The 114,941-nt window shown below is 30.6% G+C and carries 92 protein-coding genes; 79 read left to right on the forward strand and 13 right to left on the reverse strand.

Translation table 11 applies throughout. The annotated features are described in order from the left end of the window. The first annotated feature begins 180 nt into the window (after positions 1-180). The 4 genes from ACX6CF_RS03235 to ACX6CF_RS03250 all read left to right on the forward strand — a co-directional run bounded on the left by ACX6CF_RS03235 (position 181) and on the right by ACX6CF_RS03250 (position 16,183). Complete coding sequence (locus tag ACX6CF_RS03235; RefSeq protein ID WP_458783860.1) at positions 181-7,929, forward strand: Ig-like domain repeat protein; 7,749 nt, start codon at positions 181-183, stop codon at positions 7,927-7,929. 25 nt (positions 7,930-7,954) lie between these two features. After that, positions 7,955-14,833 carry an S-layer homology domain-containing protein gene (locus tag ACX6CF_RS03240; RefSeq protein ID WP_458783861.1) on the forward strand — a complete coding sequence of 2,293 codons (6,879 nt, stop codon included), beginning with the start codon at positions 7,955-7,957 and terminating at the stop codon, positions 14,831-14,833. A gap of 149 nt (positions 14,834-14,982) precedes the next feature. Continuing rightward, complete coding sequence (locus tag ACX6CF_RS03245; RefSeq protein ID WP_458783862.1) at positions 14,983-15,867, forward strand: AraC family transcriptional regulator; 885 nt, start codon at positions 14,983-14,985, stop codon at positions 15,865-15,867. A 31-nt stretch (positions 15,868-15,898) separates the two neighbouring features. Next, positions 15,899-16,183 (forward strand): helix-turn-helix domain-containing protein, encoded by a 285-nt coding sequence (locus tag ACX6CF_RS03250; RefSeq protein ID WP_458783863.1) that lies wholly within the window; start codon positions 15,899-15,901, stop codon positions 16,181-16,183. 141 nt (positions 16,184-16,324) lie between these two features. Here the strand turns inward: ACX6CF_RS03250 and ACX6CF_RS03255 are convergent, their stop codons facing one another. Both ACX6CF_RS03255 and ACX6CF_RS03260 read right to left on the reverse strand, forming a co-directional pair. Then, the gene (locus ACX6CF_RS03255; protein WP_458783864.1) at positions 16,325-16,450 is read right to left on the reverse strand and encodes a hypothetical protein; all 126 of its coding nucleotides are present in this window, start codon (positions 16,448-16,450) and stop codon (positions 16,325-16,327) included. A gap of 85 nt (positions 16,451-16,535) precedes the next feature. Next, positions 16,536-16,931 (reverse strand): hypothetical protein, encoded by a 396-nt coding sequence (locus tag ACX6CF_RS03260; protein WP_458783865.1) that lies wholly within the window; start codon positions 16,929-16,931, stop codon positions 16,536-16,538. Positions 16,932-17,152: 221 nt separating this feature from the next. Between ACX6CF_RS03260 and ACX6CF_RS03265 the strand changes: the two genes are divergently transcribed. The 7 genes from ACX6CF_RS03265 to ACX6CF_RS03295 all read left to right on the forward strand — a co-directional run bounded on the left by ACX6CF_RS03265 (position 17,153) and on the right by ACX6CF_RS03295 (position 26,693). Continuing rightward, the gene (locus ACX6CF_RS03265; RefSeq protein ID WP_458783866.1) at positions 17,153-18,025 is read left to right on the forward strand and encodes a mechanosensitive ion channel domain-containing protein; all 873 of its coding nucleotides are present in this window, start codon (positions 17,153-17,155) and stop codon (positions 18,023-18,025) included. Between the two features lie 90 nt (positions 18,026-18,115). Beyond that, complete coding sequence (locus tag ACX6CF_RS03270) at positions 18,116-18,337, forward strand: YdbC family protein (protein ID WP_458783867.1); 222 nt, start codon at positions 18,116-18,118, stop codon at positions 18,335-18,337. Between the two features lie 137 nt (positions 18,338-18,474). Next, complete coding sequence (locus ACX6CF_RS03275; protein WP_458783868.1) at positions 18,475-19,284, forward strand: Ntn hydrolase family protein; 810 nt, start codon at positions 18,475-18,477, stop codon at positions 19,282-19,284. 383 nt (positions 19,285-19,667) lie between these two features. Continuing rightward, on the forward strand, positions 19,668-21,062 hold the full coding sequence (locus tag ACX6CF_RS03280) for an ATP-binding protein (RefSeq protein WP_458783869.1): 1,395 nt from the start codon (positions 19,668-19,670) through the stop codon (positions 21,060-21,062). A 4-nt stretch (positions 21,063-21,066) separates the two neighbouring features. Further along, positions 21,067-23,712, forward strand: a complete 2,646-nt coding sequence (locus tag ACX6CF_RS03285; protein WP_458783870.1) for a Z1 domain-containing protein — start codon at positions 21,067-21,069, stop codon at positions 23,710-23,712. After that, entirely contained in the window at positions 23,705-24,652 is a 948-nt protein-coding gene (locus ACX6CF_RS03290; RefSeq protein ID WP_458783871.1) for a PD-(D/E)XK motif protein, read from the forward strand. Before ACX6CF_RS03285 ends, ACX6CF_RS03290 begins: the two co-directional genes overlap by 8 nt. 1 nt (position 24,653) lies before the next feature. Further along, positions 24,654-26,693 carry an AIPR family protein gene (locus ACX6CF_RS03295; RefSeq protein WP_458783872.1) on the forward strand — a complete coding sequence of 680 codons (2,040 nt, stop codon included), beginning with the start codon at positions 24,654-24,656 and terminating at the stop codon, positions 26,691-26,693. 8 nt (positions 26,694-26,701) lie between these two features. On the opposite strand, the gene ACX6CF_RS03300 is transcribed toward ACX6CF_RS03295, so the two are convergent. Next, positions 26,702-28,312 carry a DNA cytosine methyltransferase gene (locus ACX6CF_RS03300; protein ID WP_458783873.1) on the reverse strand — a complete coding sequence of 537 codons (1,611 nt, stop codon included), beginning with the start codon at positions 28,310-28,312 and terminating at the stop codon, positions 26,702-26,704. A 206-nt stretch (positions 28,313-28,518) separates the two neighbouring features. Between ACX6CF_RS03300 and ACX6CF_RS03305 the strand changes: the two genes are divergently transcribed. The 8 genes from ACX6CF_RS03305 (at position 28,519) to ACX6CF_RS03340 (ending at position 36,467) form a co-directional block, all read left to right on the forward strand. Further along, complete coding sequence (locus ACX6CF_RS03305) at positions 28,519-28,698, forward strand: ribbon-helix-helix protein, CopG family (protein ID WP_458783874.1); 180 nt, start codon at positions 28,519-28,521, stop codon at positions 28,696-28,698. Positions 28,699-28,914: 216 nt separating this feature from the next. Continuing rightward, positions 28,915-29,091 (forward strand): hypothetical protein, encoded by a 177-nt coding sequence (locus ACX6CF_RS03310; RefSeq protein WP_458783875.1) that lies wholly within the window; start codon positions 28,915-28,917, stop codon positions 29,089-29,091. A gap of 119 nt (positions 29,092-29,210) precedes the next feature. Then, the gene (locus tag ACX6CF_RS03315) at positions 29,211-29,498 is read left to right on the forward strand and encodes a hypothetical protein (RefSeq protein WP_458783876.1); all 288 of its coding nucleotides are present in this window, start codon (positions 29,211-29,213) and stop codon (positions 29,496-29,498) included. Between the two features lie 244 nt (positions 29,499-29,742). Further along, entirely contained in the window at positions 29,743-29,937 is a 195-nt protein-coding gene (locus tag ACX6CF_RS03320) for a DUF4250 domain-containing protein (RefSeq protein WP_458783877.1), read from the forward strand. Positions 29,938-30,178: 241 nt separating this feature from the next. Continuing rightward, the gene (locus ACX6CF_RS03325; RefSeq protein WP_458783878.1) at positions 30,179-31,987 is read left to right on the forward strand and encodes an ABC transporter ATP-binding protein; all 1,809 of its coding nucleotides are present in this window, start codon (positions 30,179-30,181) and stop codon (positions 31,985-31,987) included. Beyond that, positions 31,980-33,713 (forward strand): ABC transporter ATP-binding protein, encoded by a 1,734-nt coding sequence (locus ACX6CF_RS03330; protein WP_458783879.1) that lies wholly within the window; start codon positions 31,980-31,982, stop codon positions 33,711-33,713. The genes ACX6CF_RS03325 and ACX6CF_RS03330 overlap by 8 nt, the downstream gene beginning before the upstream one ends. A 143-nt stretch (positions 33,714-33,856) precedes the next feature. After that, positions 33,857-34,975: an aldo/keto reductase gene (locus ACX6CF_RS03335; RefSeq protein WP_458783880.1), complete on the forward strand. Its 1,119-nt coding sequence runs from the start codon at positions 33,857-33,859 to the stop codon at positions 34,973-34,975. Positions 34,976-35,426: 451 nt separating this feature from the next. After that, positions 35,427-36,467 carry a bis-aminopropyl spermidine synthase family protein gene (locus ACX6CF_RS03340; protein WP_458783881.1) on the forward strand — a complete coding sequence of 347 codons (1,041 nt, stop codon included), beginning with the start codon at positions 35,427-35,429 and terminating at the stop codon, positions 36,465-36,467. A gap of 80 nt (positions 36,468-36,547) precedes the next feature. Here the strand turns inward: ACX6CF_RS03340 and ACX6CF_RS03345 are convergent, their stop codons facing one another. The 4 genes from ACX6CF_RS03345 to ACX6CF_RS03360 form a co-directional block, all read right to left on the reverse strand. Continuing rightward, complete coding sequence (locus ACX6CF_RS03345) at positions 36,548-37,027, reverse strand: protease complex subunit PrcB family protein (protein ID WP_458783882.1); 480 nt, start codon at positions 37,025-37,027, stop codon at positions 36,548-36,550. A gap of 242 nt (positions 37,028-37,269) precedes the next feature. Beyond that, positions 37,270-38,382, reverse strand: a complete 1,113-nt coding sequence (locus ACX6CF_RS03350; protein ID WP_458783883.1) for a hypothetical protein — start codon at positions 38,380-38,382, stop codon at positions 37,270-37,272. A 215-nt stretch (positions 38,383-38,597) separates the two neighbouring features. Beyond that, on the reverse strand, positions 38,598-38,789 hold the full coding sequence (locus tag ACX6CF_RS03355) for a hypothetical protein (protein WP_458783884.1): 192 nt from the start codon (positions 38,787-38,789) through the stop codon (positions 38,598-38,600). 136 nt (positions 38,790-38,925) lie between these two features. After that, positions 38,926-40,752: a YcaO-like family protein gene (locus tag ACX6CF_RS03360; RefSeq protein WP_458783885.1), complete on the reverse strand. Its 1,827-nt coding sequence runs from the start codon at positions 40,750-40,752 to the stop codon at positions 38,926-38,928. 240 nt (positions 40,753-40,992) lie between these two features. Here ACX6CF_RS03360 and ACX6CF_RS03365 point away from each other — a divergent pair, with 240 nt between their 5' ends. The 10 genes from ACX6CF_RS03365 to ACX6CF_RS03410 all read left to right on the forward strand — a co-directional run bounded on the left by ACX6CF_RS03365 (position 40,993) and on the right by ACX6CF_RS03410 (position 50,803). Further along, positions 40,993-41,919 carry a serine hydrolase domain-containing protein gene (locus ACX6CF_RS03365; protein WP_458783886.1) on the forward strand — a complete coding sequence of 309 codons (927 nt, stop codon included), beginning with the start codon at positions 40,993-40,995 and terminating at the stop codon, positions 41,917-41,919. A 360-nt stretch (positions 41,920-42,279) separates the two neighbouring features. Beyond that, positions 42,280-42,972, forward strand: a complete 693-nt coding sequence (locus ACX6CF_RS03370; RefSeq protein WP_458783887.1) for a response regulator transcription factor — start codon at positions 42,280-42,282, stop codon at positions 42,970-42,972. Beyond that, a complete protein-coding gene (locus ACX6CF_RS03375; RefSeq protein WP_458783888.1) occupies positions 42,959-44,551 on the forward strand; it encodes a HAMP domain-containing sensor histidine kinase in 1,593 nt (530 codons plus the stop codon). The genes ACX6CF_RS03370 and ACX6CF_RS03375 overlap by 14 nt, the downstream gene beginning before the upstream one ends. Before the next feature lie 4 nt (positions 44,552-44,555). Beyond that, entirely contained in the window at positions 44,556-45,212 is a 657-nt protein-coding gene (locus tag ACX6CF_RS03380; RefSeq protein ID WP_458783889.1) for an alpha/beta fold hydrolase, read from the forward strand. A gap of 161 nt (positions 45,213-45,373) precedes the next feature. Further along, positions 45,374-46,051: a 4'-phosphopantetheinyl transferase family protein gene (locus ACX6CF_RS03385; RefSeq protein ID WP_458783890.1), complete on the forward strand. Its 678-nt coding sequence runs from the start codon at positions 45,374-45,376 to the stop codon at positions 46,049-46,051. Further along, positions 46,048-47,559, forward strand: a complete 1,512-nt coding sequence (locus ACX6CF_RS03390) for an amino acid adenylation domain-containing protein (RefSeq protein ID WP_458783891.1) — start codon at positions 46,048-46,050, stop codon at positions 47,557-47,559. Before ACX6CF_RS03385 ends, ACX6CF_RS03390 begins: the two co-directional genes overlap by 4 nt. 15 nt (positions 47,560-47,574) lie before the next feature. Further along, entirely contained in the window at positions 47,575-47,802 is a 228-nt protein-coding gene (locus ACX6CF_RS03395; protein WP_458783892.1) for an acyl carrier protein, read from the forward strand. 5 nt (positions 47,803-47,807) lie between these two features. Further along, the gene (locus ACX6CF_RS03400) at positions 47,808-49,361 is read left to right on the forward strand and encodes an MBOAT family O-acyltransferase (protein WP_458783893.1); all 1,554 of its coding nucleotides are present in this window, start codon (positions 47,808-47,810) and stop codon (positions 49,359-49,361) included. Next, on the forward strand, positions 49,361-50,308 hold the full coding sequence (locus ACX6CF_RS03405) for a hypothetical protein (protein ID WP_458783894.1): 948 nt from the start codon (positions 49,361-49,363) through the stop codon (positions 50,306-50,308). The genes ACX6CF_RS03400 and ACX6CF_RS03405 overlap by 1 nt, the downstream gene beginning before the upstream one ends. Positions 50,309-50,380: 72 nt before the next feature. Continuing rightward, entirely contained in the window at positions 50,381-50,803 is a 423-nt protein-coding gene (locus ACX6CF_RS03410; RefSeq protein ID WP_458783895.1) for a hypothetical protein, read from the forward strand. A 92-nt stretch (positions 50,804-50,895) separates the two neighbouring features. Here the strand turns inward: ACX6CF_RS03410 and ACX6CF_RS03415 are convergent, their stop codons facing one another. After that, positions 50,896-52,254: an FAD-dependent oxidoreductase gene (locus ACX6CF_RS03415; RefSeq protein ID WP_458783896.1), complete on the reverse strand. Its 1,359-nt coding sequence runs from the start codon at positions 52,252-52,254 to the stop codon at positions 50,896-50,898. Between the two features lie 18 nt (positions 52,255-52,272). After that, complete coding sequence (locus ACX6CF_RS03420; protein WP_458783897.1) at positions 52,273-53,550, reverse strand: benzoate/H(+) symporter BenE family transporter; 1,278 nt, start codon at positions 53,548-53,550, stop codon at positions 52,273-52,275. 320 nt (positions 53,551-53,870) lie between these two features. Here ACX6CF_RS03420 and ACX6CF_RS03425 point away from each other — a divergent pair, with 320 nt between their 5' ends. The 9 genes from ACX6CF_RS03425 (at position 53,871) to ACX6CF_RS03465 (ending at position 65,590) form a co-directional block, all read left to right on the forward strand. Next, complete coding sequence (locus ACX6CF_RS03425; RefSeq protein WP_458783898.1) at positions 53,871-54,563, forward strand: GntR family transcriptional regulator; 693 nt, start codon at positions 53,871-53,873, stop codon at positions 54,561-54,563. A gap of 418 nt (positions 54,564-54,981) precedes the next feature. Further along, positions 54,982-55,857: a hypothetical protein gene (locus ACX6CF_RS03430; protein ID WP_458783899.1), complete on the forward strand. Its 876-nt coding sequence runs from the start codon at positions 54,982-54,984 to the stop codon at positions 55,855-55,857. Positions 55,858-56,007: 150 nt separating this feature from the next. Beyond that, the gene (locus ACX6CF_RS03435; RefSeq protein WP_458783900.1) at positions 56,008-56,559 is read left to right on the forward strand and encodes a hypothetical protein; all 552 of its coding nucleotides are present in this window, start codon (positions 56,008-56,010) and stop codon (positions 56,557-56,559) included. A 299-nt stretch (positions 56,560-56,858) separates the two neighbouring features. Continuing rightward, positions 56,859-58,658: a sensor histidine kinase gene (locus ACX6CF_RS03440; protein ID WP_458783901.1), complete on the forward strand. Its 1,800-nt coding sequence runs from the start codon at positions 56,859-56,861 to the stop codon at positions 58,656-58,658. Continuing rightward, complete coding sequence (locus tag ACX6CF_RS03445; RefSeq protein ID WP_458783902.1) at positions 58,648-60,273, forward strand: response regulator transcription factor; 1,626 nt, start codon at positions 58,648-58,650, stop codon at positions 60,271-60,273. Before ACX6CF_RS03440 ends, ACX6CF_RS03445 begins: the two co-directional genes overlap by 11 nt. 82 nt (positions 60,274-60,355) lie before the next feature. Beyond that, on the forward strand, positions 60,356-61,651 hold the full coding sequence (locus ACX6CF_RS03450) for an ABC transporter substrate-binding protein (protein WP_458783903.1): 1,296 nt from the start codon (positions 60,356-60,358) through the stop codon (positions 61,649-61,651). A gap of 112 nt (positions 61,652-61,763) precedes the next feature. Further along, positions 61,764-62,621, forward strand: coding sequence for a carbohydrate ABC transporter permease (locus ACX6CF_RS03455; protein ID WP_458783904.1), 858 nt, complete (start codon positions 61,764-61,766; stop codon positions 62,619-62,621). Further along, positions 62,621-63,448 (forward strand): carbohydrate ABC transporter permease, encoded by an 828-nt coding sequence (locus ACX6CF_RS03460; RefSeq protein WP_458783905.1) that lies wholly within the window; start codon positions 62,621-62,623, stop codon positions 63,446-63,448. Before ACX6CF_RS03455 ends, ACX6CF_RS03460 begins: the two co-directional genes overlap by 1 nt. Before the next feature lie 99 nt (positions 63,449-63,547). After that, positions 63,548-65,590, forward strand: coding sequence for an alpha-amylase family protein (locus ACX6CF_RS03465; protein WP_458783906.1), 2,043 nt, complete (start codon positions 63,548-63,550; stop codon positions 65,588-65,590). Positions 65,591-65,713: 123 nt separating this feature from the next. Here the strand turns inward: ACX6CF_RS03465 and ACX6CF_RS03470 are convergent, their stop codons facing one another. Beyond that, positions 65,714-66,322: a hypothetical protein gene (locus tag ACX6CF_RS03470; RefSeq protein WP_458783907.1), complete on the reverse strand. Its 609-nt coding sequence runs from the start codon at positions 66,320-66,322 to the stop codon at positions 65,714-65,716. A gap of 257 nt (positions 66,323-66,579) precedes the next feature. Here ACX6CF_RS03470 and ACX6CF_RS03475 point away from each other — a divergent pair, with 257 nt between their 5' ends. From ACX6CF_RS03475 to ACX6CF_RS03505, 7 genes are read left to right on the forward strand one after another with little or no spacing between them, the layout of a single operon-like run. After that, positions 66,580-67,197, forward strand: a complete 618-nt coding sequence (locus ACX6CF_RS03475) for a TetR/AcrR family transcriptional regulator (RefSeq protein WP_458783908.1) — start codon at positions 66,580-66,582, stop codon at positions 67,195-67,197. Positions 67,198-67,244: 47 nt separating this feature from the next. Continuing rightward, complete coding sequence (locus tag ACX6CF_RS03480) at positions 67,245-69,014, forward strand: ABC transporter ATP-binding protein (RefSeq protein ID WP_458783909.1); 1,770 nt, start codon at positions 67,245-67,247, stop codon at positions 69,012-69,014. Further along, complete coding sequence (locus ACX6CF_RS03485; RefSeq protein ID WP_458783910.1) at positions 68,998-70,743, forward strand: ABC transporter ATP-binding protein; 1,746 nt, start codon at positions 68,998-69,000, stop codon at positions 70,741-70,743. The genes ACX6CF_RS03480 and ACX6CF_RS03485 overlap by 17 nt, the downstream gene beginning before the upstream one ends. 32 nt (positions 70,744-70,775) lie before the next feature. Next, positions 70,776-71,369, forward strand: a complete 594-nt coding sequence (locus ACX6CF_RS03490) for an MptD family putative ECF transporter S component (RefSeq protein ID WP_458783911.1) — start codon at positions 70,776-70,778, stop codon at positions 71,367-71,369. An 8-nt stretch (positions 71,370-71,377) separates the two neighbouring features. Continuing rightward, positions 71,378-72,070, forward strand: a complete 693-nt coding sequence (locus tag ACX6CF_RS03495; protein ID WP_458783950.1) for an energy-coupling factor transporter transmembrane component T family protein — start codon at positions 71,378-71,380, stop codon at positions 72,068-72,070. Further along, positions 72,067-73,479 (forward strand): ABC transporter ATP-binding protein, encoded by a 1,413-nt coding sequence (locus tag ACX6CF_RS03500; RefSeq protein ID WP_458783912.1) that lies wholly within the window; start codon positions 72,067-72,069, stop codon positions 73,477-73,479. Before ACX6CF_RS03495 ends, ACX6CF_RS03500 begins: the two co-directional genes overlap by 4 nt. Next, positions 73,469-74,071, forward strand: a complete 603-nt coding sequence (locus ACX6CF_RS03505; protein ID WP_458783913.1) for an L-2-amino-thiazoline-4-carboxylic acid hydrolase — start codon at positions 73,469-73,471, stop codon at positions 74,069-74,071. Before ACX6CF_RS03500 ends, ACX6CF_RS03505 begins: the two co-directional genes overlap by 11 nt. Before the next feature lie 44 nt (positions 74,072-74,115). Here ACX6CF_RS03505 and ACX6CF_RS03510 read toward each other — a convergent pair whose 3' ends face one another. Further along, positions 74,116-74,532 carry a DUF805 domain-containing protein gene (locus tag ACX6CF_RS03510; RefSeq protein WP_458783914.1) on the reverse strand — a complete coding sequence of 139 codons (417 nt, stop codon included), beginning with the start codon at positions 74,530-74,532 and terminating at the stop codon, positions 74,116-74,118. 354 nt (positions 74,533-74,886) lie between these two features. On the opposite strand from ACX6CF_RS03510, the gene ACX6CF_RS03515 reads away from it, so the two are divergent. The 14 genes from ACX6CF_RS03515 to ACX6CF_RS03580 all read left to right on the forward strand — a co-directional run bounded on the left by ACX6CF_RS03515 (position 74,887) and on the right by ACX6CF_RS03580 (position 92,080). Then, positions 74,887-75,822, forward strand: coding sequence for a DUF5692 family protein (locus ACX6CF_RS03515; RefSeq protein WP_458783915.1), 936 nt, complete (start codon positions 74,887-74,889; stop codon positions 75,820-75,822). A 227-nt stretch (positions 75,823-76,049) separates the two neighbouring features. After that, a complete protein-coding gene (locus tag ACX6CF_RS03520; RefSeq protein ID WP_458783916.1) occupies positions 76,050-77,204 on the forward strand; it encodes an SLC5/6 family protein in 1,155 nt (384 codons plus the stop codon). A gap of 37 nt (positions 77,205-77,241) precedes the next feature. Beyond that, on the forward strand, positions 77,242-78,255 hold the full coding sequence (locus ACX6CF_RS03525; protein ID WP_458783917.1) for a metallophosphoesterase: 1,014 nt from the start codon (positions 77,242-77,244) through the stop codon (positions 78,253-78,255). A gap of 219 nt (positions 78,256-78,474) precedes the next feature. Continuing rightward, a complete protein-coding gene (locus ACX6CF_RS03530) occupies positions 78,475-79,620 on the forward strand; it encodes an FMN-binding protein (RefSeq protein ID WP_458783918.1) in 1,146 nt (381 codons plus the stop codon). Between the two features lie 256 nt (positions 79,621-79,876). After that, entirely contained in the window at positions 79,877-80,860 is a 984-nt protein-coding gene (locus tag ACX6CF_RS03535; protein ID WP_458783919.1) for a DUF5692 family protein, read from the forward strand. A 198-nt stretch (positions 80,861-81,058) separates the two neighbouring features. Next, complete coding sequence (locus ACX6CF_RS03540; protein WP_458783920.1) at positions 81,059-82,126, forward strand: class I fructose-bisphosphate aldolase; 1,068 nt, start codon at positions 81,059-81,061, stop codon at positions 82,124-82,126. Positions 82,127-82,594: 468 nt separating this feature from the next. After that, on the forward strand, positions 82,595-84,511 hold the full coding sequence (gene speA, locus ACX6CF_RS03545) for a biosynthetic arginine decarboxylase (RefSeq protein WP_458783921.1): 1,917 nt from the start codon (positions 82,595-82,597) through the stop codon (positions 84,509-84,511). Positions 84,512-84,526: 15 nt separating this feature from the next. Beyond that, the gene (gene speB, locus ACX6CF_RS03550; protein ID WP_458783922.1) at positions 84,527-85,405 is read left to right on the forward strand and encodes an agmatinase; all 879 of its coding nucleotides are present in this window, start codon (positions 84,527-84,529) and stop codon (positions 85,403-85,405) included. Continuing rightward, complete coding sequence (locus ACX6CF_RS03555) at positions 85,402-86,601, forward strand: saccharopine dehydrogenase family protein (RefSeq protein ID WP_458783923.1); 1,200 nt, start codon at positions 85,402-85,404, stop codon at positions 86,599-86,601. Before speB ends, ACX6CF_RS03555 begins: the two co-directional genes overlap by 4 nt. A gap of 29 nt (positions 86,602-86,630) precedes the next feature. Next, complete coding sequence (gene nspC / locus ACX6CF_RS03560) at positions 86,631-87,773, forward strand: carboxynorspermidine decarboxylase (protein WP_458783924.1); 1,143 nt, start codon at positions 86,631-86,633, stop codon at positions 87,771-87,773. Positions 87,774-87,991: 218 nt separating this feature from the next. Continuing rightward, the gene (locus tag ACX6CF_RS03565; protein ID WP_458783925.1) at positions 87,992-88,927 is read left to right on the forward strand and encodes a 2-keto-3-deoxygluconate permease; all 936 of its coding nucleotides are present in this window, start codon (positions 87,992-87,994) and stop codon (positions 88,925-88,927) included. A 70-nt stretch (positions 88,928-88,997) separates the two neighbouring features. Next, positions 88,998-90,248 carry a four-carbon acid sugar kinase family protein gene (locus tag ACX6CF_RS03570; protein WP_458783926.1) on the forward strand — a complete coding sequence of 417 codons (1,251 nt, stop codon included), beginning with the start codon at positions 88,998-89,000 and terminating at the stop codon, positions 90,246-90,248. A 5-nt stretch (positions 90,249-90,253) separates the two neighbouring features. Beyond that, positions 90,254-91,234 (forward strand): 4-hydroxythreonine-4-phosphate dehydrogenase PdxA, encoded by a 981-nt coding sequence (pdxA, locus tag ACX6CF_RS03575; RefSeq protein WP_458783927.1) that lies wholly within the window; start codon positions 90,254-90,256, stop codon positions 91,232-91,234. 90 nt (positions 91,235-91,324) lie between these two features. Further along, positions 91,325-92,080 (forward strand): DeoR/GlpR family DNA-binding transcription regulator, encoded by a 756-nt coding sequence (locus tag ACX6CF_RS03580; protein WP_458783928.1) that lies wholly within the window; start codon positions 91,325-91,327, stop codon positions 92,078-92,080. A 69-nt stretch (positions 92,081-92,149) separates the two neighbouring features. Here the strand turns inward: ACX6CF_RS03580 and ACX6CF_RS03585 are convergent, their stop codons facing one another. Continuing rightward, positions 92,150-93,130, reverse strand: a complete 981-nt coding sequence (locus ACX6CF_RS03585; protein WP_458783929.1) for a helix-turn-helix domain-containing protein — start codon at positions 93,128-93,130, stop codon at positions 92,150-92,152. A 196-nt stretch (positions 93,131-93,326) separates the two neighbouring features. Here ACX6CF_RS03585 and ACX6CF_RS03590 point away from each other — a divergent pair, with 196 nt between their 5' ends. Genes ACX6CF_RS03590 through ACX6CF_RS03620 form a run of 7 tightly spaced genes read left to right on the forward strand, consistent with a single transcriptional unit; the run spans position 93,327 to position 101,710 of the window. Further along, positions 93,327-94,277 (forward strand): ABC transporter permease, encoded by a 951-nt coding sequence (locus ACX6CF_RS03590; RefSeq protein WP_458783930.1) that lies wholly within the window; start codon positions 93,327-93,329, stop codon positions 94,275-94,277. Continuing rightward, positions 94,278-95,051 carry an ABC transporter permease gene (locus ACX6CF_RS03595; RefSeq protein WP_458783931.1) on the forward strand — a complete coding sequence of 258 codons (774 nt, stop codon included), beginning with the start codon at positions 94,278-94,280 and terminating at the stop codon, positions 95,049-95,051. It abuts the gene before it with no gap. 1 nt (position 95,052) lies between these two features. Beyond that, positions 95,053-95,850: an ATP-binding cassette domain-containing protein gene (locus ACX6CF_RS03600; protein ID WP_458783932.1), complete on the forward strand. Its 798-nt coding sequence runs from the start codon at positions 95,053-95,055 to the stop codon at positions 95,848-95,850. Beyond that, a complete protein-coding gene (locus tag ACX6CF_RS03605; RefSeq protein WP_458783933.1) occupies positions 95,835-96,557 on the forward strand; it encodes an ATP-binding cassette domain-containing protein in 723 nt (240 codons plus the stop codon). The genes ACX6CF_RS03600 and ACX6CF_RS03605 overlap by 16 nt, the downstream gene beginning before the upstream one ends. Next, a complete protein-coding gene (locus tag ACX6CF_RS03610; RefSeq protein ID WP_458783934.1) occupies positions 96,554-98,167 on the forward strand; it encodes an ABC transporter substrate-binding protein in 1,614 nt (537 codons plus the stop codon). The genes ACX6CF_RS03605 and ACX6CF_RS03610 overlap by 4 nt, the downstream gene beginning before the upstream one ends. Positions 98,168-98,178: 11 nt before the next feature. Further along, entirely contained in the window at positions 98,179-99,969 is a 1,791-nt protein-coding gene (locus tag ACX6CF_RS03615) for an ABC transporter ATP-binding protein (RefSeq protein ID WP_458783935.1), read from the forward strand. Next, positions 99,962-101,710: an ABC transporter ATP-binding protein gene (locus ACX6CF_RS03620; protein WP_458783936.1), complete on the forward strand. Its 1,749-nt coding sequence runs from the start codon at positions 99,962-99,964 to the stop codon at positions 101,708-101,710. The genes ACX6CF_RS03615 and ACX6CF_RS03620 overlap by 8 nt, the downstream gene beginning before the upstream one ends. Positions 101,711-101,773: 63 nt before the next feature. On the opposite strand, the gene ACX6CF_RS03625 is transcribed toward ACX6CF_RS03620, so the two are convergent. Beyond that, the gene (locus ACX6CF_RS03625; RefSeq protein ID WP_458783937.1) at positions 101,774-102,496 is read right to left on the reverse strand and encodes a helix-turn-helix domain-containing protein; all 723 of its coding nucleotides are present in this window, start codon (positions 102,494-102,496) and stop codon (positions 101,774-101,776) included. 187 nt (positions 102,497-102,683) lie between these two features. On the opposite strand from ACX6CF_RS03625, the gene ACX6CF_RS03630 reads away from it, so the two are divergent. The 13 genes from ACX6CF_RS03630 (at position 102,684) to ACX6CF_RS03690 (ending at position 114,851) form a co-directional block, all read left to right on the forward strand. Then, a complete protein-coding gene (locus ACX6CF_RS03630; RefSeq protein ID WP_458783938.1) occupies positions 102,684-103,064 on the forward strand; it encodes a YbaN family protein in 381 nt (126 codons plus the stop codon). After that, the gene (locus ACX6CF_RS03635) at positions 103,057-104,832 is read left to right on the forward strand and encodes an ABC transporter ATP-binding protein/permease (RefSeq protein WP_458783939.1); all 1,776 of its coding nucleotides are present in this window, start codon (positions 103,057-103,059) and stop codon (positions 104,830-104,832) included. The genes ACX6CF_RS03630 and ACX6CF_RS03635 overlap by 8 nt, the downstream gene beginning before the upstream one ends. Next, positions 104,825-106,498, forward strand: a complete 1,674-nt coding sequence (gene cydC / locus ACX6CF_RS03640) for a thiol reductant ABC exporter subunit CydC (RefSeq protein ID WP_458783940.1) — start codon at positions 104,825-104,827, stop codon at positions 106,496-106,498. The genes ACX6CF_RS03635 and cydC overlap by 8 nt, the downstream gene beginning before the upstream one ends. Positions 106,499-106,567: 69 nt before the next feature. Beyond that, positions 106,568-106,870, forward strand: a complete 303-nt coding sequence (locus ACX6CF_RS03645; protein ID WP_458783941.1) for a nitrous oxide-stimulated promoter family protein — start codon at positions 106,568-106,570, stop codon at positions 106,868-106,870. Positions 106,871-107,039: 169 nt separating this feature from the next. Beyond that, positions 107,040-108,161 (forward strand): TlpA disulfide reductase family protein, encoded by a 1,122-nt coding sequence (locus ACX6CF_RS03650; protein WP_458783942.1) that lies wholly within the window; start codon positions 107,040-107,042, stop codon positions 108,159-108,161. 17 nt (positions 108,162-108,178) lie between these two features. Beyond that, the gene (locus ACX6CF_RS03655) at positions 108,179-108,313 is read left to right on the forward strand and encodes a CD1871A family CXXC motif-containing protein (RefSeq protein ID WP_458783943.1); all 135 of its coding nucleotides are present in this window, start codon (positions 108,179-108,181) and stop codon (positions 108,311-108,313) included. Positions 108,314-108,335: 22 nt separating this feature from the next. Next, a complete protein-coding gene (locus ACX6CF_RS03660; protein WP_458783951.1) occupies positions 108,336-109,181 on the forward strand; it encodes a 4Fe-4S binding protein in 846 nt (281 codons plus the stop codon). A gap of 276 nt (positions 109,182-109,457) precedes the next feature. Further along, positions 109,458-110,141, forward strand: coding sequence for a response regulator transcription factor (locus ACX6CF_RS03665; protein WP_458783944.1), 684 nt, complete (start codon positions 109,458-109,460; stop codon positions 110,139-110,141). Next, on the forward strand, positions 110,117-111,259 hold the full coding sequence (locus ACX6CF_RS03670; RefSeq protein ID WP_458783945.1) for a sensor histidine kinase: 1,143 nt from the start codon (positions 110,117-110,119) through the stop codon (positions 111,257-111,259). Before ACX6CF_RS03665 ends, ACX6CF_RS03670 begins: the two co-directional genes overlap by 25 nt. Before the next feature lie 53 nt (positions 111,260-111,312). After that, positions 111,313-112,755 (forward strand): ABC transporter permease, encoded by a 1,443-nt coding sequence (locus ACX6CF_RS03675; protein ID WP_458783946.1) that lies wholly within the window; start codon positions 111,313-111,315, stop codon positions 112,753-112,755. 11 nt (positions 112,756-112,766) lie between these two features. Continuing rightward, positions 112,767-113,447 (forward strand): ABC transporter ATP-binding protein, encoded by a 681-nt coding sequence (locus tag ACX6CF_RS03680; protein WP_458783947.1) that lies wholly within the window; start codon positions 112,767-112,769, stop codon positions 113,445-113,447. A gap of 233 nt (positions 113,448-113,680) precedes the next feature. Continuing rightward, positions 113,681-114,013 carry a PadR family transcriptional regulator gene (locus ACX6CF_RS03685; RefSeq protein ID WP_458783948.1) on the forward strand — a complete coding sequence of 111 codons (333 nt, stop codon included), beginning with the start codon at positions 113,681-113,683 and terminating at the stop codon, positions 114,011-114,013. Beyond that, positions 114,006-114,851 (forward strand): DUF1048 domain-containing protein, encoded by an 846-nt coding sequence (locus tag ACX6CF_RS03690; protein WP_458783949.1) that lies wholly within the window; start codon positions 114,006-114,008, stop codon positions 114,849-114,851. Before ACX6CF_RS03685 ends, ACX6CF_RS03690 begins: the two co-directional genes overlap by 8 nt. Positions 114,852-114,941 lie beyond the last annotated feature (90 nt).

The raw sequence follows: 114,941 nt of genomic DNA on the forward strand, positions 1-114,941 counted from the left end.
GGTTTATATATATATAAACCATCTAATAATGATTCATTTATTGGTGAAGAATTGATAAAGGATATAGTAGGAAATACTATGACTGCATATTCCAATACAGCATGTATCAATTCAAATATAATCATTCAAAACAAGATCCCTTCCATTAGTAGTATTACGGCAAATAAAGGGAATGTATCTTTGAATAATGGGGATACATTGGATATCACTTTGGATTTTACTGAACCAGTAATGATTACTGGAACTCCAGTATTAAATCTAAGCAATGGACAAACAGCTAATATGACTAGTGGTACAGGTGTATATACATTATCTGCCGATTTTAGGTATGACATTGGATCTACAGAGAATGGGACTGGGTTGCATATAACTTCAATATCAGGAGGAAACATAGTTGATTATTCTGGCAATCCACTTACTAGAACAATTGATGTAGATAATATTAAAAGTAACAATATACGAATAGACAATATTGCACCAACAATATCCTTGAGCGAAAATGGGAACTCTACATATGTACAATCCCAATCAACAACAATGTATGTAACTGATACTAACGGTTCAGGGATAGGAAACGTTAAGTATATTTGGAATACAGTGCCATCAACACCTAGCGTATCTTCATTCACACAAATAGGTGGAAACAATATTCAGGCTAGTATTAGTGGAGCAACTGGTACTAGGTATTTACATATAATGGCTACAGATATTGCAGGCAATGTTAGTAATTTTAATTCGTCAGGGTTTAATATTGACAATGAAGCACCTACAATAAGCATTAATAATAATGGGGGTTCTTTTTCTAAAGAACATACTGCAAGAGTAAATCTAATTGATGCGCATTCAGGTATTAATTCTAATTTTAAATATCTTTGGAGTACCAGTACAACAATGCCCTCTGACTCTGAGTTTGATACAGGTTCAAGTGGATTGATAAATGCTGATATAACGAAGAATACAGGTGACGGAAATTTTTATTTGTATATTAGAGCTACGGATAATGCAGGTAATAATGCTTATTTCAAGTCTAATTTATTTGTCTTTGATAATACTGCTCCTGATCATATAGATATTGTCAATAATGCTGATAGTTATTCTTATCAAAAGAATTATGATATTTCAATCTCGGCAGAAGATACTAATGGGATATATACGGATAGTAGTATCAAAAATATTAAATATAAATGGAGTGATAGCACAACACATGATACAAACTTGACTACAGGGTGGACAATCTATTCTAGTGGGATTAATTATGATAATAGTGGAGTAACAGGCATAAAATATCTTCATGTAGCAGCTGAAGACATAGCTGGAAATATAGGATATGATACTAACTTATATACTTTTGACTATAAAAAACCAAACATTAATGTTGTGAGCAGTGATTTGACAGGTAGTCACAAAAGCATTACATCAAGAGTTGAAGTATCTGATATACATAATGACATTAGCGTATTTAAATATATTTGGAGAGAAGATATTATTGAAAATAGTGTTGATGGATCATGGGTGACAGCTCCTACAACTGGGAAAACAGGAATAGGAAATCCAACAAAAAACGATGTATCAGGCAATTGGTATCTTCATGGGTACTGCCAGGATAATGTTGGAAATTCTTCTTACAGTATTACAGGACCTTACACAATTGATATAGATGGACCAACAGGAAATATAACAATTTCTGAGAGTGAAATAAACAGTGGTCTAATAACGTTGAATATTTCAGCTACAGATAATTTACCTAGTAATAACTTATATTACTCCCTATCACAAGACAATGATATAACTTGGAGTGATTGGATTAGTTTTCCAAGTACTGTTACCCTCAATAATTATTTATTAGAGAATATTGAAGAAGGAATAACTAAAGTATCAGTAAAATTTAAAGATGGTACTGATAATGTTAGCGGTATTTATTCAGATACGGTTAGAATTGATGTCACACCACCAACAGGTAGCATTGTTTATTCACCAGAAGAGAGTCAAGGATGGACTAAGGAAAATGTTGTAGCCAGCTTGACCAACTTGGAAGATAATCTAGGGGGAAGTGTTATAACACCAAGTGGTAATACTTATAGTTTCACAGACAATGGAAGCTATATATTCCAATTGCAGGATGAATTGGGTAATGATGCGACTATATCTGCATTAGTAACATGGATAGATAAAATAGATCCAATAATTGCACAGATTACTGGTAATCAAACACCAAGCAAAGAACATCAGGCATTGATTAGTGTAACAGATAATGAGACTTCAAAAGATGAAATAAATTTATACTGTCAGTGGTCCAATAGTCAGGCCATACCTACAATTAATGATGTCAATTGGACAGAAATCACTAATGATTCAACTATAGATAAGAATAATGTTGACGGTGAGTGGTACGTTCATGTGAAAGCAGTTGACCAAGCAGGGAATTCATCTATTTATACCAGTGGCAAGTATATTTTTGATAATACACCACCAGTAGGGTTGATAAATATCACAGAAGAATTTATTAATCATAATAGCATCACGATTAACTTAGAATGTAGTGACGTGTATAGCAATGAATCAAACATTTCCTATTCTATTTCAGAGGATAATATAAATTGGGAACCCTGGACAAGTTTTGTTTCAATTATTAATGGATATGAAACTACTGTTACTGAAGGTGAACATACCGTTTATGTAAAATTCAAAGATGGATTGGGAAATGAGAGCAATGTAGTCTCTGATAAATTCATCATAGATAAGACACCTCCTAGTGGTAATATTTCATATAGTTCAGATGATTCTAATGGATATATTAGTGCTGATGTAAGAGCTACGCTTATTAACATTACAGATAATTATTCAGACTCAAAGGATATTATAGTAAATGACACTGAATATAATTTTACTGAAAATGGAGGATATACATTTACATTGACAGATGCAACAGGAAATTCAACTACTATCAGTGCTAATGTTGATTGGATTGATAAAACAACACCTACAATAACCTTGACCCCAAATACGAATCAAACACCAAAATCAAGCCAGAGTGTGGGGATTCATGTGGAAGACAATACTACTGTAGATGAGGAAATTACTATTTGCTATCAATGGACTCAAAATAATACATTACCAGTCAGTAATGATGTGAACTGGTTGGATATCACAAATGATTCAACAGTTAGTATCGATGTTCTAGATGGAGAATACTATCTTCATATAAAAGCCATTGATAAACCAGGAAATATTAAATATCACACAAGTGGTAAATTTGTTTTAGACAATGAAGGACCTACAGGAAGTATTAATATTGTTCAGGCTATTACGAATACAAACACCATAGATATTGGATTATCAGCGACTGATAATGTAAGTCAGTCAGGGACATTAAAATATGCTTTATCATCTGATGGATTTACATGGTCTGAATATAAACTCATGACAAGCCAAGTATCAAACTATGAGATAGCCAATGTAGAAGGAACTACAGAAGTTTATGTTAAATATATGGATGAGTTGAGTAATGAAAGTGACATATATTCTGATACAGTTGAGTTGGATTTGACACCACCTTCAGCTGACATATACTATTCAGCAATTGAAGAGGATGGTTATATTAATAGAGATGTAGTGGCAACGTTAACTAATATTAGTGATAATTATTCTATATTAGAAAATATAAACATGAACGCCGAGGAATATGTATTTGAAACCAATGGCAGCTACGAGTTCAGTTTAACCGATGAAGTAGGAAATGTTAAACTAATTACTGCCAAGGTGAATTTTATTGATAAAGAATCTCCTATCATACAATCAGTCAGTGGGAATCTTAATTCAGAAAAGTCACATAGCGGATTAATAAATGTAACTGACAATATTACTGAATCTAATAACTTGAGCATTCAATATCAATGGAATCAAAGTCTAGATATACTAGCAGATGATAATTCAGAGTGGATAGATGTTGCAAATGATACAAGTGTTTCAAAAGAGGGTATTGATGGAGATTGGTATTTGCATATTAAAGCCATAGATGGAGCTGGTAATACAGCTAAATATGTAAGCGGAAAATATGTATTCGATAATACTTCTCCAGTTGGGTACATAACATATAGCACTGAAAGCAGGACGGCACAACCAGTCACAGCGACATTGACTTCAAATGAAACCATAACTGTTGTTAATCCAAATGATGGAAACACGAAATATGTTTTTAATGAAAATGGTCAAATTCAGTTTGAATTCATGGATCATGCAGGAAACCAGGGTACTACAATAGCCAAAGTAGATTGGATAGATAAAAACCTGCCATCGGCTAATGTATCAGCATCAACGACCAGTTGGAGCAAGGATGATATTATTCTTACTATTTCTGTTCCAAGTGATTCAAGAATCAGTATAGGAGAATTTGATTTTGGAACAATCAGTCAATACGAATTAATCAATGAAACATCTAGAGAGCTAATTAGTGAAACAGCTACTAGCCAATGTGTTGACTACAAGGAAATAAGGATAGGTGAAAACGGTACAATACTATTTAATATTTTGGATGTAGATACATTATTGAGCCAAGAAATTGAAGTAAGTATTGATAATATTGATAAAGTGAATCCGGAGTATGAAGTATCGTTAAGTGAATTAGTACCAACGATGAATGATGTAGTAATTAATATTAATACATCTGATAATAGTAATACACCTGTTGAAATAGTAGCACCAGATAATGCTATTGGAAGCAATGGTCAATATACAGTTAGTAGTAATGGAAATTATAATTTCAGTATAAAAGATATGGCTGGAAATGAAGTGATTATACCTATTAATATTACTAACATTGATAGAACAGCACCAGATTTGCAAATAACGTATAGCGAAAGTGAGTGGACAAATCAAGATGTTACAGCTACTGTTATTTCAAATGAAGAGATAATTGTTACAAATAACAATAGTGATACTAATTATGTATTCACTGATAATGGAGAATTTGTATTTCAAGTAAAAGATTTAGCAGGCAATGAAAAATCCATAACAGCAACTGTGTCAAACATAGATAAGATTATTCCAGAAGCAGTAATTACGTATAGTCCTGTTGATATAACCAATAGGGATGTTATAGTTTCAATTGTTCCTGATGAGGAAGTAATCATTAATTCCTCTGAAAACTTGATGGTAGTGGAGAATGAAACGAATAAATACATGGTTAAGCAAAATGGAACCTACAATTTCATTCTTATTGATAGAGCAGGTAATGAAAAGATTAAATCCATTAGAATAGAAAACATAGATAAAGACCCAGCACAAATTACATATACTCTATCTACAGAATCAATGACTAATCAAGATGTGCAGATATTTTTACAGGGAAATGAAAGCTTTGATGTAATAACAGTCCCAGAGACAATTAAAATCATCGAAACTGAAACTGAAACAAAATACTACGCTGAGGAAAGTGGTAATTATACTTTTGAGATATCTGATCGGGCAGGAAATATAACTAACAAAATAATTAGTATTACGAATATAGATAAGGTTGCGCCAGTTTTGTCTATTGCATATAGCAATACGGAATGGACAAATGGGAATGTTTTAGCCACTGTATCAGCAGATGAAGAAATTACTATCTTGAATAATGATGGTAGCGATAATAAAACATTTAATCAAAATGGGGAATTTGAATTTCAAGTAAAAGATCTAGCAGGTAATGTTAGTAAAGTAACTGCACAAGTCAACAATATTGACAAGCAAAATCCAAATGCATCCATTACATTTACTCCAAATACTATAGTAAATACTGATGTGATAATTAAGATTATACCTGATGAAATTGTATCCATTGAATCCACGGAAAACTTATCTTTAGTGAATGGAAGCATTAATGAATTTGTAGTTGTTAATAATGGAGATTATCATTTTACATTAATGGATCAAGCGGGAAATGAAACAATAAAAGAAATAATGATAAATAACATAGATAAGGAAAGCCCAATAATAACATATTCCTTATCGACAGATGATAAAACTAATCAAGAAGTTGAAATATATTTAAATGGGAATGAAGCCTTTTCCGTTACGAAAGTTCCAGAAGGTATCAGAGCGGTAACTATCAATGATATAGTCAAGTATTATGCAAAAATAAGTGGTGAATACATATTTGAAGTAGTAGACAGCTATGGAAATGTAGGGGAGAGTAATATTGTTGTTACTAATATTGATGTTGTTCCACCTACATTATCCATTACTTATAGTGCAGACACTTGGACAAATCAAAATGTTATAGCAACAATAGCAGTAGATGAAGAGATAGTAGTATTAAATAATAATAATAGCCCAGAATATGAATTTTTACAAAATGGAGAATTTACATTTTATGTAGAAGACACAGCAGGTAATCAAGCAAGTATTATAGCGGAAGTTGATATAATTGATAAAAAACAGCCATCAGCAACTTTTGAATATAGTACCATTGAAATAACAAAAGAAGATATACAAGTGATTATAAAAGGGAATGAATTACTTAGTAATATCACTTCAATTGAAAACCTTGAATTGATAGATAGTAGTGGAACAGAAGGGATAGTTTCCAGTGAGTACAACATTACATCCAACGGTGAATATCATTTTACAATTACTGATTTAGCAGGTAACAGTACAGAATATGAAATATACATAGTGAATATTGATAAAGTACCGCCAGTAATGGAATATACACTTATATATGATACACCAGTAGGATTAAAAGAAGTTAATCAAGATGGTGTAATCATTAAAGGACCTATAATAAATACTGGAGATGACAGCTTGATTTATCAAGATTCTTTAATAACAAAAAATGATATATTGTTGAAATTTAATGCAAATGAAACTTTTACGATTATTGAAAAGCCACAGGAAGTAACAATAGATAAGGAAGATTATTATGTCATTAGCAACAATGGAACATTTAACTTCAAAAGCCAAGATATAGCTGGAAATATAACGGATATTAATATTATTATTAGTACCATTGCAAAATCAACACCACAGGTAAATATTGTGTATAGTGAAACTGGTGTTACCAAAAATGATGTCATCGCCACAGTAGAATCAACAAATGGAGAATATATCAGAGTTGTTAATAATTACAATAATTACAGTAGGGTATTTACAGACAATGGAGAGTATACATTTATTGTGCAAGATTATGCTGGGAATGAAATACATGCTACTGCAACAGTAAGCAATATTGATAGAAGTCTACCCATTCTAACTCTTACTTATGATAAGACATCCTATACCAACCAAAGTGTAAATGTTGAAGTCAGTGCAAATGAAGAGTTTATCATGTTGAATAATGAAGGAAATACAACCTACACATTCAAAAATAATGGAGAAGTAAAATTCATTGCACGTGATTTGATTGGAAATATAAATGAAATAATAGCAAAAGTAGATTATATTGATAAAACACCACCTAAAATAATCTTCACAGGTCAAGAGATAGTAAACATAGTTGTTGGTGAGAACAGGGATTTATTAGCCGATGTAACTACTATGAATTATGAAGATAGTAGATTAGAGATTAACTATACAAGCAATCTGGACATTAATAAACCAGGTAGTTATACAATTACATATGAGGTTACTGATCATGCAGGTAATAAAGGTATTAGAGAAAGACAGATTATAGTAATTGATAATCAACTTACTGCGACATTCAATGGAAAATTAATGAATGAATTAGATTATTTAACGGGAAACTCCTTAGAAATAAATATTTATAATCCTTTAGGAGAGTACAAGATTCTTTATAGTAAAGGTAAAATAACAAAAGGGCAAATGAAGATTCGAGGTACTGAATTTAACGATGAAGTTTTTGAAATCAGCGAAAGTGGATGGTATTCATTCATGATATATGACCAAGAAAGAAACACTAGATTTTATAACTTGTTAATTCAGAGAATTTCATAATTATATATTTGAAAAGGAGAATTATATGAAAAACAAGATGCGTACAAGAATTACTGCGTTAAGTATAATAATTACAATGTTGTTTTCCATGATGCCAGTATTGGGAATGGAATATGAAATAAACGATTCTAAATTCAGTAATGGTTTAATTGAATATCGTGTAGACAAAAAAGATGGAAGATTCATTATTAGAACTGTAGATGGATCGCCTTACATAGATACTGACAATGATAAGAAATTACTATTTGATAAAAACAATGATCCAGAAACTTCCTTTACCTCATTCGTTATTGATGGTGAAGAATATATATTTGGAAATGAATATGGTTTTCTTAATGAAAAGGATGGATTTATTAAAGTTCCTAACAATGTAGGAAATGTTAATACTTCGATTTGGAAAGTGGATGGAATAGTAGTTACTCAAAAAATTGAATTGGTTGAAGATAGAGATCACCCCAATATTGGAAACGTTAAAATAAGGTATGAAATTGTAAATGGGAGTACAATAGCGAAAAACATTGGAAGTAGAATATTATTAGATACAATGTTAGGTGCCAATGATGGTTCAGCAGTTGTATTAGGAAACACAGGCGACATAATAACCAATGAAACCGTTTTGACGAGAGAAGACATACCATCTTATTGGAGATGTTCTGATGATCTATTTACTCCAAAAGTTGTATCTTATGGATTTACGAAAGGATGGGGGAATCCAGCTCCAGATAAGATGATAGTTGCACATTGGAATAATTTAGCTGAAACAAAATGGGATTATCAGGTAGATCCAAACCTTGATTTTACTAGTGAACATAATCAAGTGGGAACTAAGGATAGTGCTGTAGCTTTGTATTGGAACGAAGAATCATTAAATCCAGGAGAAACTAGAACCATAGAAACCTATTATGGACTTGGGGATTTGAGTAACTATGATTCTAATTCAACCTTTATAGCTGATCTCATATCACCCAATAAAGTAACTGTTAATAGTCAAAAAGATGGTTATGAAGAAAATAAATTTCAAGTATCAGTTGATATAAATAATAATTTACTGGATTCTGAAATATTGACAAATATAACAGCTAAACTTATAACTAGACCTGAAGGTTTTGTACTTTCACAAGGGGAAACACAGGAAAAGACTATAGCAGTTGTTAATAAAGGAAGCATAGCTACATTGTCTTGGGATATTGAGCCTGTTAATCAAGATATTTATATATCAGAGCCCATAAAAGTTGAGATAACATCTGATAACAACAGTCAGCCTGTAGTCGATGTCAATTATATTTTATTACCCTCTGTACAAGGTGAGCCACCATCAATTCAAATCTTATCCACTGCACCAGAGAAAATATATTTCCAAGGAGATAAATACATAACTATAAAAGGAAATGGATTTCTATACTTTAATGATAAAAGTATTTGGAAGATGTTTCTTATTGATGAAGCAGGTAAAAAATATGAAATACCAAAAGAGAGTATTGATGTTGTCGGTGATCAAAAGATAAATATTTCATTACTTGATGGACAGATTGAAGATGAAATGAAATTAGGGAAATATTCAATAAGCATGGTCCATGATGATTTAGAAAAGCCTGTAAACATACCTTATGAAAAACAAATAATTTTTACTGATGACATTAATTATAGAGCTAGAAGTTATGGGGTCTTATATATAGAAAAGAGAGAGTTAAATAGTGAATTCAAATATTATATCAACACTATTGATTCTAAAGAACGGTTAGATAATGTTAAAGCTTATTTGAAAACAAATGATGAACAACCAGCTGATTACGAAACTACCCAAGAGACTGCTAGTAAAGGAGAACTAAAGGAAATAGTATTTGATATAGTCGGTGATATCAAAATGACGACAGATCAAACCACTAATCAAAATCTTTACAAGATAAATACAAACAATCAGTCGGCAATAATTAATTCTGTCATTATATTTGAAGATGCGAAGAAACCAATAGAAATCAAAAAAGTAGATGATTTAATATTAATTAACGGAAAAGGAACATTACAGTTATTAAATTATGGAGAAATATGGTGGTCGGGATTTGACACTTTTATTGCCGATGGAACCGATTATAATATCAATAAAATCAAAGAAGATGAAGATGAGTTTGAAAATATTACAATCGCATTGTTTGATTATCTATCATTGGCAACCAATGTAGCTTCATTATTCATTGATGGATTTGAAATGGAATTAAGGGATATAATCATGCTCGATGAAGGAGCATCATTAGGCGGAAAATTGGAAGTGAAGATACCCATAGGAACAAAAGATGAAAGTACTGCTACACCTCCAACAACTGATACTCCTACAACAGATGAGACCGTTGTAGACGAAGAAGCTGAAATTGGAGAAGCTCTTCATCAGATGTTTATGACAGATGAAGAAAAAGAGGAAGAAAAAAAAGAAGAACAATTGGAAGAAAAAAGAAAAACACAAAAAGTGAAAAATGCTAAACTACGAGCCATATTACTTAACGATAGTGAGATGTATGATGCCATAATGGAATTAATTAAAAGCAAAGAACCAACAAGTACAAAAGTTGAAAAAGCATTATCACTGGTGATGAAAAGTAAGGAATTGATAACTAAACTGACAAAAATAATAAAAGGTGAAGATAAAGAAGAGGAAAAAGACAAAAAATCAGTAGGAGTAGCAATTGATGTAAAGAAAGTTATTTTTGGTAAGAAATACGGAGCGGATTTTGTATATGATGATGTGAAATATATAGGAATTGAAGGTAAAGGGGATGTAAATATTTCCATACCTGGATTAGATTCAGGAAATAAAAATAAAGGATTAGGTATAGCAGCCAAGCTGAATATTAATTCTTTAGAGGGCATATATTCTTTAGATGCTGATGTTGATATCAAAGTAGCAGAAGCACATGCTTTCATTACCATAATGAGAATACAAGATAGTACATCGGAAGAAAGCAGATATGTTCTAGATGATTTAGTGCTATCAGGTGGTTTTATGCCTGGAATTCCCATAGCCCCACCATTATTTATCAATAAGGTAGGAGGGGGAGTGGAGAATCTCTATGGTGTAATTACAGATGATGATTCGTCACCACCATTAAATGTAGTTGTCATACTTGGACTTAATATCGTACCTTCATTTCAAGGTGATTTCACATTAAAAGCTAGTAAAGAAGGTTTTTCTTTAGATGGATCATTTGAAATAGCAAAATTAAAGGTAATTGATCAAGCAAGTATTGAACTACGATGGGCTAGACCTGTTTACTTAGCACTAAAAGCTCATATTAGTGCATTTGAGATAATCGAAGGCGGATTAAGTATATGTATTGGAGAAATAGAAACTGGTAATAGTGATAAACCCTATGAATTCTTCTTGGAAGGTAAAGCGAATGTAGAGATAGGAGTACCTAATAAAATACCAATTGCTGGGGGAATGAAATTTACTGAAATAGAATTAGGTGTAAGCACCCAGAAAATGTGGGGTAATCTAAAAGTTGGTTTTATACCTATTGGTATGACATGGGTATATAAGGATGGATTTTCTTTCGGTGAATTAGATAATATGAATCCAGAATATGCATATGCGTCCCTTACAGATGTAATAATACCAGATAGATATTGGAATACATACGATGTGCATAGTAAAGAAGGAGATATGAATCTAATATTTGGAAGTAATATTTCTGTTGTAGGTTCTTCAAATTACCAATATGCAAGTATTGGAGATTTTGATTACAATACACAGGTATTAGCATCAATTGATAGAAAAACCCATAATTATAATTTTCAGAACCTGGATATGGGCTTAATTGAACTAACTTTTGTTGATACCATACCAGAAGTAATATTAACTGATCCAAACGGTAATAGGTATCCCCTTGTTTCTGTAGAAGATGATAGCATTAATGGAAATTATATAGTCCAAACCATAGCTGCTAAAGACAGTGAAAGTGGAAACACAGAGAATTATGTATATATTGGAGTAAAAAAACCTATGAATGGAACTTGGGTTTTGGAATCCAATCAAATTATTGATTCAAAGTTAATGGATGTAAAAATCCCTCCAGAATTTAATGGGATTAACATGGGAAAAAATGTGGATAATACTTTGAAAATCACATGGGATGCTAGTCATGCAGAAGATTCTCTAGTGAGTTTGTTTTTGCTGAACAAAAATGAAATTGATGGGGCAGGCTATGCACTTATAGGTAATATAGATGGTACAAAAGGGGCAGAAGGTGTTAGTGTAGATATTCCTAAAGGGATTGAAGAAGGAGATTATGTAGTAAGAGCAACGATTCAACATCCATTATACGGTTATGAATCTACACTGACAGATAATTTTATTACAATTGTAGACTTGGAAAAGCCGGCAAAAGTCAATGAACTTAACACTGAACTATATGGAAATGGATTTATTAGATCAACGTGGAATCCAATTAATGAAGAGGGAATAATATCATATTTTGTTACCGTATATGATTCTCTTGGAAAACCTGTAGAAGGCTATACAGACCTAGAAGTCATGGAAAACTCTGTAGTCCTTGGAGGAAGCTATAAAGACAGCAATACAGGTAATATTGTCAGCTTAATTAGTGGAAATGAATATACGATAGGTATAACTGTGAAAAAAATATTAAATGAAAGTGATGGTACAAAGTCCATTCATTTAGGAGCAGAAAATATTTCTAATAAAGTATTGTTAAGAAATCCAACTCCACCAGAAATAGAAATAATATATAGCAATAATCCAATTCAAGTGATGTCTAAGAACTATTTTAACAGCAATGAGATTAATATTGATTTTAAAACTGATCAAACAGATGTGAACACAACAGTTTATTTAGATGGAGAATATTTTATTAACTTCAACAATCCATCATACAAATTATTCTTTGATTTAGATGATGGAGAACACAAGGTGGAATTTGTATCTGAAAATAAATATAGAGACCGTTCAAGTAAAACATTATTATTTAATATAGATACGACACCACCAGAGTTAAAAGTAGATTCACCTTTACCAGGATTTATTTCTGATACAGGATTGGTATCAATTAAGGGAACCGCTGAGAATGGTAGCCAGATAAAAATAAATGGGATAAATGTAGATTTGGGTGCAAATGATCTATTTGAAAGTGAGTACGTCATACCTGTTAATAAATTGAAAGACAATATTCTGATTGAAGCTATTGATCGTGTTGGAAATACAACAACTTATTCAACAGAGGTTACTAATGGAAAGATAGGCTCTATCGAAGAAATAAAAATCAAACCTGTAATCAATGAGATATTGTCAGGTGAAAAAATGGAGTTCTCTATTGTCGGTGTAGATGACAAGTTACAGGAAGTGGAAATCAACTCATCCAATGTAGAATGGTCAATTATTGAAGGAAACTCTTTGGCAGAGATTTCTGAAGATGGTGTTTTTACAGCTAATGAAGCAGGAGATATAGTACTAAAAGCATCCTATTATATATCAGAAGATTATTCTTATGATGACGCCATTGAATTTCAAATCCTTGACAATATTGAATATGTCTATATGTGGCCATATATTTCATCCATTCAGATAGGAGATAGTGTGAATCTAAGTTTATATGAGGCTTCTAAGTATTCTGAGAACTTTGTGGATAATGGAGTTGTGGATTGGCGAATTGTTAGTGGAGAATCTTTTGCATCCATAGATGAATTCGGACATCTAAAAGCTCTGAAGGTAGGTAAGACCATAGTATCTGGAAGCTATACAGATGGATTCGGTAATGAACATGTATTAGAAAGTGAAATAAATGTTACAAAAGAACCTACTCATAGTAATAATAAGGATAGCAACAATGATATTGATGTTGTAATAGGTAAGATTTGGATTAGCTTAGTTCAAACTGAAAAAAATATAACAATTGAAAATATTGTTGATATCAGTGAAGGTTCCCAAAGAAAATTATCTGTAAGGGGTATAGCCGAGATAGAAATACCAGTAAATACTGTATCAGGTAAAGACCAGCTATTTATCGGAACTATAAATGATCCTGAAAAATTAATACCTACAGATAAGTTTGTTTCACATAGTGAAATAATAGAATTACAATTAAAAGAAGCAGTAGGAAAGTTAAATACTCCGATTAAAGTAACTTTTAAGTTTAGAGGAAGTAATGAAACAAATAAAAATATAGGTGTATATTATTTTAACCCCAAATTTGATAAATGGCAGTATCTAGGTGGAAAAGTAGATATTGAAAGAGGAACAGTGGAAATAGAACTTAATCATCTAAGTAAATATGCTGTACTTGAGAAGAAAGAAGAAAATGATTTCAAAGATATTTCTAATAGATGGTCAACAAAATATATTGAGTCAATAAGTTCATTAGATATTGTAAATGGAGAACAAGTTGGTGAAGACAAATACTTCAGACCAACAAGACTACTTACACGATTAGAGTTTTCAGCCATGATTATTAGGGTTCTTGAAAAAATGTATGATGAAATTCCGAAGAAAGTATCATTTGATGATAAGTCCACTTTTGTTGATTATGAATCATCTAAGGATTGGGGAAAAGAATATATACAGAAAGCATATGAATATGGGCTTGTAAAAGGGATAGAGAAAGATGGTATTGTTAAATTTATGCCTAATAAAAATATCACTAGAGCAGAAGTAATAACTGTCTTAGGTAGAATATTAGAAATGACTGCAACAGTATTACCACCAAGTAATGATTTCACTGATAAAGCTAAGATTCCAACATGGGCTGATGAATACGTGGATTTGCTACAATATTCTGGATTGTTGACAGGATATAGTGATGGAACAGTCAGGATATATAAAAACATTGCAAGAGAAGAAATTGCAAAAATGTGTTTTGATTGGATAGAGTATAGGGATATAGAGATTAAGAAAAATTAAGTAGCCATAATAAAATACTAAGCTAATATGATGTTAAAATAGATACCCAAAAGAAGAGTTATTTGCTGATATGATAGTTGTAGTAATCGTAACAAGGATGATGAAAAACAAATGGCAATTTGGATAGTATTATTTATGGAGGTGTTCATTTGAAAACAAATTATGAAAATATCTTATACCTTATTGATTTAATTGAAGAAGATCTAAGTCAAAATAATAATCTTGAATCATTAGCAAAAAAAATGGGATATTCTAAGTATCATCTCAATAAAATGTTCACAAATGTTGTTGGAATGTCAGTGCATCAATATATTAAAAACAGAAGATTAAGCGAAACAGCAAAAAAACTTATGTGTACTCATGACAGTATATTGGATATAGCTTTGAACACAGGATATGAATCACAACAAGCTTTCACAGAGGCTTTTAAAGCAAAGTTTCGTATGAGTCCTAAGACACTTAGACATAAGATGCGAAAGCTTTCATTAACCCCAAGATTTATATCCAGTGAACATACTTTTAAAATGAATATTAATTTTGAAAATTGTAATGAAATGATATTAGCGGGATTCAGTGCAAATACTCTAAAGGGATTTTTTGTGATTCCAAGGTTATGGAAAAAATTGAATAAATCAAAAGTAAAGATTAGAAATCGTATATCTAAGAATTGGGTTTATGGGCTAAACGATTATGAAAATGCAAAACAAAAGACTGATGGTAATTTAAGTTTTAACTATACTGCATGTGTTGAAGTAGATAATAAAAGAAATGATGATGAAAATATGGTGATTAAAGAATTACAGAAAAGTCGTTATGTAATATTTGCTTTTAGAGCTAAACCACATGACTCTATTGAATCAGTATTAGACTATATTTATCAAGAATGGTTTCCATCTACAACATACCAACTTAATGAACAAGCAAAATATGATATTGTCAAATATGGAGAAATAGTAGATGAACAGGGTATTGCAGATATAAAAGTAATGGTACCAATTGTATCGGAGAACAAAATTAAGACTAGCTTCTTGTGATTTATATATGATTATGTAAAGAGGTGTGATGATGAGTAGAACAGGCGTATCGCTTTCAAAAGTAACAGAGGAGTTAATGAAAGCGGAGGAATTCAGAAATGAATATGAAAAACTTAAAATACGATATGAAATCATATCAGAAATTATTAAAGAAAGAAAAGAACAAAATATAACTCAAGAAGAACTTGCTTTTCGTACTGGAACACAGAAATCTAATATAAGCAGATTAGAAAGTGGTAATTATAACCCATCACTCAATTTTTTGTTTAAGGTAGCAAAAGGATTAGGAAAAGAGATTCATATTATACTTAAATAAGGTGATTTATTTTAAAAAATTGTGTTATGTTAACACAATTTTTTATTGTGGAAATTATATGCTATAATTCTTGATATTGAAACAATGTCAAGTAAGAATGATGATTTGATATGAAAAATCTATTGACAAGGAAAGTAGTGTTTAATCATCATATCCTAATAGTAAGTCTCTAATTTTGTACATGAATTCTTTCGTAATTTCACGATCTACCTTTTCTTTATTGGTTTGATGTACTGTTATTACTAAATTCTTATATGATATTATCATAAAATCACTTAAGACTTTGAGTTCTGATTCAAAATCCTCACCACTACTTGGTAAATAATAGATGCAATTGTTTCCAATATAGCTTTCAGTATATGATATACTTACACATTATTAATGTTTGCATATCTTTGCTTTCAAAATATAATACATCTTGGGTTGGGTCATTAATATTATCACCAGATAGTGTAAGAAAAACACCATTACCAAAGGTCAATTCTGGTCCTATAGCTACGGTATGTTTGCCGTTAGAACCATAAATTAGACTATAATCTTCTATAGCTAAATTATTCTCCATTTCTTCATATAATTGTCTAAAATCTTCATAGTCAAATGCTTTTTCATTTTTATCCAATTCTTCTAGTTTTTCATCATTTTCCGTGGTTGAAATCTCATTACTATCTGGTTTATTATTAAAGCATGTAGTCAGTAAAATCATAAAACCAATGACAAATATTAAACCAATAAAATTTTTTTTATTCACTTAAGACACTTCCTTTGTTAGTACCTAATTATTCTTTTATGCAAACATGTTATACAATATTAGCATATTTTGTCATAATATTCAATAATTTTATTGTTTCTAAAGAAAACGGATTATATGTTATAATACTTGTAGATATAGCTACTTTTGGTTTTTGGCAGTTTAATTCCCAATAATTCAATATGACTATAAATCGGTAGTGAAAGGAGTTTTGCTAAAGAATGAAAGCGATTTTGAGTTATATAAATGATAATGAAGCTTTGATAAAAATTTTATGGACTATAATAGCTTTTGTGCTTATTATGGTAATTATTAGATTAATTAATCGTATTATTTATTCGACTAATAATGAAAACAATAAATATTATATAGCTAGAAAAAGGGTTTACTATTTTTTTAGTACGGTTTTTGTTATAGTCTGTATATTTCTTTGGTCAGATGATACAGCAAGTTTAACCACCTATTTGGGTCTTGTCTCAGCTGGTGTTGCCATAACATTAAAAGATTTGTTTGTAAATATGGCAGCGTGGATTTTCATAATTATTAAAAAACCTATTAAGGCAGGTGATAGGATTAGTATTAATGAACAAAAAGGAGATGTTATTGATATCAGAATGTTCCAATTCAGCTTAATGGAGATATCTTCTTATGAAAATGGTGAGCAAAGTACAGGGCGCATTGTGATTATTCCAAATCACTTTATATTTATTCATGGAATAATCAACTACGATAAAGGATTTAAATATATTTGGAATGAAATTAAGGTGCTTATTACTTTTGAGAGTAATTGGGAAAAGGCTAAAAAAATATTAACGGATATAAGCAATAAACACTCTTTGCATTTATCAGAAAAAGCAGCTAGAATGGTAGAACAAGCAAAAAAACAATATATGATTCATTATAAAAATCTCACACCAATTGTGTATACAGATGTTAAAGAAAGTGGAGTACAATTAACAATAAGATATTTGTGCGTGCCACGTCTAAGAAGGAATACTATAAATGATATATGGGAAGATATTCTTCATGCTTTTGGTAATGAAACAGATATCCAATTAGCATATCCAACAATGAGGATTAATCATAATAAATGATTTATTTAGAAGAATTTTTAGGTTCCAGCAAAAGTACTTTTTACATTGAAGGACAATCTAGTATAAAATAAAATGCAGGAGGAAAATAATATGTCAAACATTAAATATGAAATACAAGAAACAATAGGTAGTTTATCTGAAAATAACAAAGGATGGGCAAAAGAGTTAAATTTAATTAGTTGGAATGATAGAGAACCCAAGTATGATTTAAGAGATTGGGATCCTGAACATGAAAAGATGGGTAAGGGAGTAACTCTTTCTAAAGATGAACTGAAAAAACTTAAAGAGTTGCTTAATGAATTAGACCTATAAATATCTATATAAGATATAAGTATATTAAAGCTATAGAGTTTTAACAATTCTGTAGCTTTGTTTAGATAAAACTAAACAACTGATAAATTATCAAATGGAATAATCGGGAATTAAGAAAATTATAAGGGTGATTAATCATGTGTACAAGTTTTGCTTGTTATAATAAAACACCAATATATGGAATGAATTTTGATTACAATGATGTAAAGTTAAAGTTCAATATTGTTGATGTAAATAGTGTCAATATTTTTCAATTAATGTTCCAGATAGATGATGAATATGTACCTACTGCGGGTTTTAATAGCAATGGTGTTTTTGGAGCTGCTCAAGTTATGATTTCTGATATTGCAACATTTTCAGATAATAGTGATGATTTGATAGAGCCATTTGATGTATATAAAAAAGCTATGGAAAAGGCAAGTAATATTGAATATATTATTGAAGATGTAATTGGACAAAAGAAATTAAATTATTCTAGACAGTTAAAAGGACATCAGTTATATGCAGACAAATATGGTCATACAGTAATTATCGAACCAAGTTTAGATGGGAATTCATTTTTGATATCAGATGAAAAAGATGCTGTAATGACTAATTTTTCAAATAGTGAATTGCTTAATAAGGATATCAATAGTATTAATGGATTTGGAATTGATAGATATATTACTGCTACAAATATGATTAATAGTGCAGAAGAGGAGTTTGATTACAATCTGGCATTTGAAGTATTGAAAAAAACTCAGTTATCTAAAGGGCAATTTACTACACAATATTCAATGGTAATTAATCAAGATTCAATGGATATATTTATTTGCATAAGAAGGGATTTTAATAAAATCTGGAGAGTAGCACTTATGGATAAAACTATTGAAACTTATAGGGGATTCAAAAGGTATAAGAAAGTGATAATTGGACAAAATGGTGTGACGGAAATAGATTTGATATGATAAACAGATATTGAATTAGCATATAAAACAATGAGGATTAATCAAAATTAATGATGCTGAAAATTATGATTGGATAAATATGGAGTTTACTTATAATTATATATAGCGCTAGATAAGAGAGCAGGGTTTAATATTAGCTACTCTCTTTTTTGATTGGGATTAAAATTTAGGATGTTGGTATTTTATAATGGTGATTTAAGATAATTATGTATGTTAAAATGAGATATTTGGTATATACACAAAATGGAAAGGGCATCTAGTGGGTTATTTTTCAAAATTATTGCTTAGTCGATAAATGTAATATATAATAGATATAAGATGTGGTTAAATGTTGAATATACAAAATTATGAGATACATATATAGATAAGAGGGATGAATGAGTATGAAAACTGAAACTGTACAACCCAATATCAGTAATTTTATAAAGTCATTAAGGGATATTGGTTATTCATTTGAAATAGCAGTAGCGGACATTATAGATAATAGTATTTCAGCAGCTGCAAAAAAAATAGATATTATAATTAAACCTGAACCTGAATTAAGTTTTGAATTATTTGATGATGGTATAGGAATGGATGAATTAGAATTAGTAGAGGCAATGAGACTTGCAACAAAGAATCCAGATGATAAGAGAGAGAAAACAGACTTGGGAAGATTTGGACTAGGGTTAAAGACTGCTTCGTTTTCACAGTGCAAGTTACTTACTGTCATTTCAAAGAAGAATGGAATAATTAGTGCAAGACAATGGGATTTAGATTTTATTTCATATAAAAATGAATGGGAATTGATCACTCCAGAAGAATATAATATAGAAAAATTCAATCAATATCATAAAATTGTAGATTGTAAAAATGGTACTTTGGTTGTCTGGGAGAATATTGATCGTTATGATAAGAGCTTATTTTCAAAGAAAATTACTGAGTTAAGAGAGCATATTGCATTGGTTTTTCATAGATTTTTAGAAGCAAGACCAGGTATGCAAAAATTAGAAATATCAATTAACAATATTGTTGTAGAGCCGTTTGATCCTTTTAACAGGAGTCATCCAGCTACACAACAAATTCCTGATGAGATAATATTTTTGCATGATGAACAAATAATAATACAGCCATACATTTTACCTCATCATTCCAAAATTGCGCAAAATGATTATGAGTATTATGCTACAAAAGAGGGATATATTAGGTCACAAGGATTTTATCTTTATAGAGAGAATCGATTGCTAATTTATGGCACGTGGTGGGGGTTACATCAAGCAACTGATGCTCATAAGTTGGTGAGGATAAAGATTGATATTACTAGTGATCAAGATAAATACTGGGGAATAGATATAAAAAAATCGAAAGCTTATCCAACTAGTGAAATTAAAAGTGAATTAAAGAGGATAATTAAAAAAATTACAGTCAAAGGTTCTCGCCCATATTCTGGCAGAGGTAGAAAGATAACTGATAAAACTACTACTAGATTTTGGGATTTAGTACCTCATGAGGGCAAGATACGTTTTATGCTAAATCAAGAACATCCAGTGCTAAAGCAATTATATGACGAATTAGATGCAGAACAATTCTTACTACTTGATAAGTATTTAAAGTGTATACAGTCATATATTCCGATTGAAGCAATTCAGGCACAACTACAAGAGCGACCTCATGATATAGATCAAAAAGGAATTCTTAATGAGGATGAAGCATTAGATTTGATAAAATATTTAGAGAGTGTAGGAAGCAACTATGCAGAATTGATTAAAACAGAAATATTCAAGAATAAGGTGGGGTAGATTAATGGAAATGAGCAATTATCAAAAAGTTAAGAAGAATATAAAAAGTAAGCTACAAGATTTAGAGCCTCCATTACAGGCAAATACAATAAAAGAAAATATTTATGAAATGAGAAACTTGTTAGAAGATAATCAAATGAGGAATCGTATGCTTTCATTCTTCGGATTATCAGCAGATTTTTATATTGCTGAAGAAGATTGGGAACGGATGATTAGAGAATTAGAGATGCATTTTGATGTCCAAATGGACAAAGGATTTTTAATTCAAGGCTATGAACAACAAAAAAGAAATAATAGCTGGTGGACAGATGGAGCTAAAAATTTCAAAGAACTTAATTTTTGGAATCGATATAAAGAATATATGGGACAAGATTTTCCACCTGAAGTCGTTAGGACAATTGATACCGACACAGATGTGGCTATGAATAATATTGCTGACCCTGCTCTAAATGAGTTCTCGAGATATGGTATGGTAGTTGGTCATGTTCAATCAGGTAAAACAGCTAATTATTCTGCATTAATCTGTAAGGCATGTGATGCAGGATATAAATTTATAATTGTTATAGCAGGTGGTATAAATAATCTTAGAAATCAAACACAGGTAAGAATTAATGAAGCTGTTATAGGTGTACAAAATGGAAAACTCGTTGGTGTAGGGAGATTAGGTGGAAATCGAAATGACAGTATTCCAAGTACTTTAACTACAACTGAAACAGATTTTAATAAGAGAGATGCTGATAAAAGTAAAGGTATGATTAATTTCGATAATATCAGTGTTCCAGTTATCATGGTTATAAAAAAACACACAAATACATTGACTAATGTAATTGATTGGTTAAGTGCAAATTATAAGAACAAGATTTCAAAACACGCAATGTTGATGATTGATGATGAATCAGATTATGCATCGATTAATACAAGAGGTGAAGATGACCCAACTACAATAAATAGAAAATTAAGACAACTCATGAGCCTATTTGATAAATGCGCTTATGTTGCATATACGGCGACACCTTATGCAAATATTTTTATTGACTATAAAGTAGACAATAATCAATATGGCAGAGATTTGTTTCCAAAAGACTTTATAGTTGCATTAAATGCACCAAATAACTATTTTGGGGCTAGAAAGATTTTTTTAGAGAATAACAAGAAATATATTATACATATTGAAGATAATGAAGATAAGATACCATTACGACATAAAAAAGACTTTAATATTATGGGATTGCCAGACAGTTTAAAAGAAGCCATAAGAATCTTTATAATAAATATTGCTATTCGTAATTTAAGAGGTCAAAACGGTAAGCATAATAGCATGTTGGTTCATGTAAGTAGATTTACAGCAATCCACATTAAAGTTTCGTTTTTTATAGAAAATTATGTGCAGAATTTAAAGGATGAAATAATATCTTATGGAGCATTACAAGAAGCTTCTAGTTTAAGTGATGATATAAGTCAAATAGAGGAAAGCTTTTATAAAGTACATATAGATATTGGACATTCATGGGAAACTGTTCTTGAAGAAATATGTATAATAATAAGATCAATAAAAGTAAGAGAGGTGCATCAGAAAGCCAAAATTCCTCTAGAATATACCAATGAATCTGGAGTAAATGTAATTGCTGTTGGAGGAGCGAGTTTATCTAGAGGATTTACTTTAGAAGGATTAAGTGTAAGTTACTTTATGCGCACTACAGCTATGTATGATACGTTAATGCAAATGGGTCGTTGGTTTGGATACAGAATTGGATATGAAGATATATGTAAAATCTATATGAGTAAGCAAATGGAAACAAATTTTGCAAGTATTATTGAGGCAACAGAAGATTTATTTGAGGATTTTGGAAGAATGGCGGATGCTAAAAAGACTCCAAATGATTTCGGTTTGTCAGTTAGCCAGCATCCAGACAGTGCGTTACAAGTAACAGCACATAATAAACTGAAACATACAAAAGATTATTATTTTAATATGAAACTTGATGGAGCTGAAAAAGAAACAACATGCTTGAAAAAAGATGAAAAAATTCGTAATAAAAACTTAAAAGTTGTAGAAGATTTTGTACTTAAATTAATTAATAATAAAATTGGACAGCACGAGATTTCGAGAAAAAAGAACCTCTGGAAAGATGTGGATAGAGAGCATATTATTGAATTTCTAGATAACTATGAGGTATTTGCAAGTAACCCTATATACATTACGTCAAAGATGCCTATTGATTTTATAAGAAAATATGCAAATGATATTGATACTAAATGGGATGTTCTATTAGCTAGTGGTAGTTACGGTAAGCATACTATTGGAAATATCACTTTTAGAAAAGAGTATAGAACAATGACAGATAAAGATACTTACCTAGAAGCAAATAGAAGACAGATTTCTTCAGAGTCTTTAGAAAAAGTGCTATTTTCAATTGAAGAAAGTGCTGGCAAGAATAGAAAAGATTTAAGAGCAATTATGAAAAAGCCACTATTAGTATTGCATATAATTGATACTGATAAAGAGGATATTAAAAATTTAGCTGCATTTGGTATTAGTTTTCCAGGAGGAATTAATAGCGGTGGAAAATTAATCAGACATAAGATAAATAGTGTTTATGTTGATCAAATAATTCAGGATATGAAAGAAGAGAGGGATAGTGATGATTAAATCATTCAGTAATCCTTGGGAAAATATGAAGTTCGGTACTAGAAGAAGAATAGAATTTGAAACAAATCATGACTATTTTTGGATTGTTAATTTTGAACATCAATATGGCTTTTACATAAAACTACAAATTGAACACTTAAATTTTGAATTAGATGTTAAACTCAAGGGTATAGATATTTTTACGAATACTACAGATAATAACAATATAGAGTTATGTTTGACTCTGGATAGAAATGAAGATTGGGAAATTTTTTATGTCCTATGTAAAGATTTAATTACAACAATTGATAAATATAAATTAGATAAAGATAAATTAGTTAAACTAAAAAATCGATTAAAGAAATGGAAGAATTTACTGGCAAATAAAGGAAAGTTAAGTCTATCTACAGAAAAGCAAATGGGATTATTTTCTGAGTTATATTGCTTGAAGAATATCATTGCCAGATATAAAGGATACAACGTAGCAATTGATTCGTGGGTTGGTGTCAATCAGGATCGTCAAGATTTTAACTTAGAGAAGATTGTATTAGAGGTAAAATCTCATCGAGTAACTAAAGGTAATGTTGCAAATATATCATCTATAGATCAATTGTATACTGAAAAAGACCAATTGTATTTAGTTTCCTATGGAGTTACGATTGCTGACACAGGTCAGACTATAGATGATATTTATAATGATATAGTGGATAAGGTTGATGAGGAGTATGTAGAAAAATTAAAACTTAAGCTTTTTGAAGCAGGTTGGATACCTAACTTTACTGAACAAAGTAAGGATAATTTTGTTGTTGATTCAGAGACTATTTATTATGTGAATGAATTGTTTCCTAGGTTAAACAGAGAGCTTATTGATAATAGAATTAATGAGATAAAATATAAGATAGACTTATCAAGGTGTCGAGAATTTGTTAGAACATTAGATGAAGTGTTTGGTGGTGAGTAGTATGATTACGCTGGATGAGTTTTATGAGAATTTTCTACAATCAATATTAGTAGATACTGAGAGTAGGGGACTACTTAAGTCAGAAGCCTTTTTTGAGAATGTCTGCGAAGAACTTGTTAGTATAGGTGAGCTGAGTATTAATTATACAATGTCGGACTATATCAAAAAGGGAATGGAGCTAAATGGATATGATTATGATGAGGAGAGGCAATTGCTTTCATTAATTGTCCATTATTATTTTCAGGAAAACTCTGTTCAAACACTGACACGTCAACATATTAATACAAAGTTTAAAAGGTTAAAGAACTATTTAACAAGTTGTATTTCTGGACTTTATGAAGGGGCAGAAGAAACTTCTGATGGTTATAATGCATTATACAACATATACAGGTATTTTACTGGTAATAAGATTTCAAAAGTCAAATTTATAATTATTACAGATGGTAAAGCAACACGAAATTTAGTGACCATTCCTGATGATAAAATTAATGAGGTGGTAATTGAACACCAAGTTATTGATATTGAGTATATTTATAAAATATACCTTTCTGAATTTAATAGTAAGACGTATGAAGTAAATGTGAAGTTACCATATCTTAAAGTAAGTCAAAATGTCGAAGAGTATGATTCATACTTAGTAGTAATGGATGGTAATTCACTTGCGGATATATATGAACAGTATGGACAAAGATTATTTGAACAAAATGTTAGGACATTTCTTCAGTTTAGGGGAAAAGTAAATAAAGGGCTTCGCACTACAATAGAATTTAGTCCAAAACAGTTTTTTGCCTACAATAATGGTATTACGGCAACTGCAAGTGATATTGAAGTTAATGATAATGGACATATTACAAAGATAAGTGATTTTCAAATTGTTAATGGTGCTCAAACTACTTCAGCAATATATGCCGCAAAGAAGAACTATAAATTGAATATTGATGATGTATTTGTACAAATGAAGCTATCGATAATTAAAAATAATGAAGAGAAAAATCAGGCTGTTGCGAAGATTTCTGAATATGCAAACACACAAAATAAAGTTAATAAATCGGACTTTTTTTCTAACAGCCCATTTCATAAGGAATTTAAGAACTATGCCAACCGAATATGGATATCTGCTAAAGGTGGATCGCAAAGAAGAACACATTGGTTCTATGAACGTGTAAGAGGTGCCTACCTTAATGAGCAAGCTTATCTTACAAAAGCAGAAAAGAAGAAATTTATCTTGGAAAATCCAAAGACACAGTTAGTAGATAAAACATTTTTAGCCAAAAGTGAGAATACTTGGATGCAACAACCTAATGTAGTATCAAGAGGAGCTCAATTTAGTTTTCAATATTTTGCTGAGAAAATAACAGATGAATTGGAAAAGAATAACTTAGTAATAACAGAAAGCTATTTTAAAGAAGCAATTTCAAGAGTTATACTTTTTAGGAAAGTCGAAAAGTTAGTTTCTGCTGCTGATTGGTATAATGGGGGGTACAGAGCCCAAATTGTAACATATACTATCGCATTTTTGGCATATATTATTAAGAAGCAATCAAAGTTTTTTAGTTTTAGTGAGATTTGGGAAAATCAAGAAATTCCAGAAGATCTAATTGAGGTACTAAAAATCCTGGCAAAGATTATTCACGAGGATATTACAAATCCTCCTGAAGGATATGCAAACGTATCTCAGTGGTGTAAACAGAAAAAGTGTTGGGATAGCATAAAACAAGTTAACGTGAGTGTTGATATACCAAGTAAATATCTAATAGAAAAACAAGAGATGAAATATATAAAGAAAGAAGAGAAAAAGGCTAAGAAACTTGATAGAGGTATTGAAATGCAAATATTTGTCGTTAATGAAGTAAATAGCAATTCTTGGAATAGAATTTATGATTTTTATAGTAGACAAGAAAATATACGTGAATTATCTGGTGCTCAAAGAGGAATATTGAAAAGTATGTCAATGGGAAAATTGACTCCGCCTTCAGAGAAACAGTCCAAGATATTGTATGAAATTTATTTGAAGGCGGAAGAACAAGGTATTTTGGTTTAGAGCTATTACTATTTTATAATATCTACAACCTTATTTGCAATTGCTTTTCCTAATAAAGGAGGAACTGCGTTACCTATTTGTTGATATTGTGCATCTTTGGTTCCGTAGAATATAAAGCTATCAGGAAATGATTGAAGTCTAGCAGCTTCTCTTATGCTGATAGCTCTGTTTTTTGTTGGATGAATCCACATTGATTTCCTTACATTGACTACAGTATCAGAGGGTACATCGTAACTTAATCTCTTGTATATTGTATTCTGAGTTTTTGATGGAGTAGTGTATGTTGTTTTTAAATTATCAGCTAAGTTATGGAAATTTTGTCCTGGTTGTAAGTTTTTAAAGCGTTCTAATGCTGTCTCTCTGGTGTTCGTTATAATGTGGTTATGAATGAAATCAGTATCACATAATTGCATAATATAATCGTTTTTCTTTTTTTTGTTTTTTCTACGTTTTCTTGGGTTATATTCATCTAGATTAATATTGGGGGTGTACTGTTCCAAATCTTTTATAGAATCACCTATAGTATAATATTCATCTGGTGAATGTAAAATAGGTTCAGGTAATGCTACAGTTTTTTTTGCTAACTCTTTTTTTATACCTATTAAAATGAAGCGTTCTCGTAATTGGGGTACACAGTAATCAGCAGCATTAAGTACGTTTGAATCGATTGAATACCCAAGTGATTTTAGCTTCTTTTCAATATATTCCATTATTTTATAGGACTTAGTATATAACAATATATCATTTGTATTAGATAATATAAGTTTTTTGTGATATATATTGTATTCTTGAATATCAAGCATTTTATGAATTATTTTTTGAGTATCTATTATAGTTGATAAATTAGAAGACATATAGTTAAAGACTACGTTTATATTGCTTATCTCAACTAGCTTTTTAATGTTAACACATATATTTTTATAGCTTTTGCACCAAAAATTATGTGAATTAAAATCCCAATTTGCAATTATTCTATTTATTTTAAGAATGTGTTTTTTATAGTATTGGCTAAATGATGTTAAACTACTAGTGTTTTTATGTAATTGATTTAAACAAATATATACATTTTCGGGGAGTAGTTGTGATGAAATATTAGGATTCAATTTCATCTTGTTTAAAAAGTGTAAAAACTGCTTGTTATTTAAATGGCTTGCTCCCAAATTAACTACTTCATCATGGAGGCTTAGTCCTATGTGTGGCATCATTTTTTCATCATTATTGCTGTAAAAAAATTTATGTTTTTCAGAAGCTATTGTTTTAACATTTTCCATCACAATGATGTTTGGATTTATAGTTTCAACTGCTTCAATATATTTTTTTACTAATTGATTTTTAGGAGATACTAAATAATTGTGTTGCCTGTTTGCGTTGGAAAAACCTTGGCATGGTGGTCCACCAATAATTACATCAATTTGTCCATATCTATTTATAAGATCATTGAAATCAATTTTATTAATATCTCCAGCTAATTCAGCATTTGGATGATTTTTTTTATACGTAACTCTTGCATGTTTATTATTTTCTACAGCTAGCTTTACGTCAAAAAAGCCGGTTTTTATAAAACCATAGCTTAGACCACCAGCACCTGCGAATAGATCTAATGTTATAAGTTTGTTCATATGATTTGCTCCTCAAATAATTAGAATAAGTTATAGTAGCAGCATAGCATAAAATAATTAAAAAATCAACAATTTTATAGTTGATTTTTAGCATTTTCATATAAAAATTAAATTTGTTAACAGATAAATTGGTAACTAAAAATTAATACTTGATTAAATGGCTGACATGAATTATAATAAAATTGTCAGCCAACAATTTTTGGGAGGTGGTTACTATATCTAGAAAAGTTGGTAGACCTTTTTCTGAGAATCCTAAAGATATACGTCTTACTATAAGATTAGATAAAGAACATTATGAAATCTTAGAGGAATATTCAAATACTAATGAAATTAGTAAAAATGAAGCAGTAAGAAAAGGCATTAGGGAATTAAAGAAAAAGGATTAAAAAAATAAAGCAGTGTCTGCATTGCAAGCGAAAAACACTACTTTGTTACCCACTATCAAAAATAGAGGTAAATCAATTATACCCTGTTTACGATAGTAATTCAAGAATGGAACTATAGTTATATTATAATTTAATAAACGCACTATTTTAATCTTGACATTTTGGGCTGCATATTATAAAATTATTATGGGCTACAAAATAATAGGAGGTGAACATGTGCCTAAGAAAGTAGGCAGACCAACTGATAATCCTAAAGGCAAATCAATTCATGTTCGGCTAGATAAAAAAAGTGAAGAAATACTTGATAAGTATTGTAATGAGTATCAAGTTAATAGAGCCGAAAGTGTTAGACGAGGAATAGGTAAGTTGGAAAGCGACTTGAAAAACAAATAGAAAGAAGCGGTGAACGCCCGTTAAGCTATACACCACTTCTTACATCCCACTATCAAAAATAGCGGTAAATCCATTATACCCTGTTTACGATAGTAATTCAAGAATGGAGGTATGATTTTATGTTAGATATCACAGAACACTTTAATGTTTTTGCAGTACATATGTTAGATAAAACCTATAGGGATTTTGTTAATACAGACATAGAATACCAAGAATTAGATTGCTACTTAGATAATAACAAGCATAGATTTGAAACAATAATCAATTCGTTAAATGAAGAAGATAGAGAATTTGTCAAACAATATATTACTAAACAATCCGATAAATTAACGTGTGCTAATCAATCCTTATATATAGCGAGCTACAAAGATTGTATTCAACTATTAAAACTACTTGGCGTAATATAAAAAGCCGATAATCATGTTAAAATAATAATGGTCTAACTATAAATTAATTATGAGGATAAAAAACATGTCACTTAATAACCTTTTTAGCTGACATGTTTTTTATTACCTTGAAAAAGAACTTTTATCTAATTTTGAATAGTTATGCTAATTAACCTTAATAAAAATGATATTGACTTACATCATAGTATGCCATATCATAAAAAGAAGCATAATATTACTACTTCAACAAGGCAGGTGAACTAAAATGGACAAACAAAAGCTATTATCTATGGATCCATACATATTATTAAGTATAATAAATATGAAACTAAGAGATGAATTTAGCTCTTTAGAGGATCTATGCAGTAACTATGGAATGGAAAGTGTAGAACTGGAAGATAAATTACAAAAGATTGAATATAGATATAATGAACAAACCAACCAATTCACAGGAATCTAGGGAAAGTGTTGAAATATCCCTATGAAAAATGGTGACAATCAAATAATAACTAAAAAGGTGATAATCAAATAATAACTAGTTGAAAAAATAAGAAATTAGGTTTATAATAATACTAACTAAATTTACTAGAGGAAAATATAGCAATTAATATATGTTGTATTTTTTTTGGAAATTAAGTTAGATATATCTAACATTTTTAATTGAAATAAAATATTATAGAAATAGGAGGATTAGTAACAGTATGACAAAAAATAAAAAAACATTTATTTTAAAAAGGTTTACACCTTATATGGGCAATAAAAAAGCACTTTTGCCCTTATCATTAGTATTGTCAGGAGTATCAGCAGCACTTAACATTTTACCTTTTGTTCTTGTATGGTACATAGTACGTGATATACTATCGTCGCCAGAATCCATTGATATGTCAAATGTAGGTTTTTATGCGTGGATTGCCTTTGCAAGCGCAATGGGAGGAATAGTACTATATTTCTGCGCACTTTTAAGTTCACATCTCGCTGCATTTCGTGTAGAGGTAGGAATGCAAAAAGTGGGTATGGAAAAAATAATATCTATGCCTCTTGGTTTTTTTGATAATAATTCAAGTGGAAAAATACGAAAGATTGTCAATGATGGAGCAGGAACAACTCATGCATTTTTAGCACATCAACTTCCTGATATGGCAGGTAGTATCGTTTCACCCATTATCCTTATAGCTTTGATTTTTATAGTGGACTGGAGAATGGGGATCGCATCTCTTATTCCAATTATTTTAGGTTTTATAACAATGAAGTTCATGTCAACTACTATAGGTAAAGAATTTCAAAGAAAATATTATGATTCATTAGAAGAAATGAGTTCAGAATCAGTGGAATATATTAGAGGTATTCCAGTTGTAAAGACCTTCGGTCAAAGTATATTTTCTTTCAAACGATTTTATAATAGTATAATTAAATACAAAGAAATGGTTCATGCATATACTATTCTTTGGAGAAGACCAATGTCATTTTATAGCACAATCATGCAAACAGCAGCATTCTTTTTAGTTCCTATGGCTATCTTTTTAATAGGAAGAGGAGAAAATCTTCCGCTAGTAATTGCTGACTTTATTTTTTACATTCTTATATCTCCTATATTTACAATGCTATTGATGAAATCAATGCATTTTCAGCAAAATACGTTAATTGCGGGGCAAGCTATAGATAGACTAGATAATCTCTTAGAGTATCCTAACATGAGCTATTCCAGTAATATTAAAAATATAAAAGATCACAGCTTAGAGTTTAAGAATGTGGTATTTTCATATGAAGGAAGCGATAAACGTGCTATAGACAAAATCAGTTTCAAATTGAATCAAGGTGAAACCATTGCTCTTGTAGGAACTTCTGGAGGAGGAAAAACGACTATAGCCAGGTTAGCAGCCCGTTTTTGGGATGTAGATGAAGGTGAAGTATTAGTAGGAGGAATAAATGTAAAAGATATTCCTAAAAAAGAACTTATGGACAATATCTCATTTGTTTTCCAGAGTACCAAGCTGTTCAAAGGTTCATTAAGAGAGAATATAGTTTTTGGTAAAGAAAATATAGGAGAAAAAGATATAAATAGAGCTATTGATTTCTCACAGTCCAGAGATATCATAGATAATCTAGAAGATGGACTTGATACTGTAATAGGCTCAAAAGGAACTTATCTATCAGGAGGAGAACAGCAAAGGATTGCACTAGCCAGAGCAATTGTCAAGGATGCTCCTATAGTGCTTTTAGACGAAGCTACTGCTTTTGCAGATCCTGAAAATGAGCACCTAATCCAAAAAGCACTGAAAGAGGTTAGCCGTGATAAAACAACATTAATGATTGCTCATCGTCTTACAAGCGTACAGAATGTTGATAGAATATTGGTTATGCAAGATGGAAAAATCGTAGAATCAGGAACCCACAAGGATCTTATTACTAAAGATGGTACGTATAAGAAAATGTGGGATGAATATCAAACATCTATAGCATGGAAGATTAAGACTGAAAAATATGTAAAAGGAGGAAGACAATATGCTTAAATATTTTCAAAATAAATATGCAATGTCTGAAAAAGGTGCAAAAGACCTTTTGAAATCAATAATTTGGACTGTAATAATGGAAATTAGCTTTATGGTTCCTGTAGTCCTCAGTTTCAAATTTTTAGATGAATACATGAGTATACTTTTGAACTCCTCTAATAGCTCCAAGAATAGCATTCTATATTACGTTATTATGTCTATAGCATTTTTCATAGTAATGTTTGTTATTGCTTATTTTCAATATGATTCAACTTATACCAAAGTTTATGAAGAGAGTGCGAAAAGACGTATTAGTCTAGCTGAAACACTAAGGAAATTACCGTTGGCTTTCTTTGGCAAAAAAGATATTGCGGATTTAAGTTCAACTATAATGGAAGATGCTACACAAGTAGAAATGCTTTTTTCCCATTCAGTTCCTCAAATATATGCATCAGTATTGACTGTTCTTGTTATGGCAGTTATGTTGTTCTTTTATAACTGGAAGTTAGCCATTGCAGTATTTTGGGTTGTTCCAGTGGCAGCTTTAGTTTTTTATCTGTCCAAAAAGTTTCAAGATAAAATGCACTATAAGCTATATAATATAAAAAGAGATATATCAGATAAAATTCAGGAAGGGCTTGATTCAGCTCATGAAATAAAATCCTATAATAGAGAAGAAGCCTTTTCAAATAATCTAAATTCAAGATTAGATAATTATGAAAAACATCTTATAAAAGGAGAGCTTTTGATAGGGGCTTTTATCAACTTGTCATATGTATTGTTAAAGCTTGGACTTCCAAGTGTTATACTCTATGGTGCTCATCTATTATCGATAGGGTCTATAAATATTTTTACTTACCTTGTCTTTCTTGTAGTGTCTGCACGTATTTATAACCCTATAATGGATGTAATGAATAATTTTGCACTGCTTATCTATCTGAATGTTCGTATCAAACGAATGAAAGAAATGGATGAAATGCCAAGGCAGGAAGGAAAGACCAAGTTTTATCCTAAGAATTACGATATAAAATTCAAAAATGTAGATTTCTCTTATCAAGACGGTGTGCAAACATTGAAGAATGTAAGCTTTATGGCTAAGCAGGGAGAGGTAACAGCGCTTGTAGGACCTTCTGGTGGAGGTAAGAGTACACTAGCTAAGTTGTCTGCAAGATTTTGGGATATAGATAAAGGAGTTATTACTCTTGGTGGAGAAGATATCTCCAAAGTTGATCCGGAAACTCTTTTAGATAATTATTCAATAGTTTTTCAGGATGTTACACTTTTCAATTCAAGTGTTATGGATAATATTCGTATCGGTAAGAAAGATGCTACTGATAAAGAAGTAATTGAGTCAGCTAAACTTGCTAGGTGTCATGAGTTCATTAATAAGCTTCCACAAGGATATGATACATTGATTGGTGAGAATGGAGAGCGATTATCAGGAGGAGAACGACAGCGTATATCAATAGCCAGAGCAATGTTAAAAGATGCTCCTATCATTTTGCTTGATGAGGCTACAGCTTCACTTGATACTGAGAATGAGAGTAAAATTCAAAATGCACTTAGTGAGCTTATTAAAAATAAGACCGTGCTGATTATTGCCCACCGTATGAGAACAGTTTCAGGGGCTGATAAAATCGTGGTTATCAAAGACGGTTCTATTGCAGAGACAGGTACACCTAAGGAGTTAAAAGAAAAACAAGGAATATTTGCTTCAATGGTAAAGACACAATATCAAAGTAATTAATGATATACTGCTTTATAGAGAATAATAATAGAAAATCATAGCTAATCTTATAAAATCCTTGACTTAGAGTTAACTCTAGCATTTATACTTATTCTTGTAATAAGGAGACGTTTTTTAGTTGGCTATGGAAGGAGTTATATATTATGATCTATAAAGAGTATGGAAAAACTGGAAAAAAAGTGTCAGCAGTTGGTTTTGGAGGTATGAGATTTGATGAATCAAGGTCCATAGAAGAAAATGCAGAGTTGGTTCGTTATGCTAACAGTAAAGGAATCAATTATTTTGATACAGCACCAGGATATTGTAGTGATACCAGTGAATTAATATATGGAGAGGCTTTTAAAGATATGCCAGGGCAATTCTATGTTTCAACAAAAGGAATGCCTACAAGATTTGATACAGCAGAGAAAGCAATTGCAGCGGTAAAACGCTCCATTGAACGATTAGGTGTCAAGAAAATAGATTTTTATCATATTTGGTGTGTTAGAAAAATTGAACATTATGAGCTTGCTATGAAGCCCGGTGGACAATACGAAGGGCTTCTTCAGTGTCAACAAGAAGGTCTGATTGATCATATTGTGTTATCTTCACATCAGACAGGAAATGAAGTAAGTAAAATATTGAATGATAGAAAGATAGATGGAATATTATTAGGAGTGAATATACTTAACTTCACTTATCGTTGGGAAGGTGTACAGACTGCATATGATATGGGTTATGGTGTTGTAGCTATGAATCCATTGGCTGGTGGAGCTATACCGACTCATGAGAAGGAACTAAGATTCTTAGCAGAAGGAAACGGCTCAGCAACGGAAGCTGCATTGAGATTTGTAATATCATGTCCTCAGATATCAGTTGCGTTGAATGGATTTACGAGTAAAGACCATATAGATATGGCATGTAGGATTGCTGATGAGACTGAACCAATGTCAGACCAAGAATTAGAAAGAATCAAAAAATTGGTAAGTCAATCAATGAATGAAGCATGTACTGGCTGTGGTTATTGTGATAAATGCCCAAAAGGTATACCTATACCAAGTTTCATGCAATTATATAATGAGAAGCATGTTTTCCATAAATCTGATGACCAGATGAAGAATATATTGAATGATTCTTTTGAATGGGGTATTCTAGCGGGTAAAAGAGGATTGGAAAATGAATGCATAGAATGTGGACTATGTGAAAGAGAGTGCACACAACATCTACCTATCATTAAACGATTAAAAGAAATAAGTGGGTGGTCTGAAAATCAAGAGAGTTAAGTTTTATAATTATTCAAAAAGTATTGCATTATATAATTACTTAATGTATAATGTGGTTAATTTATTATAGGAGGATGTTTTATGAGTGGAGTAGTTCTTAACTAAATGAATTTAATATGTATCTTAAAAGTTCGAAGTGCCATTTTGTATAGGTCTATTAGTCGTACCTTTAAGATTTAGTTAGGTTAAGAACACGGGTAGCTACTTTTATAAAACATTACTTTAATAGGTTGTAATTTGATTTTTGCATCTATTATTGATATTAATGCCGTGCTTTGCACGGTTTTTTTATGCAAAAATAGGTGAATGTAATGATAAGGCTATAGGTGTATTCTGTGCACCTATGGTCTTTATTTTATTTAGGAGGGATGAATTATGTTAGATGTTGTAATGGAATATGCAGGTGCATATTCAAAGGATAGAATGGAAGGTTTGATAATGAAAATGGAGAGTGATTAGTATAGTTGATTATATAAAAGAAATTGAAAAGAAAGTTTCAATTGATGAAGGTATCATAGCAATAGAGCAATTTTTGATAAATGTATATTTTGAAAATCCAATATCAAATAAAGAGTTGGCAAGAAAACTATGTTTGCCCATACCACTAATAGTAGCTATCAAAAAAGAGTTTATAAAAGCTGGTATTATGAAACAAGATCGTGGTATAACCATAACAGCAAAAGGGAATGATTACGTTGAAAATGACCTTGGTTATAAAGGTCTAGATAAAATACTGTTCAAGGAACTTAATGATGGGGTATGCAATGTTGAAGAAACTTTCTTGGAAGAGATACAAATAATAGAAAAAATATTTAATGGAAGACCTAAACCAGATTTTTCTATTGACCAAACTCATTGTACTTATATCACCAGTTTGAAGAGGAGTATATTAGCACTTAAAAATGATACGTTAATAAATAAGAAGATTCTATGTGTAGGAGATGATGACCTTGTAAGTGTTTCTTTAGGATTATTGTTGAAAAAATTATATAGGGATGAAGATAAAAGTAAATCTGAAATTCATGTAATAGATATTGATGAAAGATATCTTGATTATATTGATAAAATATCAGATGAATATGATTTGCCTATAATCTGCCATAATATGGATCTTAGAAAAAGTATGGATAAAGAACTTATTGCCAAGTTTGATTGTTTTTATACAGATCCACCTTATACTATGAATGGATTACACTTGTTTTTATCAAGAGGTATTTCTGCGCTTAAGAAAATTAAAGGGCTTCCAATATTTTTCTCATTTGCCCATAAATCTTATGACTATTCTTTTGAAATGATGAGAGAGTTTAATGAGATGGGACTGAGTGTATACCGTATAATGCCTAAGTTCAATATATATGAAGGTGCAAGTATAATAGGAAACATAGGTCAGCTTATAATTTTAAAGACTACTTCTTACACTGATTTAGATATTGAAGAAGATGAGTATTTTGTAGAATGTTTATATACAAGAGAAGTCAATAGAAGTAAGTAATATAAAAGGACAACAGTTTGAAACCCAGTAATATACCTGGTATTCAAACTGTTGCCTTAAATATGTTGATATAAATGTTTTTACTTATAATAAATTGGCAAGAACAAATCACTTGTTCTTATAATTAAGTATGGATATGTTATAGCCATAGTAACTTGATCATCTTTTCCTGGGCTTAATAACTCAGTTGAGATTACAATACGATCTTGGGATTCATATAATTCACTAACTTGTATACTATATCCTCCTGTTCTTTGTTCGCCGTAGCCAACAGCTATATATAAATACTGCCCATCTCTGAAGCTAAGTTTGAATGGGTTGAACTTTAAAATGTCAACATTTTGTTTTATTATATCTTGTACATTTTCATCATCTAATACAGTAAATTCCATATCCATTATCTTATTAGTATCCTTTATTGATTCTTCAATATAGTTTAGATTGATTTCTGTTGGAGTGTCAAGATAATATTCTGATGTAGCATATACTGTAGATGCCCCTAACATTAAAAAAACAACTGTTAGTACAAAGAATTTTTGTGCATTAAAAACCTTACTCATAATCTAAATTCCTCCTCATAAAAATGTTGTATTTCGAAATACCTTACTCATGATAACACTAAGATAAATATAGAACAATATATAATGTGAAAATAATATGAATATTTAGTTTTAATATAATATTTATTAATAATATTAATATTATTCAGAAAAAAATATTATTTTTGTTGTTCTATATAAAATTTGACCTAGATCATATTTTCAAGAAGGTAAGGAGATATTAGATTAAAAACATTATTGACTTATATTTTACTAGATATAAATCTAATGATATTCATGATGAATGTTACGAAAATACACCCAACAAAAGCTATATTTAAAGTTCCATAAAGAACATAAATTATCTTTTTATTAAGAGATAATTTAATTTTTATATTAGTTGTTGCTGTTTTTCTGAATATCTTTCCAAACACTAAATAACTAAGATAGGACAACGAGTTTTCTTTTAATTTTTTATCATTCAGTAATTCCGCTAGTATATAATAACCATCAAATTTTAAAAGGAATATTAGATTTAACATTACTAGCATAAGATTAAGCATAGAAAGCCATAGAAAAAAATTATAGGTATTTCCACTTGTGAAAGCAGTAAGAATAAAACCAATTCCAGCTACTTGTAGATTAAGCAAAATTCCGGCAGCTGAGATTAATATTCTTTTCATTTTACTTTCAATATAAGAGATACCTACAATACTTGAATAGATACAGGGAACAATTAATATTAAGCGTAATCCAATTTCTGCTATATGAGCTCCATTATTCTTCGCGACAATGATATGCGCAAATTCATGAAGAGATATACTAATTAAAAAGACTGGAATAAATAAATACCAAGGCGGAGATGATAATGAAGCATTTACTGATGATGTTCCAATCAAAATAAATAATCCAGTTAAAAATATAGGCAAAGACAAATATGTAATTGAAAAATAAAGTATTCTAAAAATGCGTTTATCTTTATCTAAACTATTATCTGGATGTAGAATTCCTTTTTTAAGTGAAAAGATTTTAAATATTTTTTTATCCTTTATAGATAGTTGCTTGTTTTTTTTATCCTTAATATTTTCTGTTTTTTTGTTAGCTTCATTATCTATAGGGGACTGTTTGGTTTCTTCTGTATTCAATAATCCAATTTTTGAAAACTGATTAATCAAATTTTCTATATCATACAATGAGTAATTATTAAACTGTTTATGAATTTCTTCCATTGTTTTGATACCGTCCAATATCCTTAATACGTTATATTCATTACAACCCAATGAATAAGTTTTTTTTGTTGCTTTGTTGAACACAAATACTCTGCCATCATTTTTTGGCATCATTTCTAGATTTTGATTTATACATGGACTAGACATATATACACCACCTATTCGTTCTTTATTTTGCTATAGGAAAGTTATACTTATAGATATTATATAGTAAAAGCAGTATGTATTGCTACAAGTCAGAAATGTTGTTATACAGGTATCGTTCTGATAAGCAATACATACTGTTTTGTTTATGGATACTTTACTTTATATGTAACTGGTAAGTCATTAACAAGAAATTTCCAATAGGACTAATTGTTAACTTAAATTAACGCTTGTCCACCAGGAGCATAAAAAGCTTCTGGAGCAGCAGCAGCAGCTCCGGCACCTTCTGGTCCTGCAGCAGCGGCAGCAATTGGAAGATCATCTGTATCTTCTGATCTTATATCAAAAGATGATGTTAAACTAGATAATTCATTATCCAAAAACAAACCATATTTTTCTTGTTCTTTCATAAAATAAATGCCTCCTTTCATTAGTGTATATATTTATCTAACTGAATTGCAATTATTAAAAGTATAAAAAGCTACAATAATTACAAACCAGCTAAATAACGTGAATAAGAGTACAAACAAAATGTTTCTGAATATATTATGCAAAAAGTTCACAGATATCTTCTTGATCTATAGGATTTTTTATTTGGGCCGAATGCAATTTATGAATAATTTCTTGACATTGTTTATAAGAATCCTTTACTTCTTTAAGTTTAGGAGAATCAATTGATTTTGGTGCAAACAATTTAATCATTATCTCTTGTGGGACACAGAATAAATGGTCTATCTTCTCACATGTATTTTGACTATAAAATACTTTAAGATACTCTAATACTTTATTATGGTCATGTAACTGAGACATTGCAACAAAATAATTATACATACATTTGTAAAACTTGAATTGATCATTAGAAATGGATGCACGTTGTGCCATATTAACAATATATTTCATTTTCTCAGCTGCCATACTGAACTCCTCATTTATTACGTGACACATAACTACAAAAAATCTAGTATCACAACCAAAGTTTTCACAAGGCCAATCCCTAGTGAATTTACAATAAGATTCCATAGTATTCTCTAATACACAATTCATAAAGAATTCCATAGTTGCGATAATGTATTTTGTATTGGAACGATTAATTTTAGTTGGATTTGTAAATAAAGGGGAAATATAAAATCTAGTATTATAAGCTCTGAAAATTACATCTTTATCTTCCCACATTTCTGATAATCCAGGAATTACAATATAGTATGATGGGAATCCTAGATTAGAAACATCACGTATTAATACATCGTATCCATCGTTAATTATATCATCCACCCAGTAATTCAATAATTCCTGATTGCTCATTGACGAAACATCTTTTAATGGGACAAATTCAAAGGTAGGCTTGTTACCGAATAATTGATAAGGATACTGCCCTACACCAATTTTATAACTATTATAAATATTCATGGAATTACTAGAATCCAAGTTGGTAAAATCAATATGACTTCTTTGGGCATATGTAAAAATATCATTTCCTTGAGTTGCTTCTGTAAAAGCACGTTCCATGGCAACTCCAAAATCAGGATGACATCCTAGCTTTACACCATAATTACCTGTGTTTTTCTCAACAATAACTAAAGCTGCTACTGGATATTTTCCGCCAAAGGAGCAGTCCTTTAGAGTGACATAATAATCTTCTTGTTCTTTCAGTTTTAAATACATTTTATCAATATAAGGGTACTTTTTTATATACTCATCTGGAACATCTGGAAGAGTAGGTTTTTCAAGAAACAATTTTTTTTGTACAACTCTTTCAATTATTTCTGACAGACCTTGTACAAGTGCTTCAGAAGGAGTGTTTCCAGCACACATTCCATTACTTCCATAAAAGCGTCTGCATGTACCTCTTGGAAGATAAACTACTTTTTTATCTTTCATGCTATAGAAGGGTACAACAATATAACGATTTTCAAGATTATGTTTAAGCAAGTCCATCTTTTGAGTATTTTTAAATTCCTTTGCTTTTTCTTTAATAGAAGTATTTTCTTTTGAACGGTTTGAAAAGTACATATGTATAAGTGAATTATCACTACTAACGATTTCTTCAGCTGTTGTAATTTTTTCGTCTGGTGCTTCGTAGAAATCTGAGCGGCTTTCATTTTTACTTATAATAATACCTAATAGATTATTTTGATACCGTTCAAATAACTCGCCATAAGCACTTGCTAATGCGTATTCACGAGATATCCCTTTGCCATTTGTTCCAATCGTAGTTCCTTTGAATGTCAATCGTAGTGAGTATGTTTCCACAAAACTTTCCTCTGACCAGGTTTCTTCTGTTTCAATTCCAAGTTCCTTTAAGATGTTTTTTAGTTTAGTAACTGTCTCGGTCGGAGATACTTCTTTAAAATGTTTTTTGTGTTCTAAACTCATCTGTAATCCTCCATTCATTATTTGATTATACAGAATGTAGTACCTTTTTAATAAATATACCATAATTTGCAAACAAATGCAATATAATATTTATAATGTTTAAATAATTAAGAATATTCAACATTAAAACTGAAAAAATACTTTATTATGACTGGGTTCGACTAACAAAAAAATAGTATGTTTTTAGCAGAAATTAAGCTATAATCATTTAGTATACAATATTTAATGGAGATGATTATAATGAATAATAAATTATTGGATGATATGATTTTATCAATTAATAAACAAAACCTTGACGTATTGAATGTAGTTGTTCGTCAAGATGGTAATATAATTGCTAAACATGATTTTGTAGAAGAAAAGCCTATTTTATTGTGGTCAGTGAGTAAAACATTTACTTCAATGGCAGTTGGGATTGCAATATCTGAAGGATATTTCAAGATTAATGATCCTATCATAGATTTTTTCCCTGAAATTCCACAAGAGAAGCTTAATGGATATGCCATAAAAATAACCATACATGATTTACTTTGTCTGGGTTCTGGACATTCAGAATGTCCTATTGAAAAAGCTGATTGGAGTGAAGGGAACAATCATGATATCAGTCGGTTGTTTTTTGATGAACCAGTTGTCTTTGAACCAGGAACTCATTTTACATATGATAATTCTGCAACTTACATGCTTTCAAAAATCATAAAAATAACTACAGGTACTAACCTAGATGAATATCTGGATAAAAAGATATTTCAACATTTGAATATACCAAAGCCAAAATGGGATACTTGTCCAAAAGGGATAACACAAGGATTTTCTGGTCTGCACTTAACAGCAGACCAATTATCTAGGTTTGGACAATTAATACTTGATAAAGGAGTTTGGAAGGACAAGCAACTCATTCCTACAAGTTATATAGAGCAAGCAACATCTGTCCAAATCGAAACCAATGATTTTAACCCATACTTTGCTACAGAAGACCATCATCAAGGTTATGGCTATCAAATATGGATGAACTCATATGCTAACTCATATCGTATGGATGGTTTATATGGTAACTATGTTGTCATGCTTCCAAATAAGAATGCAGTCATAACCTATGTTTCAAATGAGCAACAAAATATGACCGGAGTACTAGAACTAACATGGAATACATTACTGAGTAAATTATAAAAGTACTAAAATTTATTGTATTTTTGTATAATAAAATCTAAAATAGCCAATAGTATTTCTAAATAGAAGAAAAAGTGTTTTTGTGATTATATTGAAGGGACTTACAGTAAAATAGTATATGTATATGTGAAGTAGTGAGGCAGGACGCCGAACCCAGCTTTTTGCTCAGGACGAGCAAGTAGCTGGCGAAACATATACATATACTATTTTGCATAAACCAAGTCAGAACAAAACTCTTTTTCTGACTTACTTGTATTTACTAAACTTAAATGAAAATAATAGTATCTCAGTGCATATTATATGCTATAATTAATTAAAATATTGATAAGAGAACAGAGTAAAAGCGTAAAGGGGAACACTATGCATAATACGATTCTTGTTGCTGAGGATAACTTAGAAATATCAAAATTAATAAAATTATATCTTGAGGTTGAGGGATATGAGGTGTTTGTTGCAGATAATGGGCTTGACGGTCTTTCATGCGTAAAGGAAAATAAGATTGATCTTGCAATCCTTGATATTATGATGCCAAAAATGGATGGCTATGAGCTAACACGTGAAATTCGAAAAATCAGTAATATGCCCATACTAATTTTATCTGCTAAAAATGAGGATATTGACAAAATTCTAGGACTTAATATGGGTGCTGATGATTACATAACCAAGCCATTCAATCCCCTTGAAATCGTTGCAAGGGTAAATGCTGCACTAAGAAGGCATTATAAATTAAGTGGTAATGAAAAGAACAGTGGTGTTTTAAGCCTAGGAGAATTAACCCTTGATACAAACAACTGCCGATTGGTTAAGCAAGAACATGAAATTCCATTAACAGCTACGGAATTCAAAATTCTTGCACTCCTAATGAGGGTACCTGAACGAATCTTTTCTAAAATACAGATAATTGAGCATATAAAAGGTGAATACTTTGAAACTGATGATAATTCCGTAACAGTGCATATATCTCACATCCGTGAAAAAATTGGTATTAATAATAATGGCAATCAATATATAAAAACTGTGAAAGGTTTGGGATATAAAATTGAAGATAAGTAAAAAAAGACTTGGCTTTTTTGGAATAATAGTCCGTAATTTCATCATATTTACTGTGAGTGTTTTAGCAGTTCTTATTATTGCATGTATTATTGGAGTTGCAGTAATATTTTTTGGTTTTACAAATTATTCGGTCAATCTTGAGGATAATAAGGAGCTTTTTATTGAGGGTAATTATGATTCTTTTCAGAGAGAAAGATTACTGGGAGCAGATGGTTATTTTGCTGTTTTGGATGAAAATAATAATGTGATTTACAGAAGTGAAGGTGCCAAGTCTTTTAATTTATCTAAGAAACAAGTGGATTTGATTCCTGATAGTGAAGTTGGGCTTACAATATCAATAGATGAATATGTGGGTCAAGATAATAACAAATATATTAATGTTGCATATGAAACAGTAGATGAGGAAGATAATACTGTGAAATCCAATATAATACTTGATAGTGATTTTAACATATTATTCTCAGATATCCCCAATATAGAAAAAAGGCTTTCAGAATCTGATTTCAACCTTTTAACAGGAAAATATAAAGATGATATTAATATCTCAAAGTTAAGCTATACTAGTAAAAATGGAAAAACGTTTAGTGTGGTTTTTTGTCGTAATGTTGATTCTGATAACTTGAATGCTTCTATGAAGGTTATTAATTACATTGGGATTGCTTATCTAGTATTTTTTATTGTTGCAGTACTACTTTTTGTAATCAGTCTTAATAAAAAAGTAAAAGAACCTCTGTTGCTTTTAGGTAACGCAATAAAGAATATCGCAGAAGGTAAGACGGATAAGATTATTAGATATAAAGGACCTAGAGAATTTGAAGAGATTTGTAACAGCTTCAATGATATGGCTCTAAAATTACACGAAACGGAGAAGAAGCGTGTTGGTGCTGAACAAGAAAAACAAAAGATGTTAGCGGACATATCTCACGATTTAAAGACACCTATAACGGTTATTCAAGGATATGCAAAAGCCGTTGCTGATAAAAAAGTAAACGACAACGAGCGTAGTGAATATCTTAATACCATATACAAAAAGTCAAACTCACTAGCAGAGCTTATAAATACATTTAGTGAATACAGTAAGCTTGAAAGACCAGATTTCAAAATTGAGACTGTAAGAACGAATATCAGTGAATTTGCAAGAAACTATCTCATTGATAAGTATGAGGAACTAGATTTCTTGGGTTTTGAACTTGATATCCTAATACCAGATGAAGCTATTTATTGTATGCTGGACGTATTCCAGATGAAGCGTGTATTTGAGAATATTATCTCAAACACTGTAAAATATAATGAGAAGGGTACTATCATATCATTTGTTCTAGAAAGAATAGATGGTAAATGTATTATTCGTATTGGTGACAACGGTGTTGGAATTACTAATGATCTGAAGAAAACTATATTTAATCCATTTTCAATGGGTGATACTTCACGTAGCGAATTAAAAGGTTCAGGACTTGGAATGGCTATAGTCAAGAAAATTGTAACTGCACATAGAGGAACAATTGAACTTTTACAAGAAAAGTTGGAGGGGCTTTCTGTAGTATATGAAATAATTTTCCCCCTAACAGAAGAGGAATAAGAATATGTTTATAAAAGTTAATGAAGTCACGTTATTTTATCAAAAATATGGTTCAGGAAATCCTTTGATAATGCTTCATGGCAATGGTGAGACACACGAGATTTTTAATAGCTCTATTTCACTTTTACAAGAATATTTTACTGTATATGCTATTGACTTTCGAGATCATGGTAATAGTACTAAGGTATCTGAGTTGCATTATGAAGATCACGCTAAGGATATCTATGAATTCATTAATCAGCTTAATATCAAAAATCCTATATACTATGGTTTTAGTGATGGAGGAATTGTAGGGTTTATGCTTGCTTCCAAGTATCCGGACTTGTTTTCAAAGCTTATTGTCAGTGGTCCTAACATTAATCCCAAAGGGTTGAGAACTTTCTCAAGACTCATGATGAAGTTAATATATATCATTAAAAAATCTCAAAAGGTTAAGATGATGTTACAAGAACCGAATATATCTTTGTCTGACCTTTCAAAAATTAAGGTGCCAACTTACATAACTGGAGGAAGTTTTGATGTTATTACTAAAAAACACCTTTGTTTAATTCATGAAAATGTAAGAAATAGTATATTAAAAATCTTTAAGTATCATACTCATACCAATTATATTATAGATAGTGATATTATTGGTAAATACATCATCCAAGTATGTAAATAAACTATTTGAATTAAGATTGCCTGAGAAGCAATCTTTTTTTATTGCTTTTATTAACGTAACATTAAGAAATCTTAATGTAACATTTAAGAAATTTTAATGTTTATTTTGAGATAATTTAATTTTAAGATGATAAACTATGTTCATAGCTTGGAGGTGAGGTTGTGAAAACATTAGCAATAATTAAAGATATTGATATAAAGAATGCAGAACAATTCAATGTATCTTTAATTCCAATAGAGAGGCAAAAACGTATAGCACTTTTTGCTGATAAGCTGAAAAAAGAACGATTTTTAGCGGTGGAACATGCAACTTCAAAATTCGCCTCAATAAGCTTTGGTATTCCTGTTTCGAATTTTAGTGGAGGTATCGGTGAAAAACCTTACTTGAAGGATTATCCAGATATCTCAGTAAGTCGTTCATATGCTGGGGAGTATATTGTTATAGCCGCTGAGCGTTCATATAGTATTGGTGTTGATTGTGAGGCGGTACAAGATTTTAATAGTAATATTGTGAAATATTTCTTTACCGATAGAGAACGAAAATATATTGAATCATCAAATGATAGAAATACTGCATTTACTTTGCTGTGGACAAGAAAAGAAAGTTTTATAAAATGTATTGGAAGAGGAATAGATTATCCTATTAATACAATCGATGTAACACCTATAAAGGATATAGATAATATTCACAGTGATAAACCAATATTTTCTGAGAATGACAAAATAAATGATTGTTATATTAACAGTTATATTTATGAAAAACTTGTTATATCAGTTTGCAGTGATAATAATGATGCTTTTCCCATATTAGACAATATTTATAAAGGAGCAGTCAAATGAATAAAACGATACTTGATTATTTCGATAAAACAGTAAGCTTATATCCAGAGAATGTAGCTGTTGGAGACATTGAGTCTGAGATTACCTATAAATTGCTACAAGAAAAGGCTAGAGTAATAGGCTCAACAATTGCAGAAAATGATTTGATGAAAAAGCCTATTGCAATTCTTATGAATCGTAATATTAATGTTACTGCTGCTATGTTAGGGGTTCTGTACAGTGGGAATTTTTATGTAGTACTTGACTGCGATTCTCCATTAGATAGACTAGCAAAGATAATGGATACCCTTTCACCAGCAGCAGTTATATATGAATCAGAATTCGATGATGTAGTTAGTCGCTTTGAAGTTGAATGTCATAAAATGGACTTTGAAAAAATTATGGAAAACCAGGTAAAGAGTGAGTTACTTGAAAAAGTCCGTTCTCAGATTCTTTCTACGGATCCTGCATATTCAATATTTACTTCAGGATCAACAGGAAGTCCAAAAGGTGCGTTGCTTACTCATCAAAATGTCATAAGTTATATAGATTGGTTTATTACATGTTTTAGGATAGATGAGAAAACAGTATTCGGTTCTCAGACACCACTTTATTTTAGTATGTCGGTTACTGATATGTTTGCTTCATTATTTACAGGAAGTGCATACCAGATGATCCCAAAGGAGTTTTTTACATTTCCTATTAAGCTCATTGAATTTATGAATGAGCGAAAGATAAATGCAATCTATTGGGTGCCATCGGCTCTAGGAATTGCTGCCAAATTTGATTTATTCAAATATTGTAAACCAAAGTATCTTGAAAAAGTGTTGTTTGCTGGAGAGGTCATGCCAGTGAAATATCTTAATTATTGGAAAAAATATTTTCCTCATTTAGTATATGCTAATCTTTTTGGACCTACAGAAACCACAGATATATGTGCATATTACATTGTGGATCGAGAGTTTTTAGAGACACAGACTTTACCAATAGGTATACCTTGCAGTAATTGCCGTTTGTTTGTTCTTGATGAAAAAGGAGATGAAGTATCAAAAGGAGTAGAGGGAGAGCTATATGCTTCTGGACCCTTTATTGCCAAGGGATATTATAAAAATAAAGAAAAGACTGCAGAGGTATTCGTACAGAATCCTTTACAGAATGAATATCCTGAGATCGTTTATAAAACAGGTGATTTGGTTAGACATAATGATAGTGGTGAGTTTGAGTATATAGGACGAAAAGATTTTCAGATAAAACATATGGGTTATCGTATTGAAACTGGAGAAATAGAATCGGCTTTTGGAGCAATAGAAGGAGTAGAACTTGCAATCTGTATCTATGATAGTAAAAATGATAAGTTGATTTTAGCTTATGAAGGTAATGAAGAGATTGCAAATGTTCTTAGATCAACTGCTGAAAAGTCACTACCAGAATATATGCGTCCACATGATTATAAAGCTTTTGACATTTTTCCAAAGAATGCAAATGGCAAGATAGATAGAAAACAACTAAAAAATATTATTTTAAATTAAAAGGAGAAGATAAAAATGGAAAAAATATATGAGATTCTTTCAACAATAATACCAGGAGTAGATTACAAGGATGCAACTAATTTAGTTGATGGTAAAATATTAACTTCACTTAATATTGCAAGGCTTGTGGCATCGCTTAATTATGAATTCGATATTGAAATAACACCAATTCATCTCATACCAGAAAATTTTAATTCTGTAGAAAATATATATAAGCTAGTTATATCACTTGATGGAGAATAAATGATATGCCATATCTTATTCTAATATTATTATTAATATTTACCCTGGTAACTACTGTAATTTATGCTGTTTGTCCATGCAAACAACGTCACCTTATATTACTAGCAACAAGTTTTGTATTCTACGGGATTTTTTGTGGATTTGGAATTGTTTTTCTTATAGTGACTATTTTGACATCCTATTATGCAGCAATACTAATGGATAAGATTCCTGAAAGATATTGTTTTGAAGGACTTCTTAAAAAGGAACGAAAACGATTAAAGGCAGAAATAAAAAAGAAAAAACGTATTATTTTAGCATTATATGTGATTGTTAATATAGGAATTCTATTAACATTAAAATATTTTAATTTCTTTGCATCATCAAGCGTTGGAATACTTGGTTGGTTAGGAATAAATGTTTCTGCTCCAGTAATAAAGATAGCTTTGCCTCTAGGAATATCTTATTATACTTTGCAGTCAATAAGTTATGTAGTGGATGTTTTAAGAGGGAAGTATCAAGCTGAGAAAAATATTTTTAAAATAGCTCTATTCATAAGCTTTTTCCCACAAATGCATGAAGGACCATTTGGAAGATATGATGCCCTTATACCTCAGATGACAAGTGGAGAGCAAATCAAGATTAATAATTTATATAACGGTATTGCTCGAATGTTTTGGGGAATGTTCAAGATATTTATGGTTGCAAATAGAGCCGCAATTATATCAGATGCTGTCTTCAAGAATTATGAATCTTATGGAGGATTCACTGTTATTATAGGTGTTATTGCATATACAATTCAATTATATGCGGAATTCTCTGGATATATAGATGTAGCAGCAGGAGTGGCTAAGATATTTGGAATTGGACTCGCTAAGAATTTTGATATGCCATTCTTAGCATTGAATGTGGGAGATTTCTGGAGGAGATGGCATATTTCTCTAGGAGGTTGGTTCCGTGATTACATATTCTATCCTATTTCAACTTCTAGAACATTGATGAAACTAATGAAGAATCTACCAACTTTTTTGGCTAATTTATTAACTATTACCATTCCATTATTTTTAGTTTGGTTTTTAACAGGACTTTGGCATGGTGCAAGCTCAAAATATATTGTTTACGGGCTATATTATTTTGTATTAATGATTATATTTAATCTGATTTCTCCTTTGGTAAATAGAGTATTAAATAAGAATAATATAATTTCTGGAAATAAGATTATCAAAGGATTGAGATTAACAAAAACTCTTATGTTTGTTGGCATTGGAATGCTTATGTTCAGAGCAGAGAACTTATTTGTATTTCGTCAGATGTTAGGGTCAGTTTTTTCAAAAGGCTCTAAGTTTCAGCTTCTTAGTGTGATTGAACCTAATGACTTTATAATTTTCATTCTTTCATTCATAGTAATATTACTGTCAGTAATTATGAAGTTAAAAGATATTGATATAGAAAGCAGATTTGAAGCTCTTTCATCATATAAAAAATATTGGATTTGCTTTAGTGTGTTTTGTATTGTAGTTATTTTTGGTGCATATGGATTGGGATATATTCCACCTGATCCCATTTATGGAGGTTTCTAATGAAAAGACTTAAAATTATTATAACGGTTTCTAGTTGCTTTTTGATTACAGCTATTATATATATGTATATATGTCTCATTGTTTCTCCAAAATCAATTAATGATTCTGGTGGTGCAAAATATTATAGAGGAATGGGTTTCCTTGCTGAGCCAAATAATTCAATTGATGTAATGGTATATGGAAACTCTGATGTCTATGCTGGATTCGTACCAGCAAAACTGTATGAGAAATATGGTTATACATCATACGCTTCTGGTACTGTATTGCAGACAATTGGTGATATAAATCGTTTGTTAAGGAAGACACTGAAGACTCAAGCACCAAAAGTAGCTATTCTTGAAGTTGACTGTCTTTATGAAAAAAGGAATAAAGCTATTGATGATTCTAATTTTCTTCTTTCACCATTTGTGTTTCATGTTAGATGGAAAGAGTTAAAGCTAAGAGATTTTTATACAATACCTAATAGGTCTAAGAAATATGATATAACTAAAGGGTTTGTTCATTCGGATGAGATCAACAAATATGATGCTGGTGATTATATGGGAAACAAGAATCAAAAACCTCATCCTATACCTAGACGAAACCTAAAACAACTTAAGAACTTTATTAAGATATGTAGAACAAATAATATAAAAATCCTTTTTCTAGAGCTTCCTAGCGCATCTTCATGGAATTATGCAAAACATAATTATATTAACTATTTGTCAAAGGATTTAAATATTCCATTTATAGATTTGAATGAGAAAGACAGTGATTTCAAAATAGATTTTTTAAGGGACTTTAGAGATAATGGAGACCATATGAATATCTTTGGTGCTGAAAAAGCTACAACTTATGTTGGAAGATATTTAAAAGAAAAATATAGTTCAATACTATCGGATAGACGTAATGTTAGAAAGTATGCTCATTGGCAGGAGGTTTTAGATCATTTCAAGAAAGTATTATGATAAATAATTAATGTAGTCATGAATAAGTTATTTGTGTACTTCATTTACTAGAGAAAATAATGAATAAAGTAGATGATTAGAATGTTATCTGTAGTTGTTACTTTAATTACTTTGTGTAGTGTAGGTGTGTTATTATGTTTTAAAGGGAAAAAAATGTTTGGTTTGTTGACAAGATTTCTCTATAAGGCTTCAGTTGCATTATTAGGTGGAGGCTTTAAATTTATAACTGTTTTTTTAATATTAAGTACATCATTTGTCGGGGCATCTTTACTAGGAACAATAGCTATATTTTTATATCATAATAGTAATGATTTATCAAATTATGTATATGTAGATGGATTTATATCCACTGCCTCACATCTTACTAAATATTTAACTTGTACATATAACATGGATAATGATGTTACACAAGTTATTGTGAAATTAGTGATTTTTATTACTGCAGTCATGACTCAATTAAGAGATGAAAAAGAAGTAGAAGTAAAGTGTCAGTAGAGTAAAGTATCTGATGGTAGCAGTCTATAAAATCTACCATTACAAGATAAACCCACGAGAATTATCTTCGTGGGTTTATCTTGTAATTTTTATTATCCTAAACGTGCATCTTCCACATTTAATAACGTTCTTATTTCTTCACCTTTGATATCTCTGAATTTAATATTTTCTTTTAATGACTTATCTGCTGCTAATGCTGCTGCATGTCCGTAACCAAAACATTGTGAGATTACACGACAGCTTGCTAATGCATGATGTTCAGCACTAAGATTTCTACCTGCAACAATCAGGTTTTCACCAACTGCTGGAACTAAAGCTCCATAAGGAACTTCATAATAATCATTTATCAGCCAGAATAAATAAGGTTTTTCCCCATTATGTAATTCAATAGGCCATGGGCAAGCCACTATTCCGTCACTTCTTTTTCTAGCAGATTTAACATCATCATTAAGTAGTTTTTCGATTCCCACTATACTTCTAGTTTGTCTCACACCAACTTCACAAGATAAATCGTTTATGAAAGATGTTTCACAACCAGGTATGTATTCTTTGAAGAATTTTGCATATTCTATAACTTGCTTTCGGGCTACTTGTTCAGCTTCGGTATGATCGTCAGGGTCACAAACATTAAGTAGATGACCGTCTCTGCCTGTTAGTAATGTTACATTCATAAACAATTCATTAGGTCTTGTTGTATGGTATACCCAAACCTTAAGTCTAGGAAGTTCGGCACCTTTTTGAGTAGCTTTTTTCATAGCTTCTGTTACTTTATCAGGAGATATTCTGTCTTCGCCCCAATATTCGAAGAATTTTTTAACATCTACACCACCTAGACGGAAAATCATAGTTGGATTTTGAATTACGCCGTTATCTCCCATTGTATATTCATAACCAGCACGATAGATAATATCAGCATCGCCAGTTGCATCAATCATCACTTTTGATTTTATCTGAGCTAAACCGCTTTTTGTGTCGATGACAACACCTTTGAATACATCATTATCTTTTATGACACCAACTATTGTTGAATGGTATAATATTTTTCCACCAGCTTCAAGAATCATATCTTCAGCAACTTCTTTGAAGATTTGTGGGTTATGGGGAACTAAAAATGTTTTACCATATGGCTGAGGTTCGGTAACACCATTTCTTTCTTTCAATGCCTCATAAAACTTATTAGTCCATCCGAAAACTGCCTGTTTTGGTTCTTCTTCTAATGGATTATCACATCCGTAAAACATTCCGCAGAATGTACCTGAGTAACCAGCTACAGATGCTCCACCTAGAAAACCAAGTCTTTCAACAAGTAATGTTTTATTCTTATGTCTAGCTGCTGTCTCAGCGGCAGCTATTCCAGCTGGTCCACCACCTGCAACTAATACATCTACTTCATCATAAACCGGTAAATCACAATTTGATTCAAATACAATTAAACTTTTATATTTCTTCATAATAATTCCTCATCAATTTTATTTTTTGTTATTCATAATTGCTTTTAGATCTTTAGTTTCTAATACTGCCGCTATAATAAGTCCAACCAACAATGCCCAAAATGCTGAGCCAATACCTAAAAATGATTTTTGTGATAATGCTATAAAAAATGCAAAGAATGCTGATACTTGGAATTTATTGGCTTTGAATGCTGATTGTAATGATGATAAAATTACACCAACCATTGCTAAACCTGCAACCAAGTAGATTAATTTAAGTGGCATAGTACTTAAGAAAGGTACTAGTAAACTAGCGAAGATACCGATGATAGAACACCATATACCGCATACTACAGATGCAGCATAACGACCATCTTTATCATCTCCTGATTCATCAGATGCAACGATTGCAGTCATAGGACCTGCAATATTAGCATTATGTCCACCGAATAGTGAAGTAACAATACCACCAAGACCTGACCATATAGTCATGCTCTTGACAGGTGGCTCATAGTCTTGGCTCTTTAATACACCAATAGCTTGAGCATTTTCTGCACCAATAACAAGAAGTGCTAATGGAAGAGATACTGATACAAATACTCCTCCTACGTTTTCAAAAGAATATCCTATTAATTTTGGACCATAGAATTTGATACCTTCTAAAGCTGAGGCATCATATAATCCAAAAGCAAATACACATATTATTACAACTGCAAAAGCAGCTAGAATTGGAGGTATAACCTTAATCACTGGTCTAAGTTTAGTAAATATCAACCATGCTGCGATTGCCATAAAAGCAATTAATAAATACTGGCTATAATTTGGTTCGTTCATATTGCTTGACCAATTAAATATATAGTTGACCATATTTGTTACGAATTTAAATAAGCAACCAGCAGTCATTCCCATTACAATAGGCATAGGTAAAAATTTCATTACCTTACTAATTAGTCCTGTTACACCTAATATAAATACTAAAATACCAGCTAATAAAAATCCTGTACATAACTGTTGCAATGAATATCCTGCACCAGCTCCTGAAACGACAATTGCTGCACCTGATATAGACCAAGCACCAGGTATAGGCTCTTTATATTTCAATGATAGAATGATACCTAAAATAGGACCGAATACCCAACATGCAAAGATCCAAGAAGAGGTTTCTTGCATACTCCATCCACATGCATTACCATTAGCGAATAGTATAAGTGCTGTACACCAGCCAAAAATACCTGCAATGACACCTGAACTGATTGTCTTAGAATTTAAATGCTTTGGTAGATCTTTAATACCTTGAATAATGCTATTATTATTCATAATAATCCTCCTTAAAAAATTATGATAGAGCTTTAACTACGCTAAATATAAATACATTCCATTGTATATTATAAGTTGAATGTATCTAATATCAAGCGAAGCATTTAGTAGATAAAAATTTTAGACTCTAATATATCAATAATATAGCTGTAATATATTACTGATATATTATAATAATAATTTATCATTTTATGTCGAAAAAGTCAATACTATAAAATTAATTAGTCATAAGTGTTTCTAGTAAAGATGGAATATGTTTTTCTATATATGACAAAAATATTAATTATGTTATAATTCTATAGAGAGGAAGGAGAATCAAAATGGAAGATTATAAGTTTAAACAGAAAAATGTTGATTTTCTAGTAGATGATGCAAGTAAAAAAATTGAAGAAATGATTGTAACAGCAGATTTAAAACCTGGCAGTATTGTTTCCGAAAAAGAAATAAGTGAATATCTAGAGATTGGACGTACTCCTGTTCGTGAAGCATTGAAGCGTCTAGAGCCAACACATTTATTTAAAACCATTCCTCGTAAAGGAATTTTGATACGTATAGTTACTGTTGAAGAATTGTTATTACAGTTAGAACCTAGGAAAGTATTAGAAGAATTGGTTGTCAAAAGAGCTGCAAAATATGCATTCCCAGTTGAAAGAGAAAAATTAAGACAATTAGCTAGTGAATATAGAAAAGTCACAGATGAATGGGCGCCAGCAATAGAAGCCTTGAGAATTGATGATGAATTCAATAGATTATTATGCAAAGCTAGTAAAAATCCATTTATTGGACAAATGCTATTGCCACAACATGCATTAGCAAGAAGGCAATATTATCTTAATTATTTTATTGATAAAGACTTGACTGCAAGAGTTAATTATAGTCATGCAAAATTGATGGATGCTATAGCCGATGGCAATGTAAAAAAAGCATTGATGGAATTAGATGAGCTATTCAAGAATCTAAAGGAATTTAATAGTATAAGTCTTTCTACGTGGATACAGTTAGACGATAATTAAGAAGTCACCATGTATAATACACAGAAACTTATAAAGGTAAACTAATTATGTATATATGAACATGCCACTAAATAATTTTCAGGGGCATGTTTTTTGTTGTACGCAAATTAAATAAACAAAAAAGTCTCTTTATTTAATCAATTCAAAAATAAATCCATAAAAACCAATATAAAACAAAATAACTTGAAATATTCGAAAAAATATTGACATATATTCTAAATACTGATAATATAAATGAAGATTGATGCAGACTAAATACTAAAAATTACTAAACAAATTAAACATAATTATATATACAATACTTAGACTTTGTAAAACCAATTAGTCTAAATACATGTAATTTAGGTAAATTGATTAGTTTAGCTGCAGATAATACTAATCCTTTTATAAATAAAACCTAAAAAGGAGAAGTAGTAATATGAAAAAAATGTTAATTGTATTTTTGACAGCAATTATTATCTTAAACGCTAATGTAACATCTTATGCAAAGGCTCCAATTGATCTTAATGAAATTTATGCAGATGTGGATTCAAACCTTAATCTTTCTATAGATAAAGTTAAAGATTTATCAGAGGATGAATTAAATAAATATTTCAAAGATGTTTTTAATGTTAATCCGAATGAATTTACATATGAAGATAAAGTGACTGGTGTTGAAGCTGCTGCACTATTGTCGGGAATTCAAAAGTTTAATAATATGAGATTTTTTGATTCAAGTTATGAAAGAGTGTATACTACTTCGAGATCAGCTATAAACGATTGTGATTATACAGGTTCAAAAGGTCTTGCTTGGGTTAGAGATACTACTAAAGATGGAACACCTCTTTCATTAGGAGAGATTTTATCAGGCGTATATACTTTGGAAGTTGACTTTTTACCACACGTTGCAGCTACAACTATATATGCTTTAGGTAGTGATTATAATTTATTTGTTAGCGTAAAAAATGCAGCTACAACTGCTATAGCATCAGCGCTAATATGCAAAAAATTTGATGTTAAAGCTGCAATACCTGGAGCTGTTATAAGTTTTGCTGTAAGTATGGGATGGGATCTTTTAAATGCATTAGATAGAGATGCTATGAAAGATGTTCTATTGAGTATGGATGCATCAGATTTAATGAAAGTAGACTTTGTAACTTCAAGTAATATGGTTACAAAATGTTATTCAAAATATACTACTGAAGTTGAATGGATTGATTCCGATAAATGCTTTAAATACTTAGATATTGAAAATCCAACAGGTAAAAGTGGAAACTGGTATGGAGGACAACCAGGATATCTTTACTCATACTAATTTAAGTAGATTATTGTAATATAATAGCATCTTGATTGTAGGATTTATCTTACTATCAAGATGCTATAAAGTATTTAAATAACAAATTAATTTAGATACTATATAAGCCTTAATAAATATCATGATTAGAGAAGGAGAAAGACTACTATAATGAAAACTAGAAAACCCGTTTTTATAATAATAATTATAATTTTCGTATGCTATGTTATATTTGAATTAGTAATCCATAAGGATACTTTATTATTTTCATTAAGAAGAGATTCAATAAATGATGATTATTGTATAGAAAATTTCATCACCGTAGATAACCAAAACAATCAAACATTTAAAGATAGTAATAATATTACGATTAAAAATATCGGATTAATTCTTGATATTACAAATGAGTATTTTACAGAAATAAAACAATTAGATGATAGTATAGATGTAGTTGAATTATATCAGGATGCTTTTACTAAATTAATGATGCTTAAATTATCTGAAGAACATTCTAAACTAAAGGATCAGGCATCTGGTTTTATAGTTGAGCATAGTAAAAATTTTATAGTTGAAATTAGTGATAAAAGTGAAATTAATGAATTCAATATTGCTATGGATGAGAGATATCAGTCAATGTTGGATGAGATATTATATATATGTAAGGAAAAAAACATTACTGTGACATATGATGAAGAACATAATACTTTTTATTATAAGGAATGAGTGTCATCAAACCAACTTGAAAATTGATACTATTAATATAAAGATATATAGGATAAGTAAAACCAAGAATTCATACTAAGTAAATTCGGGTTTTGCTTTTTTTATAGCCCATAAAGATATTCTTGAATGTATAATATTGCTATTATTAAATATATTATGTATAGTTATTAATTTCATGTTATAATATACATGAATTACTTTTCTAAATGATAACATTTTCACAATTAACCTTTAGAATGTTAATAATAACATTGTTTGCAGAGCCTACTATATGTTACTTAGCTTGAAGGAGTGAACTAATGGTAAAACAATTCAAGGAAAAATTTCTTAATCTAAAAATCAAGGAAAAATTTTTGGGATCTTATATAATAATAATCTTTTTGACCTTTACAATGATTAGTATATCTAGTTACATAATATCAAAGAATTCTATTACTGAAAAATCTATACAATCTTCAAAATATCTTATGGAACAGCTTAGTGCTAACTTTGAAAATCATATTAATTCAATGACAGATTCAATATTTGTTCAAATATATAACTCGAAATTGGATAAAACTATTAAAATTGATGATGATGAAAATTTTGGTACTAAATATAATAAAAAAAGAGAAATAGATAAATTTTCTTTTAGCCTTCTTAATTATAATTCATATATAAAGGCTGTTATAATAGCTGATCTACAGGGAAATAAATACTATAATTCTTATAATACACCTCAAATGAGTTCCAACCAAATGGATGATATATTAAAAAAGGATAAAACTGAATCTTTATGGGGTAAACCTTTGTGGCAGCCATATAATGACGAATTGATTTTTGTAAATAGATTAATATATGATAGTGATAAGTTAAATAAAGTTGGTATTATTTCTATTGGAATTGATATTGATTATTTTGTAAATCTATATAAGAATATTAGTGCAGACAAGGGAAGTGAAATAATTGTTTTTGATGGGGAAGGAAATGTTCTTATTAAATCGGATAAAATGTCAGACGAGATGGTAGAGTTTTTTATTAGTAATTACGATATTAATAAAAAAACAATCAATATCTGGTATGACAATAAAGAATACATGTATACTTCTTGGGACTTAAATGATGGCAGTATGAAGCTGGTTAAAATAGTGGATATGGGAGTTCTATTAAAAGATTCATCATTAGTTTTAAAATGGATTTTATACATTGGAGTTATTTCAATAATTGTTGCCCTTATTATTGCAAATTTTATTGCAAATAATATTTCTAATAATGTTAAACTACTTTTAAAGAATATAAAAGTTATGTCGGAAGGGAATTTTAGAACGAGAATATTGCCAGTAAGCTACGATGAAATTGGTATGCTTGCTGTTGAATTTAATGAAATGGCAAAAAAGATAGAAGAGCTTCTTGAAACTATATATGATGAAAAAGTGAAAAAAAAGAACGCTCAGATAAAAGCTTTACAATTTGAATATGATGCTTTACAAGCTAAGATAAACCCGCACTTCTTATATAATACACTTGAAACCATGAATAGTATTGCAAAAATTCATGGAGACTATGAAACAAGTCGAATGGCATATCTTCTTGGTAATCTTTTGAGAGAAACCATCAGCAATAAAAACAATGTTATAATTCTTGAAGAAGAGATGGAATATATAAAAAGTTATCTTGAAATACAACAAATATCTTATAGGGATAAAATAGAGGTTAGATTTGATTTTGATGAAGCTCTCATGGATGCAGTTGTTCCAAAATTCATCTTACAACCCATAGTAGAGAATGCAATTGTACACGGACTGGAAAAGAAAATCGGAAAAGGTATAATCATAGTTAGTTCGAAATGTGATGCATATGATATGATATTAGAAGTGTATGATGATGGAGTGGGTATTGATAAATGTAAAATAAAAAATATACTACGAAATGAAGACTTTGATATAGATAGTGATAAAAAACATACAAAAGTTGGTATTAATAGTGTTAATAAACGAATTAAAATTTTGTATGGTGATGAATATGGAGTTCAAATACAAAGTGATACAAATCGTGGTACTAAAATTAGTGTTAGACTACCCCTGAATTTTGAAACCGAGGTGAAGCTTAATGAGTTATAAGGTTGTAATAATAGATGATAAGCCAGTTATTAGAGAATCCTTAATGAAAACAATAAAATGGAAACAATATGATTGTATTGTTATAGCGCAAGCTGAAAATGGATTTGATGGTGAGGATATTATAGACAAATATGAACCAGATATTGTGGTGACAGATATTAAAATGCCAGGAATGGATGGACTTGAACTGGCAGAATATATTAGAGACAAGAGACTAGATATGAAAGTAATCATTATAACAGGCTATCAGGAATTTGAATATGCACAAAAAGCAATAAGGTTAGGAATAGTTGACTTAGTATTAAAGCCAATTGATAATAATAAGTTTGAAAGTATAATTGATAAAACAATACAAAAAATTACTGAAGAAAGAAGTCGTAAGGAACTGCAAATAAAGATATTAAATGAAAAAAATATGTATAAGAATAAAGTTGATAGTTCATTATCCACGCTTAGAAGTAGTTTAATATCTGATATCATTCAAAAAAGAAAAGCAATCAATGAATTTACTAGTAAAGATATCTGTGACCTTAAATTAAATAATATTAAATATCATACTATTGTTTCAAGGGTCAGATCTAACAATACAAACATAGTGACAAGGATGTCAAATAAATTAAGAGAGCTTGTGTATGAATACATCAGTATTAATCATTTACAAATAATTGATACTATTATTAACAAAGATTCAGTATTTATTATAATATTTGATAAAAGTATAAGTGCTCGTAAAAGTAAAATTAAAATCAAGAATATCCTAAGAGAGATATATAATATAATTATGCAAGAATATGAAATGGAGTATTATTGTGTTGTAGTAAGTCCAATGTCGAAAAAGATAGAAGATTTAGTTGACTGTTATAATGATGCAGTTAATGTTCTAAATAGGAATTATTTCCACACAGAAAACAATATCATGTTCTCAAATGATTTTAAATTAATGAATATAGCAGATGATAATACCATGATAAACGACCTTGATAGTTTTTATAATGTAATCAAAAATATGTCTGAATCAAACATTAATCAAGAAATTGATAAAATAATTAATAAAATTGTTGCCAATGCAAACGGTAATATATTTGCTATAAAATGTCTGATATCAGAAATATGTATAACGCTGATGAGACATTATATCGTGGATATATATGAGCAATCACAGGTTAACAAGAGTGTAAATAAACTTATCAATGAAATAGATTTTCTTTCTAATGTTAAACAAGTAAAGAATTACCTGAAATCATATCTTTTATATATAAGAAAATGTACAAGTATGCATAAAAAAATTAATAATCCTACGGTCAATAGTGCTATCTCGTATATCAGTCAAAATTATAAAAAGGATATTTCACTAACAGAAATTGCTGAATATATATCTATAAACCCTTCTTATTTAAGTCGTCTTCTAAAGAAAGAAACAGGCAATAACTTTGTGGAAATATTGACAGATATACGTATGAGTAAGGCAAAGCAAATGTTAACGGAACCTGGAAGTAAAATAATTGAAGTGTGTAAAGCTGTTGGATATAAGGATTATTCTTACTTTTATCAAGTATTCAAAAAAAATGAAGGTGTTTCTCCTAGTCAATATATTAAACTAGGTAAAAAAATCTAATATAATGTAAAATATCTCTAATTGTTATTATTAGATTGATACAGTAAGCTTATGTTATCAAACAAAGGGAGGAATACACATAATGAAGAAAGTTATAGTAATTATAGTTGTATTGGTAACTATTTTAAGTTTGTTTACAGGGTGTGGTAAAAAAGAGAAAGTAGATTCATCTGATAATTCACAAGATAAGATAAAAGATATGGAATCAGAACAAGTTGTGGTAACAATATTTCATCATATTGGTGAACAATCTGCTAGAGATACATTTAAAAAACAAATAGAAGCTCTTGAAGCACTTAATCCAAATGTGAAATATGAAGTGCAGGGGATAGATTTTAATCAATTTGATACAATGCTTAAAACAAAGATTGCCGCAGGTGATGCACCAGATATTATTATGGGGCGTCCAAAAATGTATTTAGAGCTTATTAAAGCGGGACATATAATGGATATATCAGATCAGCCATTTATTGATAATATATATGAATCAGCTATTAGTTCTATGAAGATAGATGGAAAAGTCTATGGAATTCCTACTGTACTTGAAGGAATGGGAGTATTCTATAATAAAGATGTATTTGACAAATATGGAATTGAAATACCTAAAACACATAGTGAGCTAATGGAAGCAGTAGCTATATTAGATGAAAATGGTATTGTTCCATTTGCTAATGGTTTCAAAGATGGATGGACTGCTCAATGTAATATTCAAAGTGATTTTTATGGTTCACCACTTGCTAGTAACCCATTAATGTTTAAAGAAATTACAGAAGGAACTAAGAAGTTTTCTGATTATGAAGAGTTTATACAATCAATACAAAGATATAAAGAAAGACTTGATTATTCTAGTGAAAATGACTTTGGAATAGATGCAACTAAAGCTCGTACAATGTTAATTAAAGGTGAAGCTGCTATGCTTCTTCAAGGAACATGGGAAATTCGTGAGATAAGTAACCTTGCACCAGATGCCCAAATAGGATTTTTTACAACGCCTAACTCTGACAATCCAGATGAATCTTTATTAGGCCTTGCTTCAAGTGGTTCATATATGATAAGTTCACAAACTAAACATAAACAAGAAGCTTTAAAATTATTAGAATTTCGTGCTTCAGTTGAAGGAGCAAAGATCGATAATGCAGATGGTACACAAATTACATGTGTTAAAGAAGTTCCAACTGAAGGTATCAATCCTATAACTGTAGATGTAATGAAGATTGCAGAATCTAAAAAAACATATAATTATGAAGCAGAAGATATATTTGTAGGTCAGCGAAATGCTACATTTAGAAAATGGCAGGAGGAATTTGCCGCTGATCCTAATAGAGAAGTTGATAAGTATATAGAAAAATTAGTAAAAGAGTTTAACTCAATAGAATAATAAAACTGAATAAATGTATGATATTAAATTAAATATTTTAATATCATACATTTAGTATTCAAAATATTTTGATGTTTACAGTTAAAGCATTGACATTGGAGGTTAGTTGGCAATGAATAAGTCTTCTATGAAGAAAGGAGTTTGGAATTTATTATTCCTTCTCCCTGCATTACTCTTGTTTTCATTTATAGTAGTTTTACCATTTTTAAATGGTATCAAATATTCCTTTACAAATTGGGATGGATTTTCACCAACATATAAATTTATAGGAATCAGTAATTATATTAAAGTTTTAAAAGATCCAACAATTCTAAAACCAATATCTAATTCATTAGTCTACACTATCATAACATTAATCGGAAATAATGTTATTGGTCTATTGATTGCAATTTGTTTGAAAAAAAATTCTGCTGTAAACAAAACTTTTAGGACTATGATATTTATGCCATTTATTATAAGTCTTGTATTGACTGGTTTCATATGGTCATATTTATATAGTGATGTGCTCAACACATATTTTGGTATTAAGAATTTATTGGGAAGTACAAAAACAGTAATGTTAGGTATATCAATTATGGGAATGTGGAGAGATATTGGCTATGCTATGCTTATCTACCTTGCAGCTTTACACGGAGTACCAGATGTGTATTATGAAGCAGCTGTAATAGATGGTGCAGGAGCTTTTAAAAGATTTTGGAACGTAACGTTGCCAATGATATTTCCTGCTATTACAGTCAATGTTGTGTTATTTCTTGGATGGGGTCTTAAAATATTTGATTATGCTATGGCCGCAACTAAAGGAGGACCAGGAAGAGCATCGGAAACCTTTGCAATGTATGTCTATAATTATACTTTCCCATATAATAGGGCAGGTTATGGACAAGCAGCTGCAGTATTAATGATGTTAGGAATCTTTTTAATTACTAGTATTGTTACGGTTATTCTCCGAAAAAGGGAGGTTGAGTTATAGTGTCATCAAAATTAAAAGGTGTTTTTGTTTTTTTAGGAAAATTCTTAATAACTCTTGTTTTTATAGCTCCATTTTACATAGCTATAGTTTATGCAATCAAATCCCCCCAAGAAACAGCTGTCACGGGAATTGCATTTCCTACATCAATATACTTGGAAAATTTTAAAGAAGCGATTCAAATATCGAATTTTTTCAATGCTACTAAAAATAGTACCATAGTAACTATTCTAAGTATTGTATTATTGATGTTAATAAGTTCTATGGCAGCATATGTAATAGCAAGAAATTCAAAATCCAAGGTATATAATGCATTATATTATATCTTTCTAGCAGCTTTATTACTACCTTTTCAAGTTGTTATGCTTCCAGTTTTTATGACATTAAAAAATGTGAATCTGTTAAATACACTTATTGGGTTAGTCACAGCTATAAGTGGATTTCAGGTAGCATATAATATATTTATTTATACTGGGTTTATTAAGTCAATTCCTTTAGAAATGGAGGAGGCGGCGTACATTGATGGGGCAGGAAAATTCTATACTTTTTGGAGAGTGGTATTTCCACTTATGAAACCAATCACATCCTCACTGTTGGTTCTTAATGCTTTGACAGTTTGGAATGATTTTCAGATTTCACTTATTGTTGCACAAAAACCTGATGTTAGAACTATTCCATTGACACAGTATTTTTTCTTTGGACAGTATAGTATAAAACTGAATATGGCTTTTGCAGCATTTGTATTAGCCATGATTCCAATAATAGTTTTATACCTTATTATGCAGAAGTATATTATTGGAGGAGTAATGTCAGGAGCATTAAAGGGTTAAAATTTATTGCTTTTTCAGGATTTGATTAAATTCAAAACTATTAAAGAAAGGAAAATGTATAATGAATACTATGATAGTTCATTATACTAGGGGATATAAATGAATAACTTGAATTTAAGATTTCGCCAGATACATTTGGATTTTCATACAAGTGAAATATTGAAAGATGTTGGTGAAAAATTTGATGCTGTTAAGTTTGCACAGACACTTAAAGACGCACATGTCAATTCAATAACATGTTTTGCAAGGTGTCATCATGGTATGCTTTATTACGACTCTAAATTGTTTCCAGAAAGAGTACATCATGGTCTAGTAAACAAAAATATATTAAAAGAGATAATTGATGAGTGTCATAGAATAAATATACGTGTTCCAATATATATTACTGTACAATGGGATATGTTTACATCGCTGGAGCATCCAGAATGGATTGCTATTGATAAAAATGGGAAACAGATTGGTTCAGAGCCATATAAGCCAGGATTTTATCAAGTGCTATGTGTGAATACACAATATAGAGATTTTTTGAAGGCAAATATAAAAGAGATAATGGATACTCTTGATACTGATGGAATATTCCTTGATATAGTATATCCAACAGATTGCTCTTGTGCTGATTGTATGGCAAAGATGAAGAAAAAAGGTGTTGATATATATAATGATGAAGCTAGAATGGCTTATGCCCATGCAATGATTGATGAATTTAAAGTTGATATAAGTGATTTTATCAGAAATATTAATCCAGATACAAGTATTTTCTATAATACTAGTCATATTGGTGTTTTGCAAAGAAAAGTTAAAGATTCTTATACACATTTTGAACTTGAAACATTACCAAGTGGGAATTGGGGATATTTACATTTCCCAATTACTATGAGATATGCGAGAACACTTTCATTGGATTGTCTTGCCCAAACGGGTAAATTCCATACCGAGTGGGGAGATTTCCATTCCTTTAAGAATAAAGAAGCGCTAGAATATGAATGTTTTAGAATGTTGGCTATGGGTGCAAAATGTCTAATTGGTGACCAAATGGAACCATGTGGAGAACTTTCCAAACCAGTATATGATTTAATAGGTTCAGTATATTCTCAGGTTGAAGAAAAGGAACCTTGGTGTGAAAATGTTGTGTCTATTTCAGATATTGGAGTACTTACACCAGAAGAATTCTGTGGTGCAAATCGAGCTGATTTACCTGATTCAATAATGGGTGTTGAGAGAATCTTTGATAAATTAGGATATCAGTTTGATATTATTGATACAATGAGTGATTTTAATAAATATAAATTATTGGTTTTACCTGATAATATACCTGTAAATAAAAGCCTTAATGCAAAACTTGAGTCATATATAGTAAATGATGGTAAGGTTATTGCAACATTTGAGTCTGGCTTATCAGAAGATAAATTACGTTATAATTTTTTAGATGCAGGTATTAAACTAAAAGAAGAACAGATCAAAACTATTGATGGTGATTTAGCAAGAGGTAAAATCACAGTATGTAATGAATATATAGATTATATACTCCCAAAAGGAGAAATTGGAAATGGACTACCTGAAACAGAACATGTAATGTATGCAAAAGGCTTAGAAATTCAATCTAATGCTGATACTAGAATACTTGCTAATACAATAAAACCATATTTTGACAGAACATATGAACATTTCTGCTCGCATAGACAAACTCCTTCATCGGGTGAGGTAGAAGGACCAGGTATTGTGAAAAATAGAAATGTAATTTATTTTGCTAATCCTATATTTTCTGTATATAACATTAGAGGAGCTAAATGGTACAAAACATTAATGAAAAATGCAGTTGATATGCTATTACAAGATAAAATAATAGAGCATAATGGACCGTCTACCCTTTTTGTTAGTATTAATAGTCAAGAGAAAAGTAATAGATATATTGCTCATTATCTTAACTATATTCCTGAAAGAGGTTGTCAGGAAATTGATATAATTGAAGATATAATTCCTTTATATAATGTAAGAAGCAAGGTTAGGATTAATAAAAAAGTTAAGAAAGTGCAACTTGTTCCACAGTGTGTGGATATGGAGTATGTAGAAAAAGATGGTACAGTGGAGTATGATATTGAAAAAATTAATGGTCATCAAATGATATCCATTGAATTTGATTAAAGGCTATTTCATATATTATAGGTAGTTATTAAAATATGATTTTTTTATGCATATTTAACTAGTATAAAACTAGTAAAAATTAGTATACAAATCTCTCATAATAATATTTGAGAGATTTGTTAGTTAGTTAATATCACTTCCAAATAATTTCTCTGGATCTAATATCGTCAAATATTCATCCGCATCACTAAAAGGATAACCAGGTCCTTTTACCAATGTTTCATGTTCCCATATCTTATTTTCCTGTGCATCAAAATATAATCGATATTCAACATTAGTTCCATTGGTAGCTCCTAATTCTAGAAAAACAAATCGTAATTTATTAACATCGTCAAAATAATAACTTGCTGTATATCCTGAATCTTCAGAACCACTTTCTTCAATATATTTTTTAACAATCTGATTTTTATCTTTATAAATACTAAAATCTTTTGTGAAACGAGAATCAGTATCTTTTATTCCATTGGTTATAAATAGTTTATTTGATTTTATGGAGACTTCTATTGTATTATATATTTCTCTGATTTCTTTAATAGCTGGATGGTTATTCCAGTTTGCCTCGTTTATTTCTTCTTCATCTAATAGAACATTTGTTATAGGTACTGAATCATCAGATGTAAAAGTATCAAATTCTAGATTAAGGCTAGTAATAATATTATTATTAGCTGTTTTTGCAGAGCATCCACTTAAACATATTAATAATAAAAATATACAAAATTTAATTTTATTCATTATTAAAATTCTCCTTGGTTTATAAATACAAAATTCAAGAAATTAATCTGATTACAATAAATAATTTAGTGCACATCCTAGATAATACTATAGTTGATATGAATTAGCAAGATACGTATATATAAGCATATTATGTCATCGGTAGGGTAGGGGTATACATTTTATTATATACTTTAAATAAATATTATTGACAATCATTATCATTAATGATAATATAGCAGTGATATATATCAGTGCTATATTGAGGAGGAGTTATTATGAAAACTAATACTAAAACACAAGAAAAGTTAATGAAAATAGGTAAGCAAGAGTTTCTAGAGAATGGTTTTAAAAGTGCATCACTAAGAAAAATAGTTAATGAAGCAGGTTTTACATTAGGAGCATTTTATGGATATTACAAGGATAAAGAAGCATTATTTGATGGACTTGTAGGAAATGTAGCCGAAGAGTTATATTCGATGTTCAGAGGTGCTCAAGATTCTCATTTTGACCTTATTGATAGTGAAAAGACTATTGATACCAAAGATTTGTCTACTGAATATTTAAGATATTTCATGGACTATATCTATGATAATTTTTATGAGTTCAAATTATTGATTTGTTGTGCGGATGGTACAAAATATCAAAATTTCATCAATGATTTAGTAAATATAGAGGTTGAAAGAACAACAGAATACTATGAAACCCTTAGAAAATTAGGAAAACTAGAAGGAAATGTTAACAAACAATTACACCATATGTTGACTAGTGCATATTTTACAGCGGTATTTGAAACAGTTGCACATGATATGCCAAAAGATGAAGCTACATCATATATAGAGCAATTGGCACTTTTCTTTAATACTGGATGGGATAGCATAATTAAGTTTAAATAAGTTTATGTTCAATATATATATAGATGAAGAAGAAAGGAAGATATGTTTTGAAAGATAAGAAACAAAATAGTATCAGCTGGATTTTGAGTTATGCAAAACAATGTAAAAAAAAGATGGTTGTTTCAGTACTACTTGCAATAGCTGGTGTGGGATTTGGTATAATACCTTATTTTGCAGTATCTAAGCTAATAAATAGATTATTTGAAAATAATTATACATGGACATATATTGGCTATATAGCTTTCATAGCTTTAATTGGTTATTTTGGTAAGGTTATTTTTTCAACAATGTCAACTGTGCTATCTCATAGAAGTGCATTTTTGATTTTAAAGAACATTAGGCAAGAGATAACTGAAAAGCTTTCTAAAGTGCCTATGGGATATATTCTTGATACACCATCAGGAAAATTTAAAACTGTGATTGTCGATACTGTGGAGAAGATAGAGTTGCCTCTAGCCCATATGATTCCAGAATTGACATCTAATCTGTTGATACCTATATGTCTGTCAATATATTTCTTTACATTGGATTGGAGATTGGCATTAATTGCATTAGCTACAATTCCAATAGGACTCATATGTTATATGGGTATGATGAAAGATTATGAAACCCGTTATGCTAGAGTTTTAAAAGCAGGAAAAAATATGGATGGAGCTATAGTTGAATATATAAATGGTATTGAAGTAATAAAAATGTTTAATCAATCAGCAAGATCTTATAAAAAATATATAGATGCTGTAGAAGAAAATAGTAAATCTAAAAGTGAATGGTTTAAGAAAACTAATGGATATTACATAATAGCAATTTGTATAATGCCTACATCTCTAATTGGAGTTTTGCCTCTAGGAACATATCTATATATGAATGGTAGTATCACCATACCTGTGCTTATTACATGCATCATTTTATCCATGAGCCTTATCAAGCCGCTTATTCAAGCATTAGAATATACAGACAGTTTAGCTATGGTTGATAGCACTGTTAAAGAGATAGCAGATATACTGAAGGTAAAAGAAATGAAAAGACCTGAGTGTAGAAAAGAAACTAAAAATAGTACAATAACATTTGATGAAGTATCATTTGCTTATGATGAAGTTCAGGTATTGAAGGATGTTAGTTTTTCAACAATTCCATCGGGTATTACAGCTATAGTGGGACCATCAGGCAGCGGTAAATCTACCATTGCTAAACTTATAGCTAGTTTTTGGGAAGCCAATGAAGGTAGTATTAAATTAGGAGGAATAGATGTTAAAGAATTACCTCTAACTCAGATAATGGATACTATAGCTTATGTTTCTCAGGATAATTTCTTATTTAATCTATCTATAAAAGAAAATATACGTCTAGGCAATAAAAATGCTACAGATAAAGAAGTTGAAATGGCAGCTAAAAAAGCAAGTGCCCACGATTTTATCATGACTCTAACACATGGTTATGATACTAATGTTGGTGATGCCGGAGGCAAATTATCAGGTGGGGAAAGACAAAGAATTGCAATAGCCAGAGCTATATTAAAAGATGCCCCAATAGTATTATTAGATGAAGCAACAGCTTTTACAGATCCAGAAAATGAAAATAGAATACAAAATTCTATAAATCAGCTAATAAAAAGTAAAACACTAATAGTAATAGCTCATAGACTATCTACGATAGTTAATGCAGATCAAATAATTGTTATGAATAATGGACAAGTAGAAGGTTGTGGAAATCACATTAGTCTCCTGAAAAACTGTGAATTGTATAAAGATTTATGGGAAGCCCATGTAGGATATAAAGATAGTATGGAGGAGGTATCATTAAATGATAAAGTTATTTAAGAGACTGCTTAATTTCTCAGGAAAACATCGTAAAGATATTATATTATCACTAATATCAAGTTTTATTAGGTCTAATTTTGAAATTGCATCTTTTATGGCGGTTATAATGCTTATTAATTGGTTACTAATGTCTGTTGAAGGTACAAAAGTAATTAATATGAATGACGTTATTATTATTTTTCTGGTAATGGTAGTTAGTATAGTAGGTAAAATCATATTTTCCAACATATCTAATCAAAAACGTGTACTATCTAGTTTTAATATGTGTCAGGATAAAAGATTAGAAATAGGCGAACTAATGAAAAGAGTCAAGATGGGATATTTTAATGATAATGTATTAGGTGAAATAACAGCTACCACAACTACTACATTAGGTGATATTGAAACCATATCTGTAACTATATTCGATAAAGTAATCAATGGGCTAGTACATGGTACAGTTATATCTTTGTGGATATTAGTGTATGAATGGCATATCGGTTTGATAACTATTGGTGGAATCGTCATAGCTATGCTCATATATTTATACATGCAAAAAAAGAGCAAAATACTATCACCAAGAAGACAAAAAGCTCAAGCTGGTCTGGTTTCTTCTATATTAGAATATATACAAGGAATGGGAGTTGTTAAAGCATATAATCTTGGAGGTTATTCAAGTGAAGGCGTCAAAGATGCTATTGAAGAAAGTTCTAAAGCTAATATAAAGCTAGAGAGTGTATTTTCAAGCCTGACAGCATTATATCAACTAGTATTTAAAATTGCGGCATCATCAATAATAGTTGTTGTTCCGTACCTTTTTATTGATGGGGAAATAACTATGGTAAAATGCTTTACTCTTCTTATTGCCAGTTTTATCATATATCAACAAATGGAAATTGTAGGAAGTGTATCATCTTTAACTAGGGTAATAGAAGCATCACTTGATAGGATAGATAATCTATATAATACGCCTATCATGGATGAAGATGGAGCTACCATTGATATAAATAATTATGATATAGAATTAAAGGATGTATATTTTTCTTATGACGACCAAGAAGTCATAAAAGGTATGAATATAAGAATACCTGAGAATACTACCACGGCCATAGTTGGTCCTTCAGGTAGTGGAAAGACAACTATTTGCAGTCTTATAACACGTTTTTTCGATGTTGACAGGGGAAAAGTAATAGTTGGTGGACATAATGTAAAAGAATATACATGTGAAAGTTTATTGAATAATTTTAGTACAGTATTTCAAAAAGTGTATTTATTCGAAGATACAATATTTAATAATATTCGTTTCGGTAAGCCAGATGCTACCTTAGAACAAGTTAAAGAAGCTGCTAAAAAAGCGTGTTGTCATAATTTTATAGAAGCTCTTCCTAATGGCTACGATACATATGTTGGTGAAGGAGGCGGTAGTCTATCTGGTGGAGAGAAACAGAGAATATCTATTGCAAGAGCCATATTGAAAGATGCTCCTATAATCATTTTAGATGAAGCAACGGCAAGTGTGGATCCAGAAAATGAAAAGAATCTGCAGATTGCAATACAAGAACTAACTAAGAACAAAACTGTAATTATGATTGCTCATCGCCTTAGTACAGTACAACATGCTGACCAAATACTTGTTATAAATGATGGTCAAATAGAACAAGCTGGAAGACATAAAGAGCTAATATCACAAGAAGGTATATATAAGAGATTTATCTTAGCAAGAGAAGAAGCTATTGGATGGCAACTATAGGATTATTAGACAAATAAGAGGAGGACAAGTAAGTGAAAAAAACAAATAAATTTTCTGTGAAAGATATAATAACAATGGTTATTCTGAGTGTTTTAATAGTAGTGATACAGGTAGCTATCAATGCTGTTTCAATGGTTAATGAGTTCTTTAGTTTGGTATTATCATCAGGTATAGTATGTTTTTTATCAGCACCTATATATGTGGTAATGATCAAGAAAATAAAAAAACCACTAGTAACATTAGTATATAGTATAATTCTTGCACTAGTTTATCTTATGATGGGTTATTGGTTCATAAGTATATATCTGATTCTAGTAGGACTCATTTGTGAATTGATTCTATATAGAAGGCTCAGTGATAAACAAATAATAAAAACTTGGACTTTTTTTAGCGCAGCATTCGTTGGTACATCCATATTACCGATACTTGTGATGTGGGATAATTATGTAAAAGCATCTGTACAAGGCGGAATGTCTATGGAATATATCAATAACTATAAATGCTATTATACTAATCCAAAATGGTTAATCATAATATTCGCTTTTGCTGCAATGGGAGGATTTTTAGGAAGTTATTACGGTACCAAATTATCTAAAAGACATTTTGACAAAGCAGGAGTATTATAGTGGAAACCATGAAAAAACGGGAATATTCAATGGCTACTAAACTAATAATATTGATTATTACAATATTTGGTACATTCATGGTGGGAAATGTGGAATACATGCCTGTTTTATTTATAGGATTGACTTGCAGTTTTTTGATACAAAGAAAATATAAGGTATTGAAAGGATATATACCGCTATATATAGGTTTAAGTATTATTCGATGGTTAAGTCGTACATATATGTTTTCCTTTATAGGTTTTTCTGAGTTCTATGTTTTTATGTTCTGGTGGCTAACACCAATTTTTATGGCTATGCATGATGTTGTTACTACTTCACCAGGCGTAATAAGTGCATTTTTATCTAGGATACATATTCCAAAACCTTTTATATTAGGAGTATTGGTTACATGTAGATTCATTCCTACAGTCAGGTTTGCTATAAAAGGTGTAAAGGAATCAATGTATAATCGTGATTTGATTGGTAGTAAAAACATTATTCTACACCCTATGAAAACCTATGAGTATATATTAGTACCAATGTTAATGATGAGTATCAACACAGCAGATCAATTATCAGCTTCTGCTGTGGTTAGGGGGATACAAGCTCCATGTAATAGAGGGAGTTACTACATTGACAATAAGGGTGTAAAGGATTTTATTGGTATAGTACTAATAGTATCTGCATTTTGTTATTTGTTACTTGGAGGAGGACTGAAATGATTAAACTAGAAAATATCTCTTTTGCATATGATCAATCTCTATGTTTGAAGGAGGTATCCCTAAAGGTTGAAAAAGGAGAATCTATAGCCATCATAGGACCATCTGGTAATGGTAAGACTTCAATAATACGCACTATCAATGGCTTAATCCCTAATTACTTTGAAAATGGAAATCTTCAAGGTAATGTACATATAAACGGCAAGAATGCAGAGGAATTCCCTATGTGGGAAAGAGGTAAAAAAGTAGGTAGTGTATTTCAAGACCCAAGGACACAATTCTTTTCTAATAAAGTAGAAGGTGAGATTGCCTTTGCATGTGAGAATTATGGATTAAGGCATGATAAGATTGTGACTTGTACCAATGATATAATGAAACAACTTAAATTACAAGATTTACAAGATAAAGATTTATCTGAACTATCAAGTGGTGAACGACAAAAAGTAGCTATTGCCTCTGCAATGGTAACAAAAGCAAAAATATTGATTTTTGATGAACCATCAGCAAATCTTGATACAGAGGGTATTGATAATCTGAAAAATATTCTTGAAATATTTAAGAACAATGGAACTACAATGGTATTTGCAGAACATAGAATATATTATCTCATGAATATTGTAGATAGATTTTTATATATTGAAGATGGAAAAATCGTTAAAGAATACACAAAAGATGAAATTATGAAAATTAGCTTGTTACAGCAACAAAAATTAGGGATACGTTGCCCACATAAGACAAAAATCAATTCATTGAGAAATATATCTGTTAAACAAAAGGATAAGTCATTAATAGAACTTAAAGATGTATCATTAAGCATTAAAGGTAAAAGCATTATAGAGAATTGTTCTTTTTCAGGATATGCTGGTCAGATAATAGCTGTATTGGGAACTAATGGAGCAGGAAAAACAACACTTGCAAAAGTCATAAGTGGTATGTACAAAGAGACTGAAGGCAATATTATAATAAATGATAAGAAATACAATCATAAAAAAAGAAATAAAAAAGTATGGTATAGTGCTAATGAAACCCAGACCCAATTTTTTACCAACAGCATAGAAAAAGAAATATTGATAGGTATAGATGGATCACATGAAAAATTAGAAAAAGCAAGAGAGTTTTTGAAGTTATTTAATCTATATGATATAAGGGATAAACACCCTTATGCATTATCAGGAGGACAAAAACAAAGACTTTCAATACTATGTGGATTATTGTCTGATAGAGATATATTGATATTAGATGAACCAAGCAGTGGGCTGGATTATAGAAATATGGAAATTTTAGCCGAAGCAATAAAAAATGCAGCTTTATTGAACAAAACTATTTTATTGATTACTCATGATTATGAATTAGTTAATGCTTGTTGTACACACTATTATGATTTATCGGAGGAAAATGTATATGAACAATAATAAAATCTTAAAAAAAAGCTCAATGAAATATATATTGTTTGAAGGTCAATTAAGTGAGAGTAAAGAAATGATAACAAAAATAGAAAAAAGGTTGGGGGCGTTGATTGATAAACATGATTTATCAGATAAGAAAATGGCTGTTCACATGAAAAAGGCTATATTACCATCTATAGCTGTTTATAAGGAAATGCTTGCTTTTGGATATACAAGAGAAAGAAGTATCGAAGCTATAAAAGAATCTGCAATAATAGCTAATAAAGGAATGGCATCTTTTTTTGGATTTATTGGGAAGATACCTTTTGGTTATGCTATATTTCGTAAAATGTGTCCTATGGCTATCAAAAATAGTTTCTGCAAACCAGGATGGAATATGAAATGGATAAGTAATGATAACAAAACTATGGAATTTCATGCGAAAAGCTGTTTATACGTAGATATCATGAAAAAAGAACATTGTATGGAGTTGGTTCCCATTTTTTGTCAAGTAGATGATTACATGTATGGTAACATGAAAAATATTATTTGGGATCGAAAGAAGACTTTAGGATATGGAGATAAGGTATGTGACTTTAGATTTATTAAGAAGTCATAACATTTTATAAATATATAATCAAAAATTGTAAAAGCATAGAATGTTTATTCTATGCTTTGGTCGTAGAATGGATAATCATCATAATTCAACGGGTTATCACCATATTCGTTTTCTCCATCAGTACCACGGGCAAAAAGAAGATATAATCCAAAAATTCCAGAGATAATTCTTAAGACTGGAATTAGAGAGAGAAATTGAATCAGTACTAACCATCCAGTTTTATTCAGGTCATGTAATCGTCTCACAGTGAGTGTTAATCCTGAAATGGAACATATTATAAGTATTAAAAAATAAATACCCATAATAATATATGTATTAGTTATCGATGCATCATCAATGGTATTCATTGTTATTAAATAAGCTAGACCCATTATTATAGATAAGGGTATGCCATACAAAAAATACCTTAGGCGATTCAGACGACCATTAAAATTAAAGTACAATAATCTTAATTGTTTCATATTTAACCTCCAAATATATAAATACAATTATATAATAACATAAACTTACAAAAAAGTTAAATGTTTTATAATATAATAATTTGTTGAATTTGTTTGAATAAATAATATTGATATTGAATCATTATATATGAAGTTGAATAAATGTTAACAAGAAAGGAAATAAAACTTCTAAAACTATTTGACATATATAACAATATAAAGTAAAATTATAATGTTTGTGACATAAAATTATGTCTGTAGACAATAAAGAAACTAAATTTACAATATTTTATGTAACAATTTATAGTTGCCTACGAACAAATATGTTAAAATTATATCAATGTTATAATCAATTATTTTAGGAGGCGCAGTAATATGGGTATTTTATATGAAGCAACAAGTTTTTCAGGATGGGCGATTTGGCTTTTTGTTGTCTTTGCTTTAATGGCATTTAATGAACTTGGTCGTTCTACAAAATGGGGGGGAATTGTATTATTTTTAATCGTTCCTATAGTATTAACCTTCTCAGTTTGGCCAACAACAGCAGCTCCAGGTAATGAATATGGTACGGGAACTTGGTTTAACTGGGTGAAAACCTATTCAGCTCTTGCAGGGTGTCTTGGTTTTATGGCTATTCGTTATATTCCTTCACTGGCAAAGAAAAAGTGGGCATTATGTTTTCCGCCTTTAATCTTAGGTCTGAATATACTTGAAGCTTCATTTCGAGATTTTCAATGTTTTGCATATGGAGCATGGGATGGTAAGTACATAGATAATCTTTGGGTAATGTCAGGATCATGGAATATTATGAATGGTATAGCGGGTATTCTTAATGTTATCGCTATTTGCGGATGGGTTGGAATATTCATCTCAAAAGACAAATCAAAGGATATGATTTGGCCAGATATGATTTGGGCTTGGATTATTGCCTATGATGTATGGAATCTTGCTTATACATACAATTGTATAGCTGATCATTCATTTTACTGTGGTTTAGCGTTATTAGCTTCATGTACAATTCCAGCTTTCTTCATTAAAAGAGGAGCATGGTTACAGCATCGAGCTCAGACACTTGCTTTGTGGATTATGTTTGTTATGACAGTACCTTCATTTGCAGACCGTATAGCTCCAGTAGCTACTACTCATAATCCTAATGCATTTTTTATTTTAAGTTTATTGGCTTTGATCACAAATGCTGCACTTGTAGCTTATCAATTCAATAAAATACGTAAAAATAAACTTAATCCATTAAAAGATGAGATATATGCAGATACTGAAACATATAAAAAAGTTGTAGCAGAAAACAAATAGTAATAGTAATTAAGTTCAGTAGCTATAATTTTTATAAATAAGAGTAACAAAATATACCACCCTAAAGTGTAAAAACTGGCTGGGTGGTTTTATTCTATCAATGAAATATGCTATAATCAAATAAGTATGATTTAATTGCAATATGTTATTATTGGCAGAATACATTTTAGGTAATAAAAAAGCATAAGATAAAACCATTATTATAATTTTTAATTGGGAGGACAAAAATGAAAATAAAAAGTGAAGCTGATTTTACTGTGTACGAAGCTACAAGTATGATTGTTGGACACAGTATCGGTACGGGTATTATAGCAGTACCTTTTCTAGCAACGAAAAATAGTCTGAGAGACGTTGTTGTGATGGTAATATTAGCATATTTTATTAATGTTGTTTTACATTTGATTATTGCTGAGTTGTCATATAATAATGGTGGTGTTCAGCTTGTTAAAAGTTTTGAAGGTGAATTGTTTAAGGGGAAAGGTAAAAAAATATTTAGTTGGATTATGTTTACAGTTTATGGATTAGCAATTGTAGTTGGAGTTAGCGGTAATATCAACGGGGGAGCTCAAATAATTTGCAATTGGCTGAATATATCATTTTCTATGGCTCAGGTGATATATTATCTTTTAGCTGGTATAGTTGTTTTTATGGGAATGAAGGCTGTGGGTATTGCTCAAAAATATACTGTTTCTGTTTTGATAGTAATAGTAATAACTATAAGTATTGGAACTTTTATGAAACCAATAAATACTGTTCAAGCATCCAAAATACAAATCAATAATCTGTTGGGATTATATAGCATGGTGGTTTTTGCAACTTCTGCAAATCAAGCTGTTATCCAATCGGTGAAAGGATTAAAAGGTGATGTTAAAAAAATTAGAACTTCAATTTTCTTAGGTTTTGCTATATCATCAATATTTGTGTTGATTGTGACAACAACTGTACTGTTAGGGGTAAAAGGTTCACTGGATAAAGAACTTGCATATCTTCAATTAGGTGAGAATATTGGACGTTGGGCAGCTATACTCGCAGGATTATTTTCATTGTTTGCTCTTTTAACCACATTTTGGTCAAACACACTAAGTCTTCGTGATGTTGTCCATGAACAGATTGGAATAAATAATAAGGTATGTTGGTTACTTGCTACAATACCATCATTACTATTTGCCATATTTGGTGTAAATAGTTTCATCATATTGACAAGAATAATGTCAGGAGTAGTTGTTCTGGTTGCAGTCATGTTGGTATTTACATATAACAAATCAAGGAAAAAAGCTGGTGCTAGTCCAATCTGTGGCAGATTCGGAACAATGGCATTCCAAGTTATCATGGTAGTATCTACTATAATCTGTGCAGTTGGTGCCATGATGCCATTAACTTAACCATATAAGATCAATATATAATAGGAGGGATTAAGGTATGTATGATAATCCTATGTTCTACAAAGATGTAGACAATCATTTTGCAATCAATATAGGTAATAAACCATATAAGATATTACAATTAACTGATTTGCACTTCGGATTTGGTGTATTATCTAGAAAACAAGATGAATTAGGTATGGATGCTGTTACAAAATTAGTTAAACAAACAAAACCTTCTTTAATTATTTTAACAGGAGACAGTATTTTTCCTTTTATATTTAAATCTGGTACTAGAAATAATATAAAGCAGGCTAAAAAATTAGTTGAATTTATGGATTCATTTCAGATTCCTTATGCTTTTTTATTTGGCAATCATGATATTGAAATGGGGTCAAAAGGGGATAAAAATCAAATCTCAGATATTATAATAGAGGGGAAATATAGTATTTTTGCTAAGGGTGAAAAAGACCTTACTGGAGAAGGCAATTATATAATAAAATTAGTTGACAATGAAAAGTTACTAATGGCTCTTGTAATCTTAGATTCCAATATGTACAGGGATGGATGGTTCTACAGTGGATTTGACTGTATTCATGAAGATCAAACAGCATGGTGTATGAAAGAACTATCCGTATTAAGAAAACAAAATGATGATTTAAAAGCTTTAGCATTTTTCCATATGCCATTGCCAGAATTCAAGGAAGCTTATGAGAAGATGAAACTGGGAGATACAAGTGTTGATTATCATTTTGGGAGTATTGGAGAAAGCAATGACTATTTTGGAATATCTAAGTATCAACCTGATTTTTTTGAAAAGGCAGTTCGAAATGGTATAATCAAAGGGATGTTCTGTGGTCATGACCATTTAAATACCCTTTCCCTAACTTATAAAGGTGTCATGATGACATATGGGATGTCAATTGACTTTTTGGCATATAAAAATATTAAAAAAAGTTATACTCAAAGGGGCGGAACTCTAATAACAATAAATAATGATGGTTCATTTGAAGTTGCGCCAGTTCCACTTACAACGGTAGTTTCTAACTTTGTTAGAGGGCAAAATAAATAAGTTGAATATCAATGATTAAATTAAAGGTACCTGATTATGGGGTGCCTTTTATCATTTTAAAGACTACCACAACTTTAACACAATCTTCACGTAATTTTGTGGTAGAATTAGAAGGGTTATTGAATGTATGATGATTATAATAGTAGAAATTCTATGAGGTGAATTCTATAGATAAAAATGTATTATAATAACAACTAAAATATGAAAGGAAAGGTTACTATGAAGAAAAAAATTCAAAAATATAGATTGAGTGTTCAAATTTTATGTTTTGTTTTAACAATAACTTCATTATTAATTAACTTTGAAGTGGTTATGCTAGTATTTTTAGGTTTGACCCTCTTATCTGGAGTATTCTACTGTGGTTGGATTTGTCCTTTTGGATTCATACAGGATATATTCAGTAAGGTAGGAAGTCTATTAGGTATCAAGAAAAAGAAAATGCCAAGGACAATACATAAGATTTTGAAATTTACTAGATACATAATACTTGGACTTGTGTTAGTAGTAGCAACGGATTTAATATTTAATATTATGGCGTTTGATCCTAGGGCAAATTTTTTAAGATTATTATCATTTCATATGATTAACATTGGTTCAATTGCAGTAATATGCTTCTTTTTAATAGTTGGTCTATTTTTTGAAAGACCATTTTGTAATTACTTCTGTTATCAAGGAGCCAGGTATGGTCTGTTTAGTATATTTAGACCTTTTACAATCAAGAGGAACGAATCTCTATGTGTAGGTTGTAAGAAGTGCGATAATATATGTCCCATGAATATTGAAATATCAAAATGTGGGAATTTGCGATCGCCTCAATGTATCAATTGTTTCCAGTGTATTACAAGTTGTCCTGTAGACGGTGCCCTAAGTTATGGCAAAATGGATTTTGCAAAAAAAGGAAAAAACAAATATATTGGAATTATCACCACAATAGTATCCATATTGATTTTAGCATTTATTGCGTATAATGTCTTTATTGTACCTGAATCTCACGAGGTCAAAAATAATCAACATACAGAAACTGAAAAGTTACCTTCTCAGTGGGATGAGACAAAAGTTATTACAGAAGAAAATACTAAAAACATAGGAGATGCTGTAGGTATAGCAGATGGTATCTACGTAGGCGAAGGTGAAGGGTTTAGAGATACAATAGTGGTTCAAATAACAGTAAAGAGTGAACAGATTATATCGGTGGAAGTTACAGAACAAAATGATGATAGGAAGTGGTTTGATAGAGCATATAATGCTATACCAGATAAAATTATTGAAAACCAAAGCACTGAGGTTGATGCTGTGAGTGGGGCATCATATTCATCACAGGGGATTATAGATGGTGTTAAAGATGCTTTGAATAACGCCAAATAATGAATGAATGCTATTGAAAAAGATAGATTAGAGAAAAAATCAAATAATAACCAAATATTTGTGAAAAATTATGTGACTTATGCAGAAAATAATGCGGAAAAAACATAATTATTGACGACAAAATATGTAAATGTTATAATTTTAACAAAGGCCATACGTTCTATAATGGTATAACCACAGAGACGCATGACATTTTATAGCCTGCGTTTACTATTTAATAATAAACGTAGAGTATGATATAAGGGGAAGCGTTAAAATGTTTACATTTAATTTTGAAAGCGGTGCGTCCGTAATTTCTGTTTGGCTTGTCTGGATAGTAGTTTTTGCTGTATTATTTGCTTTGAACGAAGTAACAAGGAGATCTATTGTAGCGGGGTTTATTGGTTTTGTCATTTTGCCTATTGTACTTTCTGTTCTTTGGTTTACGGTATTAAAAGATACTACTTATACGGATTGGTTTCATCTTGTTAAGGTATATTCTTCTACTGCGGGTTGTATTGGTTTTTGGTGTATCAGGCATTTACATGGAAAAAACAAAAGGACCGATAAACAATGGCACCTTTACAATAATCCTATTGCACTTTGTTTTCCACCACTTATTCTTGCAATCAATATCTGTGAAGCGGTAGTACGTGATATCGAAATAGGTGCTAATTATGTTATCGGAGGTTTTCTTGCGGATGAGTCAATGTATGTAGTTGGGGGAGCATGGAATTATATGAATGCGGCAGCTGGTATTATTAATATAATTACTATTACTGGATGGTTTGGAATCTGCATTCGTAAAACAACCAAAAAAGATAAAAGCCAAGATATGTTATGGCCGGATATGATGTGGTTCTGGATTGTAGCTTATGATATCTGGAATTTTGCTTATACATATAACTGCTTACCGGGTCATGCATGGTATTGTGGTTTTGCTTTACTATTAGCTCCTACTGTATGTGCATTTACTATTGGTAAAGGTGCTTGGTTACAGCATAGAGCACAAACATTAGCTTTATGGTGTATGTTCGCGCAGACTTTCCCTGCATTTATTGATAAGGGTAGATTTGCTGTCTCATCAACATATAATACTACAGCGTTAACCATTTGGAGTTTGGCGGCATTAGTAGCTAATGCTTCTGTACTTGTTTTTATGATTTATAAGATTGTGAAAACCAAAAGGAATCCATATGCTGGAGAACTATATGTTGATATGAAGGGGTATAAAGTAGTGAAAGCACTTGCTAAAAATTAACAAAGCCATAAATTATAGGTAGAGACATAGTCAATAGAAATAAAAGCACTTTTAGTATTTAATATATTAAAAGTGCTTTTATAATTCTAATTATTAGTATATTGCTATTGACATCTATAATCTATAGATTTACAATATAATTAATAATGAATATCATTATCAAATAAGCATAACTATGTAACAGAAAGGGGTATAAAAATGTTAGATACTAAAAAAATATACGATTTACTAGGTGAGGATTCACAGATTCTTGATTTTAAAAATCCTAAAATAAAGAAGGAACAAATAGCAATACCTAATTGTAATACCATTGATGATATTTTTGCACAATCAGATAGAAATAATAGGGTTTTAGTGAACTTAAATAGATTATATAGTACTGGAAGATTAGGTGAGAGTGGTTATATATCTATATTGCCTGTTGATCAAGGAGTTGAACATTCTGCTGGTGCATCATTTGCTAAAAATCCATTATATTTTGATCCTGAGAATATTGTCAAACTTGCGATAGAAGCTGGTTGTAATGGCGTTGTATCTACCTTAGGAGGTTTATCAATTGTATCGAGAAAATATGCTCATAAAATACCATTGGTTGTAAAAGTCAACCATAACGAGCTATTATCCTATCCAAATACATTTGACCAGATAAAATTCGCTTCAGTAGATCAGGCATACAATATGGGAGCTGCGGGAATTGGAGCTACTATCTATTTTGGTTCCAAAGAATCTAACAGACAAATTATAGAGACCAGTGAGATGTTTGAATATGCACATTCTAAGGGACTTTTCACTATATTATGGTGTTATTTAAGAAATGATGCATTTAACAAAGATAAGAATTATCATGCTTCGGCAGATCTTACAGGTCAAGCAAATCATTTGGGTGTAACTATTGGTGCGGATATCATCAAACAGAAATTACCAATGAACAACGGTGGATTTAAGGCGCTGAATATGGGCGAAAGTGATTATGGTAAATTTGATGAAAGAATATATACAGAACTTAGCTCTGAAAATCCCATTGATCTCACTAGATATCAAATATTGAATAACTATATGGGCAGAATTCCTTTAATTAATTCAGGAGGTCCATCAGGAGAAAATGATTTGGCAGAAGCTGTAAAAACAGCAGTTATTAATAAAAGGGCAGGTGGAAGTGGCTTAATTCTTGGAAGGAAGGCATTCCAAAAACCATTCAAGGAAGGTGTGGAAATAATTAACGCCATTCAAGATGTTTATTTGAATAAGGATATTACAATAGCATAGAAGGTATATACTATTGATATGGTAAGGAAACAAAGTAAAATAATCTTGTAAACTCAAAAACAAGAATGGCTGAAAATTTGTAGATGAATGTTCAGCCATTTTTTAATGCCAAATAAGTATTATGAGCTTTGGTGAAATTTTTACTTGACAAATTAGAAAAAAAACACGTATAATGAAGCCAAAATAGGAATATATATTATATTAAAGTATTTGTAAAAGGAGTTGGTCTTATCGAAGAAATAGCAAAATATAATAACGATAAAAGAAAGTATGACCATTTATTAAGCTAATAATTTAGCACTTGAATATATTTGACAGTATGGAACTTAAGAATTATATATTGTTAATGTTTGAGTTCACCATATAGAGGTGATGCTTTTTTTGTCTACAAAATTATTTGATAGTACAGCTTTGGATAACAAAAAAATAATGTAGCTATAATATTTATATAGAAATGAGAAATGTATAATGAAGAGAAATGAAATTCTTAACAGATGGGATATAAAAAAATCGGAAGAACTGTATGGAGTAACTAATTGGGGAAGAGATTATTTTGCCATATCTGAAAAAGGTGAATTAATCATTAATCCTTTTAAAGATGAAAATAGTGGTGTAAGTCTTATAGATATAATTAAAGGCGTCGAAGATAGAGGATTTGACATGCCTGTATTACTGCGGTTTGAGAATATATTAGATGAACAGATTTCTTCTTTGAATAATTCCTTCAGTAATGCCATTGAGTCATTGGATTACAAAGGTTCTTATAGAGGAGTATATCCAATTAAGGTTAATCAGCAGCAGCAAGTAGTGCATGAGATAGCTAAGTTCGGTCAAAGATATCATCATGGTTTTGAAGTAGGAAGTAAGGCGGAGCTTATTGCAGTAATGACTGAGATGAAAGATAAAGAAGCCAATATCATATGCAATGGATACAAAGACTCTGAATTCATTGATCTAGGCTTGTATGCTGTTAAAATGGGTTATAATCTATTCTTTGTAATAGAAATGCCAGGAGAAGTTGAACTAATATTAGATAGAGGAAGATTATTAGGAGTAAAACCTAATATTGGTATTAGAATTAAATTATCAACAAAAGCTGGTGGACATTGGACTGAATCTGGTGGTGATAGGAGTATTTTCGGATTGAATATGTCTCAAGTCATTGAAATTTTGGACTATCTAAAAGAAAAGGATGTATTGGATTGTCTAAAATTGATGCACTATCATTTAGGTTCACAAATTCCTAATATCAGAGATATAAGAATTGCAGTTTTGGAAGCTGCAAGGGTATATGCTGAACTAGTTAAAGAAGGAGCACCAATGGGTTTTCTAGATTTAGGTGGAGGATTAGCGGTTGATTATGATGGCTCAAATACTAACTTTACCAGTAGTCGCAATTATAATATTGATGAATATTGTATTGATGTGATTGAAGCGGTTATGTCCGTTATGGACAGGGATAATATTGAGCATCCTGTCATTATCACAGAGTCAGGACGTGCTATTGTAGCATACTACTCAATCCTTGTATTCAATGTACTTGGTGTAACTAAGTTTGAACAATATGATATTCCAGAAGACTTACCAGAAGAGACACCTGAAAACATAAAGAATCTATTTGAAGTTTATAAGAATCTTGGTGTCAAAAACCTTCAAGAGAGCTATAATGATGCACTTTATTATAGAGACTTGATTAAAGATATGTTCAATCATAGCAATATATCTTTAAGGGAAAGAGCTCTATCAGAGAAAATATATTGGGATTTGATTTATAAAGTTTCTAATGAAATTCATAAGTTGAAGTTTGTTCCTACGGATTTAATTGATTTAGATAATGCATTAGCAGATATCTACTATTGTAATTTTTCGGTGTTTCAATCAATTCCAGATAGTTGGGCAATAGACCAATTATTTCCTATACTGCCCATTCACAGATTGAATGAAGAACCTACTAGAAATGCAGTGATAGCTGATATAACATGTGATTGTGACGGTGAAATCAATAAATTTATTGATCTGCATGATGTTAAAAAGACTCTGCCTTTACATGAACTAAAATCCTCTGAAGATTATTATATTGGGACTTTTCTTGTTGGAGCATATCAAGAAACTTTAGGTGATCTACATAATTTATTTGGAGATACTAACGTAGTTAGTATAAGAATGGATGGGGAAGGTTCTTATGAATTTATTAATGAAATTCAAGGGGATACAGTCGAAGATGTTCTATCATATGTAGAATATAATACAAAAGATTTGAGAGTCAGTTTTAGGGAAATTGCAGAAACAGCAGTGAAAGCTGGGCTGATTACAGCAAAAGAACGTAAGAGTATTATGGAGTCATATGAAGCAGGGTTAAGAGGCTATACATATTACGAAAGATAATATGGAGGAACTGATATGTTTATGTTAAATAAAAAAGCTGTCCATGAGTATGAAGGTATTAACAGCACATATAATGAAGCTGATATTGTTATATGCGGTGTTCCTTTTGATGGAACATGCTCCAATAGACCAGGTACAAGATTTGGACCTGATGCTGTAAGAACTGAAATAGATGGTCTTGAGACATACAGCCCATATCAAGAAAAGGATATGGATGACTATAATTATATAGACATCGGTAATATGGAAATACCCATAGGGAGTACATCAAGAACTATTGAGTACATCTATGAAAATATTAAAAACTTGCTTACAGATAATAAAAAAATCATAACTCTAGGTGGAGAACATTTGATATCATATCCTATTGTAAAAGCGTTTGCAGAAAAATATAGTAATATGCATGTTGTACATTTAGATGCTCACGCTGACCTTAGAATCGAGTATTTAGGTGAAAAATTATCCCATGCAACTGTTATGAGAAGAATTTATGAAGTTCTTGATTCTGGTAACATTTTTCAATATGGTATTCGTTCAGGTACTAGAGAAGAATTTGAATTCGCTAAAGAACATACCAAAATACAGTTGTTTAACTTGAATGATATAGAAAAAGTTAAATCTATAGTAGGTGATGACCCAGTTTATCTGTCCATAGATTTAGATGTTTTGGATCCCAGCATATTTCCTGGTACAGGTACTCCTGAACCAGGAGGTATTAATTATAATGAATTGATAAATGGTATTGTAAGTCTTTTGGATGTCAATATTGTTGGAGCTGATATAGTGGAACTATCACCTCATTATGATTTAAGTGGTGTATCTAATGTTGTAGCGGCAAAAGTATTAAGAGAAGTAGCATTAATTATGTCAAAAGAAAGAGGAGCATCAATATGAGTAGAGTATTAATAATTGGAGCTGGAGGAGTATCTAATGTAGTTGTTGCAAAATGCTGTAAGAATCCAGAAGTATTTGAAGAGATATGCATTGCTAGTAGGACAAAATCAAAATGTGATGCCATGAAAGAGAAGTTCAATGGTGGTAGAACAATAATTACAACTGCACAGCTAGATGCAGATGATACAGATGAAATTGTAGAGTTGATTAATGAATATAAACCTGAGATGGTTATAAATGTAGCATTGCCTTATCAAGATCTGACAATTATGGACGCTTGTCTTGAAACAGGGGTTCATTATCTGGATACTGCTAATTATGAGCCACCTGATATTCCAAAGTTTGAATACAAATGGCAGTGGGCATACAAAGAAAGATTTGAAAAAGCTGGTTTGACTGCAATTTTAGGTTGTGGGTTTGACCCGGGAGTTACCGGTGTGTTTAGTGCATATGCATTAAAGCATTATTTTGATGAAATTCATTATATTGATATTCTTGATGCTAACGGTGGTGATCATGGATATCCATTTGCAACAAATTTTAACCCAGAAATTAATATACGTGAAATAACTGCTAATGGTAGATATTGGGAAAAAGGAAATTGGGTTGAAACTCAACCACTAGAAATAAAAACAGTCTATAATTTTGATCAGGTAGGAGAAAAAGATGCTTATCTACTTTATCATGAAGAATTGGAATCATTAGCTGTTCATATGCCTGGTATTAAAAGAATTAGATTCTTTATGACATTTTCGCAGAAATATATAACTCATCTTAATGTACTACAAAATGTTGGAATGACAAGTATTAAACCTATAGATATTGCAGGAACTAAGATACAGCCACTACAATTTTTGAAAGCAGTTCTACCAGATCCAGCTACTCTTGGACCTCTTACAAAAGGTAAAACTAATATTGGATGTATATATCAAGGGATTAAGGATGGGAAACCTGTCAGCTATTATGTATATAATATATGTGATCATCAATCTTGTTATAAGGAAGTTGGTTCACAGGCAATATCCTATACAACAGGGGTACCTGCTATGATTGGAGCTAAGTTGCTGTTAGAAGGTAAATGGAAGAGACCAGGTGTTTATAATGTTGAAGAATTTGACCCAGACCCATTTATGGAGCAACTAAACAAGCAAGGATTACCTTGGAATGAAAGTTTTGAACCTGATTTAGTTGATTAAGCAATATATGTAAAGGGTTAGGTGACAGAATGAAGGAAAAAGACAAACAATTGATAAAGAGTATTTCAACACCGTCTTATGTAATAGATGAAAGGTTATTGATAAATAATCTTGAAACATTGCAACTAATACAAAAGAAAACAGGAGCAAAAATATTACTTGCCTTAAAAGGTTTTTCCATGTATTCGGTATTTCCTTTAATAGGTAAGTATTTGGCAGGAATTACTGCAAGTTCTTTGTATGAAGCTAAACTGGGACAAGAGTATATGGATAAAGAAGTGCATATCTATGCTCCAGCTTATAGAGATGATGAGTTCGATGAAATTATTTCTATTACCGATCACATTGTGTTTAATTCAATTAATCAATATAGAAGATTTGAAGAGAGAATTGATGATTCAAGTAGAAAAATTGACTGTGGTATTAGAATTAATCCTGAATACTCAGAAGTAGAGACAGAAATATATAATCCATGTGCAATTAATTCAAGGTTAGGTACTAAGTTAGAGGATATTGAAGAATATGATATAAAAGGCATCAGTGGATTGCATTTTCATACCATGTGTGAACAAAATTCTGATACATTAGAGAGGACTCTAAAAGTCGTAGAAGAGAAATTCGGCAAGTATCTGTACAAGATGAAATGGATTAACTTTGGTGGAGGACATCATATTACCAGAGACGATTATGATGTAGATAAACTGATAGGTCTTATACTGCATATGAAAAACACCTATGATCTAGATGTCTACTTGGAACCTGGTGAAGCTGTAGCACTTGATTGTGGATTTTTAGTAGCCAGTGTACTTGATATTGTGAACAACAATATGGATATAGCAATACTTGATACTTCCGCTGCATGTCATATGCCAGATGTAATTGAGATGCCGTATAGACCGCATATTATTGATTCAAGGTTACAGGACCAAGAAAAATATACTTATAGACTAGGTGGTATGACTTGTCTTGCGGGTGATGTAATTGGAGATTATTCATTCACTAAACCATTAAAAATTGGAGATAAACTTATTTTCACGGATATGGCTCATTATACTATGGTGAAAAATAACATGTTCAATGGTATTAATTTACCTTCGATAGCTATAATGAATGATGATGGAGTAAGAGTTTTAAAAGAATTCAGATATGATGATTATAAATCTAGACTTTAATGAAAAGAGGATAGATAGATATAAATGAAGGCATGAATATAAAAGAGAGCTGCAACAAAGAATATATAACATTCTTTGTTGCAGCTCTTTTATTATAGGAAGAAACATAGAAAATTTTTTAATTAAATAATAAAAATGCATTGACAAAATGGTCAAAACATTATATGATATTATCATAAAACGTTCAAAAAAAGAATGTATCTTGAAAGGAGAATGGTATGAAGATTAAACGGAGTATTGAAAAGATTCCAGGTGGTATGATGGTAATCCCATTACTTATTGGTGCCATAATCAACACTTTATTTCCAGCTTCATTAAAAATCGGGGGATTTACAACTGCTATAGCAACTGGAGCTGGACCGATGATTGGAGTATTTCTATTCTGTATGGGTGCTGGATTGAACTTCAAAGCAGCACCAAAAGCTATCGTTAGAGGGTCGGCAATAACTTTTACAAAATTTGTAATTGGTGTTGGAATTGGTTTGTTAGTATCTAAGTTATTACCAGCTAATGGTCTGTTCGGTTTATCATCATTAGCAATAATCGCAGCTATGACTAATACCAATGGTGGATTATATGCTGCATTGGTTGGTGAATTTGGAGATGAGACGGATGTAGGAGCTATTTCTATTATATCCATAAATGACGGACCATTTCTTACAATGATTGCATTAGGTACTGCTGGTATAGCTAGCATACCATTCATAACTCTTATAGGTGTTATCGTTCCCATAATACTTGGTATGATTATCGGTAACCTTGATCAAGAAATGAGACAGTTTCTCACAAAAGGTGGACCAGTATTAATTCCATTTTTTGCTTTTGCATTAGGAGCTGGGCTAAACTTTACAACCATAATTAAAGCTGGATTTGCAGGTGTATTACTTGGTGTCATGACTACAATTATTGGTGGTATATTTAATGTGCTTGCCGATAGAGCATCTGGCGGAAGTGGAGTAGCTGGTGCAGCGGCATCAAGTACTGCGGGTAATGCTGTAGGAACACCAGAAGCTGTAGCTATCGCAGATCCTGCATTAGCAGCGGTTGCTAGTGTTGCAACTGCTCAAGTTGCTGCTTCAACCATAACTACTGCATTGTTGACACCTATATTCACTTCATTTATCAGAAAAAGAATGAAGAAAAAGGTTAGCTAGAAGATGTTACTAAGAAAGAACCTGAACTGTAGAACTTTGGTTCTTTCTTGGTATTAAGGAGGAATGAAAAATGAAGTTGGCAATCATTGCTGATGATTTTACTGGTTCTAATGATACAGGAGTTCAATTTGCGAAAGAAGGATTGCAAACTGTTGTTACAACTGATATTAATCAATTGATAAGTAATATAAGTAATAATGAAGTAGTAGTATTTGATACCGAAAGTAGATTTGATGATAAAGATACTGCATATAAAAAAGTAAATAAAATTTCTAAGAAAATTCAAGAGCTTGAAAATGTCTTGGTATACAAGAAGTTGGACTCTACATTTAGAGGGAACATTGGTGCTGAGATTGATGGGTGCATGAATGGTATGGGATATGATTTTGCTGTTGTGATTCCTGCATTACCATCAAATGGGAGAAAAACTATTGAAGGACATGTAAAAGTAAATGGGCAGTTTTTACACGAAACAGAAATAGCAAAAGATCCTAAAACACCTGTAAAACAATCATATATTCCAGATATAATTAAAAATCAATGTTCTAGAAAAGTTGATGTTATTAAAAAAGATTCTCATTATGATAAAGAGCATCTGTTAAAAAAGCTAATGGAATTAAAGGATAAAGGAACAGAAATCATTGTTTTTGATGCAGAGTCAAATGTTGATTTGATGATGCTTTCTGATATGATAGCAGATATGGATTCAAGGTTTTTAATTGTAGGGACAGCAGGACTTGCCGAATATATTACAGATGCCTTTGAATTGAAGGTATGCAAATCCATATTATCAATAATTGGAAGTGTCAGTGATGTTACAAGAGAACAGATTATTTATGCTAACACAATTCATGACTTTAATATAATTGATATTTCTATACAAGACTTTTTTGATGATGATAGGAAGAAAAAAATATTACAGAATATACTACAGCTGATAAGTGAGAAGGAAGACATTGTCATACGTACTGCGAAAGATAAAAAAGATATACAGATAGCATGTGAATATGCAGAAAAGAAAGGTCTTAATAAGTATGAGACCAGCGAGTTCATCGCACAAGGATTAGGTGAAATTACAGGAAAAATATTGAATGAAGCAAGTAAAGATTTATCGGGGTTATTTATTACAGGTGGCGATACATTGATAAAAATCGCTAATTATTTAAATATTGAAGGCATGAAGATAATTGACGAAGTATTACCAGCAATACCTATTGGAAGATTTGTACATCAGAAATATTGCGATATACAGGTAGTAACCAAGGCTGGAGCATTCGGTAACAAGGAAACATTTAGTGATATATTAGATTATTTGAGGTGAGTATAATGAAAGTTAAACCAATTATTTTGACAATGGGAGATCCTGCTGGAGTAGGTCCAGAAATTATTTTAAGCTGTTTTAAGAATAAAGAGGTAAGCAGTATACCAGTTGTTGTATTTGGTGATATAAAAGTATTATCTTTGATTAAAGATAGTATTGGAATTACTGAATATGAATTAAATAAGATAAGTGCAGTAGAAGATGCAAGGTATTCAAGTGAAATACTTAATGTATTGGATTTTGATAATATTGATATGGGAAAATATAAGATTGGTCAGTTAAGTAGTATGTGCGGACATGCAGCATATGAGTATATCATTTCTGCTATACAGCATGTAAAGGATAATAAAGGCAGGGCGGTCACCACAGCACCAATTAACAAAGAAGCATTACATATGGCTGGACACAATTTTCCAGGTCATACAGAAATATTTGCTACACAATGTGGAACGAAAGATTATGCTATGCATCTATATGATGAAAAGCTATCCATTATCCATGTGTCCACCCATGTTTCTTTGGAAGATGCAATTAAAGCTTTGTCAATAGAACGTATCAAGAAAGTAATAGAACTTGCATATGATAATATGAAAAAAATATTAATGAGAGAACCTAGAATAGCTGTTGCAGGGATTAATCCACATTCAAGTGAAAACGGGTTATTTGGAAATCAGGAGAAAGATATCATTATTCCAGCAATTGAGGAAATGAATCATCTTAATGTCATAGGACCTATTCCACCTGATACAGTATTCTATAGAGGGATAAAAGGTGAATTTGATATTGTTGTAGCAATGTATCATGACCAAGGGCATATTCCTTTTAAAATGTATGCTTTTGAATCCGGGGTGAATACTTCAGCAGGATTATCTGTGTTACGTACTTCTGTTGACCACGGGACAGCATTTGATATAGCAGGTAAAGGGATTGCTAATTCAGTAAGTATGGTTAATGCAATAAAACTCGCAGATAAACTAACTGATTAAAGAGATTTGTATACGCTTGAATGTTAAAACGTTTGGTGATATAATACCAATATGTTTTAATCTAATCTCTATAGGTCAGGAAGTGAGTGTTTGGCGAAGAAAATCACGGAAGTAGAAGAATACATTTTTAAAAATAAAGAAGTTAAAGTTCAAGAATTGATGGAGGTCTTCAAGCTTTCAGAGAGCACAGTAAGAAGATACATCAATCAATTGATAGCAGATGATAAAATAAAAAAAGAATATGGTTATGTTACAGCAAATATCAATGATAATTTGGTTAATATAAAAGCTAGAATTGATTATCTTTCAGAGAAAAAAATATCAATTGCAGACTTAGCAGAACCTTATATAAAAGATGGGGATACTATATTTGTAGACTCAGGAACGACTCATATGCATCTTGCTGAAGTTATTGAGTCAAGACATGATTTGACTATAGTTACTAATAATCTTTTATTTGCTATAAAAGTTATTGATACAGATTTGGATGCAAATCTTATTATGATACCAGGTAGTGTAAACAAGAAAACAATATCAGCGACAGGTGATGTTGCCATAAGGTTTATAGATGATTTTTATTTTGATAAATCATTCATAACAGCTAGTGGTGTTTCATTAGAAAATGGATTATCCAATAGAACATTACCAGAATGTGACATAAAACGAAAAATTATTAGTCGGAGCAGATTGAATTTTGCTTTGGTTGATGATACAAAATTTAATCAAATATATCCATTTTCTTTTGGGGATATAGGAGATTTCGATTATCTGTTTACTAATAAAAAACCTGATGACAAATACATTAATCATATCAAATCAATGAAAACAAAAATTATGTGGCCTTGATAATAATATGGCTATAAGATTAAGCATAGATATAAAAAACTTTTCCATTCTTGTGGAAAAGTTTTTTTATTAATCATTTGCTGGCTCTATGGCAACAGATAGTTTCCGATATTCACTAGGTAAAATTCCTGTGCTTTTTCTAAAAGTATCTGAAAAGCTGCTAGCTTTCTTATAACCAATTATTTGAGAAATCTGTTTGATACTTAAATCAGTATTGGAAAGAAGATGTTCTGCGTGACTCATACGCTTGTTAGTTATATATTCGTAAATAGTGCATTTGTATACAGTTTTAAAAGAGTATTTAAGTTTCGTTTTTCCCATACAAGCTATTTTGGTCAATTGATCCAAATTGATATCAAATCCAAAGTGGTCATCTATGTATGCAGTCACAGTAGCCAAATTCTCTAAATCTTGCTGTGATGTATGTTTCACAGAATATGTAGGATTATCTCTAGTCTTTTGAACAATAAGTGATATTGCTTCGGCGACTTTGCTTTCAATGAAAAGTTTTGCGTATATACCTGTGAAATGACAATTTTTTATTTGCTTAAGTAAAAATACTAACTCAGGAAAATCTTTTAGACCATCAACACTTAAAAAAGCATTTAATGGATTTTCATATTCTCCTGGATACTTAGCTTTCAGATAATCTTCATAATAATCAGGCATGATTAAGATAGCTGTACATCGGATAGGGATGTTTTTATGGTACAGAGCCTGATAACAACCATGACCCATATGTCCTTTTATATAAGAAGATGATAATCTTTTATATGGTTTTAATTCTTCTCCAGAAACTGACTCGTAATAATTAATACTTATATAACGAGGTTGGTCATATTCAAAAAACAAATCTTCATTATATGAAAAATCCATTATGGATATAGAAAAAAGATTATTATAATAATAAACCCAATAATGTCCTTGCCCTCTATGGGGAGAGAGGGTATAGCAAATCCATTCATCAGGATATACATTATTATCATCATCTCTATAAAATCCATTTTCTAATAAACAAGTTTCGTACATACTTTTCTGCAAATATGTCATTTATATACCTCCAATACCTCTAAAAGACAAAAATATACCTTCAAAAGACAAACTTATACTAACCGTATTGACTTTATGAGGATATAGAATATAATGTGTACTAGTCAATTGATATTGATTATTGCTTTCAATTATATCAAATATGAAATTTTGATGCAAGGTTTATTGGGTAGAGAAAAAGAGTGGAGGATGAAAAATGAAAACAAATAGATCATTTCTAAGAAGAATATCAGAGATATTGTTTACTTTTCTTATAGTAAGCATATTTTCATTTGTGCTAATGAGACTTTCTCCAGTTGACCCAGCAACTGCATATGCACGTAGGAGTATGATGAATCCTACAAAAACACAGATAGAAGAAGTTCGCGTCAAGATGGGATTGGATAAACCACTAATGATACAGTATGTTAATTGGATGGGAGATGCCTTTCACTTAGATTTTGGAGAGTCTTTAGTTAACGGAGAATCAGCACTGAAAGAGTTAGGTCAAGGAGTACCAATAACCTTAAAAGTAGTTTTACTAGCAGCTGTCATTGAAGCAATAGGAATTGTGATATTTGGTTGCTTTCTTTATTATTTCCAAGGTAAATGGGAAGGGTTTTTATTAAGTATATTAACATTGGCTGCTATTTCGATCCCTGGATTTTACATAGCTAGTATTTATCTTGATATCTTTGCAGTGAAATTAAATATTATATCAGTGGCACAAAATTCAGGGTTCATGAAGTATTTCCATCCGGCTCTTTGTCTTTCTTTAGCTCCTATGGCATTCTACGCTAGATTATTAAAAGATGGGCTTGAAAGAGAAGCTCATGAAGACTATGTATTTTATTTAAGATGTAGAGGGATAAGTGAAAAAAGAATATTGTTGAGGCACACATTGCCTCATGGTGTCATATCATTAATCCCTAGTTTCTTACAAAATATTGGATTAACCTTGGCAGGGGCAGCAATAATTGAAAGGGTATTTTCATTACCTGGATTAGGATATCTGATTATTGATAGTGTCCTTAATCGTGATTCTCCTATGATACATTTGGCAGTTCTTTTTCTTGCGATGATGTTAGTGTTACTGAATATTGTTTCTGATTGGATTCAGGAATTGCTACAGAAAAAGAATTTAGCTAAAAGGGAGGAAACTATATAAATGAAAAAACGTATATGCATAATTATTTGTTTGATCTTGATAGTACTCTGTACATTTGGATATCTATTTGCACCTAATGACCCTAATTTAGTTAACCTTAGTATCCGTTTACAACAGCCAAGTGGAAATTATCCATTTGGAACAGATACTATGGGCCGTTGCGTGTTGTCACGAGTTTTATATGGAGGAAGAACTACACTTTCCATTGTATTGTTTAGTGCAATTATTATATTAATTATGGGAGTACCTATAGGATCGATTATGGGAGCGGCAAAAAAAAAAACTGGTTTTATCGGAGACAGTTTACTTAATGCGGCTACAGCGTTACCACCAATTGCCTATTTAATTGTTTTTATGGGAGCTTGGGGGAGTGGCGCATTCACAACAATGATTGCTGTTACGTTATCTCTATTTTTGAGAGTAATAAAACTAGTGAAATCAAAAACGGAAATAGAATATGGACGTGCATATGTTCTCTGTGCTACTGCGTCTGGAGCATCACGTTGTAGGGTTTTATTTGTACATATACTTCCCAATTTATTACAGGATGTGGTGATGTTCTTATTCCTATCCTGTGCAGATATGATAATGATGATTACAAGCTTTTCATTCATGGGATTAGGTCTTGGAGATAGAGTGGTAGACTGGGGGAGTATGATTCTTGATGCTCAATCAGTAGCTATGATGCGACCTCATCTGATTATCTATCCAATAGCTTTTGTCTTTATGTGTACAGCAGTATTTAATATATTGGGAAAAGAATTGGAGGGATAATATGCTGGAAGTGAAAAATATTAGTGTTGATACTAAAAATAAGAAAATCTTAGATAATTTTTCCCTACAATTAAATCAAAAACAGATTATTGGTCTTACGGGGCAAAGCGGTTCAGGAAAAACTACACTTATAAGAGCTATCATGGGTTTTCTTAGTAGAGAGTGTTCATTGACTTCTGGAAGCATAATTCTAGATGGGAAAGAATTGACCAATCTATCTTTTAATAAACGAAGAGAATTATGCGGGACAACTATAGGGTATATACCTCAAAGTCCCATGACAAGTTTTGACCCAAGATTAAAAATCGGAGAACAGATGATAGAAACCTTGAAGGTAAGATTAAAAAAGAAACTTGAAGAATGTAAGATTTTAGCATTAGAAGCACTGGACATGGTGAATCTAACTGATGGTAAACGTGTTATGGAATCCATTCCAGCACAATTATCAGGAGGGATGCTTCAAAGAGTCGCAATGGCACTTTTGATTTCAATGAAACCTAAATATATATTAGCAGATGAACCTACGTCCGCTTTAGATATAGAAAACAGGGATTTACTATTAAAACTATTAAAACTATTAAAAGAAGAATGTACCAGTGCAGGGATACTATTCATTTCACATGATGTAGAATCTATGCTGAAACTATGTGAAACAGTTATAGTACTGGAACATGGACGTTCTATAGAACAGGGTTCAATGGCAGAGTTATTAACATCTCCAAAGCAACTATGGACTAAAACTTTTGCAAAAAGTTATTCTAATCTAGAAAGGGAGGAGTGGTCATGGAGAGAATTGTAATTGATAATATTTGTCAAAGATATATAGGAGATAATGGTGAGAAAATACCTGTATTACAACATATCAATATGACTTGGAACCAAAAAGAAAGTATTGCTTTAATGGGAGAAAGTGGTTCAGGAAAGAGTACATTAGCTCGATTGATTGTAGGCTTGGAAAAACCAGTAAAAGGACATATCATTTTTAATGGAGAAGACACCAATTCATGGAAATATAATGATTGGCAACAACATCGTGATAGATTACAAGCTGTTTTCCAAGATGCATCAGGAACATTGAATCCCAAAAGGTCTGTGTATCAAAATATGGAAGAAGCCTTGATTAATTTGACCAATAAATCAAGAAAAGAAAGAAAAGATGTTTTGTATGAATTAATGGAGATGACAGGTATAAGCCAAACTCTTCTAAAATCACCAATAAGATTATTATCAGGAGGTGAGCAGAGGCGTATTTCACTACTAAGAGCGTTAGCTGTGCATCCAAGATATTTGGTTCTAGATGAGGTCACAAGTGGACTTGATCTCATTTCAGCAGATTGTGTACTTGATACTTTGGAATTATATCGTGAAAAATTTGGATGTTCTTATTTATTTATTACTCATGATTGGAATCATGCCTCTAGATTATCTGACCGGGTATTGATTATAGAAAAAGGAAAACTAAAAAGAGAAGCAATACCAAATATTAAGAAAGAAGGAATAATATGAAAAACAATAAAGTAATAGCTATGATAGTAACGATTTTAAGTTTAACAATGATATTTAGTGGTTGTGGTGGTAAAAAAGAAGATATCCAAAATACTCTAGGGGAATCAGATAGCAATGAAAAGATTTTATCTATAGCTTCAGGAGGAGAATTAAATAATCTTTCAACAATTATAATGGATTCTAACAATGCTTGTGCTCAAAAATTAGTTTATGAGTGTCTTGTTGTTTATGAAGAAGGAGAATTCCATCCCTGCTTAGCAAAAAGTTGGGAATGGAGTGAGGACAAAACTGCTATAACATTTCACCTAAGGGAAGGAGTCAAATTCCATGATGGGGAAATATTTAACGCAGAAGCAGTTAAGGAAATCTTGGACTATTATAAAGCTAATCCCAATAACGCTTTTTTGAAAGGGATTTCTACTATTACTAATATAGATATTGTAGATAATAATACTGTATGTATTAATTATCAAGCACCTTATTTTGCAATATTAAATGATCTGAGTTCACCTGATGTAGCGGCAATGATATCACCAAAGACTATTGAACCTGATAATTTTACTCAGTTGAAGGGATTTGTTGGTACAGGACCATATAGATATAGTGAATTTGTCAAAGGTGAATATACAGAATTCGATTATTATAAGGATTATTGGGGTGAAAAAACATATTATGATAAAGTAATAGCCAAATATATACCAGATTCAGCATCAAGATTGAAAGCACTACAAACAGGAGAAATAGATTTGATTTTTGGATCTGCGATGTTGACATATGATGACTATAAACAAGCATCAACATTGAAAAATGCTAAAGGTAAGATTGCAGACAAAGATGAGCGTACAAGAAATATCGTAGTGAATGCTTCAGGAGAGATGTGTTCAGATATTAATGTGAGAAAAGCAATTGCTATGTCAATAGATAAAAAAGTCATTTCAGATGGACTAACTTATAGTTATGAAAACGTGGCGGATAGACTTTTTCCAAAAGGAGTAAAACATGCTGACTGTACTTTGAATAATAAATGGGAGTATAATCCAGCTGAAGCAGAGAAGTTATTAGATGCAGCAGGATGGACTATGAATTCAAAAACAGGTATTCGTGAGAAAAATGGTAAATCATTAAAATTATCATTTACATATCAAGTAGAAGTAGCAATCAATAAGGACATTGCAACAACAATCAAGAGCCAACTAGCTAACATAGGTATTGATGTTGAACTTAATGGATTAGAGCAAATGCTATGGTGGCAGACAGATATGAAGGGAGATTTTGATTTAACCATATGGAATACTAATGCTACAGCAACAGTACCACAGACTTATTTTACCCCTTGGCTCAATTGTTCAGCAGGTATGGCTGCTAGCTCAAGACTTCCTGAAAAAGCGGATATAGATAAAGCTATCAATGAATATCTACAAGCGACAGATGATGAACGAATTGATGAGATTTTCAATTATCTAATCAATTTTAGTAATGACAACGTTATTGACATCCCGCTAACTTATACAAAAGAAAGCATTGTATATAACAGCTCTAAGATAGCAGATTATGATTTTTATGGATACTCAGAATTCTTTGATATATCTAAGTTAAGAACTATAGAATAAAGGAGGTTCCCATGAAAAAACAAAATTGGTTTAGTATCTTATTTTCTTTTGCTGAAAGATGTAAAGGTAAAATGTTATTGTCTGTGATTACAGCGATTATCAGTGTTATTGGAGGAGTCATTCCATATATTGCTGGATATCACATTATCATATTATTCGCTACCCATGAGCCGAATAAACCGGATCTGATATACTGGTGTGTTGTTTGTATTGGAGGATATGTAGTAAAGCTTATTTTCTATGCCATTTCAACAACATTATCTCATGTATCAGCGTATACGATTTTAGAAGAAATAAGATTAAGGATAGCTGATAAATTAATGAGAGCACCATTGGGTGAAGTTTTAAACAGAACAATGGGAAGTATAAAAAATATATTTGTCGATAAGGTTGAAGAGGTAGAACATCCATTGGCACATATGATACCAGAGGGAATTTCCAATTTGTTTTTACCCATTATACTTTTTGTGTATTTAGTGACAATCGACTATAGGATGGCACTAGCAACAATTGCAACAATACCATTGGCAGCTATTCCATTTATGTCATGTATAAAAAATTACTCTAGTCAGTATGAAAATTACATGAAAGCAAATACTCATGTAAATAGTATAATTGTTGAGTACATAGAAGGAATTGAAGTAGTGAAAGCTTTTAATCAAACCACATCATCATATGAAAAATTTGTTGATGCAGTAAGTTCTTTCAAAGAATTTACACTAGCATGGTTTCAAGGTACATGGAAGACTATGAATCTGACATTTGCAATTTTGCCTACTACTCTTTTGGGTGTAGTACCTGTAGGAATTGCGTTATACATATATGATGGATTTTTACCATCGGATTTGACAATGTGTATGCTATTGGCTCTTGGAATAATTGCTCCTATAATGAAATTTTCATTATTTCTGAATGAAGGTAAAAATATGCAATACGCAGTAATGGCAGCTGATGAACTTCTGTCATTACCGGAATTGCCTGATTGTAAAGATAATGTGAGCGTTGAAGGTTATGATATTTCTTTTGATGGAGTTGATTTTTCATATACAGGAAAAGAAGAAAACAAGGTACTAAGTAATATTAATCTACATATTGCTCAAGGTACGTTTAATGCATTGGTAGGTCCTTCGGGAGGAGGTAAATCCACTTTTGCCAAATTAGTAGCCAGATTCTTTGATGTTACAGCTGGATCAATTTCCATAGGAAGTACTGATATTAGAGATATTCCTCTTTCTCAGTTGTCAAAGATGGTAAGTTTTGTTACGCAAGATAATTATCTATTTGATTGTTCAATAAAAGAAAATATAAGATTAGGTAATAGTCAAGCTTCTGATGAAGAAGTTTTTGCAGCAGCAAAGGCAGCATGCTGTGATGAATTCATTCGTAAGTTGGATAATGGATATGATACTTCAGCTGGAAGTGCCGGTAACAAGCTTTCAGGAGGAGAGAAACAGAGAATTTCTATTGCAAGAGCATTTCTAAAAGATGCACCTATAGTTATTTTAGATGAAGCTACTGCTTTTACAGATCCAGAGAATGAAAGTAAAATACATAAGTCCATAAAAGCTCTTAGCAAGGGAAAAACATTATTGATTATAGCTCATAGATTATCGACAATAAAGAATGCGGATCAGATAGTGGTATTAGAAAAAGGTAATGTAGTAGATGTAGGAACTCAAAAGGAGTTATTGGTGAAATGTCCATTGTATAAAAAGATGTGGGAAGCTCATGTTGGAGCTCAGAGATGGGCTGTATCTGGAAGAAAAGAATCTGTTAAGAAGGGAATGAATAATTATGTATAGGACAATACTTAGAATTATTCAGTGGACAGAGGGGTATAAAAAAAGACTATATATAGGATTTGTGTGTTCGTTTTTCACGACTATATGTTCAGCAATACCTATAATGGTTGCTGCAATATCACTGGATAAAATATTTGCTGATATGAAAAACGAGCAGAGTATTTCACCTAACATGATATGGATTACTCTAATTATTATTGGGGCATTAGTGTTACTTCGTTATTTTTTCTCTTATTGGCGAGCTAAACTGCAAGAAAGCATTGGTTATGAAATAGGTGCAAAACAACGTATTGATATTGGAAATATACTTAAAAGAGTTTCATTAGGATATTTTGGCAAAAACAGTATTGGTGATATTTTATCTGCGACTACGACAGAATTATCTATATTAGAATTACAGGGAATGAAGATGATAGACATTGTAGTGAATGGTTATATAAGTGTTATTACAACTGCTATTTTTCTAGCTTTCTTCTGCTGGCAAGCGGCTCTGATTGTGGTAATAGGAGTATTGATTTCAACATTAGCTTTGAACAAGATAAGTGTAAGAAGTAGAGAAACAGCTCCAATTTCTCATAAAGTAACTGAAAAAATGGCAGATGCTTCTATAGGCTATGTAAGAGGAATACCTATTGTAAAATCATATGGACAAGAAGGTGTTTCTATAAAAAGTATAAAAGATACCTGTAAACAAAGTAAAAAGATTAATCTTAAGATAGAAAGAGGTTTTGTATCATTGAATTGTTTGCACCTCTTTACGCTAAAGGCATCATCTGTGGCTCTAATGTTCATTGCTGGATGGATGACCCTAAATGACCAGATGGATCTTTCTATATTAATAATGGCAGTGATGTTTTCCTTCACAATATTTGGAAGTGTTGAACCAATCAATGAGGCATCTCATATTTTAGGAATTATTGAATCCGCTATGAATAAACTTGATAAAATCAATCAAGCTGAATACATTGATGAAGGTGGAAAAGATATTGATATAGAATCTTATGATATTAGATTTGAAAATGTAACATTTGGTTATGATGAGCAAGAAATAATACATGATATATCTTTCAATCTTCCACAGAATACAACTACAGCAATTGTTGGACCTTCAGGAAGCGGTAAGAGTACTGTATGTAATCTTCTAGCAAGATTTTATGATGTAACTTCTGGAAATATATATATTGGAAATAATAATATAAAAGAATTTACTTGTAATAGTTTGTTGAAAAACATTAGTATGGTATTTCAGAATGTATATTTATTTCATGACTCAATACATAACAATATAAGATTTGGTAATCCTAATGCATCTAAGGAAGAAATAATAAATGCAGCTAAACAAGCCTGTTGTCATGATTTTATTATGGAACTACCAGAAGGTTATGACACTGTGATAGGAGAAGGTGGCTCATCCTTATCAGGTGGTGAAAAACAAAGGATATCCATAGCTAGAGCTATTTTAAAAAACGCTCCTATAGTTATCTTGGATGAAGCAACAGCAAGCGTTGACCCAGAAAATGAACATTTGATACAACAAGCAATATCTGCTCTTGTTCATGGCAAGACGATTATAACAATAGCTCATCGTCTAGCAACTATTGAACAAGCAGACCAGATTTTAGTTATTTCAGATGGAAGGATTAGTCAAAGAGGAACACATCAACAGCTTATTAAACAAAAAGGAATATATAAAGATTTTATTAACATACGTAAGCAGACCGAAAACATCAGTATAGTATAATATTAAAAAAATATGATAGATATAAATAGGCTACTATAGCAGAAATAACAGGTATGTGGGGGATTAAATTGAAATACTATTCCTATACTTCAATGGAGTTTTATCTGTAAATTTCTTGAATACTATAGAATAATAATTCTGGGTATTGAATCCAATTGATACAGCTATATCTAAAAGTGATAAATTAGTATTTATGAGTAAGTTTTTACTTTTCTCAACTCTATAATTATTCAAGAAGTTAGAAAATGTGAAGCCAGTTTCCTTCTTGAATACTTTACAAAAGTAACTTTTATTCACAGATAAATCAGTACATAAGTCATCCAAACTAATACATTGTGTATAATTCTCATGTATATATTGGATGGCTTTTTTTACGTGTACATTGAACTTTAAGTTGCTCATACCGTTACTAAAATTATTATCAGCTATATTCAATATTATAGAAGAAAAAAATTCTAGACAGCTTTTGGGTTTGTAAGGAATATATTCATTTCCGTTTTTATCACATTTGATGGGACCAATTATGAAGTATCCTCTATATTTATTGAATCTGGATATGGGAACTATTATGAAATTAATATCCTTAGGATAGCTTAAATTAAGATTGAGTAAGTTATTAGGATTATCATGGGGGATATCTCTATAGATATTACAGTTATTAAAGATTTGTCTTGAAATAGGATTATATCCAACACTACAAAGTTCATTAAAATTAATATCTACTGCTATTACAGGTAGATTACAGCAGTTAAAGAAGTCGGAAATTATATTATTTATAAAGTTCAATATTTACTCCTCCTTATAAATGAGTTATATATAGTTATAAAAAAACAAATATAGTTAAGTTTTTTTATGAGTAATGATATATAATTATACATGAAATTGATAATCAATATCGTTTATAATACATATTATTAAGTAACAGAGTTAATTTGTCAATAAAAATATTATATCACAGGTTGGGAGGGTAAGTATGAAAATAATATATTTAACTGCTGGGTTGATTTTTTTTATCATAGGTCTTATAGGAGTTGTACTTCCAATATTACCTACAACTCCTTTTATGCTACTTACATCATATTGTTTATTAAAAAGTAGTGATAAGTTGAATGATAGATTCATTAAAACAAAATTTTATAGGGAGCATGTAAAACCATTTAAAGAAAATAAAGGTATGACAATAAAATCAAAATTAGTAATAATAATACCTGTAAGTATAATGTTATTAATTATGGCTGTATTAGTAGATAACACTATAATGAGAATAGTTATTGCAGTTCTTTTGACAGTAAAGATAGTAGTATTTTCTAGAATTAAAACTATAAAAACAGAGGTGTTAAATGATGATGAGTAAAAGATTATTATCACTAAATGATAGTTCCAAGAAATGGATAGCACTTACAGTATTTATGAATTGGATAGCAATAATATGTAATATTGCTATAATATTATTTATTGGTGATATGATAGATAAGTTATACAACAATGATTTTGATTTTAATCTGACAAAACGATTTTTAGTTGTAATTTTAATATTAGCAATAAAATTTGTCAGTAATAAATTATCAACTACATTCTCCTATTATTCATCGGCAGGAGTAAAGAAATCTTTGAGAGAAAGTATTTATAAAAAGCTGCTAAGTCTAGGAGTAAACTATACTGATACAATATCTACTTCATCAATAGTTCAGATATCGGTAGATGGTGTAGAAGCTCTTGAGGTTTATTTTGGAAGATACCTACCCCAGTTATTTTATAGTTTATTAGCGCCTGTTACATTGTTTGTAGTAGTATCATTTATTAGTTTTAAAGTAGCTATAGTACTTTTATTATGCGTTCCCCTAATACCTATTTCAATAATAGCAATAATGAAAATTGCTAAAAAATTATTAGGTAGTTATTGGAAGATTTACACCAATCTAGGAGATTCTTTTTTAGAGAACATACAGGGACTTACAACATTAAAAGTATTTAATCAAGATAAAGAAAAAAATATTAAGATGAATCAGGAAGCGGAAAGTTTTAGAAAGATAACCATGAAAGTGTTAGCAATGCAATTGAATTCCATAACTATAATGGATCTAATAGCATTTGGTGGGGCGACTGTAGGTATATTAATAGCCCTCAATGAATTCTCAGCAGGTAACATAAGTGTAGGTGGAGTGATTGTTATAATACTGTTATCTTCAGAGTTTTTTATACCACTTAGGTCATTAGGTTCTCTGTTTCATGTTTCCATGAACGGAATGGCTGCAAGCGATAAAATATTCGATTTGCTGGATAAAGAAAATGAGAAGGAAGTAGATTTAACAGAAAAAGAGAAGAAATCACTTGAAAATATTAATATAGAATTTGATGATGTGACATTTAGCTATGATAAAGAAAGAATAGTCCTAAAGGATATAAATCTACAAATAAAAGATAAGAGTATAATAGCTTTAGTAGGTGAAAGTGGTTGTGGGAAAAGTACAGTAGCTAATTTACTCTTAAAACTAAAAAAAGTAGATGAGGGAGAGATAACTTTAAATGGACTTAATATAAATGATATTCCATTTAATTATTTGAGAAAAAAAATAGGGATTATAAGTCATAACTCATATATATTCAATGGAACAATAGAAGATAATTTGAGAATGGGAAAACGTGATGCAAATGATGAAGAGATAAAAAATGCTCTTGAAAATGCTAATTTATATGATTTTGTCATGGAACTCCCAAGTAGATTAAAGACTAATGTAGGAGAAGGTGGAGCTCTTTTGTCTGGAGGACAAAAGCAAAGATTAGCCCTTGCTAGAATCATACTTTCAGATCCAGAAATAATTATATTTGATGAGGCAACCTCCAACATTGATGTTGAAAGTGAAGAAAAAATATGGGAATCAATTTATGAATTAGCTAAAGACAAAACTGTCATATTGATATCTCATAGGTTAGCTAATGTGAAAAATGCAGATATGATATATGTATTGGATAAAGGAAATATGGTTGAAGGTGGTAGTCATAGTAATCTTATGAATAATAAATCAAAGTATCATAATTTACTCAAACATCAAGAAGAATTAGAGAGTATATGTATGAAGAATGAATCAAGTATCAAAAGTGAGGTGGCTATCAGTGAATAAAAGACAATCAGGTATTAAGATAATGACTAGACTTATTAAGGTTCTGAAGCCACTAAGTCCAATCATGGTTATTACAATTTTCTTTGGAGTAATAGGATATTTAGCATCTATGTCAATAATGACATTTGGGGCAGTAGCAGTGTCAGAGAAATTAGGAATAGATATGGGATTTACTTTATCTCAAGCCATAAGTATAATAATAGCTTGTGCAGTATTAAGGGGTGTTTTAAGATATATTGAGCAATATTCAGGGCATTATATAGCTTTTAGAATACTAGCCATACTTAGAGACAAGGTATATAAAGCACTAAGAAGATTAGCACCAGCCAAACTTGAGACAAAGGAAAAAGGGAATTTGATATCTATAATAACTAGTGATATAGAGTTATTAGAAGTATTTTATGCTCATACAATAGCACCAATCGCTATAGCGATATTGACTTCAACTATAATAATTATCGTATTATATAATATTAATGCTCTATTTGGGATATTATCAGCTGTATTCTATATACTGGTAGGATATGTGATACCTGTATTATCATCAAAACTTGGTAATGATGCAGGATTGAAATATAGAGATGAATTTGGTAAGACAAACAGTTTTTTACTGGATTCACTAAGAGGTATAAAAGAGATATTGTTTTTTGGGGAAGGAGATAGAAGGCTTGAAGAGATAAATAATAATAGTGACAGATTAAACTCTAAGTCAAAGGTCATAAAATCCCATGAAGGATTAATAAGAGCAATAACCGATTTTACTATAATGATAGCTATACTTACTTTTTTATTTACAGGTATACTTCTTTACAGAGATAATATTCTTAATCTAGGAGAAGTGTTAGTAGCTCTAGTATTACTATCAAGTTCATTTGGTCCCGTAGTAGCGTTGAGTAGCTTATCCAATAATCTAATTCATACTTTTGCATGTGCACAGAGAGTATTTGATATATTAGATGAGGTGCCAGCAGTTAATGAGATAGAAGGAGATATAGAGCTAGAATCAAACGATATAGCTATAAAAGATGTGAATTTTAACTATGATTCTAGAAATAACGAGTTATTGAAAGACGTGAATTTACAGATAAACAAAGGAGATAAGGTAGCTATAATAGGATCTAGTGGTTGTGGTAAAAGTACTTTAATTAAGCTTATAATGAGATTTTGGGATGTTAATTCAGGAAGTATAAGTATAGATAATAAAAAGATAAATACTATACCAAGTAAAACTCTTAGAAAAAATCAATCATTAGTGAATCAGGAGACGTTCTTATTTAATGATACTATAGAGAATAATATAAAAATTGGTAATAAGGATGCTGCACATAAAGAAGTAGTTAATGCTTGTAAAAAAGCATCTATACATGGATTTATTATGACACTTCCAAAGGGATATGATACTAATGTAGGGGAGCTTGGGGGGGATTTATCTTCAGGTGAAAGACAAAGACTTGGAATAGCGAGAGCTTTTCTACATGATGCTCCAATCATTATTTTAGATGAACCTACTAGCAATTTAGATACTTTGAATGAGGCTGAAATACTTAAAAGCATAAATAATGAATGTAAGGATAAAACAGTTATAATGGTGTCTCATAGAAAAAGTAGTGTATCAATTTGTGATAAAAAAGTGTATGTCAATGAAAATAGATTTTCATCACTTTAAAAATCCATTACGATTTTGAGGAATCAAAAAAGAATAATATCCTTATTAAAAAAAGGAGATAGTTTTTTAATGACAAGAATAGAAAAAGAAAAGCGTATGATTGCTCAGATGATAAAATTATATTGTAAGAAAAATCACCACAATAAAGAATTATGTAATGAGTGTAAAGAGTTACTAGAGTATGCATTAAAGAGACTAGATCATTGCCGTTATGGAGAAAATAAGACATTTTGTAATAAATGTCCCACACATTGCTATAAAAAAGATAAAAGAGAGCAGATGCGAAATGTAATGCGTTTTAGTGGTCCACGTATGATTTTACATAATCCATTAATAGTAATTAAACATCTTATACAAATGAATAAAACTTGATGTTTAAAAAGTCAACATACATTTGATATGTTGATTTTTTTTACAACTTCTATACAACTTCCATAAACTTCCTATACAGTTAAAGAATATACTGGGTTTGCAGTGAGAACATTCATTGATATTAAGAAAGAAAAATTTCATAGGAAAAAATAGAAAGGAAGTTAACAATATGATAAAAAGAATAATGACGATTTTATTAATTGCATGCCTAAGTATTTCAATAATAGGATGTGGAAAGGAGAATGGCAATAAGGAAAAACAAGACGATAAGATAGTACAAAAGGATAATTCAGCAGATGAGAAAGAACAACCAGATAACTCTCAAGAAGAGCAAAGTCCTTCAGAAGAATTACTGGAAGATGTTAATCCAAAGACTTTTAAGATGCAAGAAATGGGTATATTGCTTACTTATCCAAAGTTATGGCATGAAAATTTTGATAATATGATGGGATGTGTAAATGGAGATTTTCAATTAAAGACTGAATCAGGATATAATATGGAAGTAAAGGGAAGTGTACTATGGGGGTATTTTATTGAGCCTAATGCATATGATTTTGCAAATCTATTTTTTATTTTAAAAGATGAATGGAATAAAATGATAGAAAATGGTTATTCAATAAAAGATTTTTTAACTGAAGAAAATAGGTTGCTTTTTGAACATGAACCAACTATAACTACACATGAAGAAAATGGTTATATGTATATAATAATTACTCCTGATAAGAGTAAAATAACTGAAAAAACAGATGAAGAGAAACAGTATAAAGATATGTTAGTGACATCTGAAGAACTGTTGAAATCAATAGAATTTATAGAAATTGTAACACAGGAACAAAGAGATAAAAGAGCAAATGAATCTTTCACAGTTATTCCTCAATTCAAAGCAAAAGATACAAATGGTAATGATGTAGACAACAGTATTTTTGAAGGCAAAAAACTTACAATGATTAATGTATGGGCAACAACTTGTGGAGCATGTGTTGATGAAATGCCAGAATTACAAAAACTCTATAAGGAAATGAAAGAAAAAGACATTAATGTAATAGGTATAGTAACAGATGCTTCAGAGGAGCTTGAACTAACAAAAACAATAATTGAAAAAACAGGGGTAGAATATACAAATATAGTACCAGATGATAGTTTGAATGAATATCTAAAGAATTTGACTGCAACACCTACTACAATATTTGTCAACGAAAAAGGTGAAAAAGTAGGAGATATACAGATAGGAGCACCTAGAGAAAATGCAAAAGAGGTATATGAAGAAGAGATTAATAATCGTTTGAAATAGTATAAGGTGGGCTATAAGTGAAAAAGTATATTAGGATTTTATTAATAACAATAAGTCTCGTGTTTATTGGTATAGGTATCTATAGAGGTGAGTTAAATAATGCTTTCAATAAAGCGATTAATGTATGTTTGGAGTGCATAGGAATTGGGTAGATATAGAAGAATTGTTCAAGTAATGATAGCTGTTGTAACTAATTTACATTTAAAAGGTTTTTTAACAGGTAAAATATATACTGGTAAGATGAAAAAAATATGTGTTCCAGGGCTTAATTGTTATTCTTGTCCTGGGGCGCTTGGAAGTTGTCCTATTGGGTCTCTTCAAGCAGTTATTGGAGGAATAAAATATCAGTTTTCATTTTATATGATAGGTCTTTTGATGCTGATAGGAAGTGTAGTGGGGAGATTCGTGTGTGGTTGGTTATGTCCTTTTGGGTTAATTCAAGAACTGATACATAAGATTCCATTACCAAAAGTGAAAGTTAATAAAGTTTTCAGTAAGTTAAAATATTTGAAGTACTTGATTTTGGTGGTTTTTGTATTTTTACTTCCTATGTTTTGGGTTAATATCGTGGGGATGGGAAAACCAACCTTTTGTGAATTTATTTGCCCAGCAGGAACTTTGGAAGGAGGAATACCCCTTGTTTTACTAAACAAACCATTAAGAGCTGTTATTGGATTTCTATACACATGGAAAATAACATTGTTGGTTATTACAATCATACTATCAATCTTCATATTCAGACCTTTTTGCAGATTCATATGTCCACTTGGAGCGATTTATTCATTGTTTAATCCTATAAGTCTATATAGATTGAAGATTGATTCAGACAAATGCACAAGTTGTGGTATTTGTAGTATAAAATGTAAAATGCAAGTTGATGTTTATAAGAATCCCAATAGTCTGGAATGTATAAGATGCGGTGAATGTATTTCAAGCTGTCCCCAAAATGCAATAGAAATAGTTAAACCTAAGTTACCATTAGTAAAAAATAGCAGAAGTAATTTGAGGGAAGTTAAATAATTAATATTATATAGATAATTGTTACTTAATAAAATACCTTTGTGCAGAGGATAGTTATATAGAAGTGACTGTCTCACGATATGCTTTTTCGTAGTCCATAATCTAGGACTATTAGATGCTATTGTGAGACAGTCCTTTTTGTGTGGCTACAATCATAAAGTTTTTGAAGAAGAGATAAATTAGCATCTATATTCAATGGTTATGGGTATAATATTTAATAGTTGATATTATAGGACAGTTTGTGACTTTTAAATATATTACAGGGAGATATTAATTATGAGATTATTAATAATTGAAGATGAAATTGAATTAGCGAACACTTTGAAAATTGGTTTGTCGAAATTAGGATTTGCTGTTGATGCAGCTTATGATGGATTAGCAGGAGAGGATAAAGCATTAATAAATGACTATGATATTATTATATTAGATCTGAATCTACCTAATAAAGATGGGATTAATATATGTAAAACATTGAGAAATGAAGGTATAGAAGCTTCTATTATAATGTTGACAGCTAGAGATTCGGTTTTGGATAAAACACATGGTCTTGATTCGGGAGCAGACGATTATTTAATAAAACCTTTTGCCTTTGAAGAACTTAGAGCTAGGATTCATGCACTTGTAAGACGGACTTATAGAAAAAGCAATCCAATTATTAGCATAGGTAAGCTTACTATCAATCCTCTTTCTAAAGTAGTAACTTATAATGATAAAGAAATAACTCTAACAGCAAAAGAGTTTGATATATTGGAATACATGGCAATAAAACATCCAGAGGTTATATCCACCGAAGATATTTTAGAACATGTGTGGGATGAGAATGTAGATTCTTTTTCTAATGTAGTAAGAGTACATTTAGCTAATCTAAGAAAAAAACTAAAAAATGAATCAGGTTCTCCTCTAATAGAAACTATAAAAGGAAAGGGGTATCGTCTATGTTCAAACTCAAAACAAGAATAGCATTAATCTATTGTGCATTTCTTGGGTTAACCATAATTGTTTTTTATATATTTTTTAATATAGCTCTTAAAAGTAATTTGAATAATATTTCGTTGATTAAAGAAATATATCCTTCAGGTGTATATTTTAGCGTTTATGAAGTTCCAAGTAATATATCAACATTTAATAATAAAATAGTTTTTAATCCAAATATCCTAGAAAAAACAGATGTGAATACTATGCAATTTGACAAATTATTAAAAGATGAATTGTTCAATAGATCTATTCTAGTATCCTTAAGTACACTTATAATTATTTTGACAATAGGATTTTATTTTAGCCGTTATTTATCTACTCTTGCTTTGAAACCATTAAATCATGTTACCCAAGCTATTAAAAACATTTCTTCAGATAATTTGAATACGGATTTAGACCTGACAAAATTAAATGCAGACGATAAAATTGTAAAATTAGCAAATTCTTATAATGAAACTCTAAAAAAATTAAATAGAACATTTTCAGATCTAGAGAGATTCAATTCTTATGCTTCTCATGAACTAAGAAATTCACTGGCAATATTAAAAGCCAAAATTGAAATAGGGGTTAAAAATGAAGAACTCAACAAATATGTAGATAATGTTGAAGAGACTGTTAATGATATGCTGATTCTATCCTCAAGACAAATGAAAAATAAAAGAGAACCAGTTGATTTAGCTTTAATCACAGCTAAAGCCGTTGATGAATATTCATTGACCAGGAAACAAATTAAATTAAGTATTCCAGAAGAAGGTGTATCAACAGTATTAGGAAATGAAACATGGTTATCTAGATGTGTATGTAATTTGCTAGATAATGCTATAAAGTATAGTTATAAGGATTCACCTATCTTAGTTTCAATAATAGAGCAGGATAATGCAATAATATTATCGGTAAAAGATTATGGAATAGGTATTCCTGCAAGTGAGCAGGAAGATATATGGAAACCTTATTATAGTATTGATTCTAATAATAATGTTCATGGTATCGGGTTAGCGTTAATTAATAATGTGGTAGATTTAAGTGGCGGAATGGTATGGGTAGATAGTTATGAAGGAAAAGAGAGTACTTTTTATATTTCACTTCCTATTTCTTTATCTTAACTTAACATTGGATTATATATAATGTAATTACAATAAATTTAAGAGGTGAAAATATGATAAGTATAAAATTAGCATTGAAAAATATCGTAAGAATAAAAGGACGAAGTATCATGATAGGAATAATAATGTTAGTTATTTCTATATCAGCGTTAGTAAGTTTATCTATTCAATCAGGTACTAAAGAAACTTTATTAGAGGCGAGGCAGAAATTAGGAAGTGATGTTACACTAGAAGTCAATATGCAGAATATGCAAAAAAAAATCATTGAAAATATGCAAAATGGAAATTCGACCAAAATAGACATGGAAACATTAACTACAGAAATTGCAGAGCAGTATACAAAATCAAAATATGTTAAAGATTATGATTACAGTATTGATGTACCATTAATCACAGATAACAAAGTAGTAGGTGAAAATGATGGTGAGAGTAATGTTAGTATAATGAATAATTCAGAAGGAAATTCAGAAAAAGGTTCAATGACATTTCCAGAAATTAAATTGATTGGTAATCTTAATTCAGAATATCAGAAAGAATTTAAAAATGGGAATAAAACTATTGTTGATGGAAGATTATATACAAAAGAAGAAGTAGAGAAAAAAGAACCTGTGGTAGTTATAAGTAAAAATTTAGCTGATCTAAATAATCTAGAAGTGGGAGACACATTTACGGTAAAAACATTAGGTGAAGATAGTAAAGAGACTGATTTGAAAATTATTGGATTATATGAAGATAGAGTTCAGCAAGATATAACTATACCTTTGCCATTTATGAGTAGAGATAATGAGATATATACTCCTTTAACAATAGCTGATTCATTAAGGGGAGGTATTGATGAATCAATAATTAATTCTGCAACTTATATTATTGATGATCCTGCCAATATCGCTGCTTTTAAAGAAGAAGTTAAAGCTAATGGTGTAGATTTAGAAAGTTTTGTATTGGATGCTAATGATGAATCTTATACAAAAATGGTTGGACCATTGGAGAAATTAAATTCCATAATAAGATTATTTTTAATTATTGTAGTTATAACTGGGGCAATAATAATGGTTTTACTTATGATAATAACAACAAGAGAAAGAAAATTTGAAGTCGGAATATTAAGATCATTAGGTGTAAAAAGAGGTAGAATAGCCCTACAATTTATAACGGAAACATTAATAATAGTATCTTTTGCTTTAATAATTGGGATAATGGCTGGAAAAACCGTATCTCAAAAAACAGCTGATTATTTACTTCAAAAAGAAGTAACGGCCCAAAAAGAAGCTGATGAAGAAAATAATGATAATCCTACAAATATAATGAATATAGGTAATTCATCTATTGATAATGTTGATGTGGAAGCAATAGACGAAATAGATACTAAAGTTGAGATTAAAGAAATTCTATATTTGATTCTTATAGCATTATTTATATCTTCTTGTGGAAGTGTAGTTTCATCTTTTTGGATAATGAAGTATGAACCAATGAAAATTCTAAGTAATAGAGTATAGGAGGCGTTATAATGACAGATATATTAAAATTAGAAAATGTTTCATATGAATATAATAATAAAAGTGAAAAAGTAACGGCAGTTAGAGATGTAACAGTATCTTTTTCGAATGGAAAACTTCATGCTATAACTGGACAGTCAGGGTCAGGTAAAACAACTTTATTATCGCTTATGGCAGGATTAGATAATGTATCCTCAGGAAATATACTTGTTAACCAAAAATCTTTAAGTGATATGGATAAAGATGTTTATAGAAGCTTTGACGTTGGAATAATATTTCAAGCGTTCAATCTACTACCTCAGTTAACTGCTTTGGAAAATGTATTACTATCATTGGAAATAGCTAAATACTCTTCAAAAGATAGGAAAACGGTAGCTGTAGAGGTATTAAAAAAAGTAGGTATGACCGAGGCGAAAATGAATAGAAAAGTACTGAAATTAAGTGGAGGCGAGCAGCAGAGAATTGCTGTAGCAAGAGCATTAGCTCCGAATCCAAAGATAATATTAGCTGATGAACCTACTGGTAATTTAGATCATGATACAGGTACTGCAATAATTGATTTATTACTGGATATTGCTCATAAAGAAAATAAGATTGTTATTATGATAACTCATTCAAGAAACATAGCAAATAGGTGTGACAAGATATATGGAATGAAAGATGGGATATTATTACCGATCAAAGTTAGTTAATCAACAAGCTCCTTGATAATATTCTTAATAGAAATTATTTAGTAAGATATACTCTGTTAGAGATTACATACCTTTTAAAAAAAATTAAAGGTAGCTAAACAGAGTATATCTTATATTATTGTTGTATAAAAATGATTTAGATACCTATGAAAAATAACTACTTGACAATATAGAGTAGTGGAGATATAATGAATTTATACTACTTGACAATATAGAGTAGCGGGGTGTGATGGATGGATAAAGCGCAATTGTTAAAAGGTATATTGGATGGCTGTATTTTACAGATTATCCAGCGAAAAGAAACATATGGTTATAAGATTACAGAGGAATTGAATGAAAAAGGATTTTCTGATTTGAATGAAGGAACAGTGTATCCTATTCTTGTCCGATTGGAGAAAAAGGGACTAATTAATTCATCTTCAAGGGTTTCACCCCTTGGACCAAGACGTAAGTATTTCAAATTAAGTGAGGAAGGTAGTATATATTTGATTGAATTCAAAAATCTTTGGGACGGTATATCAGGTGCTGTTAATGAAATTTTAGAAGAGGGTGATGGGAATGACTAATAATAGTAGAAATAAAATTTTTATAACTGTAGGATTTACCATTTTATTGGTAATACAGATGTTAATCTTTCTATCAGTAAAAGGATTTGAGTCAGCTTCTTTAATGGTATTGTTCATAGCAATTATTCTTTTGGCTTTTATAGCAATAGGAATAAGTACTATTGATTTAAAGCAGACAAAAGAAAGAGTTAAAAATCTACCAGAAGAATATAAAAAAGTTTACTTGGATGCGAATGAAATTATAACAATGAGTACAATGACAAAAGGTCAAAAAAGAGATACTATGGTTATGGTACTTGAAATCTTTGAACATGCAGCTATAGAAAAAAGAGATGTCTATGAGGTAATAGGAAATGATTTAAGAGTTTACTTGGATGAGTTCATTGAAGTTTCTGGAGGTAGAACAACACCATTGCATTTAATAGGATATTCTACATTTTCTTTTGTGGCATATCTGGTAGCCATGAAACTGTATTTACTATCAAAAAATAGTGAATGGAGTTTGGAAGGACTTAAAGCAAATCCTCTTAATTTAGGTATTATAGTAGTTTACGCAGTTATTGCTTATGTTTTTATGCCTCTTAATTTAATTATTATGCAAAAAGCAGCTAATGAGCAGTGGATAGGTATTAAAAGAGGATTGATACTAATACCATTTGTAATACCTATAGGACTGATTGCAGCTATGATGTTGATACGTGATCCTCATATTAAAGCTATCGTTGATATGGATGTGCCGATTTTTACATCAGTCATATCTGTATTTATTGGTGCTGTGGTGTTATTTATAAGTTTTCTTTTAATGAAAATTGGTAGAAAATTCAAATATCATAAATAAGTTGATTTGGCTATATAATAAAATAATAAACGCGTAAACCGATAAGACAAATATACAATGTCTTATCGGTTTTTTGGTGTGCCCAGCATG

The sequence above is a fragment of the Vallitalea sediminicola genome (genome assembly GCF_054408565.1).

Bases quoted from the DNA above. Each gene is read 5' to 3' on its own strand.
- ACX6CF_RS03240 (WP_458783861.1), top strand. From the start codon at position 7,955: ATGAAAAACAAGATGCGTACAAGAATTACTGCGTTAAGTATAATAATT.
- ACX6CF_RS03250 (WP_458783863.1), top strand. From the start codon at position 15,899: ATGAGTAGAACAGGCGTATCGCTTTCAAAAGTAACAGAGGAGTTAATG.
- ACX6CF_RS03255 (WP_458783864.1), bottom strand. From the start codon at position 16,450: ATGATAATATCATATAAGAATTTAGTAATAACAGTACATCAAACCAAT.
- ACX6CF_RS03265 (WP_458783866.1), top strand. From the start codon at position 17,153: ATGAAAGCGATTTTGAGTTATATAAATGATAATGAAGCTTTGATAAAA.
- ACX6CF_RS03270 (WP_458783867.1), top strand. From the start codon at position 18,116: ATGTCAAACATTAAATATGAAATACAAGAAACAATAGGTAGTTTATCT.
- ACX6CF_RS03275 (WP_458783868.1), top strand. From the start codon at position 18,475: ATGTGTACAAGTTTTGCTTGTTATAATAAAACACCAATATATGGAATG.
- ACX6CF_RS03280 (WP_458783869.1), top strand. From the start codon at position 19,668: ATGAAAACTGAAACTGTACAACCCAATATCAGTAATTTTATAAAGTCA.
- ACX6CF_RS03285 (WP_458783870.1), top strand. From the start codon at position 21,067: ATGGAAATGAGCAATTATCAAAAAGTTAAGAAGAATATAAAAAGTAAG.
- ACX6CF_RS03290 (WP_458783871.1), top strand. From the start codon at position 23,705: ATGATTAAATCATTCAGTAATCCTTGGGAAAATATGAAGTTCGGTACT.
- ACX6CF_RS03295 (WP_458783872.1), top strand. From the start codon at position 24,654: ATGATTACGCTGGATGAGTTTTATGAGAATTTTCTACAATCAATATTA.
- ACX6CF_RS03300 (WP_458783873.1), bottom strand. From the start codon at position 28,312: ATGAACAAACTTATAACATTAGATCTATTCGCAGGTGCTGGTGGTCTA.
- ACX6CF_RS03315 (WP_458783876.1), top strand. From the start codon at position 29,211: ATGTTAGATATCACAGAACACTTTAATGTTTTTGCAGTACATATGTTA.
- ACX6CF_RS03320 (WP_458783877.1), top strand. From the start codon at position 29,743: ATGGACAAACAAAAGCTATTATCTATGGATCCATACATATTATTAAGT.
- ACX6CF_RS03325 (WP_458783878.1), top strand. From the start codon at position 30,179: ATGACAAAAAATAAAAAAACATTTATTTTAAAAAGGTTTACACCTTAT.
- ACX6CF_RS03330 (WP_458783879.1), top strand. From the start codon at position 31,980: ATGCTTAAATATTTTCAAAATAAATATGCAATGTCTGAAAAAGGTGCA.
- ACX6CF_RS03335 (WP_458783880.1), top strand. From the start codon at position 33,857: ATGATCTATAAAGAGTATGGAAAAACTGGAAAAAAAGTGTCAGCAGTT.
- ACX6CF_RS03345 (WP_458783882.1), bottom strand. From the start codon at position 37,027: ATGAGTAAGGTTTTTAATGCACAAAAATTCTTTGTACTAACAGTTGTT.
- ACX6CF_RS03350 (WP_458783883.1), bottom strand. From the start codon at position 38,382: ATGTCTAGTCCATGTATAAATCAAAATCTAGAAATGATGCCAAAAAAT.
- ACX6CF_RS03355 (WP_458783884.1), bottom strand. From the start codon at position 38,789: ATGAAAGAACAAGAAAAATATGGTTTGTTTTTGGATAATGAATTATCT.
- ACX6CF_RS03360 (WP_458783885.1), bottom strand. From the start codon at position 40,752: ATGAGTTTAGAACACAAAAAACATTTTAAAGAAGTATCTCCGACCGAG.
- ACX6CF_RS03365 (WP_458783886.1), top strand. From the start codon at position 40,993: ATGAATAATAAATTATTGGATGATATGATTTTATCAATTAATAAACAA.
- ACX6CF_RS03370 (WP_458783887.1), top strand. From the start codon at position 42,280: ATGCATAATACGATTCTTGTTGCTGAGGATAACTTAGAAATATCAAAA.
- ACX6CF_RS03380 (WP_458783889.1), top strand. From the start codon at position 44,556: ATGTTTATAAAAGTTAATGAAGTCACGTTATTTTATCAAAAATATGGT.
- ACX6CF_RS03390 (WP_458783891.1), top strand. From the start codon at position 46,048: ATGAATAAAACGATACTTGATTATTTCGATAAAACAGTAAGCTTATAT.
- ACX6CF_RS03395 (WP_458783892.1), top strand. From the start codon at position 47,575: ATGGAAAAAATATATGAGATTCTTTCAACAATAATACCAGGAGTAGAT.
- ACX6CF_RS03400 (WP_458783893.1), top strand. From the start codon at position 47,808: ATGCCATATCTTATTCTAATATTATTATTAATATTTACCCTGGTAACT.
- ACX6CF_RS03405 (WP_458783894.1), top strand. From the start codon at position 49,361: ATGAAAAGACTTAAAATTATTATAACGGTTTCTAGTTGCTTTTTGATT.
- ACX6CF_RS03410 (WP_458783895.1), top strand. From the start codon at position 50,381: ATGATTAGAATGTTATCTGTAGTTGTTACTTTAATTACTTTGTGTAGT.
- ACX6CF_RS03415 (WP_458783896.1), bottom strand. From the start codon at position 52,254: ATGAAGAAATATAAAAGTTTAATTGTATTTGAATCAAATTGTGATTTA.
- ACX6CF_RS03420 (WP_458783897.1), bottom strand. From the start codon at position 53,550: ATGAATAATAATAGCATTATTCAAGGTATTAAAGATCTACCAAAGCAT.
- ACX6CF_RS03425 (WP_458783898.1), top strand. From the start codon at position 53,871: ATGGAAGATTATAAGTTTAAACAGAAAAATGTTGATTTTCTAGTAGAT.
- ACX6CF_RS03430 (WP_458783899.1), top strand. From the start codon at position 54,982: ATGAAAAAAATGTTAATTGTATTTTTGACAGCAATTATTATCTTAAAC.
- ACX6CF_RS03435 (WP_458783900.1), top strand. From the start codon at position 56,008: ATGAAAACTAGAAAACCCGTTTTTATAATAATAATTATAATTTTCGTA.
- ACX6CF_RS03440 (WP_458783901.1), top strand. From the start codon at position 56,859: ATGGTAAAACAATTCAAGGAAAAATTTCTTAATCTAAAAATCAAGGAA.
- ACX6CF_RS03445 (WP_458783902.1), top strand. From the start codon at position 58,648: ATGAGTTATAAGGTTGTAATAATAGATGATAAGCCAGTTATTAGAGAA.
- ACX6CF_RS03450 (WP_458783903.1), top strand. From the start codon at position 60,356: ATGAAGAAAGTTATAGTAATTATAGTTGTATTGGTAACTATTTTAAGT.
- ACX6CF_RS03455 (WP_458783904.1), top strand. From the start codon at position 61,764: ATGAATAAGTCTTCTATGAAGAAAGGAGTTTGGAATTTATTATTCCTT.
- ACX6CF_RS03465 (WP_458783906.1), top strand. From the start codon at position 63,548: ATGAATAACTTGAATTTAAGATTTCGCCAGATACATTTGGATTTTCAT.
- ACX6CF_RS03470 (WP_458783907.1), bottom strand. From the start codon at position 66,322: ATGAATAAAATTAAATTTTGTATATTTTTATTATTAATATGTTTAAGT.
- ACX6CF_RS03475 (WP_458783908.1), top strand. From the start codon at position 66,580: ATGAAAACTAATACTAAAACACAAGAAAAGTTAATGAAAATAGGTAAG.
- ACX6CF_RS03485 (WP_458783910.1), top strand. From the start codon at position 68,998: ATGATAAAGTTATTTAAGAGACTGCTTAATTTCTCAGGAAAACATCGT.
- ACX6CF_RS03495 (WP_458783950.1), top strand. From the start codon at position 71,378: ATGAAAAAACGGGAATATTCAATGGCTACTAAACTAATAATATTGATT.
- ACX6CF_RS03500 (WP_458783912.1), top strand. From the start codon at position 72,067: ATGATTAAACTAGAAAATATCTCTTTTGCATATGATCAATCTCTATGT.
- ACX6CF_RS03505 (WP_458783913.1), top strand. From the start codon at position 73,469: ATGAACAATAATAAAATCTTAAAAAAAAGCTCAATGAAATATATATTG.
- ACX6CF_RS03510 (WP_458783914.1), bottom strand. From the start codon at position 74,532: ATGAAACAATTAAGATTATTGTACTTTAATTTTAATGGTCGTCTGAAT.
- ACX6CF_RS03515 (WP_458783915.1), top strand. From the start codon at position 74,887: ATGGGTATTTTATATGAAGCAACAAGTTTTTCAGGATGGGCGATTTGG.
- ACX6CF_RS03520 (WP_458783916.1), top strand. From the start codon at position 76,050: ATGAAAATAAAAAGTGAAGCTGATTTTACTGTGTACGAAGCTACAAGT.
- ACX6CF_RS03525 (WP_458783917.1), top strand. From the start codon at position 77,242: ATGTATGATAATCCTATGTTCTACAAAGATGTAGACAATCATTTTGCA.
- ACX6CF_RS03530 (WP_458783918.1), top strand. From the start codon at position 78,475: ATGAAGAAAAAAATTCAAAAATATAGATTGAGTGTTCAAATTTTATGT.
- ACX6CF_RS03535 (WP_458783919.1), top strand. From the start codon at position 79,877: ATGTTTACATTTAATTTTGAAAGCGGTGCGTCCGTAATTTCTGTTTGG.
- ACX6CF_RS03540 (WP_458783920.1), top strand. From the start codon at position 81,059: ATGTTAGATACTAAAAAAATATACGATTTACTAGGTGAGGATTCACAG.
- speA (WP_458783921.1), top strand. From the start codon at position 82,595: ATGAAGAGAAATGAAATTCTTAACAGATGGGATATAAAAAAATCGGAA.
- speB (WP_458783922.1), top strand. From the start codon at position 84,527: ATGTTTATGTTAAATAAAAAAGCTGTCCATGAGTATGAAGGTATTAAC.
- ACX6CF_RS03555 (WP_458783923.1), top strand. From the start codon at position 85,402: ATGAGTAGAGTATTAATAATTGGAGCTGGAGGAGTATCTAATGTAGTT.
- nspC (WP_458783924.1), top strand. From the start codon at position 86,631: ATGAAGGAAAAAGACAAACAATTGATAAAGAGTATTTCAACACCGTCT.
- ACX6CF_RS03565 (WP_458783925.1), top strand. From the start codon at position 87,992: ATGAAGATTAAACGGAGTATTGAAAAGATTCCAGGTGGTATGATGGTA.
- ACX6CF_RS03570 (WP_458783926.1), top strand. From the start codon at position 88,998: ATGAAGTTGGCAATCATTGCTGATGATTTTACTGGTTCTAATGATACA.
- pdxA (WP_458783927.1), top strand. From the start codon at position 90,254: ATGAAAGTTAAACCAATTATTTTGACAATGGGAGATCCTGCTGGAGTA.
- ACX6CF_RS03585 (WP_458783929.1), bottom strand. From the start codon at position 93,130: ATGACATATTTGCAGAAAAGTATGTACGAAACTTGTTTATTAGAAAAT.
- ACX6CF_RS03590 (WP_458783930.1), top strand. From the start codon at position 93,327: ATGAAAACAAATAGATCATTTCTAAGAAGAATATCAGAGATATTGTTT.
- ACX6CF_RS03595 (WP_458783931.1), top strand. From the start codon at position 94,278: ATGAAAAAACGTATATGCATAATTATTTGTTTGATCTTGATAGTACTC.
- ACX6CF_RS03600 (WP_458783932.1), top strand. From the start codon at position 95,053: ATGCTGGAAGTGAAAAATATTAGTGTTGATACTAAAAATAAGAAAATC.
- ACX6CF_RS03605 (WP_458783933.1), top strand. From the start codon at position 95,835: ATGGAGAGAATTGTAATTGATAATATTTGTCAAAGATATATAGGAGAT.
- ACX6CF_RS03610 (WP_458783934.1), top strand. From the start codon at position 96,554: ATGAAAAACAATAAAGTAATAGCTATGATAGTAACGATTTTAAGTTTA.
- ACX6CF_RS03615 (WP_458783935.1), top strand. From the start codon at position 98,179: ATGAAAAAACAAAATTGGTTTAGTATCTTATTTTCTTTTGCTGAAAGA.
- ACX6CF_RS03620 (WP_458783936.1), top strand. From the start codon at position 99,962: ATGTATAGGACAATACTTAGAATTATTCAGTGGACAGAGGGGTATAAA.
- ACX6CF_RS03630 (WP_458783938.1), top strand. From the start codon at position 102,684: ATGAAAATAATATATTTAACTGCTGGGTTGATTTTTTTTATCATAGGT.
- ACX6CF_RS03635 (WP_458783939.1), top strand. From the start codon at position 103,057: ATGAGTAAAAGATTATTATCACTAAATGATAGTTCCAAGAAATGGATA.
- ACX6CF_RS03645 (WP_458783941.1), top strand. From the start codon at position 106,568: ATGACAAGAATAGAAAAAGAAAAGCGTATGATTGCTCAGATGATAAAA.
- ACX6CF_RS03650 (WP_458783942.1), top strand. From the start codon at position 107,040: ATGATAAAAAGAATAATGACGATTTTATTAATTGCATGCCTAAGTATT.
- ACX6CF_RS03660 (WP_458783951.1), top strand. From the start codon at position 108,336: ATGATAGCTGTTGTAACTAATTTACATTTAAAAGGTTTTTTAACAGGT.
- ACX6CF_RS03665 (WP_458783944.1), top strand. From the start codon at position 109,458: ATGAGATTATTAATAATTGAAGATGAAATTGAATTAGCGAACACTTTG.
- ACX6CF_RS03670 (WP_458783945.1), top strand. From the start codon at position 110,117: ATGTTCAAACTCAAAACAAGAATAGCATTAATCTATTGTGCATTTCTT.
- ACX6CF_RS03675 (WP_458783946.1), top strand. From the start codon at position 111,313: ATGATAAGTATAAAATTAGCATTGAAAAATATCGTAAGAATAAAAGGA.
- ACX6CF_RS03680 (WP_458783947.1), top strand. From the start codon at position 112,767: ATGACAGATATATTAAAATTAGAAAATGTTTCATATGAATATAATAAT.
- ACX6CF_RS03685 (WP_458783948.1), top strand. From the start codon at position 113,681: ATGGATAAAGCGCAATTGTTAAAAGGTATATTGGATGGCTGTATTTTA.
- ACX6CF_RS03690 (WP_458783949.1), top strand. From the start codon at position 114,006: ATGACTAATAATAGTAGAAATAAAATTTTTATAACTGTAGGATTTACC.